Consider the following 115,343-nt stretch of genomic DNA (forward strand, 5'->3'; position numbering starts at 1 on the left):
CCTTGAGTCAGGGGCAGATCCGTTTGGATGGCCGTCCGCTGGCGAGTTTGTCCCACTGGGTTCTGCGTCAGGGCGTGGCGATGGTTCAGCAAGATCCTGTGGTTCTCGCTGAATCAGTGTATGCCAACGTGACGCTGGGACGGCAGATTGAAGAGCAGGGAGTCTGGCGTGCGCTGGAGACGGTGCAACTGGCTGAACTGGTTCGTAATTTCCCTGAAGGTATTCATACGCGACTGGGTGAGCAGGGGAATAATCTCTCGGTAGGGCAGAAGCAACTGCTGGCGATGGCGCGGGTATTGGTTCAGGCTCCACAGATTTTGATTCTTGATGAGGCCACTGCCAATATCGATTCTGGTACGGAGCAGGCTATCCAGCGCGCGTTGCAGGCAATTCGCCAACGCACAACGCTGGTCGTGATCGCCCACCGTTTATCGACGATTGTGGATGCCGACACTATTTTGGTGTTACATCGTGGGCAGGCGGTAGAAAAGGGTTCCCATACCCAGTTGCTGGCACAGCAAGGTCGTTATTATCAGATGTTCCAGTTGCAGCAAGTCGGTGACGAATTGGCTGCCGGGCAAACGGAAAATCCTATGCTGATTCAAGAGCCTGCCAACTGATTTACCTGCTAACTGAAAGCCGTGCCTTGGTACGGCTTTTCACATTTTAGCTGTTCATAACTTCACTCCTCTCCCCCTTCGCACCATTTTCTGGCAATCACCCCTTCGTTTATCCGGGTTCTGCCCTCACAAAAGGCGTATTGCACTGTTTTTGTGCAACGCGGCCTTTCTCTATGCTCAGAAACCGCGGTTCGGGATTTACAGAGTACTCCGTAAGTCGCGCCACGCGCCGTAATTCCATGAATTTGAGTCTGAAAAAATTTCTGGCACAGCCTTTGCTTTAACCAATACGTATCGGGCGCGGGTTCAAACGCGACAGGCTCTTACTTCGAGGAGTGGCAATATGAAGCTGGTTACCGTGGTGATCAAACCGTTCAAACTGGAGGACGTGCGTGAAGCCCTGTCTTCTGTAGGAATTCAAGGACTGACCGTAACCGAAGTTAAAGGGTTTGGTCGTCAGAAGGGACACGCAGAGCTCTATCGCGGGGCGGAGTACAGCGTCAACTTTCTCCCAAAAGTAAAAATTGATATTGCCATTGCGGACGATCAACTGGATGAAGTGATTGATGTCATCAGCAAAGCGGCCTACACCGGCAAGATTGGCGATGGCAAAATTTTCGTTGCTGAATTGCAACGTGTTATTCGCATACGTACCGGCGAAACTGATGAAGCAGCGCTGTAATTTCAGGCTTGGATTAGCGAACTAGGGGTGGGTTTATAATGAAAAAACTTTTATCCATAATGGGCCTGGGTGCAGTAGCGATGCTGCCTTCTCTGGCTATGGCCGCGGCTCCCGCAGTGGCAGACAAAGCTGATAACGCCTTCATGATGATCTGCACCGCCCTGGTGTTGTTCATGACCATACCGGGCATTGCGTTGTTTTATGGCGGCTTGCTTCGCGGCAAGAACGTGTTGTCGATGCTCACTCAGGTCATGGTGTCCTTCGCTCTGGTCTGCGTGTTGTGGATGATTTATGGCTATAGCCTGGCTTTCAGTCCTGGCAATGCCTTCTTCGGTGGTTTCCAGACCGTTATGCTGAAAAGCATTGGTCTGACTGACCTGACAGGCACTTTCTATCAACTGATTCACGTTGTGTTCCAATGTTCGTTTGCGTGCATCACCGTGGCGCTGGTCGTGGGTGGTTTTGCTGAACGAATCCGTTTCTCTGCGGTACTGATTTTCACTGTTATCTGGCTGACCTTCTCCTACCTGCCGATTGCCCATATGGTATGGGGCGGTGGTCTCCTGGCAGCAGACGGTGCGTTGGATTTCGCAGGCGGTACCGTTGTGCATATCAATGCCGCGATTGCCGGTTTAGTGGGGGCTTATCTGCTGGGTAAACGTGCGGGTTACGGTAAAGAGTCGTTCAAACCACACAATCTGCCCATGGTATTCACGGGTGCAAGCATCCTGTATATCGGCTGGTTCGGTTTCAACGCAGGTTCAGCCAGTGCAGCCAATGAAATTGCTGCCCTTGCCTTCCTGAACACCGTTATCGCTACGGCTGGTGCAATCCTTTCCTGGGTGCTGGTTGAGTGGGCCGTACGTGGCAAACCTTCGCTGCTGGGCGCGTGTTCCGGTTGTATCGCAGGGTTGGTGGCAATCACCCCAGCCGCAGGTTTTGTGGGCGTCGGTGGCGCACTGATCATCGGTCTGGTGGGAGGCGTTGCTGGCCTGTGGGGCGTGGTGATGTTGAAAAAATGGCTGCATGCTGACGATACTTGTGACGTATTCGGTGTTCATGGCGTCTGCGGTATCGTAGGCTGTTTGCTGACGGGTGTGTTCGCTTCCACGTCTCTCGGTGGTATCGGGTACGCTGAAGGTGTGACCATGAGTCATCAAGTTTGGGTTCAGTTGTTCAGTGTTGGCGTCACTCTGGTATGGTCAGGTGTTGTCGCTTTCATTGCTTACAAAGTTGCCGGCATGATGGTTGGCCTGCGTGTTCCGGAAGAACAAGAACGCGAAGGTTTGGACGTAAACAGTCATGGCGAGAACGCCTACAACCAGTAATGGCGGGCGGACAAAGAGAGTAGTGCGCTAAAGTAATTATAAATTTAAAAAATAATGATGATCGCAAAGGGGGGACGATGAAAATATCGTCCCCCCTTTTCTTTGCGAATCGCATTTATTGATTTTAAACACAGAAATCAACGCTAGTGCGTATCGCGCAGACGCATGACGCCTTCCTGAACTGTCGAGGCGATCAGCGTTCCGTCGCGGGAATAGAATTGACCACGCACAAAGCCCCGCGCGCCTGATGCCGATGTACTCTCAACGGCGTACAGCAACCAGTCATCAAGGCGGAAAGGTCGATGGAACCACATCGAGTGGTCGATGGTCGCGATCTGTATTCTCGGTTCCAGAAAACCGGCTCCGTGCGGCTGCAAGGCAGTAACCAGGAAATGGAAGTCGGATGCATAGCCCAGAAGATATTGGTGAATCCGCAGATCATCCGGCATGGCACCGTTTGCCCGGAACCAGACATAACGCGTGGGTTCTTCAACAGTACCGACCAGCGGGTTATGAAATTTGACTGGCCGCATTTCGATGGGTTTCTGACCAGTAAATTTGTCCCTGAATTTTTCGGGGATCAGATGGGCCATGCTTGCAGCGATATCAGATTCTGACGCTAACTCCTCAGGCGGCGGTACGTCCGGCATGGTGTTCTGATGCTCAAATCCCTCTTCCTGGGTCTGGAAAGAGGCGGTCATATAAAAAATGGGTTTGCCGTTCTGCACCGCTTGCACCCGTCTGGCGCTGAAACTATTACCGTCACGCAGGACTTCGACGTCATAAATAATCGGCATACTGGTGTCACCGGGGCGTAGAAAGTAGCTGTGGAAGGAGTGAATTCCTCGTTCTGCTGGAACGCTCTGTTTGGCTGCATAAAGTGCCTGACCGACAACTTGCCCACCGAAAACCTGACGCAATCCCAGATCTTCACTTTGACCACGAAACAACCCTTCTTCCAGTTTTTCCAGATCCAGAAGATCCAGTAGATTTTGTAATACCTGACTCATGTGGTGGCCCCGTAGTGATATGCGAGAGAGGGCAGGGATGAAATCAAGAGTGCCATCGCGTGCTGCCGTCTGGCTGTAATAGTAGAGGATCGCCTGTATCTCAGAAACCAATTTTGGTTAGTTGCAGGAAATATTCAGATTTTTGTGCCACTATTATTAGGTATGGTGGTGAATGCCACTATTTAACGCCGGCTTTTTTTAGCTTGTCGGCAAGCTAATAATAAAAAAGGAGAGCGATTAAATGAAACTTTGGCAGATTGTAGGTGGAACCGCGCTGTCTTTGACTCTGGCTGGATGCGCCTCACATAGTGCGCCGCCGCCTCCACCGCCAGGTGTTGAGTCTACAGCCAGTGCGCAAACGACCATTGCACAGCCCGCAGTCACCGGGACGGTTAACATCAATCAGCGGATTGCATTACCGCCTAATGCTGTACTGACAGTCACGTTGTCTGACGCCTCTTTGGCCGATGCTCCCTCGAGAGTGATAGCACAGCGTGTAGGCCGTACTGAAGGCAAACAGGCTCCGTTCAGTTTTGTACTGCCGTATAATCCGGCAGAAATCCAACCCAATGCGCGGATTATTCTGAGTGCAGCGATCACTATCGACGGTCAAATGACGTTCACGACCGATACCATCAAAGAAGTGATCAACGGCGGTCAGGGGACTCAGGCTGATTTGCAATTGACTCCAGTCGCTTCAATACCGATCAACACCAAACCATCTGCGATGGGCCCAATGGACACGTCACCGAATGCGCCAATGCCTGCGCCGGTTAATCCTGCCCCAGCGCAAATTATTCAGTCATGGTAGTTTTAGTGGTTAATTACTCGGTATAATTGAGAGTAGACGTCAGAACGGCGATGAGTTTACGACTTCATCGCCGTATTTAAATTTTCCAGCCAAAGCGAACCAGATCGATGCGTCCGCCTGCTTCGAATGTTATGCCCTCAGAGAGTAAGGCTTGACGCTGGCGCTGGAAATCCTCACCTTGCAGCGAAATCTCCCCGCGACGATTCACCACCCGGTGCCAAGGTAGGGAACTGCCTTCAGGTAAACGCTTCAACACCCCACCCACTTGCCTCGCAGCCCGTGGTGAGCCTGCCAGGCTGGCGATTTCACCATAAGTGGTCACCCGACCTTCCGGGATAGCAGCGATCACCTGAAATACCCGTTGACGGAAATTATCTATTTCGGACATAGTCCCTCTACGGTTGTGGTAGCAGATGTATTTCAGTAGAAAACTGATTATGCCGCAGTGTTCTGGGCGCGAACAGCGTGAGGGCGTAAACTTATCTGCATATAAACCGACTTGTTGTACAAGAAAGCAACGGTCACGGCGGCGTAGCTTGCTTTTGGGCGGTGCTTAACCGATAATGCCCACCGCTTCAGAATACCGGAGCCGTCAACGTCAATGGAGGCCCTGTTGGTTCTCCCGCAACACTAACTTGTTAACTCGGTCAGGTCCGGAAGGAAGCAGCCGCAGCAGGCGTCGTGTGTGCCGGGATGTAGCTGGCAGGGTCTCCACCCATTTTAGCGTAGTAAACTCCCTTTTTTCTTTCCTGGCGCTTATTGGCGCAGATTTTTCATGTCTACAACATCCAGGACATGGCTAATTCAAGCAGATCCCAAACTACCGCGGTAGTTCCATAGGCCATAATAGTTTGCGCATAACGTTCCGCTGGAAGAAGCGAAGCGATCAAATGGGATTTGACCGAGAGCGACCTTGACCGCGCGACGGCGGAGTTCACTGGGGAGTGTTAAATCAGACATGTATAGGAATCTGAAAATAGTGCAGAAGGCGTAATGTAGGCGGGATTAATGTTTTCGCAGAGGAATTACTTTATCGCATTATAAGAAGAGGTTATGTGAGGACAAACGTTTCACTTTCCGGCTGGATAAATTAATGTGATGTCTGAGCCTTGGCATCGCTTACTGGCACTGGAAAATGGCACGCTGGATTTTGCTATTGGCGCATTAGACAGTACTGTTCCGACCTCTTTGGAGATTTTCCCATTATTGGAAGATCCTTTCGTTGTCGTTGCCCATAAAAACGATCCGCTGGCTAAATTCCATCATTTGCCATGGAAACAATAATCCGCGCGACACATGATTATTTTTTCCACTGGAAATGTGAACCGTTTAGTTAATGCGATGATAGAAAGTCATCGACTTAATCTTAAAATAGGTTATCGCGTCGACTTTTTAGAAACATTTATAGGGGCTTGTCAGATCGAAATTAGCCTTGGCAATTTTACCAAAACTTTATACCGCAACCCTGAGTGATGCTGAATTTACGGTAATTTATTTGCAACAGACTCAACGGGTAAGAACCGTCGCATCAATGCGAAGCCGTACGCAAGTGCGTTCGTCTTTAATGGATCACTGCTTTCAGTGTCTACTGCAAGCCTTTCATCAACACGTTAATGAGAGCGAAAAATAAAAGTTAACACGCTGATGTTACTACTCATTGAAGCCGACGAGTCTATCGGCTCAACGTCGCAAGCCTTCACAGAACGTGAAGCACGTCACTTTATAATTGCTGGTGGTAAAATTGCTTTTAGCGAACAAACTTCCACACCGCAACCGGGATCTTATCGTAAAGTTTATTCATGGTCAGCTCTGCAAGACGATGATCGGCAGCAGAGTAAAACATTTCCAGCTCGTCGTCGGAGAGCTCATATTTATTTTTTTCGATAACACGTTCTAATGTATCAATGGTGGTACACTTTCTTAAACGCATCAGGTAATCAATTTTATTCATCATAGCCTTTCTTATATATGGTCAGTTCAATCAATTATCCGTTAAGTTTTCATCAGCGTACAGATGTACTCGCCTGAGAACATTCTGAATAATCGGCTTTTGGTCTTTTGCCATCTCCGTAAATCGGAATCATTAATCCCGTAATTACTAAACAGTGTATAGGTATCATCAAGATACTCTTCGACAAGTTCAGATAGCTGCGTTTCATCGTGGTATTTTATTTTAAAACTCATAACGAAAGAAGCAATATGTTCAATCAGCTCGTTAAGCTGGAGATTGACCGCAGATGTCGGATCATTGACCCATCCATGGTGACTGTCTCCCAACGTGGCTATCCCTTCATCATACAAATTCTCACTTAAGAATTTTAGTTGGGCTATATCATGTCGCTTTGGCGAGTACTCATCCATATCATCCCCTCCGTAAGGTGTTTATTCGGTGTTGATAACACTCTGTGAGTAAACTAATAACCATAAACTTTGGAGGCAGTTTAAGTAAGGTTTAATAAAATCCTCATATAGAATATAAATCATATTTAAGGTTTTCGCGCCAGATAATTACTGAAACTTACAATTCATCAGCTGTTGAGGGACGCGATGCTTCTATTATATCAAAAGTCAGACCTTGTGGATGAACAGTAAATGTGACCGTTTCCTCACTCTGTTCCCGGGTATTGATATTAAGACAACCATTAAAAACAGCCCGCTGACAACTATAAGTCATTGAATAATTATCGTTATTTCTTAACTTAATCGCAATAATCTTTAAGCTGCCCGTTTTCGCTTGTGCATTCTCGGAATAATAACCGAGATCACCAATCAGCAGCAGCTCAAGTTGGGCAATATTAGCCCATATGACTTTTTCTAACTGGGATTCTGTAGGGACTACACTCTTCCAATCATAATATATTGCATTGCGCATTTATTAACCAGTCCAGGCAATGAACTTAATACCAGACCCTATTATTATCGCGCAAATATTTGCGAATCGGTAGATATATTTTTAGTGTTTAAATATATTTATGCCTTTGATTATAATGCATTTGTGCGAAATATGCAGGATTTTTAACTTTTTTTTACACTTGACATAATCCCATTCAACCCCCTTCAGCGAGAAAGGCTCGCTCCTTTGGCGTATGGACTTCTGCCCCAGCAATCTGTTTTTGGATACCCCGTTTCCTAGCGTGGTTCTCGACCTGGTGGCGATTCGCTGTCAGTAATGTGAATTGTCGGATTTATTGCCGGATTGGCTGTGGCGATGCTTTCGGATTTGGAAGGGTGGTTGGATCTTGATAAAAGAAAACCCTCCGCCGAGCAAGCAGCGGGAGGTTTTTATGGGGTAAAACTCATTCGGTCAGCGTCTTTTTTTACGGCCCTGCACGGCTTTGAAACGCGGATTTGATTTGCAGATGACGTAAATACGCCCTCTGCGGCGAACCACTTTACAATCTGGATGGCGCTCCTTGGCGGAGCGCAGTGAACTTAAAACCTGCATGAATCATGCCTCAGCGTAAGGATTATCTCTTGCCCAGAAAGCTGCTAAAACGCTGCTGGAAGCGAGCGGTACTGCCTTCTTTGGAGAAATCTTTCTGCTTACCGGTGTAGTAAGGGTGAGATTCTGAAGAGACATCAATCGTGACATAGGGAAGGGTCTCGCCTTCCAAATCAATGGTGCGCTCGGTTTTAATCGTTGAACCCACCTTGAAATAGGCATTTGCACTCAGGTCGTGGAAGACCACTGTGCGGTAGTCAGGATGGATTGTGGATTTCATGATGACCTCGAAATGTAATGTTATAATATAACAATATTATGCCGCGAACATTTCTGAGATTCAAGCACAATTTTTATTGGGAAGGGAATTGCATTGGGAGGAAAAGAAGAGGGGCAATAAAAAAGGCCGCTTGCGCGGCCTTTGGGAAGAAAAGGAATTAGTGCTTGTTGAGACTCACGGGGGCGTGACTGTGTTCGATGTCTTCATTCTTCCTACTGAAGCGGCGGCGGACCACCACAAAGAAGACCGGAACGAAGAAGATAGCCAGAACGGTCGCGGTGACCATCCCACCCAGAACACCAGTACCTACGGCATTCTGCGCACCTGAACCTGCACCAGAACTGATAACCAGCGGCAATACACCGAGCATAAAGGCCAGAGAGGTCATCAGAATCGGACGCAGACGCATACGCACGGCCTCCAGCGTGGCTTCAATCAGCCCTTTGCCTTCCTTGTCCATCAAATCCTTGGCGAATTCGACGATCAGGATGGCGTTCTTCGCCGAGAGGCCGATGGTTGTCAACAGCCCCACCTGGAAGTACACGTCATTGCTCATACCGCGGAAAGACGCCGCCAGCAATGCGCCGACAACCCCCAATGGAACGACCAGCATAACCGAGAACGGAATGGACCAACTCTCGTAAAGCGCAGCCAGACACAAGAAGACCACGATCAGTGAAATCGCATACAGGGCCGGTGCCTGGTTACCTGACAGACGTTCCTGGAAGGACATTCCGGTCCAGTCGAAGCCGATGCCTGTTGGAAGTTTGGCAGCCAAATCTTCCATCATCTTCATCGCTTCACCACTACTTCTGCCTGGCGCAGCCTGACCAAGGATTTCCATCGATGGCAGACCGTTATAGCGTTCCAGACGCGGTGAGCCAAACTCCCACTTCGAAGACGAGAAGGCGGAGAACGGCACCATCTGGTTCGAACTGCCACGGATGAACCAGTTGTTGATATCGCTCGGCAACATCCGGTATTGCGCTTCGGACTGGACATACACTTTCTTCACACGACCGCGGTCGATGAAGTCGTTAACGTAACTCCCGCCGAGTGCAGCACCCAGTGTGGTATTGATATCAGACAGGGACACACCCAATGCCTGTGCTTTTTCCTGATCAATTTCCAGTTTGAACTGCGGGGTATCTTCCAGACCGTTCGGACGAACCCCCACCAGCAGATCGCTATGTTGCGCGATCATGCCAAACAGTTGGTTACGTGCTTCTGTCAGCTTCTGGTGACCCAGGTTACCCTGGTCGATAAGCTGGAAGTCGAAACCTGTCGCTGTACCCAACTCCACAATGGCTGGCAGGTTAAAGGCAATAACAATGCCGTCTTTAATGCTGGCAAAGTTTTGCGAGGCACGTGCCGCAATGGCTGGAACCTTGTTCTCTTCACCTTTACGGGCACCCCAGTCTTTGAGACTGACGAACGCAAGACCGGTGTTTTGACCCTGACCGGCAAAACCAAAACCGTTAACTGTAAATACGGAGTTAACGTTGTCTTTTTCATTCTCCATGTAGTATTTGCTGACCTGGTCGAGCACTTTTTGCGTACGTTCCTGCGTTGCCCCTGCAGGCAACTGAACCATGGTCAGGAATACACCCTGGTCTTCCTCCGGAAGGAAGGACGTTGGCAGACGCAGGAACAGGAAAGCCATGCCCACAACGACCAGCAAATAGATGATCAGATAACGCCCGGTACTGCGGAGTATGTTACCTACGCTGTCGGTGTAGTGCGTCGTACTCTGATCGAATTTCTTGTTAAACCAGCCAAAGAAACCTTTCTTGTCATCGTGATGCCCTTTCGGGATCGGTTTGAGCATTGTGGCGCAAAGTGCGGGCGTCAGGATCATCGCAACCAGTACTGACAACACCATCGCAGAAACGATCGTGATGGAGAACTGGCGATAGATAACACCGGTCGAACCGCCAAAGAATGCCATTGGGATGAATACCGCTGACAGAACCATCGCGATACCCACCAACGCTCCCTGAATCTGTTCCATCGATTTCTTGGTGGCTTCTTTCGGCGGCAGGCCATCTTCGACCATGACACGCTCGACGTTTTCAACCACCACTATCGCATCATCCACCAATAGCCCTATCGCCAACACCATCCCAAACATCGTTAGGGTGTTTATCGAATAGCCAAAGGCAGCAATGACGGCGAATGTACCGAGCAGAACCACCGGAACGGCAATCGTTGGAATCAACGTTGCCCGGAAGTTTTGCAGGAACAGATACATAACCACGAACACCAGCACGATCGCTTCAAACAACGTTTTCACAACTTCGTTGATTGAGATTCTAACGAACGGTGTGGTGTCATACGGATAAACCACTTCCATCCCGCTTGGGAAGAAAGGTTTCAGTTTTTCCAGCTCGGCTTTAACCGCTGTTGACGTATTCAGGGCGTTTGCACCGGTCGCCAGCTTGATACCCAAACCAGAAGAAGGTTTACCGTTATAACGGGCGATGATGTTGTAGTTTTCACCGCCAAGCTCAATCCTTGCCACATCACTCAAACGAACCTGAGATCCGTCCGGATTGACTTTCAGCAGTATTTTGCCGAACTCTTCCGGTGATTTCAGTCGCGTCTGGGCAATGATCGACGAGTTGAGTTGCTGGCCTTTAACCGGTGGAGTACCGCCCAACTGGCCTGCTGCTACCTGGTTGTTCTGAACCCTAATCGCACTGATCACGTCAACCGGGGTCAGTTGGAAGTTGTTCAGTTTGTTCGGATCCATCCAGATACGCATTGCGTACTGTGAACCAAACAGCTGAACATCACCCACGCCTGACGTGCGGCTGATAGGATCTTTGATATTTGAACCCACGTAGTCCGCAATGTCTTCCTGCGTCATGCCACCATCAGAAATGAAGCCCGCTACCATCAGGAAGCTGCTGCTTGATTTCTGAACCGAGATCCCTTGCTGCTGTACTTCTTGAGGTAACAGCGGCATCGCCAATTGCAGTTTGTTCTGAACCTGCACCTGGGCAATATCCGGATCAGTCCCTGAATTAAAGGTCAGGGTGATATTAACGCTACCAGAGGAATCACTGGTAGATGACATATACATCAGGTTATCGATACCGTTCATGTTCTGTTCGATAACCTGTGTAACGGTATCCTGTACCGTCTGGGCATCAGCACCCGGGTAGTTTGCAGATACTTCAATTGCCGGCGGCGCAACCGTTGGGTATTGCGCGATAGGTAACTTCAGTATCGCCAGGGTACCCGCCAGCATGATGATGATGGCGATTACCCATGCAAAAATGGGGCGATCTATAAAGAACTTAGCCATGTATTACCGGCTCCTATTAAGACTTCTTGGCTTGTTCAGACTTGGGATCAGCCTGGCTCGGTGCGTCTTCGCTCACTTCCTGTACTTTTACCTGAGCGCCGGGTTTGATTTTCTGCAAACCTGTAACAATGACTCTGTCACCCGCTTTCAAACCGGCCGTGACCAACCATTTGTTACCGATGGCCTGGGCAGTCGTTAAGGTGCGGAGCTCTACCTTATCGCCTTCACCGACCACCATGGCAGTTGCCTCACCACGGGCGTTACGGGTAATGCCTTGTTGCGGAACCAGTAATGCATCGCTTTTGATACCTTCATCGAGACGGGCGCGTACAAACATACCTGGCAACAGTGAACCGTCCGGATTAGGGAAGATCGCACGCAAGGTGATCGAACCCGTTGTCTCATCCACGGTGATTTCCGAGAACTCCAACGTACCGGTTGGCTTGTATTCCGAGCCGTTGTTCAGTATCAGTTTGACGTTGGCTTTGCCATCCTGCTGTTTCAGCGAGCCATCTGCCAATTCCTGTTTCAAACGCAGGAAATCATTGCTGGACTGGGTTACATCAACATAGATCGGATCGATTTGTTGCACGGTAGCCAATGCCGTTGATTGACCACTGGTAACCAGTGCCCCTTCAGTGACGCTGGATTTACCAATTCGTCCGCTGATTGGCGAAGTGACTTTGGTATAGGCCAGATTAATGCGTGCGCTCTCCAGTGCGGCTTCTGCCGCAACAACGGCTGCATTAGCCTGCAGTTGATTGGACACCGCAGTATCGTAGTCTTGCTTGCTGATAAAATTGGTATTCAGCAGGGGCTTATAGCGATTTACCGTCAAACGGGTAATTTCAGCATTGGCTTTCGCTTTAGCCAAATCGCCTTTGGCGCTGTCATACGTGGCTTGATAAGGTGCCGGATCGATCTGATAAAGGGAGGTGCCGGCCTTAATTTCGCTGCCTTCAACGAAGTTGCGTTTAAGGATAATACCGCTTACTTGGGGGCGAACTTCAGCAATACGGAATGAAGCTGTGCGGCCTGGTAGCTCCGTTGTGATGTTCAACGGTTCTGCTTTCAGCGTGACGATACCCACTTCAGGCGCCTGTTGTGGGCCGCCTTGTTGGGCATTTTTGTCATTACATCCTGTAAGTACCAACGCGCCTGAAAGAATCAGAACTGCCGCCAGAGGCGTTAACCCTCTGTTTTTGTTCATAGAAAAACCTCAAGTGTCCGATTTCAAATTGATCAATGGATCACAAGCTTTAAAACCCATTGCTGCGTTTTATATATGTGCGTGCTATGGTACATACATTCACGAATGTATGTAAATCATAACTCCCCGAAAAACCAATGCTATGGCACGAAAAACCAAACAGCAGGCGCTAGAAACCCGACAACAGATACTCGATGCTGCTGTGCGGGAATTCTCAGAGAAAGGTGTCTCTGCGACGTCATTGGCAGATATCGCCAATGCCGCGGGTGTCACGCGTGGTGCAATTTACTGGCATTTCAAAAACAAAGTTGACCTTTTCAATGAAGTCTGGGAAATCTCTGAGTCTAAAATTGGTGACCTCGAGCTAGAGTATCAGACAAAGTATCCCGATAATCCACTCTGTATTTTAAGAGAAATACTGATTTACATCCTTACTGCTACTGTTGATGATCCTCACCGCCGTGCTTTGATGGAGATCATATTTCATAAATGCGAGTTTGTTGGAGAAATGATCTCGCTGCAACTCGCCCGCAAAGTACTTTACATTGCTGGCAATGAGAAAATCGAAGCTGTGCTGCGAAAATGCATCTGTTTCGGCCAATTACCGCCATTACTCGATACCCGCCGTGCCTCAATCGTATTACGCTCTTATATCACAGGCTTAATGGAAAACTGGCTATTTATGCCGGAAAGTTTCGATCTGAAATTGAGCGCTGGAACCTATGTCGACATCTATATAGACATGCTGAAACTCAGTCCGAATTTGTTGCTGAACAACGCGTATCCAGACCCTGAAATGCTGAGAACAATGCCTACCTGAAACACCCTCATATCTTTTCAGGCTATAGAATAGTTGAATAATAAAGTTCCGTTCTCTCTGACAGAGTTTTCTTATTCGTGGGCAAGGGTGCAACGTGCTACGCTTTGTACTTCCTCATTGAGATGAAGTTAAATCATGCGTAGCCGGTTTTTCTGCCCGCCTTCAGTTGCCTCTTTATGCCACAAAAGGGCGTTTTTCCGCAGCTGTTTTACACTCTTTCTTATCATGTTTTTTCTTTTGACTGTGCCAATTGCCCGTGGGGCGGCAAGTAACGATTTACCGACGCGCAATGAAATACAGAATCAGCTTGATGCGCTGAACAAACAAAAAAATGTCACGCCCGTCGAAAAACTCACCGAGCAGGATCTCACCCGGACATTGGAATGGCTGGATGCACTGGAACGGGTCAAGCAAGATAGTAATCAACTTAAACAGCAGGTTACGCAAGCGCCATCACAGTTGAAAACTGCGACTGATGGACTGGAAGCGTTGAAAAATGGCGACAGTGACACCGTTACCAAAGAAGGATTAATCCACCTCTCCTTACGCCAGTTGGAGAGCCAGTTGAATAAAACGTTGGATGACCTGCAAACTGCCCAGGAAAACCTCTCAACGTATAATAGCCAACTTATCTCCCTGCAAACCCAGCCCGAACGTGTGCAAAGTGCGATGTTTGGCTATTCCCAGCGCATTCAGGAAATACGCAACCAGTTAAACGGTTTGCTTCCGAGCCAGGACAATTTGCGACCCTCCCAGCAGGTGATGCTGGCAACGGAGCAGGCTCTGCTGAATGCGCAGGTGGAGCTGCAACGTAAAAATCTGGAAGCCAATACGACGCTGCAGGATGTATTGCAAAAGCAGCGTGATTATACGACGGCACACATCAATCAACTCGAACGACTGGTCCAGCTTCTCCAGGGAGTGGTTAACGGGAAACGCCTGACGCTCTCGGAGAAAACGGCCAAAGAGGCACAAACCCCGGATGACGCCTCGAATATCCAGAACGATCCGCTGGTTAGCCAGGAACTGGATATCAACCGTAAATTGAGTCAACGGCTAATCGCTGCAACGGAAGAGGGCAATACGCTGGTTCAGCAGAACATTCGGGTGAAAAATTGGCTCGATCGTGCTTTGCAGTCAGAGCGTAACCTGAAAGAACAAATCAGCGTGTTGAAAGGCAGTCTGCTGTTGTCGCGTATTCTTTACCAACAACAACAGAACTTGCCATCTCCCAGTCTGATGACGGACATGGGGACGCGCATCGCCGATCTTCGCCTTGAGCAATTTGACATCAATCAGCAGCGCGATGAGCTGTTTCAAGGTGATGACTATATTCAGAAAGTTGTCGGCAATAGCAAAGAAAAAATGAGTGATGATGTTGATGATGCACTGGAGCAGATTATCGACATGCGTCGGGAACTGTTGGATCAGTTAAATAAGCAACTGGGTAATCAGCTCGCACTCTCTATTAATCTGCAAATCAATCAGCAGCAGTTGCTGAACGTTAGCGATTCATTGACACATACGCTCACTCAGCAAATTTTCTGGGTCAGCAGTAACAAGCCGATGAACTGGACGTGGATCAAGGAATTACCTGACGCGGTGAAAGCCCAGGTCAGTGCCCTGAATTTCAACTTTCCCGCGGGTGCGTTACTGGTGGGAGCCTTTGACTCATTGTTCTTTCAAGTTCCGCTGGTGGTCGTGCTGGGTCTGCTGGTCTGGCGATTCAAGTCCCTTAACCGCCGTATAACCGAATTAAGCAACGATGTCGGGCAGTTGAAGCGTGATACGCAACTGCACACGCCGGAAGCTTTACTGCTGACGTTATTTAAAGTTGCGCCCTGCGTGTTGATCACGCTGGGGATCGGTTACTGGGTGTATCGATCTGAAATCAATATCAGCGAATTTATTTGGAGTCTGGCGCGGTGCCTGGCCCTGTTCGAGTTGGTATTTGGTTGCACATTTTTCCTGCTGGCACCCGGTGGTATCAGTGAACGCCATTTCAATATGAGTGCTGAAATGTGTGCACACTATCGACGGCAGGTGATCCGGTTTGGGCTGGCGTTGTTGCCATTGATTTTCTGGTCGGTACTGGGAGAGAAAGCGCCACTGCGGCTGGTTGATGACATCATCGGCCAGATAGTTATTCTCCTCACGCTGGCATTATTGGCGGTGCTGATCTTCCCGACCTGCCGCGATGCATGGCGTGCGAAAAATTCCCATGCAGTGCTTTTGGTGATAATTACCGCGATTTCTGTCATGCCATTATTCCTCATCGGCTTGATGTTGGCCGGTTACTTCTACACTACCCTGCAGTTGGCTGGACGCTGGATCGACAGCATCTATTTGCTGATTCTGTGGAATATTGTCTATCTCTCCGCCATTCGCGGGTTGAGCGTCGCGGCACGTCGTCTGGCTTATCGGCGGGCACTCGCCCGGCGCCAAAGTATGGCAAAAGAGAGTACGGAAGGTAATGAAGCTGTTGAAGAACCGCCTTTGGCGCTGGATCAGATAAATCAGCAATCCATGCGTTTGACAACCATGGTGCTGTTCCTGGTATTCGCTACGCTGTTCTATTGGATTTGGTCAGATCTGGTGACCGTGATCTCCTATCTCGATAGCATTTCCCTCTGGCATTACTCCAGTAATGTAGCAGGCAGCAATGTCTTGCAGAGTGTCACGCTGGGTAATCTGTTAATCGCCTTTCTCGCATTGATTGTGGCGTATGTGATGACAAGAAACTTGCCGGGTTTGCTCGAAGTGGTGGTGCTCTCGCGTCTGCAACTCAGGCAGGGCGCTTCGTATGCGATCACCACTATCCTGACTTATCTGATTATCACGGTGGGTGCCGTGACGGCGCTAGGCTCGCTGGGTGTCTCCTGGGATAAGTTACAGTGGCTGGTGGCGGCGTTATCTGTAGGGCTGGGCTTCGGCTTGCAGGAAATTTTCGCCAACTTTGTCTCTGGTCTGATTATTCTGTTTGAAAGGCCGATTCGCATTGGGGATACCGTCACGATTGGCACTTACTCGGGGTCGGTTAGCCGGATCCGAATTCGCGCCACAACCATCACCGACTTTGATCGTAAAGAAGTGATCATTCCCAACAAAGCGTTTGTGACTGAACGGCTGATTAACTGGTCGCTGTCGGATACCGTCACTCGTGTTCTGATTAAAATTGGCGTGGCGTATGGCTCTGACCTGGAAAAAGTCAAAGCGATACTCTTGCAGGCTGCCAAAGAAAATACCCGGGTCATGGCGGATCCTGTCCCAGAGGTTTTTTTCCTCAATTTTGGTGCCAGTTCACTGGAGCACGAACTGCGTTTGTATGTCCGCGAGTTGGGTGACCGTAGCTATACCGTGGATGAATTAAATCGACGCATCGACCAGCTTTGCCGTGAAAATGACATCAATGTTGCGTTCAACCAGTTGGAGGTCTATTTGCATAACGACAAGGGCAATGAGATCTGCGAGGTGAAACGCACAATGCCCGGTATAACGGGTGACGGTGTGAGCGGGGAAAAAGGGAACGAATAGAGGAAGAATGCCGGGAGCCAGGAACAGCAGGGGCCAGGCATTCGTTGTATGCTATGAGCAATAGCTGATGGATCGATCGCCTTTAAGATTCAGCTTTTCCTGATAGTCGCGTTGAACAATCTCTAACGCTGCCAAAGCAACGTCTGGTGCAATTTCATTGCACTCAAGAAGATAAATCAGATCGACTGCGAGCTGTAGCTCTGGCGGCGCATTTTCTACTGACATGGAAGCCAACGTTAATTTTTGAGTTTGCGATATACAAACAGAATCAGTATTGCGCCTGTCAGTGCGAAAACCAAGCTTCTGAAACTGAACCCTGCGACGGTAGCTGATTCGAAATAAGCATTGATATAGCCGCCAACCAGTGCGCCTGAAATGGCTAACACGATCAGCAAAATCATGCTACCTCCGTCTTTACCTGGCATAAGAATTTTTACCAGCAACCCAACCAAAATCCCAAGAATGATCCATGAAATCAGTCCCATAAATATCTCCCGGTCAGGCATTCAGTCTATAGTATAGATAATTGTCTACGCTGTAAGGTAAACGTTTTAAAAAATTGTGATAAAGATTCAAAAACCGTTTTCTTTTCTCTCGATGTTACGCTCAATTCTTTTCACTGCCTGGCGGCAACGCATGAGTCGTCCCTCAAGTGCGGCCAATTCCTGCTGAATTTTCTTCTGCTGTGCGAAAGTACTCTGCTGACCCAAAGAACTTTCACGATCTTCAATCATGGCGATTAATCTACGTTCAAACTGTTGATGTTCGGCCAATTTATGATAGAGATCCTGCGGCGTGGTATCCAGCCTGGATTGATCGGTAGTACGCAGCGTTTGTGTTGCCAATTCACGCTGAAGGGCTGTGATTTGCGCGACCAGTTTTTCTGCCAGGAAGGCCACTTGCTCTGGGCGGCGTTCATCCACAACCAGTATCAGATGGGCAAGATTCTTCCTGACCTCAGCCAGATAATCCCTTAATCGGGTTCCATGCGTGCTAAAAAGTGCCACATCAAAGCGAGCCTGGCGCGCGGGTGTACTCGCAATAGGTTCGATCTCCTTTGCCAATACCTCTACCTGCTGTTCCAACCGCTGTAGGATTTTCTGCGTACTCACGATGTTTTCTCCCAGTTTACCGAGGTTAGCTTGCATTCTTGCTTCGCCAGACACAAGCAGCATCTTTTAAGAAAGCAATAAGTGGGTATCTATGACTAAACGTTCTGGCTACGTTGGCGTCAATGCAGAACGACAATGTGTTGTGATTTTAGAACGCCGGTTTTTTTATGTATTACAGACGAGGGTTGCTACACTCTGGTCGTTAAATTTAATAACGGCAGTTAAATTCAATAAGGTAAGAACGGCAGAATTGGCAGGGGGGTTATGTATCGTACAGTATTGATATTTCTCGGGTGGCTGGCGGTCGCGTTGGCTGCTTTGGGTGTTGTTCTTCCTTTATTACCGACGACGCCGTTCCTGCTGCTTGCGGCGTGGTGTTTTGCCCGTTCTTCTCCGAGATTCCATTACTGGTTGCTATACCGCTCCTGGTTCGGCAGCTATTTGCGCCATTGGCAACAACACCGCGCCTTACCGCCGGGCATGAAAATCCGAGCTGCGCTGGTGATAGTTGTTACATTTGCCGTGTCGTTGGTGCTGGTAAAAATAGTGTGGGTGCGGATAATACTGCTGATGATGATGACGTTTTTACTGGTGATGATGTGGCGAATGCCGGTTATTGATGTGGAGCAACAAAAAAGAGAGTGATGGCCCCGCATCAGTTGCAATTCTTTGCCAGTTTGAATAGATTTGAGCGTTTTCGGGCGCGGGTTACCTCCAGGAATTTCCTTTGTTCTCCTTTCCTTTCCTTTATATAGGATAGGAATCAGGTATTGGGCCTCACCGGTGTGGGGATATCAGGTGGCCTGCGTTAAGTATGAATGGCAGCTTTTTCAGGCACTTATTATGACCGCAACAGCGCAACAGCTTCAGTTTATTAAAGACAGTATCAAAACCATTCCGGACTACCCAAAACCGGGGATACTGTTTCGCGATGTCACCAGCCTGCTGGAAGATCCAAAAGCCTACGCCGCCAGCATCCAGCTTCTGGCCGATCGTTACCGTGATTCGGGTGTGACCAAAGTTGTGGGTACCGAAGCCCGTGGATTTCTGTTTGGCGCACCGGTTGCGCTGGTATTGGGTGTGGGTTTTGTTCCTGTGCGCAAACCGGGAAAACTCCCCCGCGCAACGATTAATGAAAGCTATGAGTTGGAATATGGCACCGACAAGCTGGAGATCCACACGGATGCGATCTCGGCGGGTGACAAAGTTCTGGTCATTGACGATCTGCTGGCGACTGGCGGTACGATTGAAGCGACCGTGAAACTGATTCGCCGCCTGGGTGGTGACGTCAGTGATGCGGCTTTCATTATCGATCTGCCTGAACTGGGCGGCGAAGCGCGTTTGACCAATCAGGGTATCAACTGCTACAGTCTGGTCTCATTCGCTGGCCATTAATCACATCAGCCTCGCCGATACCGACGAGGCTGTGTTAGCATGACCCTCAAGTTTACTCGACCTTTCCGGTATTAATGAGCTATCAGGTTCTGGCCCGTAAGTGGCGTCCACAAACGTTTGCCGACATAGTTGGTCAGGAACACGTCCTGACTGCGTTGGCCAATGGTCTCTCGATGGGGCGGATTCATCACGCCTATCTTTTCTCTGGCACGCGCGGTGTGGGTAAAACCACCATTGCCCGGTTGTTGGCGAAAGGGCTGAATTGTGAAACCGGCATTACAGCGACCCCTTGTGGTAAATGTGATAATTGCCGCGAAATCGAGCAGGGGCGTTTTGTCGACTTGATCGAGATTGATGCGGCTTCGCGAACCAAAGTGGAAGATACCCGTGAATTGCTGGATAACGTGCAATATGCGCCAGCGCGTGGGCGTTTCAAGGTCTACCTGATCGATGAAGTGCACATGCTTTCACGTCACAGTTTCAATGCGTTGCTCAAGACTCTTGAAGAGCCACCGTCTCACGTCAAATTCCTGCTGGCGACCACGGATCCGCAGAAACTGCCGGTAACGATATTGTCGCGCTGCCTGCAATTCCATCTGAAAGTGTTTGATGTCGATCAGATTCGCACTCAACTGACCATGGTGCTTGAGGCTGAAAAGATCGACAGTGAGCCGCGTGCATTGCAACTGATTGCCCGCGCGGCAGATGGCAGTATGCGTGATGCATTGAGCCTCACCGATCAGGCGATCGCCATGGGGCAAGGGCAGGTCACCACCCTGACCGTCACCCAGATGTTGGGTACCCTTGATGATGAGCAGCCGCTGGCGATCCTTGAGGCGTTAGTCAGCGCTGATGGCGCACGGGTAATGGCGCAGGTTGAACAGGCCGCCTCGCGCGGTGTTGACTGGGAAACTTTGCTGGTGGAGACACTGGCATTGCTGCATCGGGTGGCGATGTTACAACTCCTGCCTTCTGTACTCGATAATCACTATGCGGCTGTTGAGCAGCGCTTACGTGAATTGGCGCGCGTCATTGCGCCGACGGACGTACAGCTCTACTATCAGACCCTGCTGGTGGGTCGTAAAGAGTTGGCTTATGCGCCCGATCGGCGTATGGGGGTTGAGATGACGTTGCTGCGCGCGCTGGCATTTCACCCGAAAGTGGTGATCGCCGAGCCTGTCGTGTCCGCGCCTGCCGTACAAGCAAATAACCCAGCGGTATCACCACCTTCTCAAGGCCATCAGCTGGTTCCTGCGCCTGATTCAGCCCAACCGGCGGCATCGCAGAAACCCGCCGCAGCACCGCAAAACACCACGACGGGCGGAGAGTCCCTTACGGGTACGACGGCACAATTGCTACAGGCCCGAACCCAGTTGCTCAGGCAACACGGAAATACCAACCCAAAAAAAGCTGAGCCGGCGGCGCCAGGTAGAGCGCAGCCGGCGAATTCAGTACTGGAGCGTCTCGCCTCAGTCACTGAACGTACCCAGCAACGTCTGGCGGCACGCCCTGAGCCAGAAAAACCCGTAAAAAAAGAAGCCTATCGCTGGAAAGCGCTGACTCAGCCAGACGTCGATCCTGAACCAGTGACTACGCCCAAAGCATTGCGTTCTGCGCTTGAGCATGAGAAAACGCCCGAGCTGTCTGCTAAGCTTGCGGCAGAGTCATTGCTACGCGATCCTTGGGCGGCGGAGATTGAAAAACTCCCATTACCGAAGCTGGTGCAGCAACTGGCACTGAACGCTTTCAAGGATACATCACCAGCGGGCACGGTATTATTGCGGTTGCGCTCCTCCCAACGGCACTTGAATTCGCCTTCTGCGCAAAACACGCTGAAGGAGGCTTTGAGTGAGTTATATGGTAGCCCCATTGAATTGACGATAGTAGAAGATGATAATCCAGCGGTGAAAACCCCATTGGAATGGCGACAAGCCATCTATGAAGAAAAGTTGGCGCAGGCGCGTCAGTCGATAATAGCGGATAACAACATCCAGACCCTGCGTCGCTTTTTTGATGCGGATCTGGATGAAGAGAGTATCCGCCCCCTTTAATCGCCGCGTGAGGTAATGGTTACAAGCGCGGCCCGTTGCGATGAGAGATGATTATGTTTGGTAAAGGCGGTATTGGTAATCTGATGAAGCAGGCCCAGCAGATGCAGGAAAAAATGCAGCAGATGCAGGAAGAAGTGGCCAAGTTGGAAGTCACGGGTGAGTCGGGCGCAGGCCTGGTCAAAGTGACTATTAACGGGGCACATAACTGCCGTCGCGTCGAAATCGATCAGAGCCTGATGGAAGACGACAAAGAGATGCTGGAAGACCTGATCGCAGCGGCCTTCAATGATGCGGCTCGCCGTATTGATGAAACCCAGAAAGAAAAAATGGCTTCCGTCTCCAACGGTATGCAACTGCCGCCAGGCTTTAAGATGCCGTTCTGATGCAGACCAGCCCTCTCCTTGAAACATTAATGGAGGCGCTGCGCTGCCTTCCGGGCGTTGGCCCGAAATCAGCACAGCGTATGGCATTCCAGCTTCTGCAGCGCGATCGCAGTGGTGGCATGCGACTGGCGCAGGCGCTGACGCGTGCGATGTCTGAAATTGGTCACTGTTCAGATTGCCGGACGTTCACCGAACAGGATATCTGCACGATATGCGCCAACCCGCGTCGGCAGCAAAATGGGCAGATCTGTGTGGTGGAAAGCCCGGCAGATATTCATGCCATTGAGCAGACCGGGCAGTTTTCTGGTCGCTATTTTGTGCTGATGGGGCATCTTTCGCCTCTGGACGGCATTGGTCCTGGCGATATCGGCCTGGATCGCCTTGAGGAGCGTCTGGCATCTGAGACCATCAATGAGGTGATTCTGGCGACCAACCCGACCGTAGAGGGTGACGCAACGGCCAACTATATCGGCGACATGTGCGGCCAGTATGGCGTTCTTGCAAGCCGGATCGCACACGGTGTTCCGGTGGGTGGCGAACTGGAAATGGTCGATGGCACAACGCTATCCCATTCGTTGGCTGGCAGGCATCCGATAAAGTACTGAGTTCTCCCTAAAGGCTGGATATCTCCGGCCTTTATTATTTCGTTTCCACAAGTTTGCGCGACACAATCTCATTTTTTACCTTGAAATTCCTTCCCACCATCCCCATCTCATGACCAACACTTTTTAACCTGATCGAATATTTTTTTAAGGATTGAGGTAGACAATGAGTATGAAAGGTCAAGAAACCCGCGGGTTCCAGTCTGAAGTTAAACAACTTCTTCACCTGATGATTCACTCGCTCTATTCAAATAAGGAAATTTTCCTTCGCGAGCTGATTTCCAATGCCTCCGATGCGGCGGATAAACTCCGTTTTCGTGCGCTCTCTGCCCCTGAACTTTATAACGGTGATGGCGACCTGCGCGTGCGTCTCTCCAGCGATAAAGAAAAACGTACCCTGACGCTGAGTGATAACGGTATCGGGATGAGCCGCGATGAGGTGATTGATAACCTCGGGACGATCGCCAAATCTGGCACAAAAGCATTTCTTGAGTCGATGGGCTCCGATCAAACCAAAGACAGCCAGTTGATTGGTCAGTTCGGGGTGGGATTCTATTCTGCCTTCATCGTGGCTGATAAAGTGACCGTGCGTACTCGTGCGGCAGGTGCCAACGCTGACGAAGCGGTATTCTGGGAATCGGCGGGTGAAGGTGATTACACCATTGCGGACATCACCAAAGAAGATCGTGGTACGGAAATTACCCTGCATTTACGCGAAGACGCCGAAGAGTTCCTGGACGACTGGCGCGTGCGCTCAATCATCAGTAAATACTCCAACCATATCGCCTTGTCGGTTGAGATTGAAAGCCGCAATGAAGAAGATGGTACCGTCACCTGGGAGAAAATCAATAAGGCCCAGGCGCTGTGGACCCGCAGTAAATCTGAAGTCAGCGATGACGAATATAAAGAATTCTACAAACACATCGCCCATGATTTTACCGATCCGCTGAGCTGGAGCCACAACCGCGTCGAAGGCACACAGGAATATACCAGCCTGCTGTATATTCCTGCGCAGGCTCCATGGGATATGTGGAACCGCGAACATAAACACGGCTTGAAACTGTATGTAAAGCGCGTGTTTATTATGGATGAAGCCGAGCAGTTCATGCCGAACTACCTGCGTTTTGTTCGTGGTCTGATCGATTCAAACGATCTGCCACTGAACGTATCGCGTGAGATCCTGCAAGACAGCCGTATTACCCAAAACCTGCGTAATGCGCTGACCAAACGTGTGTTGCAGATGCTGGAAAAACTGGCGAAAAATGACAGCGAAAAATACCAGCAATTCTGGCAGCAGTTCGGTCTGGTGCTGAAAGAAGGCCCGGCAGAAGATGGCAGCAATAAAGAAACCATCGCAAAACTGCTGCGTTTCGCCACCACCCACAACGACAGTGATGCACAAACCGTGTCGCTGGAAGAGTATGTGGGCCGGATGGTGGAAGGTCAGGACAAGATCTATTACATCACTGCTGACAGCTACGCGGCAGCCAAGAACAGCCCGCATTTGGAGCTGTTCCGTAAGAAAGGCATCGAAGTGCTGCTGCTCTCAGAACGTATTGATGAGTGGATGATGAGTTACCTGACTGAATTTGATGGTAAATCCTTCCAGTCCGTCAGTAAGGCTGATGAAGCGTTGGATAAATTGGCTGACGAAGAGAGTGAAGAGAAGAAAGAAGCAGAAAAGGCGTTGGAACCGTTCGTTGAAAGGGTGAAAACCCTGCTGGGTGAACGCGTTAAAGACGTGCGCCTGACTCATCGCCTGACCGATACACCAGCGATTGTTACGACCGATGCCAATGAAATGACGACGCAGATGGCGAAACTGTTCGCTGCTGCCGGTCAGCAGGCTCCGGAAGTGAAATACATTTTCGAGCTGAATCCTGAGCATTCACTGGTCAAACGCGCCTCTGATGTGAACGATGACGCGCACTTCAGTGAGTGGGTTGAGCTGTTGCTCGATCAGGCATTACTGGCAGAACGTGGCACGCTGGACGATCCAAACCAGTTTATCCGCCGAATGAACCAATTACTGCAAGCCTGATGGCCCTGAATTTGCCATACTAAAGCCCCCTAGGGGGCTTTTTTTATAGGTAGGGATTAATCTGCAATTGCGGCAGCTTTCTTGAGCGGAGACCCTCACAATGGTATCGTTGAGCGTTTTCGATATTTTAATAAAAACTACATAGCAAGGGGATTTACGCGATGCGTATCATTCTGCTGGGCGCTCCGGGCGCAGGTAAAGGTACTCAGGCTCAATTCATCATGGAGAAATACGGTATTCCGCAAATCTCTACCGGTGATATGTTGCGTGCTGCCGTAAAAGCAGGCTCTGAATTGGGCAAGAAGGCCAAGGAAATCATGGATGCCGGTAAACTGGTTACCGACGAATTGGTGATAGCTCTGGTTAAAGAACGCATTACCCAGGAAGACTGCCGCAACGGTTTTCTGCTGGACGGCTTCCCGCGTACTATTCCACAGGCTGATGCCATGAACGAAGCGGGTATCAAAGTCGACTATGTGTTGGAATTCGACGTTCCTGATGCATTGATTATCGATCGAATTGTCGGTCGTCGCGTTCACGCGCCGTCTGGTCGTGTCTATCACATCAAATTCAATCCACCAAAAGTGGAAGGTAAAGACGACGTGACCGGCGAAGAACTGACGACGCGCAAAGACGATCAGGAAGAAACAGTGCGTAAACGTCTGGTGGAATACCACCAGCAAACTGCACCGCTGATCTCTTACTATGGCAAAGAAGCCGAAGCGGGCAACACGAAATATTTCAAAATCGACGGCACGCGCAAAGTGGCTGAAATCAGCAGCGAACTGGCAACCATTTTAGGTTGAGTGCAACGCGATCGGAATAAGTGCAACGCGATCGGAATAGTTGTGCCAGGCTCAATGCCTGGCATTTTTTTGCCCGCAATTCCATATTCAGACCTTTTGTTGATATCGGTTCCTGTTCCGTTCTTTTCCGATACAATGTCTATCATTCACAAATCCGCAACCCTATTGAATATAGGTAATTAAACACCGGGGAAGCGAAAAGAGGGAAGGGTCATGGCGCAAGAGAAATACGGTGTGTTGATGGTGAACCTGGGGACTCCAGATGCGCCTACACCACAGGCGGTCAAACGGTATTTGGCGGAATTCCTAAGCGACCGCCGTGTCGTTGATACATCCCGTCTTCTGTGGTGGCCGATTCTTAATGGCATCATTCTCCCGATCCGTTCACCGCGAGTCGCCAAACTTTACCAATCGGTATGGATGGAAGAAGGCTCACCGCTGATGGTATACAGTCGTCGACAGCATAAGGCGCTGGCAGCCAGACTACCCAATGCACCGGTAGAATTGGCCATGAGCTATGGTTCTCCGTCGCTTGAGCAGGGTATTGATAAATTACTTGCCCAACGGGTGACAAAATTGGTGGTGCTGCCGCTTTACCCGCAATATTCCTGTTCAACCAGCGCAGCGGTGTTTGATGCCGTAGCCCGTATTCTGCAACGTTACCGACGCCTGCCATCACTCAGCTTTATTCGCGATTACGCTGAACATCCTGCGTATATAGCCGCGTTGAAACAAAGCGTTGAGCGATCTTTTGCCTTGCATGGCGTGCCGGATAAGTTGGTGCTGTCGTTCCATGGTATTCCGAAACGTTATGCCAATCTGGGCGATGATTACCCCCAACGCTGCGAGGATACCGCCCGCGCACTGTTTGCGGCGCTGCAATTGCCTGCCGATAAAGTGATGATGACCTTCCAGTCGCGCTTTGGCCGTGAGCCTTGGTTAACACCGTATACGGATGAAACGCTGAAGGGGCTACCGGCGCAGGGTGTCAAGCATATCCAATTGATTTGTCCGGGTTTTGCGTCGGATTGTTTGGAGACTCTGGAAGAGATCAAAGAGCAGAATCGTGAGTTTTTCATGCATGCGGGTGGCGAAAAATTCGAATACATTCCTGCACTTAATGATGATCCAGCACATATTGATCTGTTGCAGCAACTGGTCACGCAACACTTTTAAAAACCATTATCCGGGCGGAGAGTTGTGCTAACATCCTCCGCCTGAATCCTCACACTGCCATCAATCAGCCACATGAAATTTCCTGGTAAACGTAAGTCCAAGCACTATTTCCCGGTTAATGCCCGCGATCCGTTACTTCAGCAGGCCCAACCAGAAAGTGAAGTCAGCAGCTCCTACGTGGTCGGTATCGACCAGACGTTGGTGGATATTGAAGCCAATGTCGATGATGCGTTTATCGCCCGCTACGGTTTGAGCAAAGGTCACTCGCTGGTGATTGAAGACGATATCGCAGAGGCGCTTTATCAGGAATTGACTGACAACAATCTGATCACCCACCAGTTTGCTGGCGGAACCATCGGCAACACCCTGCACAATTATTCAGTGTTGGCTGACGATCGCTCCGTTTTGCTCGGTGTGATGTGCAGTAATGTCAAAATTGGCAGTTATGCCTATCGCTATCTTTGCAACACATCAAGCCGAACCGATCTTAACTACCTGCAAGCGGTGGACGGTGCCATTGGCCGCTGTTTTACCCTGATCACGGAAAACGGTGAGCGGACATTTGCCATCAGCCCTGGGCAGATGAATCAACTGAAAGCGGAAAGTATCCCTGAAGAGGTGATTGCCGGGGCCTCTGCTCTCGTTTTGACTGCATATCTGGTTCGTTGCAAAAAAGGTGAACCGATGCCGGAAGCGACGATGCAGGCGATTGCGTATGCGAAAAAATATCAGGTGCCGGTGGTTCTGACGTTGGGCACCAAATATGTCATCGCAGACGATCCCTTGGCCTGGCGGGAGTTTCTGCGTGAACATGTATCCATTCTGGCAATGAATGAAGATGAAGCCTACGAATTGACTGGTCTGAGCGATCCGTTGATGGCATCTGATATGGCGTTGGATTGGGTTGATCTGGTGCTGTGTACCGCTGGGCCAAACGGTCTCTATATGGCGGGCTTCACTGAAGAGGCGAATAAACGTCAGACCCAGCATCCTTTGCTGCCCGGCGCCATTGCAGAATTCAATCTATACGAGTTCAGCCGGGCGATGCGCCACGAGTTTTGTGAGAATCCATTGCGGATTTATTCACACATCGCGCCTTATATGGGCGGGCCTGAAAAAATCATGAACACCAATGGGGCGGGGGACGGTGCGCTTTCAGCGTTGCTGCATGATATTGCCGCGAACGGTTTTCACCGCAACAACGTGCCAAACTCCAGTAAACACGTCCGCAGTTATCTGACCTATTCTTCGCTGGCGCAGGTATGCAAATATGCAAACCGGGTGAGTTATCAGGTATTGAACCAGCATTCGCCACGGCTGACCCGTGGACTCCCAGAGAAAGAAGACAGCCTGGAAGAGTCATACTGGGAGCGTTAAGTCACAGATAAGCAAAAAGGCGCGTTTGCGCCTTTTTGCTTTGGTTTCCTTCACGGCTTCTGCCGTTAACGACGAATGCACAGAGATCAGATTGGGCACATTGGCAGTTTATCTTCCTCGGTCATATCCTCGATACACAACATCGTCAGCATACTATTGGCAATCTCACGTTCGCCCATTACCACCTGATTCGCACCGCGATCGATAATGTACGTCACCTCATCGTCGTAATGTGCCCGGGCAATAATTTCGATGCCAGGCCGTTTGCTTCTGGCTGCGGCAACGATCTCACCGGCTTCATAGCCGTTGGGAATGGTCAGCAATAACCAGCGTGCGCAGTCCAGCCTGCCGAGATCGAGTATTTCTGAGTTGGCGGCGTTACCGAGCACGGTCTTGATTCCCTGCTCACGCAGCGCCTCAACGCGCGTACGCGAACTCTCGATAACCACCAGAGGAATGCCCTCAGCGGTCAGCTTGGCGCCAAGCAGGCTGCCTACGCGACCATAACCAATCAGCAGTGCATGGTTGCACAAATCGACAGGGATCTGTTTCTCATCCTCAACCGCTTCTTCCAGGCTCTGATCTTCGATGGTTTCAGTTTTAGCCAGATAACTCTCGAGCAGGGAAAACAGCAGCGGGTTGAGCATAATTGACAGGATCGATCCCGCGAGTACCAGATTGCGCCCATGTTCTGACAGCATACCGAGGGTTATACCCAGACCCGCAAGAATGAACGCAAATTCACCGATTTGCGCCAGACTGGCTGAAATGGTCAACGCAGTACGTTTTGAGTGACCAAACATTTTTACTAACGCAAAGGCTGCCAGGGATTTACCAAACACGATGATGGCCAGCGTTGCCAGTACGGCCATTGGCTCCTGAATCACTATCATCGGATCAAACAGCATTCCCACCGCGACAAAGAACAGCACGGCGAAAGCATCGCGCAGGGGCAGGGTGTCATGGGCTGCACGCTGGCTCAGTTCGGATTCATTCAGAACCATACCCGCAAAGAACGCGCCCAACGCAAAGGAGACATCAAACAGCCCCACAGCGCCGTAGGCGATACCCATTGCCAACGCCAGAACAGACAAGGTGAACAGTTCGCGCGAACCGGTACTGGCGGTTTTTGCCAGAATCCACGGAACCACACGGCGGCCTACCACCACCATCAGAGTAATAAAGGCGATCACTTTACCAATGGTAATAGCCAGTTCAGTGAACAGTTGACCCGTGCTGGCGTTCTCATTACCCATCATGTTACCGAACGCAGGCAGCAGAACCAGCGTCAATACCATGGCCAAATCTTCAACAATCAGCCAACCGATAGCGATTTGCCCGCGTTGGCTGTCAATCAGTTGCCGTTCCTCCAGTGCACGCAATAGAACGACGGTACTGGCGGTAGAGAGGCACAGTCCAAATACCAGGCCGCTGGTCAGATCCCAGCCCAACATATGCGACAGGCCAATACCCAAAATGGTCGCGACTGTGATCTGCGCAACGGCACCGGGAATAGCAATGGATTTAACGGCCAGAAGGTCTTTCAGGGAGAAATGGAGTCCAACACCAAACATCAGCAGAATTACGCCAATTTCCGCCAGTTCTAACGATAACTTGGTATCAGCAACAAAACCTGGGGTGAAGGGACCGGCAAGAACGCCAGCAGCAAGATAACCGACTAAAGGGGAGATGCGCAGGCGATTGGCGATCATGCCAAAAAGGAAGGCAAGTACCAAACCTCCCACAATTGTTGTAATTAAGGGGGTTGAATTATGCATCCAGACTCCTTCTAGTTATGCATGGGTAGGGGGCAGCGGGATTTCTTATTAGTTTATGGTAAAAATGACATTTTTGCCTGATTAAATTTACTCTTCGCCAATAAAACGAAGGGAATGCTGATTAAAACACATGAAGACGTCATTTATATTACATTAAAGGAAAATGGGCTGATGTGACAAGCACTATTTGCTTAGTGACAATGACGCATCAACCATAGAAAAAGCAGGGATTATGACGACTTGTCTTCTATATTGGGCAGTAATGCAGTAAGAATGCCAAGCAAAGGCAGGAAGGCACATATTTGGTACACTAATTCAATACTGGTCAAATCAGCGACATACCCCAGTATTGCCGCGCCTAACCCGCCCATACCGAAAGCAAAACCGAAGAATAGTCCCGAAACCATCCCGACTTTTCCCGGGATCAACTCCTGTGCATAGACCAGTATGGCGGAGAATGCCGATGCGAGGATAATCCCAATGATCACCGTCAGAACACCCGTCCAGTAGAGACTTGCATAGGGTAAAACAAGCGTAAACGGCGCAACGCCGAGGATTGAGCCCCAAATAACATATTTGCGACCAATCTTGTCGCCAATTGGCCCACCAATGATGGTCCCTGCTGCAACAGCAAGCAGAAAGGCAAAGAGGTGAAATTGAGCATTCTGCACCGAAACACCGAATTTATGCATAAGATAAAAGGTGTAATAACTGCTTAGGCTCGTCAAATAGAAATACTTGGAGAAAATGAGCACCAAGAGGATCGTCAGGGAGAAAATCACGGTGCATCTGGGCAACGTTTTTACATTATGGGAAGCGGCAGCCGAGGATTTTGTTGCCCGCTGCTGCATTTTGTACCATTTGCTGACCTGTAACAGCACGACAATCGCAAGCAATGCCGCCAATGAAAACCAGGCGACATTGCCTTGACCGTAGGGGGCGATAATCAATGCTGCCAGTAACGGCCCCATCGCACTGCCGAAATTCCCGCCCACCTGAAAAAGCGACTGCGCCAGCCCATGGCGCCCCCCAGACGCCATTCTCGCCACCCGTGAAGACTCTGGATGGAAAACGGAGGAGCCCGTGCCCACCAATGCTGCGGCCAGCAATACCAAGGGGAAACTATTGGCAACCGAGAGCAACAGCAGTCCGGAAAGGGTAAATCCCATGCCTATTGGCAAGGAATAAGGTTGAGGATGTTTATCGGTATACAGGCCAATCAAGGGTTGCAGCATGGATGCCGTTAGCTGGTAGGTCAGCGTGATAAGTCCGATTTGGCTAAAGCTGAGTGAGAACTCATTTCGCAACAGCGGATAAATCGCCAGAATCAGCGATTGGATCATATCATTCAATAAATGCGAGACGCTTATAGCGCCCAATATTGAAAATGCAGTCCCTTTTACTGCCGGTGAAACGGACGCCTTACCAGCGACCTCAGAACGATGGTTCATGATTACATGCAGCCTTATTATTTTTTATTGTCAAAAAGAGGGTGTACCGTTCACATCTTAATCACCCGGATTTTTTATTACCACAACAGACATAATTTGACGTGTGTCACAAAAATGTTGAAACAACTCACTTTCCTTTCAGGGTACAATTTTAACCAGTTGATAAATATCAGTGTGCTGTCATGTTCCCCCACGCAAACGGGGTGTATTTTACCTGTCAGATTGCACGAGGATTATCAGTCAAAACGATCCAGGTTGACCTGAATTCCCTGCTGACCCACTTATGAACTGGAGTGTCCATGCATTTCTCGCTGAAAACCACTGCCTGCGCATTAGCCGTCTCACTTTCTTTGTTACCGGCGCTTGCCAATGCCTGGGAAAAAGATAAAACCTACGATATCACCATTCTTCATACCAACGATCACCACGGCCATTTCTGGCATAACGACAACGGTGAATATGGCCTTGCAGCGCAGAAAACGCTGGTCGATGAGATTCGTCAGCAGGTGGCTTCGCAGGGAGGAAGCGTACTTTTGTTATCCGGCGGAGACATCAACACTGGTGTGCCAGAATCTGATTTACAGGATGCTGAACCCGATTTCCGTGGCATGACGCTGATTGGGTATGACGCCATGGCTCTCGGGAACCATGAGTTTGATAACCCGTTGAGCGTGCTGCGTCAGCAGGAAAAATGGGCCAAATTTCCTCTGCTCTCGGCGAATATCTATCAAAAAAGCACCAACACCCGTCTGTTCAAGCCTTATGCCCTGTTTGACAAGCAGGGGATCAAAATTGCAGTCATCGGCTTAACCACGGATGACACGATCAAAATCGGTAATCCTGAAAACTTCACGGACATCGTTTTCCACAAGCCCGCAGAAGAGGCCAAAGTTGTTGTTGAAGAACTGCGCAAGCAGGAAAAACCGGACATCATTATAGCTGCCACCCATATGGGCCATTATGACAACGGCAATCATGGTTCCAATGCACCGGGCGATGTGGAGATGGCGCGCAGCCTGCCCGCTGGCTATCTCGATATGATTGTCGGGGGACACTCGCAGGATCCGGTCTGCATGGCGAGCGAAAATAAAAAGCAGGTCGACTATGTGCCAGGTACACCTTGCGCGCCAGATCGTCAAAATGGAACCTGGATTGTACAGGCGCATGAGTGGGGTAAATACGTGGGTCGTGCGGACTTCCAGTTCCGTAACGGTGAGTTGAAATTGGTGCACTACCAACTGATCCCAGTCAACCTGAAGAAAAAGGTGCAGAAAGCCGATGGTACCAGCGAGCGGGTTTTTTACACTCAGGAGATTGCCGAAAGCAGTGACATGCTGAAATTACTGACGCCTTTCCAGGACAAAGGGAAAGAGCAGTTGGAAGTGAAAGTCGGCAGCGTCGATAATAAGCTGGAGGGCGACCGCAGCAAGGTTCGTTTTGTGCAGACCAATCTTTCCCGCGTATTGCTGGCGGCGCAGATGGAGCGTGCGGGTGCTGACTTTGGCGTAATGAGTGGTGGCGGTGTGCGTGATTCCATCGAACCCGGTGATATTACCTATAAAGACGTGCTCAAAGTGCAACCGTTCGGCAACACGCTGGTGTATGTCGATCTTGAGGGCAGTGAGGTCCAGGAGTATCTGGGCGTTGTTGCGAACATGAAAGTCGACTCCGGGGCTTATGCGCAGTTCGCCAATGTGAGTCTGGTCGCTGATGGTAAAAATGGCGTGAGCGATGTCAAGATCAAGGGGGAGCCGTTGCAGGCGGATAAAACTTACCGTATGGCTACGCTCAATTTCAATGCAACAGGGGGCGATGGTTATCCTAAAGTTGACAACCACCCGAGCTACGTCAATACCGGTTTTGTCGATGCTGAAGTGTTGAAACAATATATTGAGAAACACTCCCCGCTGAAAGCCGAAGATTATCAGCCGAAAGGTGAAATCGTCTATAAATAAAGCGTTATGTTGCCAACAGGTGCCAGTTTGGCACCTGTTCATTTTCCTTCCTCAGAAAAGAGAGAAAAGAAGCACCACTGGCAGACTGAGTGGCCACGTCAAACCAATGAGAGTGGATGTGAGCAGGCGGATCAGGAAGGAATTGTCTCGACTGACCAATAGCGTAAACAACACCGAAAACGCGAACCCGAAGAAATAGACGGTCTTGATAACATCCCATGTAGAGTTTACAGACACCATTCTTCCTTGTTTCATTCTGTTAACAGCTTATTTTATTCTCCTAACAACACATTATCAAACGCATGACGCCAGTTATTGCTAATATATCGAACCGCGTAGAAACGTTTGCCTCGATTAAGCCCAGAGGTTTATATTCTCGGACAGGATTTAACCATAAAATATAAGAATAGAGAGAATGGTCTTATCTGAGTCTCTCTGATTAACTTAGCGCAGTTTTGTTTGCTCCTGGACTCAATAAATTCTATGTACAAGTTTTCACAGTTATTCGTGCAGTTCTGTCTCTTGATAGCACTCACGCTGGTTCCTGTATGGGCAACGGCTGCCGATTCCCCCTCTTCATCACAAACGCAGAATGATTCAACGCCTGCACCGGTGAAGATTGTGGCATCGGTTGAACTGAGTAAGTTGCAAAAACGACTGGATGCGATCAAGCAGCAGGTCTCAACCGCGACAACCGACAGTCAACTCACTGGTCTGTATAACGATTCCCTGACGCTGGCAAACGATGCTGAAGCGCTTTCCGCGGCGCTGCATCCCGATCGGGCACAGATTCAGGCGCAGTTGGATGTACTTGGCCCGGCTCCCGTGCAGGGTGCAATGCCAGAAACCGCCGTGGTTGCCCAGCAACGTAACGCGTTGAATGGCCGCAAAGCGCAATTGGACAGCCAAATCGAGCGCGTCCAGTCAATCAAGACCGGGGCGACCAATCTCTCAACGCAAATTGTCGACATCCGACGCAATGCGCTCCGCACCCAGATGGCCTTCAACTCTGGCAGTATTCTCGGGGGGAAATTCTGGTCGCCGCTACTTGAGCCGAGGAGTGAAGATCAGCGGCGTATAAACGATTTTCGCCAGCAGATCGAAGACGCCTGGGCACTTTCATGGCAACCCGACTGGCGCGTAGGAACGTCGATATTTCTCTTGCTGGCGGCGGCGATTTGGATAAGTGGAGTCCGGTTACTGGATTACGCGCTGGCCTGGCTCTGTACCCACTGGTTGCCTGAGGGGCATCTGCGACGCAGCTTTTTAGCCTGCGCCACGGCGTTGACCACGGTTCTGGCGCTGGGGTTGGGAGCCGAGCTTCTGCTGCTGGCCTTTACGCGCCATCCTGACGTCTCGCCAGCCGTTCTGGATTTCGGCAATCAACTCTTCTCGCTGACGCTTTTCTCTGCGTTGATTGTCGGCTTGGGGCGCGCGTTCCTTTCCATCCGCCGTCCGACATGGCGTCTCGCGTCGATGTCGAACCCTATCGCACTGGCGCTACGTTCTACTCCCAAGATGCTGGCGGTATGTATTCTGCTGTTTGGCGCAGTTGAGCAAGTCAATAATATTATTGGTACCAGCGTATCGACGACCATTTTTGGTAATGGTATCGCGGCACTGCTGGTGGGGTTAATCGCCTTTATTTCCCCTGTACGCGTCAATCGCCTGCGCCGTCAACTGGCCGCCAATGGTGAGCAGCCGGAAGGGCGATCTACGCTGGCTGGGCTGATCCATCTCAGCGTATGCCTGACCGGTATCTCAATCCTGCTATCGCTGTTGATCGGGTACATCGCGTTGGCGCGGTTTCTCACCTATGAGCTGATTTGGGTGGGCATGGTGCTCTCATGCCTGTATCTGTTGCTCTATCTGGTTAACGATCTTTGCGAGAGCCTGTTTTCCACGCAGAACGCCAGCGGCAAGATGCTGAAAAACTCGTTGAATCTGGACGAACGGCATCTGGCTCAGGCAGCAACACTTTTCTCGGCTATCGGTAAAACCCTGTTGATTCTGTTGGCGGCCGTGGCGCTGTTCAATGGTGCCTTTGGCTCAACCACGCCGATGACGCTGTTCAATAAAGCGATTGAGATGTGGGGCGGCAAGGGGCTGGAGAAGCTGAATATTGTTCCGTCGAGCGTCATGCATGCTTTTTTGTGCCTGGGAATTGGCCTTTACGTTCTGCGCACCGCAAAACGCTGGCTCGACAAAGAGTTCCTGCCGAAAACCATGATGGACATCGGTATCCGCTCTTCCCTGGTTACACTGTTCAGCAATATCGGCTATGTGCTGGTTTTATTGATGACGCTGGCAACATTGGGCATCCAATGGAACAAGTTGGCCTGGATCGTGAGTGCGTTATCGGTAGGTATCGGTTTTGGTCTGCAGGAGATAGTGAAGAACTTTATCTCCGGGCTGATTCTGCTTACCGAGCGGCCGGTCAAAGTGGGGGATTTGATCAGTATTGCTGGCGTGGAGGGCGATATCCGGCGGATCAACGTGCGTGCGACAGAAATCCAACTGGGCGACCGCTCCACCGTTATTGTGCCTAACTCGCAGTTGATTTCGCAGAATGTCCGCAATGCAACGATGGGCAATGCGCAGGGCGTGGCAACCATTGCGTTGACGTTCCCGCTGGATATCGATCCCGAACAGGTTCGTACCCTGCTGCTCGATGCCTATGAAGCGCATGAGTCGATTCTGCCTACGCCTGCGCCATCGGTGAAGTTCAGCCAGCTTGGCCCTGAGGGGATTGTCCTGAGCGTGACGGGCTATGTCAGCAGTCCGCGTATGGTATCGGCGGCAAAAAGCGATCTTCTCTTTGAGATTCTCAAGCGATTGAGAGAGGCAAAGGTCGCACTCTCCAGCCCGCGAACCATGATTTTGCAGCAGCCTGCGCCACAGGATTCTGGCGTGGAATAAGTCCTGCGGATGAGACGCCAATATGTCGCTTGGCGTCTTAAGCTTAAGGTCACGGCGGAATATAAGAAAACCTGAGATCTGGCACAAAAAATATTGGGCAGAGCGTGGAGGAGCCGTCACATTTAACGGCTCCTGACGGCGCGGAATCAGTCAATTCGCGCGATGTCTGCGAAAACACCATTCAGCAGGCGACATAAATCGCTGGCGGCCAATTCAATATCCAAACCGCGTTTGCCACCGGAAACAAAAATGGTCGGGAACCGTTGCGCCGGGTTGTCGATCACCGTAGGCAGTCGCTTCTTCTGCCCGAGCGGGCTGATTCCACCGACCAGATATCCGGTAACCCGCTGTGCCAATTGTGGATCGGCCATCTCAGCTTTTTTGGCACCAAGCGCTTTAGCCACTTTCTTCAAATCAAGCTGAGTTGAAACGGGCGTAACAGCAACTGCCAGGTTTTTAGCCTCTCCGTTCAACGAGACCAGCAGGGTTTTATAGACTTGCTGGGCATCCAGTCCCAGTTTCTTGACCGCTTCATCACCGAAATTGGTTTCTTCACTGTTGTGTTCATAAGGATGGAGGGTGAATTTAACCTTTTGTTTCTCTAAAAGATTTACTGCTGGGGTCATGATGTTTACCTGATGAGTCAACACTAACGCCTGAAAGGTTGCCGCGTTTGCCATATACAAAATTTTGGCAAAAATAATTGCTCTGCGTAATTGTCTGATAGTTAGCTATAAAAGTCGCTTCTTCGCGGGTGTTCAACTTTAGCGCAAACAATGTTTGTTGCAAATACATTCAACGCGTTGTTACCCTACTACCGCCGGTAGGGCTCTCTGCAAAGAAGCATGCCGAAGCGTATAACTAATAAAATGAAATTCCTCTTTGACTGGCCAATAGCGATATTGGCCATTTTTTTATTCCTATCAATGGGGTATTCCGATTTTCAACATATCGGGCAGATTACCTTCGCCGTATAAATGCAAGGCTCCTACCGCCACAACATAGCGGCCAGGAGGGAGAGCCGATAGCTGCTGCTGCCAACGTTGATTGCGCTGATTCATCAAAATATCGTAGAGCGCACTGCTAAAGGTGGATGGCAGGGCGTCAGTGAATTTTTTGGGTTGATTTTCCATCCACCAACTCACCATGGTTTGCAGCAACCGCGCATTGGTGTGCCAGTGTGTCAGGGTATCTTCAAGCAGGGCGATCCCGCCTTTGGGAAGCTGCTGTAGTAGTTCGAGCTGTTGTTGCGGCCCCTCTAATTCAATGACTTTTTTACCCTGATGACGTGCGGCATTGAGCAATTGGTAGTCAATGCCATATTCGGCGCGCAGACCCAATCTCTGTGCCTGCTGCGCCTGCAATACCAGCGCAATTTGCCAGGCTGGCAGGGTGGACAGATGCTGCTCGCGTGCGCCCAACTCATCACACAAATTATTCAGTTGCTCAAGTTGCGCTGCAGAGAGTCGTTCCGCTAATGGCAATTGGGGTTCAGGTTGGCCGAAAGGGGATTCACTGCTGGTGATATCAGCTTCAACGATTAACGCATCGGCTTCCCTCAGTTTCTCGAATAACACGTCTGGTAGCGGTGACATGTCGATGGTGCCCATATGAATACTGCCGACCAGATGAAAATAACGTTCACCCGGCAGCGTGATGTCGAGAGCCGGATAGGCATAAACCATAGGCGAGTTCAGACCCAGCAGGGAAGCGATACGGCGAAACAATTGACCCATGACAGCGTGGCTCCGATTAGCATTTCTTTTCATGCTAACGTCTTACGTTGCAGAGTTGTAGGAGAATTAACTGATTAAAGGCGGGTAAAGGTGGCACCGCACAGAGTGCCACCGCAGTCGTGTTACTGTTTCGGTGTGAAACGCAGCAGTCTGTTGGCGTTGGTGACCACCGTAATTGACGACAGCGCCATTGCTGCCCCGGCAACCACCGGGCTAAGCAGTGTACCCGTCAGAGGATAAAGCACCCCGGCAGCGATAGGAATACCGATGGTATTGTAGATAAATGCCCCCAGTAGATTCTGTTTCATATTCCGCAGTGTTGCTTTCGATAGCGCGACGGCGTCAGCCACGCCGTGAAGGCTATGGCGCATCAGGGTGATCGCGGCCGTTTCTATCGCCACATCACTGCCACCGCCCATGGCGATACCGACATCGGCTTGCGCGAGCGCGGGGGCATCGTTGATGCCATCACCAATCATCGCCACCTGACGACCTTCCGCCTGCAATTGCTTGATGGCCGCCGCTTTTCCATCAGGTAAAACACCGGCGATCACCCGATCTATTCCGGCTTCTTTTGCAATGGCCTGTGCCGTGCGTTCGTTATCGCCTGTCAGCATCACCAGCTTATAGCCTTGTTGATGCAGGCGTTTCAGTGCGCTGACGCTGTCCTCACGCAGTGGATCGCGAATGGAGAATAGCGCGGCGATACGGCCATCCACAGCGAGCAATACCGGCGTAATGCCTTTCTCCGCCTGTAGTTGCAGCAGTTCATCGACCTCACTGCTGTCGATATTTTGTTGCGTCATCAGTGCGCTATTACCCAGCAACACGCGGTGCGCAGCGATTTCACCACTCACGCCAAGGCCACCGAGGGTACGGAACTCCTGCACCTGAGGTAAGGGCAGATCCTCCGCCCGCTGCATGATGGCGTGCGCCAGTGGATGGTTCGAACCTTTCTCCAGTGCAGCCGCCAGGATTAATGACTGTTCCTCCGCGTTCTGATTGAAAGTATGAATAGCCACCACTTTGGGCTGCCCTTCGGTCAGCGTGCCGGTTTTATCAAAAACCAGAGTATCAAGCGTACTGGCTTTTTGTAGGGCATCAGCATCACGAACCAGCACACCAAATTCAGCCGCACGGCCTACACCAGAAATAATCGACATGGGTGTAGCCAAACCCAAAGCGCAGGGACAGGCGATAATCAGCACCGTGGTTGCTACCACAAGCGTATAAACCAACTGCGGTTGGGGTCCGAAGATGTACCAGATCGCACCGCTGAACAGGGCAACCAACACCACCGCAGGCACAAATACGGCTGAAATCCGATCCGCAAGCTGACCGATTTCCGGTTTACTGCTTTGCGCCTGACGTACCAGTTTGATAATGCGCGCCAGCGTAGTCTGGCTGCCAATCGCATCGGCACGAAAAAGTACGCTGCCATCTTTGACGATGGTACCTGCGTGGACGGCGTCACCGGTGGATTTCCGCTGTGCGATCGGTTCCCCGGTCAGCATCGCTTCATCCATCCAAACGTCACCCTGCAGGATTTCGCCATCAACCGGTACGCGATCGCCGGTCGTCAGGCGCAGCGTCATACCTCGTTTCACCTCGGCCAGCGGTACGTCACGTTCGCCGCTGTCTTCGACTATGCGGGCAGTCGGTGGCGTAAGATCGAGTAATCGCTCAAGCGCTTTGGAAGATCGCTGACGTGCCCGTTGTTCCAGCGCATGGCCCAGATTGATCAGGCCGATAATCATCGCACTGGCTTCGTAGTAGAGATGACGGGCCTCATGAGGAAAAACATCAGGCCAGAGGTTCACGGTAATGGAGTAAAGCCAGGCCGCACCTGTTCCGAGCGCCACCAGTGTGTCCATGGTGGCGCTGCCATTTTTCAGGCTCATCCAGGCATTTCGGTAGAAGTGATTACCGGCGAGAATCATTACTGCCAGCGTAAGAATGCCCACAATCAGCCATGGGATCCGGGTTTCAGGCGTCAACGTCATGCTGCCGCCAAACAAACCCCAGGCCATCAGTGGAATACCTACCGACAGACCTAGGGCGGCCTGCCAACTGAAACGACGCATGTTTTGTTGTGCCGTTTGCTGCTGGCGTTCACGACGCTCGGTCTCATCCTGAATGATTTCTGCGCCATAGCCCGCTTTCTCTACCGCGCTAATCAGCGCCTGATGATCCACAGCACCCATAACCAGGGCGCTGCGTTCAGCAAGATTAACCCGTGCCTGCTCAACGCCCGCGACACCTTGTAACGAGCGCTGGACTTTAGAAACACAACTTGCGCAGCTCATACCATTGATCAGTAACTGAACCGTATCGTCGTCTTCAGTTGCATCAATTGCTTTTGCCGGAACCGTAGAAGATGCCGCTGCCTGAGGTTCCGGAGTGGAGGAGGCAGAATAGGTCAGCGGCTCAGATTTTGGGGATAACGCTCCCGTTGCCAGCGTGGCCTCATAGCCCGCCTGTACGACGGCATCGATCAGCGCCTGCGGATCGGCATCGCCATAAACATGTGCGGTAGTCAGTTCAACATCCGCCGCCACAACGCCAGAAACGGCTTCAAGGGCTTTTTGGGTTGCACCGGTGCAATGCCCACAGCTCAAACCTGCAAGTTGCAGTTCGATATCGGGGTGCGTTGCTACCTGAGCATGATAACCCGCCTGTTCAACGCTGCTGATGAGATCCTCAGGCGTTGCGGAGCCTGACACTTTGGCATAACGGACATTGACTTCAGCCTGCTCAACGTCAGCACGGGCTTCCAATGCTTTTTTGACCCGTTGAGCGCAATTCATGCACGACAATCCTTGCAGTGCGAGTAACCTGGTTTTAGATACAGCAGTATTGGACATAATGATCTCCTTGCCGGATAAAATTTGTTCAAAAGAGTTGACCAACTGGCCTTATTTCACTAGTTATAGAGGTTAAACCTTCCAGCAAGGGGAAGGTCAAGGGGGGAGTAATGAATATTAGTGATGTTGCCAAAAAAACCGGTTTAACCAGCAAAGCGATCCGTTTTTATGAGGAAAAAGGGCTGGTTACCGCGCCGTTACGCAGTGAGAATGGCTATCGTAGCTACGGCGCAAAACATATCGAAGAATTGACCTTATTGCGTCAGGCGCGTCAGGTGGGTTTTACTCTGGATGAGTGCCGCGAACTCGTCGCGTTATTTCATAATCCCGATCGTCACAGTGCTGATGTGAAAGCACGTACTCTTGAAAAAGTGGCTGAAATTGAGAATCATATCAGTGAACTTAACGCCATGCGGCTACAGTTATTGGCGCTGGCGGAACAGTGTCCGGGGGACGAGAGTGCTGATTGCCCGATCATTAATAATCTTGCTGGCTGTTGCCATACCACAGTGAAACCCGATACGCATTAAGCGATCGGGCTTTCTGAACGAGCTAAAAATCAGGAATTATTGGCACTGCGAGGCGTGATGGCGCGCACTTGCAGCGTTATGCCGTCGACATCCACCACTTCAACTTCATCGCCAACACTCAGGTTATCTGAGGACTTAACCCGCCAACTGCTGTCACCGATGCGTACACGGCTGTAACCGTTACGCTGTGGCTCAAGCAGTGTGGCTTTTATTCCTACCAATTGACGCCCGCGCTGATTAAGTGCCCTTGGCGGTTTACCCGCGACCTTACGATGTGTCAGCCAATACCACCAACCTATGGCGGCAACCAGTGTGAGCACACCAAAACTCAATGCCTGCCACTCCCAGACAAAGGGGACAAGCCACACCAGAAGGCCCACTGTCATCGCCGCGACGCCACTCCACAACAAGTAACCACTGGCACCCAGCATTTCCGCCATCAGCAGAATGCCGCCGAGCGACAGCCAGAACCAGTGTGGGTTTGTGGCAAATTCCTCAAGCATGATTACTTGCCTTTCGTCTCTTTCAGCAATTCGGCGATGCCACCAATTGAGCCAATCAGATTACTGGCTTCAAGCGGCATCATGATGACTTTACTGTTATTGGATGAGCCAATTTTTTGCAGTGCATCGGTATATTTCTGCGCGACAAAGTAATTGATAGCCTGAATATTCCCGGCAGAAATAGCGTCCGAAACCATCTTTGTCGCCTGCGCTTCCGCTTCCGCCGCACGTTCACGCGCTTCGGCCTGCAAGAATGCAGACTGACGCTCACCTTCCGCTTTCAGGATTTGCGACTGTTTTTCACCTTCAGCACGCAAGATGGCAGCCTGACGCACACCTTCGGCCTCAAGAATATCGGCACGCTTGGTTCGCTCTGCCTTCATCTGGGCGTTCATCGCGGAAATAAGTTCAGCCGGTGGGCGAACGTCACGGATTTCGATACGGGTGATTTTTACGCCCCACGGATTGGTGGCTTCATCGACGATATGCAGCAGGCGGGTGTTGATGCTGTCACGCTGTGAGAGCATTTCATCCAATTCCATTGAGCCAAGTACCGTACGGAAGTTCGTCATGGTCAGGTTAACAATCGCCTGTTCCAGATTACTGACTTCATAGGCAGCGCGAGCCGGATCAATGACCTGAATAAAGCACACTGCGTCAATGGCGACGTTGGCGTTGTCGCGCGAGATAATCTCCTGGGAAGGGATATCCAGCACCTGCTCCATCATGTTGATTTTACGACCGACACGATCCATAAGGGGCACAACAATATTTAACCCTGGCATCAACGTTTTCGTATAACGACCAAAACGTTCAACGGTCCATTGATAACCTTGAGGCACAATTTTTAGGGTGGAAACCATCAAAATCAGCGCTAATGCCACAATAATGGGAATGACGGTAAACATGGTAAAACTCCTGTAAGTGACTATCCGCAAGTATGCGCCATACCGTACCAAATATTTGTGGGGTGTGAGTGATATCAGCGCTAATCTATATACTACAGGATCGCAGCGATTCGTGCCGGAAATGGCAATCTCGTTGTGCAAAAAGAGAGGTTGTCAGGTTGGGAGTAAAAAAGTGGCGTGGGTTGGAACGCGCCGGTTCCAACCCAAAACAGAACAAATAGAATCAGTACAGTAAGGAATAGAGCTGACGACGGTATTTGGCGGCCAGTGCATCACCGGTACCCAGCGCAGCGAGAATATCCATCAACGTTTTGCGGGCGCTTCCATTGGCTGCAGCAAGATCTTTCTTCAGATGGCTAATCAGAAGCTCCAGCGCTTCTTCATTTCGCCCCACCTGATGCAGTTGCAGACTCAATTGCACCGCCAGCTCCACATTCTGCGGATCCTGTTCCAGTTGCTGCTGCAGCAGTTGAATTTCCGGCGTGTCAGCCGCCTGTTTCAACAGTTCAATCTGCGCAATCAGCCCCTGATAACGGGTATCGCGGTCTTGCAACGGAACAACAGCCAGCACAGCCTCGGCCTCTTCAGTCCGGTTCAGTAATATCTGCGCTTCTGCCAGCATAAAGCCGATTTCGCTGTTCTGATGGCTCAACTGCCAGGCATCTTTCAGCAGGGGCAGGGCCTCAAGCACTTTGCCTTCCTGCATCAGTTCAGCCGCTTCGGCAGCTTTGAGTTCTTCAGGTTTCGGCAGCACTTTTTCCAGCAGGGCGCGCACGGCTTCTTCGGGTTGTGGCCCCTGGAAACCATCCACCGGTTGACCATCTTTAAATAAATAGACGGTAGGAATTGAACGCAGTCCAAACTGTGACGCAACCATTTGCTCGGCGTCGCAATCGACTTTGGCCAGAATAAATTGCCCGGCATATTCGACCGCCAATTTTTCCAGCACGGGTGTCAGTTGCAGGCAGTGCTGGCTGCGATCCGACCAGAAGTAAAACAGCACCGGAAGGACCTTTGACTGCTCCAGTGTCTGGTGCAGGTTGGCTTCGTTAATCTCTACAATTGTGGGTTGTGCAAGCATGACGTTATCTCTCATCCGTTTTAACGGTAGATGGGGGCAGCTTTTTCTGCTTCAACCCCCAGAGGCTGACTGATACAACTTACATCGCGTTTTTGCGAGTATTATCAACAGCCTGACTTATGAATGGCCGCGCAATAGTTTGTCGAGCGCCCGACCCGGCAGAATTCGGCGCAAGATACTTAAACTGTGTGCCACCAACGTTATCGGGTAGCGGAGTTTGGCCTTGGGACTCTCCAAAGCATGGCGCAGTTTGGGCAATATGGCGTCTGGCGGTAAGGTAAACCGTGCTGCAATACCTGGATTACTTACCGGTTTGTCCGATTGGGACTGATTGACGTTGTCCGTGAAATTACTGCTGATTGGACCCGGTTCAATCAAACTGACCTGAATACCGGTGCCATGCAGTTCCATGCGCAGCGTATCAGACCAGGCTTCAAGCGCATATTTGCTGGCGGCATAGGCACCGCGCCCTGGCGTACTGACCAACCCCATCACAGAACTGGTTTGAATGATCCGGCCTTCGCCATGCGGCAACATGGCGGGCAACAGCAATTGGGTCAATTGATGGGTGCCGAACAGGTTACTGGCGAACTGTCTTTCCAGTTGCTGACGGCTGATAGTGTTGAGCGGGCCGTATGCGCCGTAGCCAGCATTGTTAAACAAACCATAGAGGCGACCAGAGGTAAGCTCAATGACCTGGGCGGCGGCACGCTCGACGCTGGCGCTGTCATCGAGATCCAACAGAATCCCTTCCAATCCCAATTGCTGCATATTTTCGACGTCCTGCGCTTTACGGCAGGCGGCCAATACCCGATAGCCTCGATTCCTGAGATCCTGTGCGGCAACAAGACCGATTCCTGACGAGCAACCGGTAATTAAAACTGCTTTTTGCATAACTTTACCTGATAGGTGACCCGTTTTATTAAGACTCATGTTTTACTAAGGGTAAAAGTCGCTCAGACATCCAGCCTGCGATAAATGCCTGGGCATCGCGGTTGGGATGAAGTCCGTCATCCTGCATCCATTGGGGCTTGATCGCAACCTGCTCCATAAAAAATGGAATCAGGGGGATGTCGTACTGTTTCGCCAGCGCCGGATAGAGGTCGTAAAACGCCTCGCCATAACGACGGCCATAATTGGGCGGCAAGCGAATTTGCATCAAGAAAGGCTGGGCATCCGCTTGCTTGACCAATGTAATTATTTTACCGAGGGTTTGCTGGATATCCTGCGTTGGAAAACCGCGCAGCCCGTCATTGGCACCCAGTTCGATCATTACCCAGCGTGGTTGATGTTGTTTCAGTAGCGCAGGCAGGCGAGCCAGTCCTTGTGCGGTTGTGTCGCCGCTGATGCTGGCATTGACCACTTTGGGTTGCGAGGGATCCTGCTGCCATTTTTCAGACAGCAGTGTCGGCCAGGAATTGGCGACGGGCAGGCGATAACCAGCGCTCAGGCTATCACCAAGAATAAGTAATGTATCAGCAGCAACTGCACGTAAACTGAATAATCCCAATAGCAAAAGGAAGGGAAGATGCCAGCGGAAAACGTTCTTGAAGTTCATCATCTTAATAAACACGTCGGTGAGGGTGATCATCGTCTCTCCATCCTTACCGGAGTCGAGCTGGTTGTCAAACCCGCGCAGACGATTGCATTGATTGGTGAATCGGGATCAGGCAAGTCAACCTTGCTGGGAATATTGGCCGGGCTGGATGATGGCAGTGAAGGCGACGTTGCATTGCTCGGGCAATCGCTACCGGAAATGGATGAAGAAGGTCGAGCCGCTCTGCGGGCACAAAATGTGGGTTTTGTGTTTCAGTCATTCATGCTGGTGCCTACTCTCAATGCATTGGAGAACGTACAACTCCCGGCGCTGCTGCGCGGCGATAGCGATGCCAGCAGCCGTGAACAGGCAATCCAACTCTTGCAGCAACTTGGATTGGGCGAACGGTTGAGCCATCTTCCCGCCCAGCTTTCTGGCGGTGAGCAGCAGCGTGTTGCATTGGCGCGGGCATTTAGTGGTCGACCAAAGGTGCTGTTTGCCGATGAGCCTACGGGTAATCTCGATCGTCAGACGGGCGAACGCATCGTCGACTTACTTTTTTCACTGAACCGCGATTTTGCCACAACGTTGATTTTGGTGACTCACGATGAGCAACTGGCAGCGCGTTGCGAACGGCGCTTACGTCTGCGTGACGGAAAATTGTGGGAGGAAGCATGATTTGGCGGTGGTTTTGGCGGGAGTGGCGCTCTCCGTCGCTACTGATTGTCTGGCTGGCATTGACGTTGGCGGTGGCCTGCGTGCTGGCATTGGGGACGATCAGCGATCGGATGGAGAAAGGCCTGAGCCAGCAGAGTCGGGATTTTATGGCGGCAGATCGCGTTTTGCGCGCCTCTCATCCGGTACCTGAAGGCTGGCTTCTGGATGCGCGTCAGCAAGGATTAGCAGTCAGTCGGCAACTGAGTTTTACGACAATGACTTATGCGGGTGACCGACCACAATTAGCTCAGGTCAAGGCCACCGATCAGGCTTATCCTCTGTATGGTCAATTGGAAACCCGGCCTGTGGGTCTCAGGGCTGAACCGGGAACGGTGTTGGTTGCACCGCGCTTGATGGTTCTTCTTAATGTCAAAGTCGGCGACATGCTGGACGTCGGTGATACGACGCTGCGTATTTCGGGAGAGTTGATTCAGGAGCCGGACTCAGGTTTTAACCCATTTCAAACCTCGCCCCCCATTATTATCAATTTGGCTGACGCAGAAAAAACCGGGGCGATACAGCCCGGTAGCCGACTGACATATCGCTATATGTTTGCTGGCAGCGCCAACAATATTGAAGAATATGGTTCCCGTCTGGCTCCACAGCTGAAACCCGGCCAGCGCTGGTACGGAATGGAAGAGTCCGGCGGTGCGCTGAGCAAGTCTTTACAACGCTCGCAGCAATTCTTACTGTTATCTGCGCTCTTGACGCTTTTGCTCTCCATTGCTGCCGTTGCGGTTTCAATGGGTCATTATTGCCGTAGTCGATATGATCTGGTGGCGGTTCTGAAAACGCTCGGCGCGGGGCGTAAGGCATTGCGCCAACTGATTATCGGTCAGTGGGTGGCGGTTTTATTACTGGCGGCGGTATGTGGCAGTATGATCGGTTTGGCCTTTGAAGCCGTATTAATGCGTCTGCTCGCCCCTGTTTTACCTGCCGCACTGCCAGAAGCGGGTGCATGGCCATGGGTCTGGTCAATGGGATCACTGGTGCTGATATCGCTGTTGGTCGGGATGCGGCCTTATAAGCAACTGCTGGCAACGCAACCTCTGCGGGTGTTACGCCGCGACGTAGTGGCTAACGTCTGGCCTCTACGTTATTACTTACCGGCTATTTTACTGATTGTTGTGGGGCTGCTGGCGGCGTTGGTGGAGGGGAGCGCGCTGCTTTGGGCCGTGTTGGCGGGGATCGTGGCCTTGGCATTGTTGCTGGGAGGGATCGGCTGGGGAGGCCTGCTGCTTTTACGGCGTTTAACCGTCAGGAAACTTGCTTTACGTCTGGCAATAAACCGTCTCTTACGCCAACCGTGGGTCACACTGAGTCAGTTAGCAGCCTTTTCTCTCTCTTTCATGCTACTGGCTTTATTATTGGTTATGCGCGGTGATTTACTCGATCGCTGGCAGCAGCAACTTCCTCCTGAGAGCCCGAATTACTTCCTGTTGAACATGACGCAAGAGCAAGTTCCGCAAGTGGAACATTTCCTACAACAGCGTCAAATTCAGGCTGGCACGTTCTACCCGATTGTCCGGGTGCGATTGACGCAAATCAACCAACAGATCGCTACAGAGCGCGTGCGGGAAGACGATCCTGGCGGTGAAGCGGTTAATCGCGAACTGAATCTGACCTGGCAGGAAAATCTGCCAGAACATAATCCGTTGGTCGCGGGAACCTGGCCACCAAAAGCGGGTGAAGTGTCAATGGAGCAGGGAATTGCCGATCGCCTTGGCCTGAAAATAGGCGACACGCTGACATTCAGCGGCGATACGCAGGATTTCAGCGCCAAAGTGACCAGCTTGCGAAAGGTTGACTGGGAAAGTTTGCGACCGAATTTCTACTTTATTTTTCCTCCCGGTGCACTGGATGGACAGCCGCAAACCTGGCTCACCAGTTTCCGGTATCAGGGCGATGACGCAATGTTGGCGCAATTGAATCGCCAGTTCCCGACGCTGAGTCTTTTGGATATTGGCTCGATCCTCAAGCAAATTGGTCAGGTATTGCAACAGGTTAGCAGGGCGCTTGAAGTGATGGTTGTTCTGGTTCTGATCTGCGGTACGTTATTGCTGCTGGCGCAAATTCAGGTTGGTATGCGACAGCGACGTCAGGAGTTGGTTGTTTACCGCACACTCGGCGCGAGTAAAAAGTTACTGCGGGGAACGCTATGGTGCGAATTTGCTGTGTTAGGGCTGGTGGCCGGTATTGCGGCGGCTGTTGGGGCAGAGGCTGCATTATGGTTATTGCAAACCAAAGTCTTTGAATTCAATTGGGAACCAAACTTTATCCTTTGGTGGTTGCTCCCTTTACTCAGCGCGATATTGCTTTCCTTGTGCGGTGGTTGGCTTGGAGTGCGATTATTGCGGGGGAAAGCGCTATTCCGAGGATTTGAAGGTTAAGTCGTCGTGACAAGATTCATCAGTCATTAAGTCATGATGAAGTAAACGAGGGTGAGTTGTCGCCAAGTCAGTACCGCTATACTGGCTGCGGGTGCTTGAAACTGTCTGTTTTGAGCGCAGATGTGGTGAAAGGCAGGCAGAAAAAAGCCCCAGACTGACTCTAAATCAGAATGAGGCTCTCTCATAATGCATGAACACCATTATGTTAGCCTCTTAACAGCAGCAATGCAACGGAGGTTAAATGCCGCAAAAGCTGGTTATCTGGGGGCTGTTCGTGGTGTGTTTCACGATCCTGGCCTTCACCTGGATGGTGCGTGATTCGCTGTGCGAACTGCACATCAGACAGGGAAACACGGAGGTTGCGGCAGTTTTAGCCTACGAAGTTAAACGTTAAGAGCAACCGGCGGGGCAACCCCGCCATTTGGTGTTGACGCATTGGGTTTCCGGCACCCAATCATTACACAGGCCAGCCTTTGGGCTGGCTTTTTTCATTGCAGACGGGCAGGCGGAGTCAGGCAGAACAGACATGACATAATTCACCAGCCATTAAGCCATGATGAAGTAAACAAGGGTGAGTGGAGAGGTTGTGAGTGCCGCTATACTGGCCGCGGGTGCTTGAAACTGTCTGTTTTGAGCCCGGAAATGGTGAAAGGCAGGCAGAAAAAAGCCCCAGACTGACTCTAAATCAGAATGAGGCTCTCTCATAATGCATAGACACCATTATGGTAGCCTCTTAACAGCAGCAATGCAACGGAGGTTAAATGCCGCAAAAGCTGGTTATCTGGGGGCTGTTCGTGGTGTGTTTCACGATCCTGGCCTTCACCTGGATGGTGCGTGATTCGCTGTGCGAACTGCATATCAGACAGGGGAACACGGAGGTTGCGGCAGTTTTAGCCTACGAAGTTAAACGTTAAGAGCAACCGGCGGGGGCAACCCCGCCATTTGGTGTTGACGCATTGGGTTTCCGGCACCCAATCATTACACAGGCCAGCCTTTGGGCTGGTTTTTTTTATTGCAGACGGGCAGGCGGAGTCAGGCAGAACAGACATGACATAATTCACCAGCCATTAAGTCATGATGAAGTAAATGAGGGTGAGTTGTCGCCAAGTCAGTACCGCTATACTGGCTGCGGGTGCTTGAAACTGTCTGTTTTGAGCGCAGATGTGGTGAAAGGCAGGCAGAAAAAAGCCCCAGACTGACTCTAAATCAGAATGAGGCTCGATCATAATGCCTAGACACCATTATGGTAGCCTCTTAACAGCTGTAAAGCAACGGAGGTTAAATGCCGCAAAAGCTGGTTATCTGGGGGCTGTTCGTGGTGTGTTTCACGATCCTGGCCTTCACCTGGATGGTGCGTGATTCGCTGTGCGAACTGCATATCAGACAGGGGAATACGGAGGTTGCGGCGGTTTTAGCCTACGAAGTTAAACGTTAAGAGCAACCGGCGGGGGCAACCCCGCCATTTGGTGTTGACGCATTGGGTTTCCGGCACCCAATCATTACACAGGCCAGCCTTCGGGCTGGCCTCTAAAATAACATAAATGTAATCACAACTTTTTCTGGGCCCATTCAATACCGCTACGGTATTCTTCTGGCAGAAGGGGGATCAACGCATTCAACGTCTTATTCAATTGATTATTATCAGGATCATTGATATTCAGATGTCCAACCTTACGACCATCACGCACCTCTTTGTCGTACCAATGCAGATGAATAAGAGGTAATCCCAGCCATTCGATATTCACCGCAGTTCCGATCAGGTTAATCATCACTGAAGGGGTACTCACCACGGGTTTTGGCAAAGGGAGATCCAGAATCGCGCGCAAGTGCAGCTCAAATTGACTGATTGAAGCCCCATTTTGGGTCCAGTGACCACTATTATGAACCCGTGGAGCGAGTTCATTAATCAACAGTCCTTCCTCAACGACAAAGCATTCCATCGCCATTACGCCGACATATTCCAGTTCAGACATGATTGAGGAAAGCATCTGTTCGGCCTGATTCTGCAAACGGCTGTCAGGTTGCGGCAATGCGACACTAGTGCGCAAAATCCCTTCTTCATGCAGGTTGTGAGTTAGCGGATAAAACACCGTTACACCCAGTTGATTCCGGGCACCTACCAACGATACCTCACCGGAGAAGTTGATTCCCTGCTCAACAATACATTCGCCATAACAATCTTCCGGCAAAGAAGATTGCTCGCCGGGATGTAACCGCCACTGTCCGCGACCGTCGTAACCACCAACACGTCGTTTGACGATAGCCAGTTCACCCTGAGAGGCAAAAATAGCGGGCCATTCACTGGCATCGGCCAGTAATTGCCAGGGAGCTGTCGCTAAACCAAGTTGATCGAGGAGTTGTTTTTGCGTCAAGCGATCGGCCAGACGAGGAAATATATCCCGATTGACAAAACCGCTATGGCTGGCGAGTTCACGGGTTAATGCCGTTTCAGGCCAACGTTCAATTTCAGCCGTGATCACGCTGTTGTGAAAGGGAACGGCTTCGGGTTCTGCATCCAATCCAACCGGATAAACCGCAATTCCAAGAGGTTCTCCGGCCTGACGAAGCATGCGCCCCAACTGACCATTACCCAGTACGCAAACCGGTTTCATGCTTCCCCCCGCGGATCGGGATTATTAAGGACCTCGTCAGTTTGCGCTTTGCGCCAATCAGCCAGACGTTGACGGATACCGTCATCATGCAGGGCGAGGATCTGAGCAGCCAGCAATGCCGCGTTTGCCGCACCTGCTTTACCGATCGCCAGCGTTCCCACCGGGATCCCGCGAGGCATCTGCACAATCGAATAGAGGCTATCGACGCCGCTTAATGCCGCACTCTGAACCGGTACGCCCAGCACAGGTACCAATGTCTTTGCCGCAATCATTCCGGGTAAATGCGCTGCTCCACCCGCACCGGCGATAATCACATCGAAACCATTGTCGGCAGCCTGCTCCGCAAAACTGAACAATTTATCCGGGGTTCGGTGGGCTGAAACCACTTCAGTGTGAAAAGCTATATTCAGCGTGGTGAGGACTTCGGCAGCGAACTGCATAGTAGCCCAGTCACTTTTAGATCCCATGACAATAGCGATTTTTGCCGGGGCAACATTCGATGGCATGCCTGTAATGCTCCTGTGATTGTACACGCGTCGCCAGACAGGTGGTTTCTGGCGGAGAGGGCGCAGATGATATCATGCAATATCGGCAAGGAAAACGGTTGCGTCGTTTCAGTAAGGTGAGAAAAAGCTATAATCCTGGCATTAATCACCACGGGAACATTAACGATGACAGAGTCCCTTCTGGCCCCTATAAGGGCTTTTTTGCACTGCAAAACACCCGCGCGATGGGTGGATTTTGCCGTAATGAATCAGGATATCTTACTGATTGATCATGCCAATTGTGAAAAGAAGGCTGCTGCGGCGGCGATGAGCCTCATGACCCGTTATCTCGATCGAACGGAATTATTGATGTGTACCGCCCGCTTGGCGCGCGAAGAGTTGCATCATTTCGAACAGGTTGTCGAGATAATGAGAGCTCGGGGAATCAGTTACACCGTGTTATCGCCGTCACGTTATGCCAACGGCATGTTGAAACATGTGAGACACACTAACGAGCTGGAGTTATTGGTTGATCGCCTGATTATTTCTGCCTATATCGAAGCGCGCTCCTGTGAGCGGTTTGCTTGCGTTGCGCCGGTTCTGGATGATGAATTACGCCGATTCTATATATCGCTTCTGCGTTCTGAAGCCCGTCACTTCAGTGACTATCTGGCTTTGGCGCAACAATATGCGGGTGGAGATATTAACGATCGGATCCAGGAAATCGGCAGGATAGAGGCGGAATTGATCCTTGCACCGGATGAACAATTCCGTTTTCACAGTGGCGTACCCATGTGATTTCTCAGAAGGGAAAAAACAGTAACTCAACGCCAGCGGGAGTCACTTTAACCATGGAACCTTGTTCATGCCAGGCACCCAAAACAGCGCGGCTCACAGGTCTGCCATTGACATTCAGTGTGTGAATGGCTGGTCGGTGCGTATGTCCATGAATCAGCCATTCTGCCTGATTACACTGCATGACCTCTGATACTGCCTGAGGATTCACATCCATAATTTCCAGTGATTTTGAACTGTTGGATTGCTGGCTTCCGGCGCGTAACTTGGCTGCGACCCGCAATCGCATTTTAAGAGGAAGGGCGAGAAACAATCTTTGCAGTAGCGGATTATGGACGCGGCGGCGAAATTTCTGATAATCCACATCATCGGTACACAACGTATCGCCATGTAAAATAAGAATCTTATGGCCGTAGAGATCCAGCACTTTTTCTTCTGGCAGCAATACCATCCCACTTTGGCGGGCAAAGCGTTTACCCACCAGAAAATCGCGATTACCGTGAATGAAGTAGCAGGGAACGCCTTGTTGATGAAGATTTTTCAGGGCTGCCGCGATCTCAGCATGTAAAGGTTCCGGGTCGTCGTCGCCCACCCAGGCCTCAAACAAATCACCAAGAATATAAAGGGCGTCAGCGAGCGGGGCTTCGCGCTGCAAAAAACGCAGAAAACCGGCAGTAATTGCCGGTTCCTGAGCGCAGAGATGAATGTCTGCAATAAAAAGAGTGGCCATTCGTCGCGATATTATTCGCTAACGGTAACGCTTTTGATGATCACATCTTCTTTTGGTACATCCTGATGCATGCCGCTACGACCGGTTGCTACGGCTTTGATCTTATCAACAACATCTTGTCCTTCAACCACTTCAGCAAAGACGCAATAGCCCCAGCCTTCAGTGTTTTCACCGCGGAAGTTCAGGAAATCATTGTCAGCAACGTTGATGAAGAACTGTCCGGTTGCGGAGTGTGGATCGTTTGTACGCGCCATTGCCAGCGTGCCACGGTTGTTTTTCAGACCGTTGTTGGCTTCGTTTTTGATGGGGGCATCAGTCTTTTTTTGATTCATGCCCGGCTCGAATCCACCGCCCTGAATCATAAAGCCGTTGATAACACGGTGGAAAATAGTATTGTCGTAAAAACCTTTACGGCAATAGTTCAGGAAGTTTTCAACAGTGACCGGCGCTTTGTCAGCAAAAGTGTTGACGACGATGTCGCCGTGGTTGGTGTGGAAAGTGACCATATTAATCATCCTGCTTATGTTGGTGTTTACTCATCATGTGAGTCGGTACAATAGAGTGCTTTTATATCATAACTGGCAGGCAGGAGTCAGTAGCAGGGGGGCGAAGGGTACGCATTGGTGCAATATATCCGAGAAATCCGCTTAACCTTGCAAAGCATGTAAGTTCAGGTTTCAATATGCCGATCGGTTATGACCTTGGCCGAAACGTTCTTTCACCACACGCCCTTTTTGTTAATCACGTACACGCTAAACACGGAATGACCCGATGCTAAAGATATTTAATACCCTGAGTCGTCAAAAAGAGGAATTCAAGCCAATTCATACCGGTAAAGTCGGAATGTACGTGTGTGGGATTACTGTTTACGACCTGTGTCATATCGGTCATGGGCGTACTTTTGTCGCGTTTGATGTTGTGGCCCGCTATTTGCGTTATTCAGGATACAGCCTGAAGTATGTGCGCAACGTCACCGATGTTGACGACAAAATAATTAAACGCGCAGCAGAAAACGGTGAAAGCTGTGAGGCATTGACGTCGCGCATGATCGCTGAAATGCATGCGGATTTTGATGCATTGAATATTCTGCGCCCGGACGAAGAGCCACGCGCAACCCGACATATTGCCGAGATTATCGATATCGTGCAGCAACTGATCGCACGCGATCATGCTTATGTCGCCAGTAATGGTGATGTGATGTTCTCGGTCGCCAGCGATCCGGATTACGGTTTGTTGTCACGTCAGGATCTCGAACAATTACAGGCAGGTGCGCGGGTTGAAGTTGCCGATGTGAAGCATAATCCCATGGATTTCGTGCTGTGGAAAATGTCGAAGCCAGGCGAACCCAGCTGGAATTCACCCTGGGGTGAGGGACGTCCAGGTTGGCACATCGAATGTTCGGCCATGAACTGCAAGCAACTGGGACATCATTTTGATATTCACGGTGGCGGATCGGATCTGATGTTCCCCCATCATGAAAACGAAATTGCCCAATCCAGTTGCGCCCATGACGGACCGTATGTGAACTACTGGATGCATTCCGGGATGGTGATGGTCGATCGCGAAAAAATGTCGAAATCACTCGATAACTTTTTCACTGTGCGTGACGTCCTGAAATATTACGATGCTGAAACCGTGCGTTACTTCCTGATGTCAGGTCATTATCGCAGCCAGTTGAATTACAGCGAAGAGAACCTGAAGCAGGCGCGTACCTCCCTTGAACGCCTCTACACTGCTTTGCGCGGCACAGATATCAATGCACAACCCGCAGGCGGAGAAGCATTCAAGGCGCGTTTCTGTGAGGCGATGGACGATGATTTCAACACGCCGGAAGCCTATTCGGTACTGTTTGATCTGGCGCGTGAAGTGAACCGTGTCAAAGCCGAAGATATGCAGGCTGCCAACGGTTTGGCGGCAGAACTTCGTCAATTGGCCGCTGTATTGGGACTGCTGGAAAAAGATCCGGAACAATTTCTGCAAAGCGGGGCACAGAGTGATGATGACGAAGTCACACGTATTGAAGCCTTGATCAAACAGCGTAACGATGCGCGTAAAACCAAAGAGTGGGCGCTGGCGGATTCAGCTCGTGACCAACTCAATGATTTGGGCATTATTTTGGAAGATGGGCCGCAAGGTACGACCTGGCGTCGTAAGTAATCGCGGTGAGTCGATGAAATGAAAAGGCGCAGTGATAAGCAATTATCACTGCGCCTTTTGCTATCCCCCGCTAAAAATCGGCTGAGGAAATATCTTTGTCGTCTTTATTGCGCAGACGCTTTGACTACGACGATCTGACCATCAAATGACACTTGTTGATCGGCCACAATCTTGCAGCGTTTGCGTGTCTCAACCTGACCATTGACAGTGACAAGACCATCGGCAATCACCGCTTTGGCTCCGGCACCGCTATCGCACCAGCCCTGAAACTTGAGCAGATCGCACAGTTCAACATGCGGGTGATTTTCGAGAAAAAAAGTTTCCATAATTCCTGACTTAGTTGACGTTAATGTCGTGATATTCCTCGCAGGCTTGCAAGGTGTTTTGGATGAGCGTTGCCACGGTCATCGGCCCAACGCCGCCCGGTACTGGCGTGATGAAAGAGGCTTTCGCTGCGGCGGCGGCAAAATCTACATCTCCGACCACTTTTCCGCTCTCTAACCGGTTAATCCCGACATCAATCACGATGGTTCCTGGTTTGATCCATTCACCGGGAATAAAGCCTGGCTTGCCAACGGCAACCACCAAAAGATCGGCGTTTTCTACATGATGGCGCAGATTCTTGGTAAAACGGTGTGTGACGGTGGTGGTACAGCCAGCTAACAGCAATTCCATACTCATGGGGCGGCCAACAATGTTGGAAGCACCGATCACCACGGCATTAAGACCGAAAGTGTCGATATTATAACGCTCCAGCAGAGTCACAATGCCGCGAGGCGTACAAGGTCGCAGCTTGGGAGCCCGCTGGCACAAACGCCCCACATTGTAAGGGTGGAAGCCATCAACATCTTTGTCTGGCAAGATACGTTCCAGAACTTTGACGTTATCTATCCCAGCCGGCAGCGGCAACTGCACCAGAATACCATCAATAGCATGGTCATCGTTGAGCTTATCGATCAAAGCCAGTAATTCGGCCTCTGTGGTCGAGTTGGGGAGATCGTAGGAGCGCGAGATAAAACCGACTTCCTCACAGGCTTTACGCTTGCTGGCGACATAAATCTGTGAAGCCGGATTTTCGCCGACCAGCACCACGGCCAGACCAGGTGCGCGTCTACCTTCAGCCAAGCGTTGTTGAACACGTACAGCGACTTCATTTCGAACCTGCTGCGCAATGCTTTTACCATCAATAATTTTTGCTGCCATTGGAGAGGAAACCCATCAATCATGAATAATGCAGGAGAATGCATCTATTTTGTCAGAAGCGAGCCGCGCTGTCAGGCCTTGAATACAGATAAATCGCATGAGTCCTTTCCTTATCCATTCTGCAGGCAATCGATTGCCAACAATCGGCAGTACAGAACCGCTCACACCTTATGGAATATATATTTTGCCGTTATCGGGTGTCGGTAATGTTTGTCCTGAGAGCCTCTCATCCGTTGACGTCAGTGAAGGGAAGTATAGAGAGTTATCTCATCGGGTTGTACATGGATTAGGCGACTGTTTTAAAACAGAAGCGAATACATTGACTCAATGAGGAGGGTGGGTATAATTCGAGCCCACTGCCTGCCCGTTAAAACCTCAGCAGGCAGTGTCCAGCCCGCAACGTGTTGCGCGCCCTTAGCTCAGTTGGATAGAGCAACGGCCTTCTAAGCCGTAGGTCACAGGTTCGAATCCTGTAGGGCGTACCATTTCGAAGTAAACAGACGTCAATCGACGTCTTTTTTTATGCCTGAAATTCAGTGAGTTGGCTGTTTTTGGTGCATCGAAACTCTCTCCGAGTCTACCTACATCTATCAGCATCAAGTAGTATCTGTTGGTATATGTGATGGTATATCCCCGTTCAATGAAATCTTGTACCAACAGCCAGCAACGGAGGGCCTCAAATGGCGTTAACCGATGTAAAGGTAAGAAGTGCAAAGCCCGCGGATAAGCCCTACAAGCTTACCGATGGCGAAGGAATGCATTTAATGGTTCATCCCAATGGATCTAAATACTGGCGCTTACAGTACCGCTTTGACGGTAAACAAAAGATGCTGGCATTGGGTATCTACCCTGAGATTTCGTTATCTGAAGCCAGGCAGCGGAGAGAGGAAGCTAAACGGCAAGTCGCTAACGCTATCGATCCCAGCGAACAGAAAAAGGTTGAGAAACGAGCTCGCAAAGCGACTGTGGAAAATACCTTCAAAGCGATTGCTCTGGAATGGCATGAGTACAAACGGCCTAACTGGTCAAAGGGTTACGCTGAAGACATTATGGAGGCGTTTGAAAACGATATCTTCCCGGATATCGGTAAGCGCCCGATTGCAGAGATCAAGCCTCTGGAGATCCTCAGTTCACTTCGTAAACTCGAAAAACGTGGTGTCCTCGATAAGCTGCGCAAAATCCGCCAGGCCTGTAATCAAGTCTTTCGCTATGCAATTGTCACCGGTCGAGCTGAAACTAACCCTGCCTCAGAGCTGGCAAGTGCGTTAACCCCGCCTAAATCTGTGCACTACCCTCATCTGTTAACGGATGAACTTCCTGCTTTCTTAGAAGCTCTCGCCGCTTATTCGGGGAGCCCAATAACTCGGCTAGCAACAAAGATTCTGATGCTAACAGGCGTTCGTACTATTGAACTCCGCATGGCTGAATGGAAAGAATTTGATTTCGAAAAGCGAGTTTGGGAAGTGCCGGTAGAAAGGATGAAGATGCGCCGCCCTCACCTTGTACCGCTATCTGATCAAGTTGTGGCAGCACTACGAGAGATTCAGGCGATCACAGGCCGTTATAACCTGGTATTTCCTGGGCGTAACGACATCACCAAACCAATGAGCGAAGCGAGTATCAATCAGGTACTGAAAAGAATTGGGTATCACGGGAAGGCGACAGGACATGGCTTTAGGCACACGATGAGCACCATCCTGCACGAGCAAGGCTATAACACGGCTTGGATCGAGTTACAGCTTGCTCATGTGGATAAGAACACCATTCGTGGTACGTACAACCATGCGCAGTATCTGGAGCAGCGTAGGGGGATGTTGCAGTGGTATGGGGATTTTATCGATACTATTACCAAACCCAAGCTAAAGGATGTTTCATAGTAGGGTAACGGCACTTAGCCATCTTTATGGCTAAGTGCCATGTAGAAATAATTAACCAGAACGTTAAATACTTTGCATAAAAACCTGCGTCCTAACGAAGCTAATTTTATCGCTATAAGTGGAGATAGAAAGAAATGCGTTATGCCGTAATTAGGCACTCTATCTCCCTTAGACGCTGTCCACATTACGCGGATAGGATCAATTGCGAAGATGATGGAAGCTATTGGTCGAAGCCATCCTTTTCCTAGTGGACAGGTCATACAGCACTCAAAGTAGGTAAGTATTCAATATGAATTAATCCTAGGAATTCGAGGGTTCCGCATTGGAACTATTTAAAGAGGGCATATTTTACGCTCTGGTGTAGTTGCAGAAGGACGAATATTATGTCCAAAACTTTTGGCGATGCTAATGCGTCTGGATGAGGAGGAAAGAATACCCTCCGGAAGGGAGTTAGTGATGAGTATTGCAGGTATACGCTCCAATCGTGGCGATGGGTATCAGACTCTGGTTGCGTTTGATTGGGCATTGACAGTATTGTCCGAGCAGGACTTTCAATGGCTTGAGGTCGACTCAATAAACTACTCCGTTGATGATGTCGTTGTCGGTAAAGTTGACGGAGCTTTGATCGCCTGTCAGTGCAAAAAAAATCAAACCGATTTCAAAGCCTGGACGATAGCTGATCTTGGCGATGAGCTGGACAAAGCCTTCCTTCTGCTGGCTAATAATCCGAAAGTTAATGTACGCTTCTATTCGAGAAATAACTTTGGCGACCTTGCAAAACTTAAAGAGCACAGTTCATCTCAACCAGACGAAAGTAGTTACCTACAAAGTTTAGGAAAAGCACAACAGATACTGGATAAAATCCTGTCGAAACAATTGGCGAAAACTGCACTTAGTCTTTCAACGTTTGAATTCCTGCATCGAACCAATTTTGTGACCAGCGACGATCTGGATCAGATGGAACAGCAGTTACGGATACGTTTACGACACATGGTAAGCAACCCTGCCGCTGCTTTTAATGCACTCTGGGTAAGTCTGGATAAACTTGGTGCGCGTATGGGAGATGGTGGTTTATCTACTGCTGTACAACATCGTTTGACAAAAGAGGACCTTCGAACCATTGTCCAGCAGTCCGGAGCAACTCTTGTTCCGCAAATGGATCTTACAAAGTTGCATCATTCTTTTGCCAGCACCTCTGCTATTGGTAGGTCGTGGCGACGAGATATTGGTGGACTGCGTATAGCCAATCCAGTCTTGGATGAACTACTTGTTGCTATTGATGCGCGAAAAAGCTCTATCCTGCTTACAGGACTCCCGGGCTCAGGAAAAACCTGTGTATTGCTTGAATTGCAGGAGGCTTTAGAAGAACGAGTAAAAAATCATTCGGACATTGTCCCTCTCTTTATTCAGTCACGTGAGTTCGCTGACCTAGCTACACTAGAAGATCGTCAGGCTCAGGGTTTGTCACCACAGTGGGTGGAGGAATCTGCAAGACTAGCTGAAAACGCCCATGTGATAATCGTTATTGATTCTTTGGATGTATTGTCCATCGCCCGCGAACACCGTGTACTAAAGTATTTTCTTGCGCAGATCGATCGTGTGTTATTGATCCCTAATATCACTGTTGTTACCGCTTGCCGCGATTTCGATAGACATTACGACAGACAGATTGCTGAACGGCATTGGGATTGTGAATTAAAGTGTCAGTTACTTGACTGGGACGCTGAGATTGCACCATTACTCTATTCACTGGGAATTGCGACTACTAATATTGATACTGCAACTCGCGAGCTGATACGCAATCCGCGTGAGCTGGCATTATTCGTCGAGCTAGCCCTGCGAGATGGCAGTTTCAATGTGGTGACCAGTCAGGCATTGGCGCAACGCTATCTAAATACTATTGTGCTTGCCGAAAGTGAATTAGGAGATATTGCGATACAAGCAATTGAAACTATTGCTTCTGAAATGTTGCACTCGAGAAGTTTGGTAGTTCCAAATCAGCGCTTTCCTGCGTCTCAGGATATTCAGAGGAAACTATTCAGTTTAAATGTATTGCAGAAGACTCAGGATGGTAAGCTAACATTTGGTCATCAAACTTTGTTGGACGTACTTGTAATAAGCCAAGCCATACGGAATGGTGCTACATTGAGTGAGTTCATAAATGCCTTACCACCCGTTCCGTTTGTACGTCCCAGCATCCGCAGTTTTATCTCTCAATTGGCACAAGGCGAGCGCCGTGAATTCAGAAAACAACTCAGAGCAGTGTTAACTGGTAACTCAGCATTTCACATCAGACGTCTGGTAGCAGAATCATTTGCAGAACAAAATCCACAGAATGAAGACTGGTTATTAATACGCGATTTGCGCGAAAAAAACCGTGATGTTTTTCAGGTGATTTATACCGCAGGTAGTTCTATTGAATGGCATTATTTCTGGATTAACTTCCTGATTCCTTATTTAAAAATGGTCCAGGATGTAGAAGGCATAGAGATGCATGTTCATCGTATTGTTCAATGGAATAATGTTGATACTGCGGGAGTGGTTTCATTTTGGATTGAAGCACTTGATCTTGATTGGTTTGATGGCAATAAAATTGCAGATCAATTGGCTATGCACATGTCACAAATTAAGTCAGAAAATGTCAGCATTGCCGCTCCATTACTTGAACGGCTGCTTACTTTACCGCAATCGGAGCACAGTTTTCTTGGTCAGATTATTGCTAACTGTGTGATGGGTGGAGTCATTAATGATACTTTGCTGTGGCGTTATATAACAGATGACGTGAGTGAAGATGATTTACAACAGTACACATTCGCTAACAAGCTGCGGTGTCAAGCCCATGAGTTCGGGAACCGAAATGATAATTTTCTCCAGCAACGTATGCTGCAATCCAGTGTATTACTAGATCATGCTTTAGAATCAATAGAACATTGGAGCCTTGTTCAGGCATCACGTTTTGGAGATGCCCGCAAAGGTTACCGGCATGGCTTTTTGGGCGAAACCTCTTTCGAAGATACACATAGCCATAGGGATATGAAACATGCTGACAGTATGAACATACTACTTGACGCAATAGAGGATAGCATCCTCCAGCATGCCAAAACAAACTCAGACTGGTGGCAAAAAAACCGTGAACGCATTTGTTTTAGCAATGAAGGCGCATTGTTCTACTTTGGCATAATTGCTTGTACTAAATTTCCTGAAACCAATATCGATGCAGTAGGCTCCATGTTGTGCGACCGAGAAATGCTTGAGTCTGAACTTACTTATGAATTAGGTGGGCTAATTCAATCAGCATTCAACTTGCTCTCTGCCCCTGCACAAGATGCAGTGGCAGCGGCTATTTTGACAGTCCACGATGAATATATTTTTAATGAGCACCCCTTGTGGAGATTAAAGGCGCAAGCAGAATTGATCGTACCAATTCCTAGCAATCTTCGTTCACCCGAACTACAAGTACTAGTAGATGAATATGAAAGAAAAGCTGGGGTATTAATCCGTCAACCTAACATCCACTCACAAGGCGGTACTGTTAGTGCCCCATTCTCATCTGAGGTTTTTCTTAGCATCAGCAATAGCGGAGTATTACAACTATTATCACATTATGATGGCCATACTCAACGGGACTGGGATGACTTTCTTATTGGTGGAGAAAGAGAGGTTGGCTGGCAATTACGCGAAGCTTCCTCCCGTCAACCTGCCCGATTCATAAATTTTTTATCTGATTCTTGGGCAACTATTTCTACAAAATTTCGCGATGACATTATGAATGGAGTCGCTACTTTTATGGTCCATCGTTATGGCAACTTAAATACCAACGCAAAATGGGAACCGCTGGAGGAGCCCAATGCTCCGATCCTTGTAAATCAGATTCTCGATGAACTGGAAAGACATCCGATGCAATGGCGATGCAACTACTCTTCAGCAAAAGCGATTGAAGCTTGCGCCAATGTCATACAGGACCCAAAAGCGGCAGAGCGACTAATATTTTTAGCTATAGGTTTTGCAGGACTTGATAAATTTGATCAAATTGAGGGGGATTCAGTCGATTTGATTTCAAAAGGCATTAATATGGAGAAGGGGAATATTGCTGAAGCCTTGATGATCTTGGCTAGTAATTTCCTTGAGCAAGGACATGAATTCCCTAGATTGCTTACACCTACGTTGCGCCGCTTTGCCAACGACGAACATCCTGCGATTCGAGCCTTGATTCTGCGTCGGTTACCATATTTGCAAAGCAAATCTTTCGATCTAGGTTGGGAGCTGTTCCATTTAGCCATGCATGACACTAATGGGCTTTGGCGAACCGCAGAAAGGTGCCTGTATTACGCTTACCATAGTCATTTTGAAATAGTAAAGCTTTTGCTGACCCGCCTCCACCGTGAGGGTATTGGTAAAGATCTGGAGACTTGGGGACGTATTTCATCTTTGGCTGTTATGACAGGACATATAGACTTTGATGAATTTACGAGAGATTTAAATGCGCTAAATTCAACTGAAGCATGGCTTGGTGCGGCTACTGTCTGGACAAATGCAGAAAATATCAAACGGCACCGGGATATGTGCCTGGCTGGTATCAATGCGGGTTTAAATGCAGCTGATATACATGCCATTGAAGTTGCAGGACAGTTAGGTCGTATTTTTTCCAAAGATAATGGTCTTAATTTTGTGCCGACAGACCTTGTTGCTCGATGTTTTTTAGTCTTTGAAAAAGATAACGTTGGTAAGAATAAAAAACATCAATTATTCAGATTTCATGAATGGCTCAACGCAATTTCACAGTATGACCCAGAACAAGCCCTAGCAGCCACCGAAATTTATCTATCCTATATCCGGCATAGTAAACAGCACCTATACGATCATAATGATAGCCTTACTCAATTAATGACTCGTCTTTTTGCGGAAGCAGAAGAGCGTGAGGAGTCTGATCATGGTGTAATGCTACAACGTGTTGTGTCATTACAAGATATACTACTTTCAATGGGCGTTGAAGGCGTCAACGACTGGTTAAAAGCCGCAGAGCGGCCATGATTGTTCATAACCTTTAATATTCAGTATTGTATGTTGATCACGGAGAACAAACGGGCGTACTCTAGGGATAATAGTATTTCCGTTACGTATATTCCTGGAGGATCGTAGATATAGTAGGCTTTTTCAAAATAATTATGGACAGGCTCCTCCTTCCATTTGATTCGCTGTAGTTAATCTAGATATTTAGAATATTTAATGTTTACCCATAAAACCCACTTGCTGCTTATAACTGCCCTAGTCAATTGTGCGTCTAGCATAGTGAATATGAATTAAACTATTTTTTTATCCACTAGGCCTATAATCATGGCCTAGTGGGCACTTCGTATTCCCCCCTATTTTAGGAAATTGCTATTGGAATAAACTGAAGTGCCACTAGATATGCATGTGTACAGGATATTTCAGTTCACTATTTTTCAATCAGAACGATAATTTAATCATTGCAACGCTCCAAGAGTTAGAAGCGGAAGCGTTTAGATGTTTTGTTAATGCGTTCAAGGATCTCCATTGTCTCATGGCCCGCTCCATTGGCCTCTAAAGCGCGAAGCAAGTGCGCGTATTCCCCTCTTAGACTTGTTGCAAAAATACCAGGGTCATCTGACCCGATAACAACAGAGGTTGGGCCAAAGCTTCGCCCATACCCTAACCAACCGACAGCATGATGTTCATTGTAGGATTGATGAATACTGATCCGCACATTACTACTAGGTAGGGTCTCGATAGCAACACGCCGTTCTTGTAATAACCCAAGAGTTACCGATTGAAGAGCTTCCAAGACCTCAAGATCTAAAATATCAGTCTCACGTGTAATCAAGATAGGCTTCCCACTCCTCAATAGGGCGTCTCTGGACACAGCAACACCATGACGACGAAGAAACTGCATGAGAGCATCAGGCTCTCGAAGCTTGCAGTCCTCGTACATTTTTATTTCGCAATCACGGTCCCGGTCAACATCATGACTTCCATAATTGCGAACAATAGGATCAATGTGTCGCATATGCCAAGCTCTTAAAAGAAGCTCTGGTGTCAGCAAAGGATCTTGCCAAATTTGCATCGACAATCGCCTTATCTCTAAATCGAGCCGAGGTAGTCTGTCGAGCAAAATGCCTCTTTGTACCAAAGCCCCCCAAGCAAAAACTAAATCATCGAGCCTGTCCTCAAGCGTCTGAATCACCGCTCCTCCGACGGATGACCACCATTTTGCAGGAATCAGCCCCGCAGCAGTACCATGGCCAATGCGACAGCCTGCCGATAATTCAAGGAACCGAACTGCCTCGTTGATCGCCCGAAGACCTGAAGCAATATGCACAAAATCTTCGCCAACGTGATAAGTAAAACGTTTGATACCCGCACGTCGCATCCTTCTAAATACTTGGGCAAAGACTTCTGGACCAGCATGCCGTTCGTTGCTGGCTGCATCGACCCCTCGGATTATCTCGCAAAGTCCAGTTGTTTTATTCATCAGGGACACTAACGCTCGAGCGGCTTGGTCAGCTTCCCGCCGAGCCTTGCTATCCCTGCACACTGGCGCAAGATATCCACCATTTTTGAAACGTTCGCGTTCTGATAGGTCAGTTCGCTTGATAAAGTGCACAACAAGCCCGAGGCGAAGTCGGCGCAAGCTTCGTGGCACTACCTCTCTACCATTTTCGAACTTCCCATCTTCGAGTGAGCGCACTAAGTGCAATATTTCTGAAAGAGAAGAATGAGGTATATTCGGATTGGAAAATATCCTTGCGAGCTCACCACGCGATTTACCGCTCGGTTCTTCATCTAAGAACTTGAGATAACCTCGCAGGATCTGCATTAGTCTGTATGCATTTCCATCTGGCGTAGTCTTAGGTGCAAAACGGCCCTCTAGAAAGTCCACCGGTTGCTGAGTTCCACGATCGATCTGTCGGAAACGTTCAGCAAAGTCCTTCTCGGTTGTTTCTCTCAACTCGTTGAAGGTGATGTACTGGAATTGATCAAAGCCCGTTTGGCCGACCTGCTGAACCAAAAGCCTACAGAATTGGGCACGGATAAGTGTGTACCAGAGGAAAGCAATTCCTTGAATACCACCACCATGACTGTCGCTAAGATTAGTAATGATATCAACCAATTGCAGCGCTTCGGAAGTAATCACTGATAACCCTTTCTCCGCAGGTCTGCTTCGGACAGCGACAGCATATCGTTCTTCCAGGCTAAGATCCTTTGGAACAATATGAACTCCAGTTTGGCTACAGGCCTCAAGCAAGAAGGACTTTAGTACAACGGCTTTCTCAACCCTCTCTTTCAGGAGTTTTGGTGTTAGTGTGGACTCTTCCTGACGCAAGAGTCGGTTGACACCGTTTCCAATCGCAGCATGAATCCCATCTTCGCGCTTGATAACTCCGCTGATTGCTCCTACCACCTTAGACGTTTTTCTAAGAGCATCTATCCAGATTTTCTCAGCCTCTGTGGTTCCGTTGAGATGCATATGAGTTTCATCTAATCCCTCTACTCTACAGAGTTGGTCGAGCAGTGGATCATCGTCTACAGGCAACGTGCTGTCGCAAAACCAGTTCTGAACTTTCCGTTGAAAATTTCTGCGTTCCGAGACAGTTTTCCTCTGTATGTTCGGCTGGGCAGCTATCCAGGCAGCAGAAACTAGCATTGGCGGAATGACGAGAATAAGGTCCTGCCATTCGTCTAGAAAGCGCGACTTTACGCGCAACGAGCCATCATTTGCCTCGCATAGAAAAGTCCCCGCAAGGCGAGTAAGTAAAAGCACAAGACAACGTGAAGGATCATCCAGGTTTTTCCTTTCTTGCTCCGATAGTTGTTGGTTTGCACCAGTCAAACTCCAAGCAATCTTATGTTCAAGCGCTTCATCAGTCAGAGAGGGGAACAATTTACGAAACTGCAGAAACCGACCGGTGGCATAGGTGTTTACGATTGAGGATCGACCTTCAGAATTACCATAGAGCATCTTAAGGTGTAGGTCCGCCGAACTATCTGTCAATCCTATTTCGAGATGAGAAAGCAGATCAAGATTGGAGGTAATCGCTTTTACAAGCGCCACCTGTGCACGAATCTGAAATCTATCTTCTGTAGTATCCCCAATCATTTGGCAGAACCAGACTTAGGATAATACCGAGGAACGACATTAAGTAGATCAAAGAAGCCTTCTTGCTTAACAGAACGTAGATTAGCAATATTTAAGCGACCAACAGCAACAGATATCTCTGGTGGACTTAGCCATGCAGGATCGAAACAAGCTTCCTCTGTACCATAATTTTCTTGGAATACATTTAGTGCCGTTTCCACCTCATTACGCAGTATGTCAGTGTTAGTACCGCTTGCTTTATATGCCTCTTTCGGGTTCAGGAAAGCCCAGACTAAGGGACATGAAAGGACAATCGCGGCGATAGGATGGAAAGATGTGGCCTTGTTTGCTGAGGCACGCCTCAGTGCTTCTACCAATGGACGATCCGACGACTTCGGCGAGTCCATCCGACCAAGACTGCCTGACGTACTAACAAGCAGGGCATGTAAAATATTTGTAATTTGGCGATGTAGAATATGCCCAGTCTTCCATATGAGGCTCACTTCCTCATCTAATGAAACCAGCTGATCATGCATGCGTTCAGCAATACGAGCTAGCTCAGATGCAGAGACTTCTGCAGTTTTCGCGTGAGACTGCTCAGTACCACCAGAGAATTGTAAGGAAAAACGTTTCCAAGCTTTCATTCGCTCTTCAAAGGCCGGAAAGTTGGATTGAGCTTCGGTTTCAAGCGATTCAGCGCCTTCAGTGTCATTAATACTGGAGGACGAATCATCCCCCTCCATCTCGGACTGGCCTAAAGTTGGAATATCATCAGTATTCGGGAGGAATGCTGGAATTATCGAAGTTAGCACCAACTCGTTTAGGCTGCGATTCTCTTCATCGTCTAGTATTGTTGAAATTGCCGCCAAGAGCGAAATAGCTGAGACAGATCTAAATCGTTCACCACGGCTGCTATACCTTTCGTATGTAACTAAGTCGAGTACTGCCTTGAATTCACCACAGCGACCTGCAAGATCATCAATAGGGAACCAGATGACCCCTTTCTGTGCAGCCATTCCAGCTATTTGGGTATTACTCGATAATGTTGTAATCCAAGCCTTAGCAGATAACTCATCAGCTCCTTCTCCCATTGCATTTTGCAATTCACTTACTGTCCCGACATCGCTCGATTTTTTACTCTTCGGTACTTCGAACATTCTTTGCAGGATTTCCGCTCGATCCTCTTTTCTTTTCGTGCCAACCGAACCAAAACAACTGGCCTCTAAATAGCCAATGCTGTTCGAACGTTCGTTAGTGTCGAGACGAGCGATAGAGCCGATGCGACCTGCTACTTCAATAAGGTTCGGACTTGCATCATCCCAGATGAACTCAAGAATCGCTTTGCGCACCTCCAGCTTCGCGTATATGGTGCGCTGCATCATTGAAATTGGAAAATTTAAAGTAAGTAAAGTTCTCAGGCACTTAGCTGGTGAACCTTTTAGCTCTTTAGATATGGCCAATGCAAAGCAGTGAAGTATGATTGCTTTGTCAGCATCACTGGGTACTCCTAAGCGAGCCAGTGATGTTGGTTTATCCTGTTTTACAAGCCAACGAAACAAAAGTAATAGGGCACTATTATGAGTTGTATGCGCTAATTGTAATGAATCTACACCGGAAAGACGGAGCCGAGTTTCGAAGACAGAAAAGACTCCTCGACGAGCAAGCACGGGATCTTGATTTCCAATTGCACGAAGGTATCCAATCACCAACCGCAAATGTTCTCGGGAGATAAGCTCTAAGAAGGGATGATAAGGAGAGCGTTCCCCTTGCAAGAAATGTAACTCAAGTAATTGCCGACGTATATTTTGGCTCGCCCACTCTCGTAGTGGTATTTGCTCTGACATGCCGAACGGAACAACCATTATCTCATTGGAAGGGTCAACCTGAATGATCTCTCCCAATGGCATCATAGAAATCCGGTTCTGTGGGGGTACAACCTTCAGAAGATATTGCTCCTCTAGCTCCTGCACCGCAGAGGAGATGCCTGTTTTTTCCTTGCCAATGACCTCCGGATCATAATCCATGATGTTCTTACCGAAAGTGTCATAGATATTCCGCCTGACCAGCCGCCCATAGAGTTCGAGGTCTCCGGAAATTAACAAAACAAGTTGCGGCGATGTCAGATATTTCCGTATTGTTTCGAGAATCGTACGCCCATGCTGAAAATTTGTGTCCACATCGTCGAATGCCAGAACAAATGCTTTCTTATCTAATATTTTTAGGGCTTCGTAAATGTACATCTGAAACTTGATCTCAAATGATTTCCCGTTACGCGCCTTCCGAAGACCTCGACTCATAATCCACTCAGGATCCTCCCATTCATCTCCATACGGCTTGGATTTTCCAATACCGTCAAGCAGCCCGAGCCCCTCAGCCATCTTTCTACGTGATTCGTTTACTGCTGTACGGTCTACATCAGGATTATTTTTGACATCATCAAGCGCAGCATCAATTAACGAGATGATAACGATTATAATATGTTCTTTAGTTTCAATAAGAGTAGGATCTATGGGCGGTAAAACTTGCAATTTAGACGACATTCCGTCGAACCAGTACAGAGAGGAACCTCGTGATTGATCGTGAAGATAGTGCAACGCGTTTAGAAGAAATGTAGTCTTGCCACTACCACGGCCACCTTCTATCAGGATACTATTGTGTGGACGAGAATAGCTTAGTTCTTCGCCAGTTGGTGGTTTGAAGCTTGGATTTTCAAGACCATTTATCTGAGCCCGAATTATAGAGTCAAGCTGTTTGAAAGCCTCGCTCTGCAGTACTCTATCGATATTATCGAAACGTTCAGCCCCATTAACATTCAGATCAATAATGCGCATTTCCTCGCCCTTAATAGAGTTATTAAATTTTATCGTTTATAATAGAAAGACTTAAAAGCCAAAGCCATGTGACTACAATAGGTTTATTCGCACACACACCCTAATGCTGTGCACTGTTTTTAATACCCTTCCCCTAATTTTTCTCAACAAGCTCAATAAGCCGTAAGTACCGCGAATCCTTGAGTAGGCTTGGTTCAGCCTCTTCAATTAAGCCAAGTATCTTTTGTAACTCATCTGGAGGTCGGGTGAGCCTCTGTGGGGTTATTCTATCCATTAGATCAAGAGTCGCTGATGGAAAAAGCATGGTAATTGGCTTTTTACCACCAAACTCTCGAGTGAAACGGTAGAACTGGTGATCAAATGTCTCTATTGGCACCAAGAGTATTTTTACTGCATCATAGACCACCGGAAAGTTATCGTCAGTATCGTCAAGTAGACCAATCCACGCCTTCACCGAACCTGTTGTCCTATATTGGCGTTCTTTGGGCCAATCCTCTCTGATTAATGGAATCACGTAATTAGCCCAGCCGCTCTCGTTTTTCTGCCCAACCAGTCCCAACCAGGAAATAAAACGATTTCTCACCTCGTCAGATATTGATCGCAAAATGGAACGCATTTCATTTCCAGAAGGGCTGGAAGGTTCATCAGGATGGAACATTCTCATTAAACCAAGCCATTGTGAGGCTCGAACTGAAAAATCTTTCTCCCAAGAAAGATTTTTGATCCAAGGTATAAGGTTAAGAAAACAAGGCTTGATAAGCTCAGCTACTGCAATTGAAGGCATAGCATCACTATGAAGATAACCATTCCATGCTGGTTCTGCAGCCGTGTGCTTAAAATCCAAAATCGGTATCAACCGTTCCTTTGTCCAACTAGGATCAACAAGCATTAGCCAGTTTAGATTGCTAGCCGTTATAGCTATAGCGTGGTCTGCACCTTCTCCAGGAGCTGTAAAGAGACGTTCAATACGAGGCTTAATAGAACACGGAATAAGCGAACCAGCTTCAGCTTCTTCTCCTGGTATTGCTTGAAAAAGTGCTCGAGTACACTTACCAACTGGACCATTGATTGCATGGCTGAATGTGCGTCGGGACTGTATCACAACCTCTCCATTCCGGATGATTTCTCCGAAACCGCTTTGCGTGGCATTAGCCCCACCACTCAGTATGCCTTCTATGACATGATCGTAAACTGCCCAGCCGAGACCATCATCAAATTTAAGAGTCGCAACTAAATTTTGTTCAAGCCAACTACTTAATGTATGTCGTAGTTCGACTAAAGCTGTAACTGGTAGCCGCGCAATTCGGTTCAGGAATACTCGTCTCAACCTTGGTTTAAGATCTGCAGGTAGCTCACTTATCATTGGCGACCAAAATTCCTTAGGATAATCACCGCTTTTCCCTACAATAGTAAGCGCAGACAATGCCTTACGTGGATTTTCTTTTATCAGTCCGACAAAGGGTTGCCTGCTAGTAAAGCTGTCATCCTCTCGTTTAAGCACCTCTTTTACTTTTGGGATTATCTCGTTTGCAGGAAGATCTAAGATTACATCTGGTTTTTCGTCTGTACGAACCCAGCCCGACCGGGAACCCCAACTGATGACAACAGATGTGGCCCAGCCATCATTCCAGTCAGGAATTCTTTTAATTATCGCAGTGAGTCGATCACTATGAATAGTGGTCAGTTCACAACCGTGTAGTTCAAGATAGCGAGCGTATTTAGCAGCTAATACCTCTCTTTCTTTCGGGAGTTCTTCCTCAGATAAATAAGGCAATTGGTAGGGACCAGTCAGAATGCGATCGATAATTCGATTCTGATTGTCTTGCGAGAATTCTTCCCATCGATCTGTCAGCAAAAAAAGAAGTTCTCGAGTAACATTTGTGTCCCAGAATCCATTTTGCTCCAAAGACAAAACTTCTTCGGCAACACGATCAGCCCCAAAGACGCTTGTTTTACTGAAAGCATAAAGTCTAAGTTTTCGGAAGAAAAATGGCTCCGTTACTGGCCATGTTGTTACATGTGCATTAGCCAATTCAGGCCACTTCCCAGCTACCCGATCAAAAAGTGGGACAAACCATGTCAGTACATCAGCACCTTTCGCGAAGTGTTCTTCTCCTTCCACTGCACGCACTGGATAACAGCTTGGGCTTGGGAAGTAGAAAGTCTCAATATCCTCCAGCAATCCTGATGCCGTGAGTAATTGCTCTTCCAGGGCACTAAATACCCGCAGCAATACATTGTCAGGTATGTCTAAATCGTCGTCATGTCTATCAGTGAACACAACTTCGAATTGACCTAATTCGCTGAGTTGGATCTCCTTCCATGAGCCACTTGGCGGTCTGAATTCTCCCAAGCCATATGGCGATTTCATTTCCAACCGTGGTGTCATGACCCTACGAAACTCTCGTAGTACACCTGCAGTCCAGCCCTGGGTATTAATTCGAGCTTTTAAGTCATACCAGTCGACGTCATATCTACGATTACGGGGGTCTTTATGATGTTCGAGGATTAAACCCCACAGATGACGAGCACGCTTGTGGAGAGCTCCTGAATGCTCTAATGGCCACTCGAGCTTTTTCAGCAGTAGCGGATGAAGCCCATTTTTTCGAATGGCCCACCAGGCCATTACCGGGCTATCAAGCGACTCACTGAACCAAGTTATCAGATGACCAAGCCTTTTCGGTATTGCCTCAAAACCCCCAGCCAATCGATGATAATCTGGTGGATTATCGTCTTCGTCACGCCATTCAAGGAGATTATCGTTACTGACTCTACGTTTGCGTTCATCGTCAGAGATATCTTGCAGATCGTCATCGAGTCCATAAGCTTCTTGTGGATCGAAAGTCTCTGCATCAGTGCCAACAAATTCGCTATATCTTTTCTTCTGTTTGGCTGATCGAATATTCGCATCCATCACACAAACCCATTCTGGGTGAGGCCGTGGAATAGCTTCACAGAACAATCTCGCACCTTGTGCTGTGCGAAGTACATGAGCAACTTGACCACGTTCATACGGTGCCAGAATTTTAGGGTCTTGCTGGCTTTTAGCGATCACAAAAGATCGCCAGCGACGCGGATCATCTGCTCGCTCTGCCCATGCTTCCATACTCTCCCAGAGTACCGGATGATCGGAATAGGCTACGGCAGTGACTCCTCTGTCACGCCATTTGGCTTCGATCTCCTCAGCAAGCCCACAATCAAATGCATAAAGTCTGGAACGATCGTACTGGCCATCATGATTGAGACCCTGAAGGAGGTATTTAACTGGTGGGTCTTCTGCCTGGTAACCGACCAAAACAACGATGTATCGTTCCAGAAGAAGCTTGATAAAGTTGGTCGCCCATCCTTCAGAAAGGTAAGCTCGTCCAAAGTCTGCACTGCTCAGTACATAAGGATGGCTTACAGAGTTTTCATCGACCAGACGACCATGAAGATACGTAATTCCCTCAATTTTCGAACCGAAATTCAGATCTGGGAAAGCAGGAGGCACATATCGGGTCAGGTTATCTTGCCCTTGGTCAACTTCGAACAATCGGTCAAAGTTCGTCGTGACAATCTGTGGAACTCCACTTTGATTTGAGGAAATTCTTTTAATCAGGGCATGCTCACGTCCAATCTCTCTGTCAGTACGGGAAGCGCTTAGACGCTTTGTGACCAGAGCATTGACCTCATCCTTGCCGTATTCAAGGTGAAGAAGGTTGAAAATTTGGTCAAGAGGGACATTTGCTGAAGATTGGTCGTGAAGCCACGGGCGAAATGCAGCCATGATTTCTGAGTCGTGTGGTGGGTCAAAGTATTCAATTACGTATTGAGTGAGGTCTACAAAGGTTGGCATTCCTGAAGGTAACGAAACCCCGGCGCCACATAGAAATACAACTCGACCTGTATCACAGCGTTCTAAGAGGATGTCCGGTATGGCAGGTCCTTCGGGATGGAATCTCATGAGCTCAACTTATCAAAGCGCTAATTTATGTTTAGACTTTACTACTCGCAGCAATGTGATGAAAACAGTGAATATCAATAATTCTTTGTAATTCAAGTGGTATGTCTCAAAATCAACCAACGAACAGCAACCACTACCACCAGATTCAATATCACACTGATGGCGAAGTAGGTTTTAAAAGGCTATTTGTGCGTTTTATGCCGAAAGAGCTGCTGGCCCCAAATTGCCCCAAACCAGTCAATAGCAACACCAAATAGTAGCAAGATAAATTCAGTACTATGCGCCTGGCTTTATATGCGGCTCGTTTGTCTACACCGTAGAATGTTATCTCCAGCAAATTGACGATTAAAAACTACATCATAAACGTGTGGGATAAACATGCGCTGCCACCAACTGCTGATATCAGCAATAGATAACTGAAATATTTAAAATTCATATTGTTGGTTGCATACCTACGACTTCAGCCTGTACGCCGAAATGTGCCTTGTCGTCCCCGTCAGAGTATCAAATACCTCAACCTCAGACGTTGCTATCGCCATCCCCGTTTTTCTCAGCACCGATATATCGGCAGCGATACTCTGAACGCTAAGCCAAAAAAGACCGTCAAGTGCATTGACCTAGAGCCCTGCTTCCAGCGCTAGCCGTTACGGAGGCTATCGCTCGTACTCTTCATATTCGGCTCCTTCCTATCCCTCTTCAGGGAATGGTGTCAGTGGATCTGGTAGCGGCGGTGGCGGATCTAGTAGCGCGGGTTGTAACGTACCGCTGCAAGCATTTCCATGTAAAGCATGCCCTCACACCAGAGCGGCCTCCTCAGATAACGGACGTGCTGCAGCATCAGGAGAAACACCTGATATCACTTTAAACATACAAGGATTACGGGGGAATTGCTGAATGTAGTGGCATAACTATCTGTATTGCTATAGAAGTATTGCTGTAGAAGGGCGGTAAGATGCAACAAATGGAATCTCGGCATAACGCCTCGTGGAAAGGCTTTATGCGTCAATCAGTAGTACGTAAAGTTCACATATTCATCCATCAAATGGGTTAACTCTGCGTTTTCTTCCTGACGCTGTAACAGCCAAAAGCAGAACTCTCCATCATTCATTTTTTTAAGGTTCTCCAGCCAGTCATCAAGAGGCGCTCCGAGCATACGGTCATACCAGAAAAGCCAAACAAGCTTATGGCGATACTCCACGTTGTTGAACTGCTGAAGCAGGCTTATCAGTTTATTGGCAAGTGAGCGTTGTTTGAGTCTGACGCATTCGCTAAGCAATACGCCTTCTAGGCCCCCGTGAGTAAAAAGTAGCTGCCCGTCAGTCTCCAGGCTAAGACGTAAATCATTTTGAATACTCAACGGCTCTGGTTTGGTTTTGTTATAGATCATTCGGTACAGGCACTGTGGCACGATCCCAGGTACAGGGCCGGTATCTGGGAAGTAAAGTGTGGATAGCGTAAGGTAATGGCTGGGATAAATATTCTGATGGCATATTCCATGCCTGACAGTCAGTTTGGTCAAGTCAGTAAGCCAGCTTTGGTAAGTTTTGAGTAAAAAATCGTAGCGAGCGATTGTATCTTGCATGGGGGAATTATCCGTATGTGCTGTGTTCAAACTAGCGTCATACTGCGCTTTGGGGAGATGACGCTGATGGTTTTCAGAAAGGTGATTACTGACGAGACTGGCTGATACGCTCCTGCAACCAGGACTCTATTTCGCTTTGTAGCCAGCGGGAACTGCGCCCCAGCTTGATGGGTTTCGGAAAGACACCATCTTTGATGAGCCGGTATATCCACTTATTGCTGACGCCTAACAGACGGGTAATGAAAGCCATATCGACAAATTGGTCTTCAAATAAGGAAGGTTTGATGGTCATGATTGAGTTCTCCGGTAGCATTTGGGTTAGCCGGAGTCGTGGTTGATGATTACTCATGCCAGCTCCGACATACCAACCGGTGAATCTGTAAAAAGTCAGTGAAGGTTGTTCAGCGTATGCGTGGTCTACCTCGGTTGCTTTTTACCGGTATCACGCTTTTACCCGCGATGATGCCATTTTCCTTTTGCTCACATTTAGCCAGATAGCTAATGACATAGCGCAAATCATCGATCTCGTTCGTATCAAAATGTCGGATAACCTTGCCAATTTTGACTTCGTAAATATCTTTAGGGACGCAAAGGTGATGATATCCATCATTATCTGTTACTTGTTTCCAAATATTCCCCATCGCTCGGGATATAGGATAATGACAGTTCTGAAACTGCCCATTTAGATAGCAAACAAAATGGACGTGCAGTCCTTTTCTCTTCGTGTACTCTATCACCCAGTAATAACCCACGACGGGAAGGGAATACGCGATCTCTTTAATCAACATCTGGACTTCGTTATACATTGAATGTTTGCAGGCATGACCAAAGCTTGCTGAATTCTTTTTATACGCAAAGTCGATCCTGAAAGGTAGTAATTTTGCAAAGCGTTGGAACATCGCCTCCATATGCGTATTGATATCAGTCAGCAATAGACCATCCATTTCATACTTTGGGTTGGCGTTATATGGTCTTTTCATTTTACTTCCTCAGTAGTGATTCAAAGGAAGAGGTGGTTCTGTAATTTTCACTCAGTTAAGTCTATTATCATGTTCTGTATATTTTTCATTATTGCTCTATTTATGTAATAAAAACGCCCTATTAACTCCATTTAATAATATTAATTAACCTTAATTCCTTGTCATTGCAAATTACTGCATATCCCGCTACTGGGATGATAATTGAACACCATGCAAAATTATGGTTGAGAGGCGCCATGCGAATTGATGGTCGAGTCACAAGCTAATATGGTGTTTACCAGAACTTTGTGCCATAGAGTTCCCTTAGTCTTAACATCATTTCGATACACAATTGTAAACACATTTCTCATCCTGCTCATATATTTTTCTGGGCATCATTCTAAGCAGACATACATCCCTTAGGTGGTAATACTTTCCTGCATTACTTTTACTTACAAGAACGCTACTCACCAGACGCCATGAGATACAGTTAAACCCTGTGATTGCGTATCCTAAAAATGAATTTGTTTGTTATTTATTTACTTGAAATACACTGTAAGTGCCTGTAAAACTATCCAAATTAAACATGAAATCACTGTTAATCACTAAGTGATTACAGCAATAAAAAGGAAGCTGAAATGGTTCGGGTAGTACGCAATGATGAAGAGATGATAAAGTTTCTGGAAAATGCACTATTACAAGAGGGCATTCACTGCCCACCGCATACAGGAGATAAAAATTATCGCTACTATCAAGATAGAATCAGAAAACATTGCCTATCTCTTGGTCATGAAGAACAGGAAATAGAAAATTATTTCGCCATTGTGGAGAGATTTCATGAAATCTCCATCCCTTCTGAAGTTGATCAAGGGTGGTTTGTAAATGATATTCGTGCAAGCTTATGGTTGGCGTGCGAACTATTTTCTGAATCTCACGGAATGAAGTTAGGGTTGAGTATTCTTGAGCCTTTGTCCCCTGATTCATTACAACCTAATCACCCTGTTAGGGTACAAAATATCAGGAAAGTAATACATGCATGGCCGTTAAATAGAACGCCTGCGGAATATATAAAAAATAAAGGAGTGGAATGGGCTAGGTTAATTGAGAAGGACGATATTTTTAGTGATTTTCTTTCTCTGGATAAAAATGTTTCTTCTTGGTTGAAAAGATATCTACAGAATAACATTTCTTCTTTAGATGAGTATATTTGTGGTGAGTCTAATGACGAAATTATTGCGTGGTGTTATATTGTTTATTTCAAATGGAAAAAGAAAAACTCTGAATCACCCGATACAGTAAGTTTGTTTAATCTCAAGTTCAAAAGTGCATGGTCAACACAAAAAAACCGGATAAAAAACAAAATAACCAAAAAACTTAAACCGCTCAATGTCCACATCTCTGAAGATATTCACCGTATGTTAAGAGCATTAGCTTTAGATGAGTGTATATCGAGCGATAAAGTGGTTGAACATGCAATTATGGCTGCATACAAAAATAAAAGATCAAAGCAGTGATAACATTTAAAACAATTTCAGACAGATATTATCTCAGTGAATCACCCCCGAAGCCATTCTGGCTCGAGGGTTTTGTTTTTCTGTCTGAGGTTGTTTCATGAAAAAATCAGAAGGTCTGCAGGCCATCGAAAAGCCGCTGGCGTCACTCCCCCATGCCATTGGCAAACATATTCTCGACCATATTCAAAAGCTCACTCGCTATGAACCCGTGATAGGCATTATGGGGAAAACTGGAGTGGGGAAGAGCAGCCTATGTAACGCTTTGTTCCAGAACGAGGTCACGCCCGTCAGTGATGTCAACGCCTGCACTCGTGATGTGCTTCGATTCCGTCTGAACAGCGCTGACCATAGCCTGATACTGGTAGACCTACCCGGTGTAGGCGAGAGTGAGCAGTGGGATAGCGAATATGAATCTCTGTATCGCAACACTCTCCCTAAGCTGGATCTCATTCTGTGGGTTATCAAAGCCGATGAACGCGCTTTTTCTGTGGATGAACGCTTCTACCGGCGAGTGATGACGGGCTACCAACAGCGAATACTGTTTGTCGTTAACCAGGCTGACAAAATCGAACCCTGCTATGAATGGAACGCCACTCGCAATACGCCTTCACCGAATCAGTCGGCTAATATCGAGGCTAGGCTGAACTCCATTCGTCAGTTATTTTCACCGTACCATCCGGTGTGCGCCATCTCAGCCAGGACAGAATGGAATCTACCGTCAATGGTCGAAATCATGATGCGTTGCCTGCCTGACCGTGCCACCAGCCCTCTGGCGACGCAACTGCACGGGAGGTTATGCAGTGAACCGGTAAAAAAGCAGGCACGTGAAAGCTTTGGCGATGCGGTGGGGGAAGTGTTTGATTCTGCGGAAGCGGCATCATTTATTCCCACGCCACTCAAAGCGGTCATTCGCACAGTCCGCGATGCCGTGGTATCCGTTGCTCGTGCCGTTTGGGACTGGATTTTCTTCTGACCTAGCTTGCCTGCCATTATCTTCGGGACATACCCTGTCCGTTCTGACGTCTTGTAAGCTGCCGGATTTGGTCCACTTTCTCTTTAAGCCCCGTCATGGCTGATGTCGGCAACAGTAAAAAATACGTCTTCTTGTGTCCATTCCCTGTCCCACCTCATCGTTAAAATAACCGTTTTATTTTCAGCTAATTATCTCACTGGAGAACCTGTCTCATGACTCAGGCTGAACGCCGTCATGACCGGCTTGCCGTCAGGCTGTCGTTAATTATCAGCCGCCTGGTGGCGGGTGAAACGCTGGATTTGCGAACGCTGGCAACTGAATTTGGTGTGTCGGTTCGTACCCTGCGCCGGGACTTTCGGGAACGTCTGATGTATCTGGATCTGGAGTATCGCAAAGGTCAGTGTCGCTTGCTGTCCGGGGGCCGACAGAGAGAACTGGCGGTGATGACGTTTGCTCGTCAGTCGGGGGTTGAAGCGCTGTTTCCTGATATGGATAACCATTTGGTCGCTTCACTGTTGAGCGGTCCTGGTGAGTCTCCCTGCCTTATCTGGCAGGGAGTGGCCCAAGTGTCATCCCCAGACTCGGGCGTGTTCACGCGACTGGTGAGCGCGGTATCGGAACACCGGAAGGTCACGCTACTGGGAAGCGGTTGTCGCTGCACAGACCTTGCTCCCTATCGCTTGGTTCTGCGTGAGGGAGAATGGTATCTGACGGGTGAGCATCAGGCCCGGATTGCCGTTTTTCCCCTGACCGATATTCGGGCGGTCACGCTCCACAACGGCAGCTTCGTTCCGGATATAGCGGTGCGCGACATCCTCTCTCACCCGGATTTTCTTCAAGCCTTACCTCATTTTCAATGTATCGACGACGTTATATCTACCTTTAGTACTAAAACTCTTTAGTCAAATAAAAGGATAATGAAGTGAAAAAAACAAAGTTATTGTTATTAATATCTGGAATCTCCGTTGGGTTAATTGCATCAGACTTTGCGGAGGCATCCAGTACTTATAAAGGTATATTACCTGCTGCAGTAAACAATAAAGTTGGCAACAGGTTTTGGTGTGATGCTTACCATCAGGTGAGAAAAATGTGTAAAGCTACTGAAATTGATGCGTCAGGCGGGTTTATTCTGATACGTTCTGCCCCTTTAAAAAATTGCGAAGCTGGGGTTTGGGGATGGATCAACCCTGGTGACAAAGATAGTGCGACTGATTACATTGCAACGGGTTATACCATTACTCCTGATGCCAAATTTAAGGTGACAGCCAAAGATATGTGCAGCCCTAACATGAAGGTGACCTTTCGCCCTAACAGTAAAAGACCTCAATTTGAGGACATGGTGGGGCTGTATAAAGGAAAGGAAGTATTTCGTTATAAATGGCCAGATTCTAAATAAATTATCTTTCAAGCAAGGACTGAATGTGAAAAAGACATCGGTGTTAATTGCATTATTATTTCCATTGGCAGCTTCTGCAGTTCCAAATATGTGGAGCAGTGGCTTCGGTCAGGGCGTAACAGAATACCTGATCACCAGCTCGGAAAATGTCGTTTTTAATCTTAACTGCACCATGAATCCAGATGAACAGAATACCTTACAGCATAATGTACTCATCGACCTGCCTAACGGTACTCGCGTGGATTCACGCGATGACAAAACAGCAATAACGGTTGTGACCGATGACCAACAGTTTCCGTTACCCTCCTCACTAGGCTGGCGAAATGGAGATAACGCTTGGATTCAGTTTATTGACGCGCTTGGTCACGCCGCAACGTTCGATGTTTATGTTAATGATAAAAAAGTAGGGAGTTTTACTCCCGGCATTAAGAATACGAAAAAAGAGCTGGATGACCTTAGCGGTTGCAGGAATATCGCTGGTTAACTTTCTTTATCAGTAACCATACCAACATTTTACGGGCCATGCCTCCTTCGGGAAGCATGGCCTTTTCGTTTTTAATCTCTGAATAAGGAACTAACCATGACCCGATTAGCCAGCCGCTTTGGTGCGGTCAATCTTGTACGCCGCGACCGCCCACTAACCCGTGATGAACTGGCGCATTACGTACCGAGTGTCTTTAGTGAAGAAAAGCATGAATCTCGCAGCGACCGATATACCTACATCCCGACCATTACCCTGCTCGATAACCTGCAGCGTGAAGGCTTCCAGCCGTTCTTTGCCTGTCAGACCCGTGTGCGGGACCAGAGCAAGCGTGAACACACCAAACACATGCTGCGCCTGCGCCGCGAAGGCCAAATCACCGGCAAGCAGGTGCCAGAAATTATTCTGCTTAACAGCCATGACGGCTCCAGCTCATACCAGATGCTGCCGGGGCTATTTAGATCGGTTTGCCAAAATGGACTGATTTGCGGTGAGAGTTTTGGTGAAGTGCGCGTACCGCATAAAGGCAATGTGGTGGAGAAAGTCATTGAAGGGGCTTACGAAGTACTGGGGATATTTGACCGAGTGGAAGAGAAACGCGATGCCATGCAGTCGCTGCTGTTACCGCCACCGGCCCAACTGGCAATGGCAAAAGCAGCATTAACCTACCGCTTTGGCGAAGAGCATCAGCCGGTGACGGAATCGCAGATCCTTTCCCCGCGCCGCTGGCAGGACGAAAACAATGACCTGTGGACCACTTACCAGCGTATTCAGGAAAACCTGATTAAAGGCGGGCTGTCAGGGCGAACGACCAAAGGCAAACGTGCCCACACCCGTGCTGTAAAAGGTATCGACGGTGATGTGAAGCTTAACCGCGCCCTTTGGATTATGGCCGAGAATATGCTGCAGTTTGCTTCATGAATCTTTTTACCCTCACTCCCTTCAAGCTCTGTCGATAAACCGGTGGGGATTTGTGTTTTAAGGAACTGATATGTCTACACTTCATTTATCCACGGCATTTCCTGCAAATGAGCAACGTGTTATCCGGCGAGCCCTGCGCTTGCTGGAGAAATATCAGCGCCAGCCGGGTAAACAGTTTACCGCCACCAGTTTTGCTAAAAGCTGGGTGCAGCTACAACTGGCTCGCGAGGAGCGGGAGGTATTTCTCGTAATGTATCTTGATAACCAGCATTGCCTGCTTGAGCACGAAGCGTTGTTTACGGGCTCCATCAGCCATACCGAAGTACATCCCCGTGAGCTGGTGAAAGCGGCTCTGCGCCACAACGCCGCTGCAGTAATTCTGGCGCACAACCATCCGTCAGGTACGACAGAAATCAGCCAGCAGGACAAACATGTTACTCAGCGGATCGTAAAAGCGTTGGCACTGGTCGAAGTGCGAGTGCTGGATCATCTTGTGGTTGGGAATGAAGTGGTTTCTTTTGCTGAGCAGGGTTTGCTTTAAACGGAGGTTTTCATGCCATTAACACCACTCCATGAATGGGGGTTACAAAGCGATATCATCCCACGATTTGGCGCAAGATTGGTTCAGGAAGGTAACCGGCTGCATTACCTGGCTGACAGGGCTGGGTTGACGGGGAGCTTCAGCCCGGAGCAATTACAGAAACTGGATCAGGCTTTCCCGCTGTTTATAGAACAACTGGAAAATTTGCTGCGCTCCGGCGAGCTAAATCCACGTCCGCAACATCAGGTGACCATTCAGCTTGCGAGTTTAACCTGCATCGCTGATACCCGTGGTAGCTGCGGCTAGGTTTACATTTCTATTTATCCAACCCAGTAACACCTTCTCTCTTCTTCTTTTATCAGGACTCAACTCATGCAAATTTCATCTGTACCGGCCTCGGTGCCGGTTTTGTCACGCCTGTCGCCCGTACAGGTCTGGCAGCAACTGTTAACGTATCTGCTGGAGCACCATTACGGCCTCACACTCAACGACACACCATTCCATGATGATACGGCCATCCAGGAACATATCGAGGCGGGGATCACGCTTGCCGATGCAGTGAATTTTCTGGTGGAGCGCTATGAACTGGTGCGCACTGATCGTAAGGGTTTCAGTTGGCAGGAGCAGACGCCATTCCTGACCGCGACCGATATTCTCAGAGCCAGACGAGCTACCGGATTGATCAATACTTAAATTCTTCGAGCTTCGTTCCTGATTTTTACCTCTGAACTTCCCACCCTTTTTATTCATCGCATAATGCGCCTGCCACTCCCGGCAGGCGTGTTTGCTTTTATGGACGATTACGATGCAAACAGAACTCGACGTGTTGACGGAACACAATGAACTCATCCTTTCGACCAGTATCGGACGTGTAGTCACTGGTCGCGATTCCGCACTTAAACAGATTGAACAACTCATTGAGCAGCTTGATGCCATTTCACAGCTAACCTCTGAAATCAGTGGTGGTACAGCGCAAGACTGGGCGATGAAATCCGGGCACCGCTACGATAGCTGGCTGACTGAGAAGACTGATAAAGCGATGCCTGCCGTCACCCGCAATATAGATCGCAGTATCTGGCGTGACTTGATGTTGAAGTCTGGCATGATGGCCTTGATGGATGCTCGGGCTCGCGATCAGTGGCATAAGAACCTGGAGGAGGGCGATCTTCCTGCAATCAGCGAGGCGAATATCCTCAGTACCTTTGAGCAGCTACATCTGAACAAAATGGACGTCTTCGAACGTGGCATCATTAACGTCTTCAAAGGCCTGTCGTGGGATTACAAAACCAATAGTCCCTGCAGCTTTGGTAAGAAGGTTATCATCAACAATCTTGTTACGCATAACCGCTGGGGATTTAGTCTGAACTGGGGCTGGCGTCGGGATCAGCTAGCGGACCTGGAGCGAATGCTGTTTCTGCTGGATGGAAAACCTATTCCTGACAACCGGGGTGATATCTCTAACCGATTGATGGAGTATATTCGTGATAATCCGGCTAAGGACGTTTACGAAGATGAGTTTTTCAGCATTCGTTACTTTCAGAAGGGAACCGCTCATCTGACATTCAAGCGACCTGAGCTGACTGAGAGAATGAATGATATCATTGCCAAGCATTATCCGGGCATGCTAGCCCAGCGATAATAGGCTGTATTTTCTAACAAATTTATCTGTTGGTATAAATGTTGGTACAAATTTTATCGAACACGATTTTATACATATTAAACAAATGCATAACTGACGTATTCGAATCCTGTAGGGAACTGACGTCTTTTTTTATGCCTGAAATTCAGTGAATTAGCTGATTTATGCGTGTCTAAATCAAAGCCATAGCGTTAGAGTGGCACGAATACAAGCGTCCTAACTGGTCGAAGGGATACGCTGAAGACCTGATGGAAGGGTTTGAGAACGATTTTTTTCCCCACATTGGCAAACTCATCTCTTGGCCAACGAATTACCTGAATTCCTGAACGCACTGGCTAAATACAGTGGCAGCCCGATTACTCGGCTTGCAACCCGAATTTTGCTTCTGACAGGGGTTCGGACTATTGAGCTCCGTGCTTCCGAGTGGGAAGAATTCGACCTTGAGCGTGGTATTTGGGAAGTTCCTGTCGAACGTATGAAAAGTCAATACAGGTGCGTTATGTTTGCTCTGACTATCAGCGCTGTAATGGGATGTTCTTTTATCAGCCAGGCTGAACCCGCTTACGCCAACCCACAGCCTCAGACGGAGCACGGCATGAAAATTCAGATGAAAATCAAGGGACAACGCTATGACATCACGCTCTATGATAATCCCACTTCTCAGGCGTTTGCCGCACAGTTACCCGTGACGCTGGAGATGATGGAACTGAACGGTAATGAAAAATACGCCGAGCTTCCTCACCCATTGCCTACCGACGCAATACAACCCATCACCCTTCACGCGGGTGACCTTATGCTGTATGGCAATCAAACACTGGTGCTGTTCTATACAACGTTTAAGTCATCTTACCGATACACCCTGGTTGGTCGGGTTGACTCACCGGAGAACCTGACAGAAACACTAGGTAAGCAGAACGTGCGGGTCGCATTTTCTAACCAGACATCAAAATAGATACCTGACCCTAAAACGATAAAAGCCCTGACCGTTGCAGTCAGGGCTTTTATGGTACTACGAACTTCAGATTTGACATTAATGAACTTAATAATTTTTTACAGCTAATGGTACTACCTTAAATGCACACGTTTATCACAGATAATATTGGGTACTGAATACTAACTAAAACCTCCCCTATATTTACCAGTTTAAATAACCTATTGACCTTGTAGACCTTCAAAGGTATGACTTCTTAAACAAGCACATTTCCCCTCGCGATATACTTTTTGATGCGTGGCCTCACTTTCGTTGCGATATTTCTTTCACTAATTCGAATAAAATCCTATCGCAAACAAGAATAACTAAATCATAGCCTTACATCATCGCGCTTTCATACACACCCTGCGACTGTCGATACTGACTACTTGGCCTTGGAACATAATAAAGTGAGTTCTTTATTTATACTCACTACACTTACCCTGCACAAAAATATTCCGTGGCCTATGTCGCAAAAAACTGAACAACCTATTAAAAACACATTCTAACAACTCTCAATATAAACAGCGAACTCTAAGTGCACCGCTGTTGAACGCTAATTTACGTTTTTTTTAAAGCATGTCAATACTGTTTTTAAGAACATGTTTTTATTATCAGTATAACTGTGTTCAAACAAGCAGAACGTCAAGCGGTATACGCCAGGCACACTCTCAATGCCTGGTGAAAAAGCGGGCTTCTCCCCGGGTTTCCTTAATAGGTTAATACCCAGTGGCGCTGGCTGCGCCTTCCGGGACAGGACTTTCACCTGCAAGATAAGTACAGCTTTTCCCAGCGCACAGCCCAATCGTACGGAAACGTACGCCAAGTACAATTTTCAAACAAAATCTTCAGGCTTCGCGCATACCATAGCGGTGCCGTTGGCATATCGGGCATTCCTGGCTTTGTTCTGTCCAGGCAAAAAAAAGGCGATGGCAGGTCGAACAGGGGACTTCGTGGATGGCTAGCGTGGTCATTTTGCATTCATCGCTTTGCGTTACTTTTATGGCATGAGGAAAACAGACGTCCTCACAGTTGCCACAACCGGTACAACGGGAGTGGTTCAGCGTCATAGACTCCCCCGCCAATTGGATTGCATCCTCAGGGCAAATCCTGGCGCAAGCGCCACATAAAAAACATTGGGCATTATTCAGGACGAGATGGTATTCACTCACATCAGCAAAATGAGTTCTGCGTATTCGCCATCCTGGCGTTACGCTGCCGGTGTTGCCCTTGTCGTTGTTGATCTGCAACCAATGGCGTCGGGCTTTATTGATAGCGGCGACAGGTGGAGGGAGGATCCGCCACTGCGGCTGTTTGAACTGTTTCAGCTTGATGTTAAGTGCAGCAATAGCGATGACCCATGCCGGGCTGAGCGTCATATCCAGCTCAACAGCCCGGATCTGGTATTCAGCATGCCACATAAGAAGTTCATCGACGCTTGGGGCCGTTATGCTTAACGGCATGACTAAAGCGTCATCCCGATAATGGCGTAGCGGAAGGGTAAGTTCCTCTACCGCTCCGGTTGGGCAGGTAAACTGGCAGGCACCGCAATTAATGCAGGTTTCGGTATCGAAATGGACCTTGCCATCGATAACGGTGACCGCATCAACCGGACACGCCAATACACAAGCCTGACAGTTTGCCTGTTGCACCCGGTTGCGAACACAGGAACGGCCAGCCCCGACCAGGGCTGACCTTGTATCAAGTGAAAACAGTCTCATTAATTGATACTGAAGAAGCTGAGCCGCAATAATACTTCAGCTACCACCACCAATACGCTTCCCAACGCCAACAATCGCTTGTTGATGCGATGACCCCGTACGCACAGCGTCAGTGCGCCTACGCCAGCAATCAATATCAACCACGACGCCAACCGAAGGTTACTCAACTGTTCAAACGCGCTCAACGGCTGGTGAGGGAAGGTAGCCACATCGTTATTTCCTAGGGTGGCCAGATAACCCATATAGAGAGGCTGTTCCACCAGGCGACATAACGTAATGCCAATAACCAGCGCTACGGCGGTTATAGCAACCCGTTTTACCTGCTGAGAAGAGAGAACAGGGTGAGTAGCGAGTGACCACAGGCAGGCAATTGCGCCCAATCCCAATGCTGCACCATAGAACATCCAATAGGTATTGAAATGCATCCATGTCTCTACCGATGAGTGCACATAGACAGCGCTCATACAGAAGATGTCGATGATGCCCAACAGCGAGGCAATCAGCAGCAAGATCGTCCAGACCCGCTTGGTGAACAGGGCAATCAATGTAGCCAGCCCCAGGATCCCCAGATAAAGACTGGCAAAAATGATTTCCCGGCTCAGCCAGGAACTGTCAACGTGCCTCAAGGCGTGAAACGCATTCAGCGGATAGCCCAAATGCGCGGTAGAAGCCATTAAACCCAGCGCACCAGCGATAAAAGCAGTCAGCATCAAGGGCAACGCATAACGGCATTTTTCTTTGGTGTCCAGACTGTCATTGGCATAAGCCAGGGTAAAGGTGATAAACAACGTGATGCCAACCGAACCTTGAACCAGCAGGGTGAAAATAACAAGTGGCCATTCATGCATGATTATTTACTCCCCGGTTCAGCACCCAGGTGCGGTTTGATGACCAGATTAGGATGAGTAATAGCGGAGTCAGGTAAACCCTGTACATCACTAGTGTCACCATATTGCGCACGGAGCTCGTCAATAGGGCCAAACTTGATGGCACCCAAAGGGCAGGTTGTCACGCAGACGGGTTGTTCACCGGCGGCCTGGAGGTCGACGCAAAAATCACACTTTGACATCTGGCCAGTGGCTTGATTGAGCTGAGGGGCGCCGTAAGGGCAGGACCAGGCACAATAACCACAACCAATACACTTGTCCGTATTCACCCGCACAATGCCATCGCCAGGGCGTTTATGCATCGCCGTGGTTGGGCAGTTCACCGTGCAAATCGGATCCTGGCAATGGTTACAGGCTATCGACAAGGTATAGGCATAAACGTTGTTATAGACCCCACCTTGACCGGTAGGAATAAAACCGCCGCCTTTAACTTCATAAATACGACGGAATCGACGGCCAACTTCGAGGTTATTCTTGTCTTTGCAGGCAACCTGACAGGCTTTACAGCCAGAGCAGCGGGAGGAGTCAATATAGAAACCAAGCTGTCGATCGCTGACCGGAGCATAATCAATAAATTTATTCATGCTTTACCCACCTCCACAAGCATGGTTTGGTGAGAGTTGCCTTTTGCCAGCGCAGTGATCCGCGCAGAGCTCAGCACGTTGGCACAACCGGCATGGTCAACGCCATTTGCATCCGGTTGCCACCAGGCTCCCGCTTGTAGCGCAACGACTCCTGGCATAATACGTTGAGTAACCTCTGCCGGGATCATCGTAACACCGCGATCGTTATGAACTCGGACACTGTCCCCCTGGGCAATACCTCGGCTGCGGGCATCTGCCGGGTTGATCCATAATTTCTGCGTCTGAACTTCCTGTAACCACGGGTTGGCGTATTGGGTGGAGTTAGCGCGATTCTTGCCTTTCCAGGTAATCAATTGCAGCGGATATTTTGCCGTCAGTTTGTCTTCCGGCCCTTCATGTGCAGGGACGTAGTGAGATAACGCAGGGATTTCAGGGTGCTTCATATCATAGAGACGCTTGGAGAAAATCTCGATTTTTCCTGACGGGGTTGGGAACGGATGATTCTGCGGATCGCGAATATTATCAGCGAAAGCAATGTGCGGCTTACCCTTGAACAGGTGACGGCGCTGGACCAGCAATTCATCAAAGGTCGGCAAATGTTCGTCTGGCATAGACTGACGCGTGTTCTCCCAGATCTGTACGATCCATTCTTTTTCTGTGCGCCCGAGGCTGAACTCTTTTTCGATGCCAAGTTTCTGGGCAACTTCACGTATCCAGTCGTAATCGGACCGGCGTTCGAATTGAGGTTCGATGAGCTTTTCTGACAGGATTAAATAGTTGGCCGTTCCCCAGGTTTCACCAATGTTCCATCGTTCCATAAAGCTGGTTTCTGGTAATAAAACATCGGCATATTTTGCACTGGGTGTCAGATAGAGATCGCTTTGCACAATAAATTCTATTTTGGACTCATCCTCCAGTACTTTAACGGCTTGATGGATATCCGGGTTCTGGTTGGCCAAATAGTTTCCGGCCAGTGAAAATACCAGGCGAATATTACTGTTCAGTTTATCTCCACCGGTGAGGCCATCTTCTGGCGTAATCTTGCTGGCATCATCAGATGCTTGCACCCAGTTCATGATCGAGATCTTTTCTTTCACTGGATTGTCTGGCATTTCTGGGCCCGTGGTGAATTTACGGTTACCGATACCCCCATAGCCGCCAGCCCAACCGCCTTTGATACCTACGTTGCCAGTGATAGTTGCCAGCAGGGTTGATCCTCGGGCAGTACGCTCACCGCAGTTATGTCGTTGTGGTCCCCAGCCCTGAATCAGTGCTGCTGGTTTGGCCGTGGCGTAATCTCGCGCCAGTTGCCGAATGGTCTGTGCCGGGACATGGGTGATCACCTCTGCCCATTCAGGCGTTTTCTTTATGCCGTCTTTAGCTCCCATAAGGTACGCCACCAGGGACTCATTTTCTGGTACGCCTTCAGGCATGGTGCTTTCATCAAAGCCCAAGGTGTAACGGTCAATAAAGGCCTTGTCATGCAGATTTTCATTGATGATGACGTACATCATTGCATCCATCAGTGCATTGTCTGTGGAGGGGCGTAATGGGATCCACTGATCGGCGAGAGAGCTTGCGGTATCGGAATAACGGGGATCAACCACGATAAAGCGGGTTCCGTTCTGCTTCATCTGCTGATAATAGTGATTGGTGTGACCAAAGATGGTTTCTGTCGGGTTATGGCCCCACAGGATCACCAAAGGGGTGTCGCTCAAGGTATCCAGTGTGTTGCCACTGGCAGCGCTACCGTAGGTATAAGGGGTTGCTGCCCCGGTGTTACCCATGCTGACAGAGTGATAATACTCAAGGTATCCGCCCGTCAGGCTGAGCAGGCGACGGGCCATTTTATCGCCGGAGAACGCGCCGCCGCTTACGGCGGTATTGTTGTGGACAAACCGGGAAGCAGCCCCGTACTTTTCGGTGATCCTTTTCAGATTGTCGGCAATCAGCGTCGTGGCTTCATCCCAACTAATACGCACAAATTTGCCCTCACCACGCTTGCCAACGCGTTTCATCGGATATTTCAGCCGATCGGGATGATAGACGAATTTTCGATAGCCACGTCCACGCACACAGGCCCGCATGATAGGCATATCAGGATCCAACTCGGCATCCGGTCGCGTAGTGATGCGGGTGACCACACCGTCCTGCACATGAGCACGAATATCGCATTTCCCTCCACAGTCAAAAGTGCTGCAGGTGGAGATAATGCGTTCTTCGGGAGGGCGTGTTTCGACGCTTGTTGTTGGTGTATCGGCGGCATTAACAAACTTGACGCCGACCACGGGAACGGCAGCCAGAGCGCTGCTCACCTTCACGAAATTACGGCGGGTGATCCCTGGGGAAGAATCGCTATTGTTTTTATCAGTCATGACATTTGCTCAAAAAGAAATCACATTATCTATCTTGAGATAACTTATTTTCGTTGCGAAAAGTCAATCAGAGTTACTTCTTTTTGGTTATTTTAAAACATTATTGGAACTCGACGAGGAGAATGTTTTTTTGCAAATGGAGTTACAGAAATCTTTTCTTTGAGCGCCGTCACTTTTCAGCAAACATAGGCCAGATTTGTCTACGGGCTCGGGGGCACTCCAGGCGCATAACCTGAATCGCCGTATACGGAATCAAATCCCATTCCACAATGGCTGCGGGTGAGCGTAAAACCCTCAGTAGCGTTTGCAATATGCCGGGGGATCTCCAGTTCATCCCCATGTCCCACAGATTTTTGTACAGAACCTAAAGACTGAAAAACTGATCTTTGCCCCGGGCCTTAGCTACGTAGAGAGCTTTATCGGCATATGTCAGTAGTACGTTAGACGGGTGCAGTCGGCCAAATCTATGAACTGAAAAACCGATACTTATAGTCAAGTATCCTGTGCTGGAGGCGGAGTGCGGTATTCTCAAATCTCGCACGAGTTGGCATAGCGTCTGCACATACAGCGTTGCCTGGTCTTTCGTCATGCCGTTGGAGAGAATGACAAATTCTTCGCCGCCATACCTGGCTACAAAATCAGAACCCCGCTTAAAGGACTTACTCAAGCAATCAGCGACACGTATTAGCGCTTCATCGCCAGCCTGATGTCCATAAATATCATTGAATGATTTGAAGTGATCGATATCAATCATGGCGAGAGTCAATGAGTCACCATTACGGTTGGCAATTTTACATTGAATGTCGAACTGCGTATCAAAAAAGCGACGATTATAAATTCCGGTGAGTCCATCCTTTATGGAGAGTTGCTCGAAGTGTATTTTCATTTCTTCGAGGGACCGATGCTCATCGCGAAGCTGTTGCTGTATTATCATTCTTGGCGTTACGTCTTTTTGAATCCCGATAAAATTGGTTACAGCCCCACTCTCATCATGAATTGGCGATATGCTTAACTCATTCCAAAACATAGTTCCATCCTTGCGGTAGTTTCGCAAGGTTACAAGGCAGTACTCGCCTTTTTTAATGGCGTTGTGCACAATCTCCAGCTCTGGCTGTTCCCGATCGTTATTTTGTAGGTATCGACAGTTGATGTTGGTAATTTCTTCGAAGGAGTAGCCGGTCATCCTCTCAAAAGCCGGATTTACAAAAATCAAAGGATTGTCGTCTATGACATTGTCAGAGATGGTGATGCCATCTCGCGAATCCATAACCGCCTGTTTAAGAATTTCAATCTTCATACAAAATCCGTTAGTGGGATCGAAGGGAGAACGCGGTTCGTAAGCAACGCAACATCAAGAGATCACACGCGGTCAAATCAATTTTACAAGTGTAGTCGTTGAAAAAGAACCGTGTCCTTTATTTGACATTGTTACAAACTGGGGCCAGAACGGAGTCGTTCCTGTCAAAAAGAGCTCAGGGGCTGAGAGCCTGAATCCCCAGCGAGGGTTGCCGCACCAGTCCTTTACGCAATGCCAAAGCCCAGCGTAGGTTGTAATGCCGTTCACTTACACATATAGGGTTTTGTCGCGTTATCGGCGTCCACGGCTAGGTGCAGTTTTCACCAGACGCGGCGCTTTTCCTGACCATGCTTTTTCATCTTCCACTCGCCTTTACCGAAGACTTTTAATCCGGTGGAGTCGATAACCAGGTGGGCAGTCTCACCGCGCGTGGGGTTTTTGAAAGGGGGCTGACGGACTTGGCTCGCCTGCTAACACAGGAATACTTATAAGCTCTCTGATGGTGGTGGATTATTTTTGTTAGTGAACACAAGTGGTTCGCGGTATTGGCGGATGAAGTACCGGATTGCTGGTAAAGAAAAATTGCTATCAATTGGCATTTATCCTGATGTTACTCTCGCTGAAGCCAGAGCAAAAAGAGATGGGGCTAAGCGTATACTTGCTGTGGGTGGTGATCCTGGTGAAGAAAAGAAAACTGAGAAACAAGCCAAGAAAATCAGCATTGATAACACGTTCAAAGCTCTAGCCAGAGAATGGCATGCCTACAAAAGGCCCAATTGGTCTAAAGGTTATGCCGACGATTTAATGGAATCGTTCGAAAAGGATATCTTCCCTTACGTTGGTAAGCGTCCGGTTGCCGAAATCAAACCTCTAGAAATACTCGAAACCCTACGCAAGTTAGAAAAGCGCGGTGTCCTAGATAAAATGCGTAAGATCCGCCAGGCATGCAGCCAAGCTTTCCGTTATGCAATAGTGACCGGTAGAGCAGAAAACAATCAGCAGGTGAACTAGCTGGTGCCCTAGCCGTTCAGAAACATACACATTTCCCCCATTTGTCAGTAGATGAACTTCCAGAATTCCTCCAAGCGCTTAACGCCTATAGCGGCAGCCCGGTCACTCGAATAGCAACACGTTTACTCATGCTCACCGGAGTTCGTGCAATCAAGCTACAGGCTGCTGAGTGGCTAGAATTTGATTTGGATAAGGCCATCTGGGAAGTCCCTACCACCAGAATGAAAATGCGCCGCCCTCATCTGGTTCCTTTGTCAGAGCAGGCATTAGAGTTATTGCGTCAATTACACGAGATTACTGGTCGTTTTAAACTGGCATTTCCTGGTCGGAATGACAGCTTGAAACCAATGAGCGAAGCCAACATTAATCAAGTGATAAAACGAGTTAGTTATCATGGCAGAGCGACCGATCACGGTTTCCGGCACACTATGAGCGCCATTTTTCATGAGCAGGGGTTTAATACCGCGTGGATAGAAACACAGTTGGCCCACGTGGATAAAAACAGCATTCGTGGTACCTACAATCACGAATAGAAACAGGAGTTAATATGTCTCAATCTCTCATCCGTATGTCAGAAACTACCCGCCGCACAGGATACGGGAAAGCATGGCTTTATAAATTGATCAGTCAAAATAGATTCCCACAACCCGTTAAAATCGGTACCCATTCTATTGCCTTTGTTGAAAGCGAAATTGACGAGTGGAGCAACCAGCGCATTGCTGAATCCCGCAAAGAGGTCGCCTAATCAAGCATATAGGATGTTCATTTGTTGCGTGCTGTTGCGATGGGTTCCATTCAGTATTTGTCCGCAGCAATCGAAAGCTTTAACAAGGGATAATCAATGAAACTGAAAAAATTCCACTTCACTGGGGTAGGCCAAACTCACCCAAACCAAGTCTCAGCGGTATTACGATTAATGGTTTGCCTTATGAGTTGGTGGATGCCTGGAGCGAATATCCTACTAAGCGCATCTTTGGGAAACGATAGTTCGAAATCGCTCGAACCCGGCAATATAATCTTATTCATGTATCAGTTATATCCGAAACCTGAGAGCTAACAAAGCAAAGCTACTTAAAGGGAACAGTGTTGTTAACGCCATAAATATTGTTTATATATTATTGACTTAATTGCAAGCTGATTGGAGTAACAATGCGTCAGAAAGGATACTATTGGGCAAAAGATGACAAGGATCGTTGGGAGGTTGTTCATTGGGAGGGGCAAGGATGGCTCATATTTCAGGAGTCCCAAATATTACTCCAAAGGGAGATTGATTTGATCTTCTGCTACATATCAGAAACGCCGCTCCCAGAACCGGCTTAAGCATTTAGTCACATTCATTCAATTCCAGGCTGCCTACGGGTGGCCTTTTTCATTTTACGCCCGGCGTTCGCTGAGCGAAGCGAACAAAGGAGTAAGCAAATGGATGAACCAGTATCCACGGGTACCGGAGCAGCAACATACATTATCGGCGGAGTAACGATTATTGGCCTTGCACCCTGGATTAATTCAGGCGTCGTTATCGGCGCATTCGGCGGGGCAGTGATTTACGTTATGTCCTCCGCTGACATATCAATACTCCGGCGTGTGTGCGCTGTGCGCTTGATGGCTTTTCGCCGTGGTTCGTTATCACATCGATCTTTACTCTCTTTTTTTGCCTGGACGCTGATCGTTGCTACTGCTGCCGTTCCTATTAGATAGAACCCCCCATTAACGCGGTGAACATTTTCTTTTGAAGTGTGATGCGCATCATCTTTAAACCTCCACAGCATTCTATATTTTGAATTCCCACACGGGATAAGGAGGTGAGTATGTCTGAACGTCCTGATGTCCAAAAACCACGCCCTGATAAAGTATATCCTTTGCAAGAAGAGGAATATCCTACTCGGCGCGATGACGAAGATGATGACGAAGAAGATGATGATCCAGAAGAAGTTCCAGAAGAAGATCCAGAGGTTATAATCGATCCCGCCGAAGATGAGGATGAAAATCCTCTCGATCCGAGAAAAGGAATCTAGTTGTCATTTAAACCGCCTTCGGGCGGTTTTTTATTGCATCACAGAGCGGCTTTACGAGGCTGCTGCGTAATGCGCAAGCAAAGCCATCAGCAGCACCCATCGGCTGTAAGTATCCCGCTTAAACGAACCATTCACATTTAGAGATCTTCCGGCATACTAACCTTGCCAATAAAGGAGATCGCTAAACTTGAGCACCTGTTCGGCGGATCTACCTATCCGTTTATACCAGACATTTTGCGTAATAGGGTTCAGGCTCGTAGCTAATCGGTGTCTTATGCTCGAAGTCTATCCTGCTGAAGGAGTTGTTAATAATGAAGCAAGGGCCGTTGACAGATGAAGAACTGGCATGGTTGGATGACGTTTTAATGGAGTATGGTAACGATGATTCCATTTTGGACGTTACTGAGCTCGATGGCATGCTCACTGCCCTTCTTTCCGGGCCAAATATGATTTCGCCAGGGTGCTGGTTGGCGGTCATATGGGGTGGAGAAGAGTATGCACCCCACTGGAAATCCAAGCATGAATTTACACGCTTTATGGATCTCATCTTTCAGCACATGAATGACATTACCGCTCGGCTTTGTTACAACCCTGAGCATTTTGCACCGCTTTTCGAATTTCGAACTATAGATAATGAAGAATATATCATCGCGGAAGAGTGGTGTTTCGGTTATATGAGAGGGGTAGCGCTGGATGATTGGTCTGCACTGCCTGAAGCGCTTACCGCTGAGTTAAAGGTCATTGCCCTCCACGGTAAAGAGGAAAATTTTCCACTACTTGAAAAGATGTCAGCAGACGATATTCAACAGAGTATCGAGAAAATACCACCAGCAGCACTTCGTCTACATGCTCACTGGTTGCGCCAGAGACGGCCAGTAAGCGAAATGCCGTTACAATCACCTGTTCCTTATGCGGCCCCGTCGAAAGTTGGGCGTAATGATCCCTGCCCCTGTGGCAGTGGTAAAAAATTTAAACAGTGCTGTTTGCACTGATCGCAACCAACCCTAAGCTGAACACGGCAGTGCATGCATTCTTGGGCATGAGATCTTTACTTTCTGAGATATTCTCATTTTCCTGATTAGGACCGTGCAGGTTATTTTCGTTACCTGGGTTTTATCATTGAGAATGATAGGCATTTTTTTGAAATATAACGTGACAGGTCAAGGTAATATCAACTTGGCTTATATTTTTGGGTGCTGTATTCCCAAGACTCTTCCGTTTGCTTGCCTTTTGTTAGATGCCGCGCTTTAATGCCGGTGGTTCAAGATTAATTGGTTTTCGAAAACCCCCGATTAGCGTATTCTCGGAAGAGAAACATGCATCCCGCAGTGACCGCTATACCTATATTCCCACCATCGCTTTATTGGATAACCTGCGCAGGGAAGGTTTCCAGCCATTCTTTGCCTGCCAAACTCGCGTGCGTGACCTGGATAAGCGCGAACATACCAAACACATGCTGCGCCTACGCAGTGAGAACCAGATTGTTGGCAAGAGATTATCCTGCTCAACAGCCACGATGGTTCCAGCAATTACCAGATGATTCCGGGCCTGTTCCGCTTTGTATATGACAACGGAATGGTCTGCGGCAACAGCTTTGGCGAAGTGCATGTGCCGCATAAGGGCGATGTCGTTGGTCAGGTTATCGAAGGTGCCTATGAAGTGCTGGGGATTTTCGACAAGGTGGAAGCTTCGCGTGAAGCCATGCTGACCACGTCACTAGCGCTATCGGCCCAACGGGCCTTTACCCAAGCGGCTTTAACCTACCGTTATGATAAAGGCCACCCGCCGGTCACCGATGAGCAAATCCTGATGCCCCGGCGTTGGGAAGACCGACAAAACGACCTGTGGAGTACCACCAGCGTGCGCAGGAAAACATGCTCAAAGGTGGGCTCAACGGGCGCAACGCCCATGGCAGACAGGCCAGAACCCGTGCAGTGAAAGGCATTGAAGGTAGTATCAAGCTCAACGGTTCCTTGTGGGTGCTGGCTAAAAATATATTTAACTTCAATAAGTAACACTTTCGCGTAATACCCCTTCATCTGTAAGGGATTGATCGTTTTAAACGATTGGTATGATCTTATTGATCTGTACAACCGATTATCTTTGCCGTTCACCCACCGATAAGATCGGCTGGGTGCTGTTCGGTTTTTCTGCATCTTGAAACCCATCAATCAGGTACGTTTTGGCACGTCGGCATACAGGGAAATATTGTCTGTTATCACTGAGATGACATGCATCAAAAAAGGAGGAAAGACGCAGATGGAACAGGATAAGGTACTGACGGCAGGCAAGGTTCAGAAGGCATTGGACTGGGCTTACGACAAGGCGGTGAATGGTGTAACGGGACTGGACTCGGCGCAAGAGATAGCCGAGTCCTATATGAAGAAGGGAGGAAGCCAGGTGGATTGTGTTAACGCACTGATCCGCTGGCAGAATACCAAGGCAGGAACCAGCGGTTTTGTCACCGGTCTGGGTGGGGTTATTACGCTGCCGGTGGCCCTTCCAGTCAATATTACCAGCGTGATGTACATCCAGATCAGGATGATTGCAGCAATTGCCCACATCGGTGGCTATGATCTGAAAGACGACAACGTGCGCTCTTTTGTCTATCTCTGTCTGTGCGGTAATGCCGCGAAAGATGTCCTCAAGGAAGCCGGTATCAAAATCGGCATGCAATTTACCCGCAGCGCTATCCGCAACGTATCCAGTGAAATCATCAAATCCATCAACAAAGCAGTCGGTTTCCGGTTGCTGACCAAGTTTGGTCAGAAAGGCAGCATCAACCTGGTCAAACTGGTGCCGTTGGCCGGGGGTATTGTCGGTGGTGCATTCGACGGTATTTCTACCAACATCATTGGCAATATCGCCAGAGAAACCTTTATTACCGACCTCGGAGAGACATCAATGAATGATGATTATCAACACATGAGTTAATACCGATATCGGGCTTTTGTCCGCCTTTTATTTTCGCTTCCCCACTGACTATTTCGACGTCCGTTCGAAAGAGGGGCCTTTTGCATTTTTTCCGAGACGACGAAATATGACGATAGCCCAACCCTCAGCATTTTCGGCGAGATCTTGCCGGGCAGTATTACCTGACAGTCGGTTACCCAACCTGCTGTTGCACCGTGACCAGGTGCAGCGCATCCTGGTCATCAAGCTGCGTCACTTTGGTGATGTTCTGCTGATTACGCCGTTGCTCGGCACGCTGCGCGCCAATTATCCCAATGCCCTGATTGACGTTCTGGTGTATGACGGCACGGAAGCGATGCTGGCAGGTAATCGGGATGTCTATCTGGCCTATACCGTAGATCGCAGTCTGAAACGGCAAGGCTGCAAGGCGCAGTATCGCGGTGAAAAAGCCCTGTGGAACAGCCTGCGCACCGGTCACTACGACCTGGTCATCAATTTGTCCGACCAGTGGCGAGCGGCGCTGTATTGCCGCTTTCTGAAACCGACCTTCAGCCTGGGGTTTGGTTATCCCAAACGTAACAACCGGCTATGGCAAGCCTGTCATTCGTTGCTGGTGCCGGTAGTGGGGCATAACCAGCAGCACACCGTGCTCAATAACCTCGACATCCTGACCCCGCTGGCATTACCGGCACTTATCACCACGGTGACTCAGGCCTACCGGCAGTGCGATATCGATGAGATTGACCGGCTCAGCCAGCGTCATCACCTGACCGATTTTGTGCTGATCCAACCTACAGCCCGCTGGGCATTCAAGACCTGGTCGGTGGCGGGGTTCACACAGGTTATCAACCATCTCACCGTCAGCGGAGAAACCGTGGTGCTGACCGGAGGGCGCACTGCGGATGAAATCGCCATGATAGCCGCCATTCTGGTGGGTTGTACCTTACCGCAACGGGTGGTCAATCTGGTTGGTCGCCTGGACCTGCCGGAACTCGCGGTGCTGATTGACCGGGCGAAACTATTCATTGGGGTGGATTCGGTACCGATGCATATGGCTGCTGCGTTACAAACACCTTCCGTCGTCCTGTTCGGCCCCAGCAATCTGCAACAGTGGTCACCCTGGCAGGCTCCGCACACCCTGTTGTGGGCCGGGGATTACCGTTCGTTACCGCAACCCGATGAAGTGGATACCAATACCCCGGAACGTTATCTGGACGCCATCCCGATTGATGACGTTATCCGTGCCGTCGACCACCAGCTCGTGAGCCAGGCAACGTCGGCCTGAGCTTCTTGTACGGTGGCAGACACCGTTTTCAATCAACCTGATATGAGTCCATCACCATGTCATCATCAAACCTGTCCTTTGTATCGACGTTCACGCCCGCCCGCTTTCGCCTGTTCAGCTTCACGGCATTCTTACTCGGTGTGTCTCTCCCGACCTCCAACGCGCTGATGAATACCGCCTTGGTATTGGCGCTGGTGTGTCTGCTGTGGCAGCGAGATTTCCGCCACGTGATGCCTTTGCTCAGGCAACCCCTGGTGTGGTTACCTGCATTGATGTTCGCCCTGCTGGCCGTCTCGCTGCTGACCCAGCATCACGACTATGGCCCGAAGATGGTCGGCAAGTACCAAAAGCTGTTGTATGTGTTGCCGCTGGCGCTGTTCTTTCTTGTTGACCCTCGGCTTATTACCCGGTTTATCAACGGCTTTCTGCTGGCCAATGCGGTGATACTGGCCATCAGCCTGACGTCGGGAGTCTGGCACGTCACGCTGGGCGGTCTCAACCCGCTGAACCCGACGGTATTCAAACTGCAGATAACGCAGAACGTGTTTATGGCGTTCGCGGCTCTGGTGTGGCTGTCCCGTGCCTTTGCCCAATCAGGTCTGAAACGCTGGGGATACGGGGCATTGGTGCTGCTGGCAACCGCCAATGTGTTGCTGATGGTGCAGGGGCGCACCGGTTATGTGGCGTTGTTCGTCGGCGTGGGGCTCTGGCTGTTGCTGACGCTGCCCCGCTGGCAACGTATCGGCGTGCTTGCCTGTGGTCTGCTGGTTGCCATGGCACTGGTTCTGATACCGAACCGTGCCACGGAACGCCTGACGCTCGGCCTGCAGGAGGTCCGCAACTGTGTGCTGGCATCGGCAGACCAGGCCTACCAGGCTTGCGACAACTCGATGGGGCAGCGCACCGCCTTTGCCCGTGAGTCACTGCGCCTGATAAAACAGGCTCCGCTGCTGGGCAACGGAGCCGGGAGCTTCTGGTATGGCAACGCGGAGACTGGCTACAGCGTTCATAACCCGCATAACGAGTATCTGCTGGAAACCGTACAAAACGGTCTGTTGGGGCTGGCACTGTTTTTGGGTTGGATGTTGTGTTGCTTCCAGGCGGCCTGGCGTCAACCGGCTGCCCGCCGCAATCTGCTGGTTGCCGTGCTTGGCAGTTACATGGCCTGCCATCTGTTCAACTCGTTCCTGCTGGATTCTGCCGAGGGGCATCTATTCATGATGCTGGCCGCCTTACTGGCGGGTTACCGCATTGCTTCGCCCCAGTATGGCGCTTATCGACGTTGAGGTCTGCCGGGGCGAGGTCGTTGCTACCTGGCCCCGGTTTCGGACTTTCACAGGGTTCCCTCTGATTTCGTTATCTTCCGCCTGGTCAGCGTCTCTGACGCTGGCTTTTACACTCCCTTCGTCCAAGAAATTTTAATGAAAAAAATATGCTGTTGCTTCCCTATTATTGCTGACTATAGCGTTATCAGGCTGTAATGACCCGCTCTCTTGTGATAATCCCGATTCAATCCAGGCCATCAATGAGGTGATGAGTAGCAATGCGTTGAATAAGATGAGCCTCAGCTCCTACAAGAAATTCGGTAGTGTGGGGTTGGGAACTGATTCGCTGGACCGCTTTTATTCCAAAGAAATACTGTCAACGTTCAGTCAGTGATTTCATGACATTGTCTCTCCGTTCTTTTACTTCGTTTTATTCAGGCGAGTGCTGTTGACCCGTTTGCCTTTCTTACAGGATTTTTATGATGAATAAAACAATCGCTTTATTATTATTTTTCTGGGTAACCACGCGTGTCTTTGCCTTTGGTGAACCTATCGGCACGATAAACCAGACGCCGGTTTATCCCCAGGAAATCGTAAAAACGGCGCTCAGCCATAATGCAGCGGCTGTCGTCGTGGCGCATAACCATCCATCCGGTGTGGCTGAGCCCAGTATGGCGGACCGCGCCATCATGATGCGTTGTCATTGGTAGAGGTAAGAACACTCGACCATATTGTGCTGGGGCACGGCGAATCGGGGTGCTGGGGAAATATACTGGGTGGGGTATAATGGCATACAGCCCGGCAACTACATTGGGTTTAATAAAATAATCGCATCGCTATGCTCGGAAGTATTCTGGTTTAAAGTCAGATGTTTCAGAATAATTTCAGGAAATTTATCCGCTAGCGGAATTGCCTGGTGAACGGAAGGGAATTAGGAAGTAAACCAGCAACGAAGATTAATCTTAATACACGGGTGGTTCTGAAATTGCAGAATGTATTGTTGTCTCCTATCAAAGAGATACCCACAATTACCACATCCAAAATTCATATTTGGTTAAATGTGAAAATCAATTTATATTAATAATCATGAGTTCCTGAATAAGGTATTTCATGACTCAATGTTTGTAACTAAATAAGACGGTTTTCATTTCTTAACGTCGCTTCTTTCAAATTGCTCATTCCGCTTGGTTTAGAGCAATCATTATGATTTATATCAATAAAAAATTATTTATAAAACAACCTTACATCATTTTGCTTACAAACTGCAGATAAACCCACCCCAGTTGTAAAAAGCAGTCAACATCCTCCAGGAAGGCTTTACTTTCTGTATTCAGGATTATTATGTTTTTAGTGAAAAACACTCATTATATTTATAATTACAGATCTTTAATCTGCAAAGTTGATCTCTGGTAGCTGTTTGCTCTATTATTATTTTGTACAGAAACTTCGTAGAAATTCACTACTGTTCGAATACAAAGGAAATGTTATGGCTGAATCGACCTTTCAAAATGAGGTGCCGAAACCACGTGTGAATATCCGGCTTGACTTGCACACAGGCTCAGCGCAGAAGAAAGTGGAGTTACCCCTGAAATTACTGGCGATGGGGGATTTCAGTAATGGAAAGGAAACTCTACCGTTGTCAGAAAGAAGCAAAATGAATATTAACAAGAACAACTTCAACAGCGTCCTGACAGAACTCAACCCCGAAGTGAGTTTTTCAGTAAAAAATACGCTTTCAGAAAATGGAGCGGAAGAAAATGTTAATCTTAGTTTCTCAGGAATGAAAGATTTTGAACCTGAGCAGGTAGCCCGCCAAATCCCTCAATTACGCGCCATGCTGGCAATGCGTAATTTACTTCGCGATCTTAAATCCAATCTTCTCGATAATGTCACTTTCCGAAAAGAACTTGAAAAAATTCTTATAGACCCGTCTCTGACTCAAGAATTACGCGACGAATTAAGTGCCCTTGCGCCTGAATAAAAACAGGGTGCGTCTATTAATGGACTAACAGAGAGAATGCTGATGTCTGTAAATACCGAAATAAGCTCAGTGCAGGGGCAAACGACTGTACTGGAAAAAGCGCCACGCGATAGTGTTTATGCTTCATTGTTTGAAAAAATAAATCTGACACCGGTTAAAAACCTGAGTGATATATCCAATTACCAGGATAATTCGGTTATGGCTGAAGCCTCAACTGATGAGCGTGTCACTGCGGCCATTCAGGTTTTCATGCAGGTGATTGCCCATTCCGGCCAGAAGGTCGAAAAACTCGATAAGACGTTACTTGACCAGCATATTGCTGAACTCGACTGTCAGATAAGCCGCCAACTGGACGAGGTGATGCACCACCCCGAATTCCAGAGAGTTGAGTCGCTGTGGCGTGGACTGAAACATACTGTCGACCGCACTGATTTCCGCCAGAACGTGAAGATTGAAATTCTCGACGTCTCTAAAGACGATCTACGCCAGGATTTTGAAGACTCTCCGGAAATCATCCAGAGCGGGCTATACCTGCAGACCTATGTTGCAGAATATGACACGCCTGGTGGCGAGCCTATTGCCGCTATTATTTCTTCTTACGAATTCGACGCGTCTTCTCAGGATATGGCCCTGCTGCGCAATATTTCCAAAGTCTCTGCCGCAGCCCATATGCCGTTTATCGGCTCGGTAGGTCCTAAGTTCTTCCATAAATCCAGCATGGAAGACGTTGCGGCCATCAAAGACATCGGCAATTATTTTGACCGTGCCGAGTACATCAAATGGAAATCCTTCCGCGATTCTGAAGACTCACGCTACATTGGCCTGACTATGCCGCGAGTGCTGGGGCGTCTGCCGTATGGTCCGGATACGGTTCCCGTGCGCAGCTTCAACTATGTGGAAGAGGTGAAGGGGCCGGATCACGAGAAATATCTGTGGACCAATGCCTCATTTGCATTTGCCGCCAACATGGTGAAAAGCTTTATCAATAACGGCTGGTGTGTGCAAATTCGTGGGCCTCAGGCTGGTGGTGCAGTGCAGGATCTGCCAATTCATCTCTACGATCTCGGCACCGGCAACCAGGTAAAAATACCGTCAGAAGTGATGATCCCGGAAACCCGTGAATTTGAGTTTGCCAACCTGGGCTTTATCCCGCTGTCGTATTATAAAAATCGCGACTACGCCTGCTTCTTCTCGGCAAATTCCTCCCAGAAACCGGCGCTCTATGACACTGCCGATGCTACCGCCAACAGCCGTATTAACTCCCGTCTGCCCTACATTTTCCTGCTGTCTCGCATTGCCCATTATCTGAAGCTTATTCAGCGTGAAAACATTGGTACCACCAAAGACCGCCGTCTGCTGGAACTAGAGCTCAATACCTGGGTGCGTGGGCTGGTGACTGAAATGACCGATCCGGGCGACGACCTGCAGGCATCTCATCCACTGCGCGATGCAAAAGTCGTGGTTGAGGACATCGAGGACAACCCTGGCTTCTTCCGCGTGAAATTGTTCGCCGTACCACACTTCCAGGTTGAAGGCATGGACGTCAATCTATCTCTGGTATCCCAGATGCCAAAAGCCAAAGCATAAGGCGGTTACAGGGATGAAAATTTATCGTCCGCTGTGGAACGAGGGGGCGTTGCTGTCCCCTCAGCAATTCCAGCAACAGTCAGAATGGGAATCTTTTCGCAGCGCCGGTGTATCCGCACTGGCATCCCCATTTCCGTGGGGGGTGGAAAAAATTGAGTTTGACGACAACCTGCTTTCCTCGGGACTCATTCAGATCTCGCATCTGCGACTCTGGCTTGCGGATGGTTCCTTGATAGATACGCAAATCAGCGACTTGCCGCCGGAGCCTCGTGAACTTGATCCCGTCCAGCTAGCGGGCCTCGATGTGGTAACGGTCGTTATCGGGCTGCCGTTAATGCAGTCAGGTGTTGTCAATGTTCAGCAGGAGGCGGTGATTTCTGACAGGCCGCTGCGATACCGTGAAGAATGGGTCACGGTTCAGGATGCCTTCGGCTCTGAAGAAGAGTCCGTGGCCGTTGCCCGGTTCAATTATGCCGTTCGCTTTGGGCACGAAAGTAACGCGTCGTGGAAAACGTGTCCGGTTGCGCGGCTTATCCGGGACGGGCAAGGGGGATGGCGTCAGGATCCGGCCTTTATTCCTCCTTTGGCGTTGTTCTCAGCAAGCCCCACGCTTCGTGAGCGTCTGGTTCTGCTGAATCGCCAGCTCCGCTCCCGCCGTCAGCGTCTCATGTCTATGCGTCGTGAGAGTAACGAACGCCTGGCTGACTTTGCAGTAGCGGATGTCTCCCTGTTCTGGCTGTTGAATGCGCTTAACTCTCATGCCCGGGTACTCACTGAGTTTGAACGCTTCCCGGCCCGACATCCTGAGCAGGTCTGGGCTGAGCTCGCCCGTCTTGCAGGCAGCATGCTGACCTTTTCCCTGGACAGCGATCTGGATGCCATCCCTGGCTACGACCACGCTGAACCGGCTAACACCTTCCCGATGTTGTTTGAGCTGATCACCGGTTTGCTGGAAGCCAGCCTGCCGTCACGGGTTATCGCCCTGGACATGTCGCGACCCGATGAGCAGACATGGAAAGCCTCGCTGCATGATATCCGTCTGCGTGAAGAAGCTGACTTGTACCTCTCGGTGCGATCCGATATTCCGGCCTGGCAGATCGCCGATAAATTCCCCTCACTTTGTCAGGCAGGTTCGCCCGATGACGTGAAAGAAATCTACAGCGCGGCACTCAAGGGGATCCCACTTATTCCGGTCAGCAGGGTACCGGCAGCATTGCCAGTGCGAATGGAAAACCAGTATTTCGCGCTGGATATGGAGAGCACTGCTGCCCGCGAGATGCAGGAGCAGGGCGTGTGCATGTTCTACGTACCGTCATTGCTGGGTGCGCTGGAACTTGAACTGTTTGCGGTGTTGCGATCATGAGACAAGAAATTGATATCGACCAACTGATGTCGGATACCTGGCTGACCGTCACTATGCTGAAGTACGGTGCCACGACCCCGGATGGAACAGCGCTTTACGATAAATGTTGTAAGCAGGTTGAGAACGTTCGTGAGGCACTGGAACGCGCCGGGTACGATGAGGCCAGTATTGAACATATCTCCTATGCCCAGTGCGCCCTCCTGGATGAAGCGGTGATGAGCAGGAAGCCAGAGGAGCCGAAAGCGGGTGAAGAACCCTCGGTGGATGAAGGCCAGGTGGCCTGGCGGAAGGCACCGCTTCAGGCCCGGTTTTTTGGTTCCCTGCGTGCAGGTGAGGCGCTCTGGGATCGTATAGCCGAGGTGTTGCGCCAGCCCGCTCCGGTTAATGCTGTGCTGACCTGTTATCACCGTGTTATCGCGCTGGGCTTTCAGGGGCTGTACAGCTTGAAGGCCGTAAGCCAGACGCAACGTGATGAGATGATAAGCGCGCTTTCTGAGCGTGTATCGCCGCCTGATGCGGGGCTATCTCTGGTGATCCACCGGACGGGCAAACACCGTTACAGCGTGATGCGCTCGGTCTGGTTCTGGATCGTTCTTGCAGTGCTCCTTACGGGTGTTGCGTGGTGGGGCGGACATCTCTGGCTTCAGGCGCTGTTGTCCGCGCAATTACCGGAGTTGCCACATTAATGCGTAAATCTGTCATTGTCTCCGTTGTGTTACACGTCCTGACCGGTGCTGCTGCGCTATTATGGTTGCTCTGGTATTTCATTCCGGTCGGAAACCTGGTCAAAGGACTGGCAACACTGCTCATAGGCATTCTGGCGGGCTGGCTGGTCTGGAAAGGTTGCCGCCGCCGTGAAATGCCCGCAGACGGAACGCTTTCATCATTTGAATTACCGCTTCTGGACACGCAGGGGCCGGTGGTGCTGGTGTGTGGTGAGGGTCTGGACAATGTGTTTCACGCACAACAACTGCGAAAAACAGCCCAGGGCTGGTGGCTCCGGGTCGGGGATGTCAGCCGCCTCACTGATGTCGTTCGCAGTATTCAGGCACAACAGCCCCGCAAGGCAGGCCAGCTTTCTGTCATGTATGTTTGCCTGCCCGACCAGCATCAGGATGAAGCCGTCCTTCGGGCGTCGCTGAAAACACTCCGCCAGCAGGTCAGGCAACTGAGCACGGTCACCGGATTTACGTTGCCGGTTGTCTTGAACTGTGAATTCTCCGGCCCTGAAACGCCGTGGGTCATGGTTCGCGGAGACAAGCCGATTGTGTGTCCGGCAAATGAATCCCCCCTTGCCTTCGCTGACTGGCAGCAGACGCAAGAGAACCTCTCAACGCTCCCGTTGCTTAGCCAGACTTTCGACTTTATTCGAGAAGCGTTACTTGATGAGTTGGAGAAAGCAGACAGGTTATACCCGCCTGTTCGTCTGTTTGCCGTCATTTTGCGTACCGGAGCGGTGTCCGAAAGGGCTCAGTCGGTATGGTCACTCTGGCTTTATCGCCACACGTGCTTACAGCTTCCTTATACGGCGGGTTGCAACGAACCGGCCAACCGCTTTCCTGATGCCGTCCTGCCTTTACTGGCTCCTTTCGCCGCCCCGGTTCAGGGCGGGCAACGTACCCGTCGCGTGGTGTTTTTCCTGTGGTTGTGTGGCCTTGTAGCACTTGGCTTTTCTGCATCCAATAACCGGGATCTTATCCGCCAGATCGGTGCTGATTTACAACGCTGGCATGCCATCCCGATGACACATTATGCACCCAAAGCGCAGTCGCTCTTGGCCCTTAAGCAGGATGCACTGTTACTTGAGCGCTGGCAGCGCCAGGGCGAACCGATGCGTTATAGCCTGGGATATTACCCCGGGCAACGTCTGTGGCTGGTTCTGCAACAGGCCATCGACACGTATGTTCCCCCTCCGTCTCAGGAACTGAAACCAGTACCGAAGATTGTTCGCCTGGACAGCATGTCGCTGTTCGATTCCGGCAAAGCAGCGCTAAAGGACGGGTCAACCAAAGTGCTGGTTAACGCGCTGGTTGGCATCAAGGCGAAGCCTGGTTGGCTGATTGTGGTCAGCGGTCACACCGACAATACCGGGAGCCGACAACTCAATCAGACACTGTCCCTGCAAAGGGCTGAAGCCGTTCGTAACTGGATGCGTGATACCGGCGACGTACCGGAAAGTTGCTTTGCGGTACAGGGTTACGGCGACAGCCGCCCGATTGTTTCAAATGATACGACGGATGGCCGTGCGCAGAACCGACGTGTCGAAATCAGTCTGGTACCGCAGGCGGATGCCTGTCGCATACCGGGCATTACCCCTCCGTCATCACAGGATGGTGACGGTTTTAAACACTAAATGGAGACTATCCAATGGCAATTCCTATTTATCTTTGGCTGAAAGACGATGGCGATGACGACATTAAAGGTTCCGTCGATGTGAAGGATCGTGAAGGCAGCATCGAAGTCGTGTCTCAGGAGCATGATCTGTATATCCCGACCGACAACAACACTGGCAAGCTGACGGGTACCCGTATCCACACCCCGTTCAAATTTACCAAGGAGATCGACTCTTCCAGCCCGTATCTCTACAAAGCGGTTTCCACCGGCCAAACCCTGAAATCTGCCGAATTCAAGTGGTACAAAATCAACGACGCGGGCCAGGAAGTTGAGTATTTCAACACCAAACTGGAAAACGTGAAGCTGGTTAAAGTCGCGCCCAAAATGCACGACGTCAAAGATCCGGCGAAAGAAAAGCACAACCATCTCGAAGAGGTTGAGCTGCGCTACGAAAAAATCACCTGGGCCTACAAAGACGGCAACATCATTCATTCCGATTCCTGGAACGAACGCACCACCGCGTAATGCCTGACTGGGCTGGCGAAAGCCAGCCCACAAGGTGTCTTTTGCCGTCATCCTCTGCGGGTGACCACAAAAGTGACTTTGAAATCTGCCCTCTGACCTCGTGCGCTTTGGTTAACAGTGATGGGCGGTAGCGTGTCCATAACCTGAATACAAGAGAGAATAGATATGGAAAGTCAGTCCGCCGTTTTGCTGCGCCGCCTGAATCACTACTGTGCCCGGGCTCTTGAAGGCGCGGCGTCGCTGTGCCAGACACGTGCCCATGCGGAAATTACACCGGAGCACTGGTTGTTAAAGCTTCTTGAACAGGGGGAAGGGGACCTGACGGTGCTCGCCCGCCGTTATGAATGGGATATGGATGCCGTCTGGCAGGCGTTGCTCAACTGGTTGGACAGACAACCCCGCTCGGTTCGAAGCCGACCGGAACTCTCGGTCTCGCTTCAGTCTCTGCTAAAACAGGCCTGGCTGTCCGCGACGCTGGCTGGCGACGATCAGATCCGCAGTGTGCATCTGTTAACCGCCATGACTGAAACTCCAGGGCTTGCCCGCTGCGAGGGGCTGTGGCCGTTAATGACCCTGACCACCAGCCAGTTGGAGAGGCTACGCCCGATTCTGGAAGCCCACTCAGATGAACGCCCTGAGGCTCAGGTCCGAGAGCCAGTGGGTAATGTGACATTTGTCGGCAGGGCGAGGGATCCGCACCGAGACTCTCAGGGTAAAACCAGTGGCGAAAAGCCAGACGTGACCCCAGAAGACGCCGTTCTGAACCGCTTTACTGTGGATGTCACCGCCCGGGCTCGTGACGGGAAAATTGACCCGGTGTTTGGCCGTGATAACGAGATCCGTCAGATGGTGGATATTCTTTCCCGCCGCCGTAAAAACAACCCGATTCTGGTGGGTGAACCTGGCGTGGGCAAAACGGCACTTGTTGAAGGGCTGGCACTGCGTATCGCCGAAGGGAACGTGCCGGAAAGCCTGAAGCCTGTGATTGTCAGAACGCTCGATCTGGGCTTATTACAGGCCAGAGCCGGGGTTAAAGGTGAATTTGAACAACGATTGAAAAATATCATCGACGCGGTACAGCAATCGCCGGTTCCGGTTCTGCTATTTATCGATGAAGCGCACACCATCATCGGAGCCGGGAATCAGGCGGGTGGGGCCGATGCGGCCAACCTGCTGAAGCCTGCTTTAGCTCGTGGGGAACTGCGCACTATCGCCGCCACCACATGGAGCGAATACAAACAGTATTTTGAGCGTGACGCCGCGCTTGAGCGCCGTTTCCAGATGGTCAAAGTTGACGAACCGGATGATGACACTGCCTGCCTGATGCTGCGTGGTCTAAAATCCCGTTATGCTGAATACCACGGTGTACATATCACCGGGGAAGCCGTTCGTGCTGCCGTCACGCTGTCGCGCCGCTACCTGACCGGTCGCCAATTACCGGATAAGGCTGTGGATTTGCTGGATACCGCCGCTGCCCGTGTCCGCATGAGTCTGGATACGTTGCCCGAGCAACTCACCCGGTTGCAGACCGAACTGACGTCGCTTGCGATGGAACAACAGGAACTGCTGGAGGATATCTCCCTGGGTAATCAGGTGGATACCTCCCGTCAGCCCGAGATTGAGCGCCTCACCGCAGAGCTCAACCTGCAACAGCAGACCTTTCAGTCTCAGTTTGCGACGGAAAAGCAACTGACAGAGAAATTGAAGGATTGCCGCAGTGATGTCAGCCGTCAGGAAGAGCTTGCGGCCATGCAGTCGGAACTGACACTGGCTCAGAATAACAGCCCGCTGCTGGGACTGGACGTCGATGCGCGCACGGTGGCGACAGTGATTGCCGACTGGACGGGCGTACCGCTTTCATCCCTGATGAAGGATGAACAGGCTGAGCTGCTAACCCTTGAAGATCAACTGGCAACCCGCGTTGTTGGCCAGGTTCCCGCGCTTAACGCCATTGCCCAACGTCTGCGGGCATCTAAAACCGGTCTGACGCCGGAGAACGGACCACAGGGAGTATTTTTACTGGTGGGTCCAAGTGGAGTGGGGAAAACCGAAACCGCGCTGGCGCTGGCAGATGTGTTGTATGGCGGAGAAAAATCGCTGATCACCATCAACCTCTCTGAATACCAGGAGCCGCATACCGTTTCCCAGTTGAAGGGCTCGCCTCCGGGTTACGTGGGTTACGGCCAGGGTGGCATCCTCACTGAAGCGGTTCGCAAGCGTCCGTACAGCGTGGTGTTGCTGGATGAGGTGGAAAAAGCCCACCGGGACGTGATGAACCTGTTTTACCAGGTTTTTGACCGGGGCTTTATGCGTGACGGGGAAGGGCGCGAAATCGACTTTCGCAACACAGTTATACTGATGACCTCCAATCTTGGCAGCGATCCGTTGATGCAACTCATCGACGAGCAACCGGAAGCGACAGAAAGCGATTTGCATGAGCTGATGCGTCCGATCCTGCGCGATCATTTCCAGCCCGCTCTGCTGGCCCGCTTCCAGACGGTGATTTATCGCCCTCTGGAACAAGACGCCATGCGTACCATCGTCAGCATGAAACTTGCTCAGGTGAGTCGCCGCCTGCAACGGCATTACGGCATTTCCACCCACATCGGGGAAAGCCTCTGCGACACCCTGACCATTGCCTGCCTGCTGCCGGATACCGGGGCTCGTAACGTTGACAGCCTGCTGAATCAGCAAATCTTGCCGGTGCTGAATCAGCAAATCTTGCCGGTGCTGAGCCAGCAACTGTTAAGCCGTATGGCGGCACAATGCAAGCCTTCATCCCTGACGCTGAACTGGGACGAAGAAGAAGGCATTGTGCTGGCATTTGATGAGCCAGTTGAAGGAGAGCTGCAATGAGTGATTCCCTGTCAAACAAAGCCGACAGCCTGGTGAAACAACCGCTAGGCCAGTCACGCTATCGGATGGATGTGCATGACTGCCCCCATTTTTTGGATGTGTTGAGTTTTCGAGCAGAAGAGTCATTCAGTCAGCCTTGGCACTACGCGGTGTCGCTCACTTGCAAAACGCCGGATATCAACTGCGACACGCTGTTGCTCAAACCCGCCTCGTTTACCTATCAGACGCCGATGTTTACCGGTGCGCCAGCCGTGCCGGTGCGTACTGTTTTTGGCGTGGTGGGCGCGTTTCGTCGAGTGTCCACTTCTAAAGATGAAACCCGTTATGCACTGACGTTGATACCTCGTATCGCCCTGCTGAAGCATACGAAGAACAGCGAGGTCTTTCTTAACCAATCCGTCACGGAAGTGGTGGAGCAGGTGCTGCGTAAACACGGACTGGAAGGTCCTGATTTTGATTTTCGCCTGTCACGGGACTATCCGACCCGGGAGCTCATCACCCAGTGGCGGGAAACCGATCTGGAATTCGTGCAGCGTCTGCTGGCGGAAGTGGGGATTTTCTGGCGCTTTGAAATGGATAGTCGCCTTGAGCAGGACGTGGTGATATTCCTGGACACCCAGGAACAGTACCAATTCGGCGTGACCTTACCGTTACGTAACCCCGCAGGCATGAGCGACAGCGGACAGGAAAGCATCTGGGATATCCATACGGCATACCAGGTGATGACGAGGAGTGTGGCGAACCGGGATTACAACTACCGCCAGGCGCTGACGCCGCAGGACAGTACGGATAGCATCAGTGGCAAAGAGGGGATCACTACGGGTGAAACCTATCACTACGCAGAGCCGTTCCTGTCAGAAGGTGATACAGAGAGTACGGAGACCGGCGCATTTTTTGCCCGTCTGCGCCACGAGCGGATTCTCAACAAGCAATACACCGTCAGCGGTCGTTCCACCAGCCCGTTATTGGCCCCCGGGCAGGTACTGGAAACAGACACCAGCAGCCTGCCAGAAGCCGTGAAAGACGGGATCGTTATCACTACGGTACGCAGCAGTGGTTCACGTAAAAGCAGCTTCAGGCTGGAATTTGAGGGTATCCCGTACACCGAAACCGTCTGCTACCGTCCGGCACTCATCAATCGCCCGGTGATTTCCGGTTCCCTGCCAGCCCGCGTGGAGAGCACTCAGAAGGGTGACACTTACGCCTGGCTGGATGAGCAGGGACGCTATCGTGTGAAGCTGGATTTCGACCGTAACAGCACCGAGCAGGGGTACGCCTATCTTTGGCTGCGTATGGCGAAACCGTATGCCGGTGATACCTATGGCTGGCATGCACCCTTGCTTGACGGTACAGAAGTTTCCGTGGTGTTTGACAGCGGTGACCCTGACCGGCCATATATCGCCTATGCCCAGCATGATTCCGAACACCCCGACCACGTCACCAGCGATAACCACACGCGCAATATCTGGCGTACCCCGGCGAACAACAAACTTCGCATGGAAGATAGGCGGCAGGAAGAGCATATCAAGCTCGCCACGGAATACGGCAAGAGCCAGCTCAATATGGGTCACCTGGTCAACGGCCAGCGTCAACAGCGCGGTGTCGGTTTTGAGTTGCGAACTGACGAATTCGGTGCAATCCGTGCGGCCAAAGGCATCTTCCTGACGGCGGATGAACAACCGAAAGCGCAAGGCCCTGTTCTGGAAATGACACCTGCCGTTAACCAGATCAACCAGGCCAACAGCCAGATGCAGTTGCTGAACAGTGCGGCGGAAAAAGCTCAGGCACTGACTTCAGATATCAGCACCCAGATTAGTCTTGTGACAAACCGGCTCAAAAACCTCCAGTCTGCCGCACTGCTGGCAAGTGCGCCACAGGGCGTGGCCCTCACTTCCGGTGAACACCTTCAGTTCACCAGCATCCGCAATACCATGATTAACGCCGGTCAGCACCTCGATATTGGCGCGATGAAAAACCTTTCTTTCACAGTTGAAAAGGCCCTGGGGCTGTTTGTGCATAAAGCAGGCGCGAAACTGGTCGCCAACCAGGGTGATGTGGAAATCCAGGCGCAGCACAACACGATGGCGCTGTTTGCCAAACAGCAGATAACAGTCACCAGCCGCGACGACGAAATTGTTATCAGTACACCCAAAACGCTGACGCTCAACAGTGGCGGTTCGTATCTGAAACTGAGCCAGAACGGGATTGAACATGGTTCTTCCGGCGACTATCTGGTTAAAGCCTCTCGCTACCAGGTGCCAATGGGGGGAGCTTCATTGGATACCGAAAGGCCAGTCTTTGACAAGACCTCCCTTGAACTCCTGCCCCCTGCAACAGATGGCAATATGTCACGCTAAGGATTGCGGTAATGAAAATATGCTTCCCGGTTCGCAAACAGAATGGCAGCGAATATTCTTCTCTGGAAGAAGTCATGGGCTTGATAGGCCGCGAGCCACATGGCTCATGGCTTGCAGGTACCAACCAACTCTGGCATGGGGGGATTCATGTCAGTCAGGTATCGGCACCAGGCTCAGTGCTCACAGCCGACTCTGTGGATACAGCAGTGCCCTTGCGGTGTATGGCAAAAGGTGAGGTGGTGGCCTGGCGCCTGAATCAGGATCACAAAAGGGCTGATTACAACGGAAAAGAATTACGTTACTCAAGTACATTTGTCCTGGTGAAGTCGACCTGCAAACCTGCCCCGGAAAAAGAGAATAGCTGGTTGGAGTTTTACTCGCTGTATATGGGCCTTGCGCCGCTGTCTGCTTTTCCAAAAGCGAAATGTTTTAAAGCCAAAACAGACGTTCGGAAGCGAGCTGCCGGTAACTTTGAGAACAGTGCTTCATCAGATGGTATCCCTGCGGCTCCGGCAAAAAGCGGAGAACTCAAAAAAGATACTCGGGTAATAGTCCATAAACAGAAGGAGTTTCGTAACGGCGGGGCTGTACAGCCTTTTGGTCTTGCGAAAATGCTGAATGCCAGTGGTGAAGCCTCTGGGGATGCTTTCTGGGTGACGCTGTTGCCTGAATTTATGGAGCCGGATGGTGAGCAGTATGCTCAGATGCCAGTGTGGATGCAGAAAGCAGTAAATCAGGGCATGTTTGATTCGGTAACCAAACCTGCTGCAACCCTTGAAATTGAGGCCGGAGATGCTATCGGTTTCCTGGGAGAGGATATAGCGCCTGCGGGTAAGAGCCAGGTTAATACCTGCCATTACGCGCATATTGAGGTCATCAGCACAGACTCACGAATGCCCGCTTTCCTGAATAATCCTGCGGGAATCACAAGTGGTCAGAAATTTGTTCGACTTCACGCTGATGCTGATTTGTATGCCAAATCAGGAGAGGGTGAACTGAGAGTCTTTACGAAAACGACGAGTAAAACTGAAAAAGACAGTGGAAAAATCCTTCGCGTTACCGATTGCAGCCCATTTGAGGATGCACAACACAAAACCTGGTATAAGATCAGTGATAACAGCTGGATGAGTCAGGATGACGTTGACCAACTGAATCAGTATGACCTGAAGGAACTGGGTTTCACTACCCTCGAAGAGGAAGCCTCGCAAGATGTATCGAAGTCACTGCGCGAAAACTGGGTAAAGGGTGCTTACGACTGGTTGTCAGAGCAGGTGGGTAAAGAGCGTGGAATACAGCAAAAGCAGGTCTCGGCGTTCTATAAAAATCTGGTCAAAAAGATAGATGCGGATGGGGATGGTGAACTTTCGGGAAAGGAGCTTTACAACGCGCTCCATCACCCGGAGCTGGGACTCAGGGACATTGCGGCACGTTTGGTTGTAAAGCACGACAGCGAATGGTTTGGAGGCAGTCGTCATCATCGGTGGAGTGTATTCTTTCAGAACTATGATCGACTGCGTATGGCATACGCGAAACAGTGGCTTGATGACTGCGAGTGGATGAGTCAGGTGGATGCGTTTAAGAGTGGAAAGCCGGTGTGGCATTTTCATCCGGTGATGTTTTTGAATGCGCTAAACAATGCACTAGAGCTAATTAATGTTGATGCTTTTCTTGCTATGTATGAAAGCGAACATGTTTCATTTGCCCCAGTAACGCTAAATCTGTCGCAAGGTTCAAAAAATAATTTACGGAAGTTACTGAAAAGTATAAATGATTTTTATTCCATATCTTCGGAATATAAACCAAATTTATATAGACTTTCTTATATGTTAGCTACAGCAAGGCATGAGACATATCATTTCACAACAGGTGAGTATTTTAGTGAGCAACCTGAAGTTGGGAGTGTAAGTTATTTTAATAAATACGACCCTGTATTAGCCGAAACGCAATCATGGAAAAACAGAGCTGTAGCCAATGGTAATACACATCAAGGAGATGGTTTTAAATATCGCGGGCGAGGTTGTGTTCATCTGACATGGAAAAACAACTATCAAAAGGCAAAGGAAAAGTACGGGGCGGATTTCGTAAGCCATCCAGACCTTGCCGGTGATTTTAAGTATGCAGTCCCAATCATGGTTTGGGGGATGGAGGATGGTATCTTCACTGGGAAAAAGATATCGTCATATATTAATGGCAGTGGAGTGGATTATGAAAGTGCCAGGAAGGTTATTAACGGTAATGATCAAAAAGTGTTAATAGCTTCTTACGCTAATAAATTCCAATCTATTTTAGAAAATACATCCTCTGCCCCTAAGGAATTCTAAACATGAACAAGTATATGGTTATGCTGATGGTCGCTTTAAGCGGTCATTCAATGGTTGGTTTTGCCAAAGACGCAGTGATGTATGGATATGATAAATCAAATCATGAGATTTATGCACAAAACGGTAACAAAAAAGGAACATTGAAATTTGAAGAAGATTATACAGGAAACCCTTCGTACTCATTCGATTTTTTTTCTGGAGCTCCTGCGATTATAGCTGATGGACAGTCACTACATGACTCCACTGTTTATGCCACCTTAAATTACAGTAATGATAAATTTAACATTGATTGTTTATATTATAATATTAAAAGCAAAAAAAATGGAGTGTTGATAAAAGAGGGTGTTTGTGGGTTAGACATGTCATCACCGGAAAAATATTCTGATTACATAGATCAGAAAGTTAATGAAATTGAAGATGACATGGATTCTACGGACACCAGCTTGATATTAAATGGTAAAATGAGTTACCTACCCATTGTAATCTATAAAAATAAAGGCAAATTATTATATAAACTTTACAATAATAAGCAAGCAATGTTGGATGATAAGTACTCGGTTTTATCTATGACTAACAATGGTGAATGTGAAGTTTTTACTAATA

96 protein-coding genes, 1 tRNA gene, 1 other RNA gene, 7 pseudogenes and 1 other annotated feature (2 of these 106 cut by a window edge) are annotated in these 115,343 nt (G+C 49.3%); of the genes and pseudogenes, 62 read left to right on the top strand and 43 right to left on the bottom strand.

Annotated features, from left to right (window positions below; translation table 11 throughout):
* From DRI82_RS00520 to amtB, 3 genes are all read left to right on the top strand, one after another.
* Nucleotides 1-620 carry the final stretch of a SmdB family multidrug efflux ABC transporter permease/ATP-binding protein gene (locus DRI82_RS00520; RefSeq protein ID WP_114191566.1) on the top strand. 1,174 nt of this gene lie to the left of the window's left edge, so 620 of the gene's 1,794 nt are visible here — the last part of the coding sequence; its start codon lies beyond the left edge, outside the window; its stop codon occupies nt 618-620.
* Between the two features lie 343 nt (nt 621-963).
* Nucleotides 964-1,302 carry a P-II family nitrogen regulator gene (gene glnK / locus DRI82_RS00525; protein WP_002208627.1) on the top strand — a complete coding sequence of 113 codons (339 nt, stop codon included), beginning with the start codon at nt 964-966 and terminating at the stop codon, nt 1,300-1,302.
* Between the two features lie 38 nt (nt 1,303-1,340).
* Entirely contained in the window at nt 1,341-2,630 is a 1,290-nt protein-coding gene (gene amtB, locus DRI82_RS00530; RefSeq protein WP_114191567.1) for an ammonium transporter AmtB, read from the top strand.
* A 143-nt stretch (nt 2,631-2,773) separates the two neighbouring features.
* On the opposite strand, the gene tesB is transcribed toward amtB, so the two are convergent.
* Nucleotides 2,774-3,640: an acyl-CoA thioesterase II gene (gene tesB / locus DRI82_RS00535; protein ID WP_114191568.1), complete on the bottom strand. Its 867-nt coding sequence runs from the start codon at nt 3,638-3,640 to the stop codon at nt 2,774-2,776.
* 241 nt (nt 3,641-3,881) lie between these two features.
* Here tesB and DRI82_RS00540 point away from each other — a divergent pair, with 241 nt between their 5' ends.
* Nucleotides 3,882-4,451 carry a YbaY family lipoprotein gene (locus tag DRI82_RS00540; RefSeq protein WP_114191569.1) on the top strand — a complete coding sequence of 190 codons (570 nt, stop codon included), beginning with the start codon at nt 3,882-3,884 and terminating at the stop codon, nt 4,449-4,451.
* 76 nt (nt 4,452-4,527) lie between these two features.
* On the opposite strand, the gene DRI82_RS00545 is transcribed toward DRI82_RS00540, so the two are convergent.
* A complete protein-coding gene (locus DRI82_RS00545) occupies nt 4,528-4,839 on the bottom strand; it encodes an MGMT family protein (RefSeq protein ID WP_114191570.1) in 312 nt (103 codons plus the stop codon).
* 223 nt (nt 4,840-5,062) lie between these two features.
* Between DRI82_RS00545 and ffs the strand changes: the two genes are divergently transcribed.
* Nucleotides 5,063-5,159: signal recognition particle sRNA small type (gene ffs / locus DRI82_RS00550), an RNA gene on the top strand.
* A gap of 390 nt (nt 5,160-5,549) precedes the next feature.
* Complete coding sequence (locus DRI82_RS24585; RefSeq protein ID WP_342768525.1) at nt 5,550-5,735, top strand: LysR family transcriptional regulator substrate-binding protein; 186 nt, start codon at nt 5,550-5,552, stop codon at nt 5,733-5,735.
* Between the two features lie 463 nt (nt 5,736-6,198).
* Here DRI82_RS24585 and DRI82_RS00560 read toward each other — a convergent pair whose 3' ends face one another.
* From DRI82_RS00560 to DRI82_RS00590, 7 genes are all read right to left on the bottom strand, one after another.
* On the bottom strand, nt 6,199-6,402 hold the full coding sequence (locus DRI82_RS00560; RefSeq protein WP_114191991.1) for an HHA domain-containing protein: 204 nt from the start codon (nt 6,400-6,402) through the stop codon (nt 6,199-6,201).
* A 41-nt stretch (nt 6,403-6,443) separates the two neighbouring features.
* The gene (gene tomB / locus DRI82_RS00565; protein ID WP_114191571.1) at nt 6,444-6,812 is read right to left on the bottom strand and encodes an Hha toxicity modulator TomB; all 369 of its coding nucleotides are present in this window, start codon (nt 6,810-6,812) and stop codon (nt 6,444-6,446) included.
* Between the two features lie 157 nt (nt 6,813-6,969).
* The gene (locus DRI82_RS00570) at nt 6,970-7,323 is read right to left on the bottom strand and encodes a hypothetical protein (protein WP_114191572.1); all 354 of its coding nucleotides are present in this window, start codon (nt 7,321-7,323) and stop codon (nt 6,970-6,972) included.
* A 432-nt stretch (nt 7,324-7,755) separates the two neighbouring features.
* Nucleotides 7,756-7,896: a type B 50S ribosomal protein L36 gene (gene ykgO / locus DRI82_RS00575; RefSeq protein ID WP_114191573.1), complete on the bottom strand. Its 141-nt coding sequence runs from the start codon at nt 7,894-7,896 to the stop codon at nt 7,756-7,758.
* A gap of 22 nt (nt 7,897-7,918) precedes the next feature.
* Nucleotides 7,919-8,173 carry a type B 50S ribosomal protein L31 gene (locus tag DRI82_RS00580; RefSeq protein WP_114191574.1) on the bottom strand — a complete coding sequence of 85 codons (255 nt, stop codon included), beginning with the start codon at nt 8,171-8,173 and terminating at the stop codon, nt 7,919-7,921.
* A 157-nt stretch (nt 8,174-8,330) separates the two neighbouring features.
* Nucleotides 8,331-11,483 (bottom strand): multidrug efflux RND transporter permease subunit AcrB, encoded by a 3,153-nt coding sequence (gene acrB, locus DRI82_RS00585; protein ID WP_114191575.1) that lies wholly within the window; start codon nt 11,481-11,483, stop codon nt 8,331-8,333.
* Between the two features lie 16 nt (nt 11,484-11,499).
* The gene (locus DRI82_RS00590) at nt 11,500-12,693 is read right to left on the bottom strand and encodes an efflux RND transporter periplasmic adaptor subunit (protein ID WP_114191576.1); all 1,194 of its coding nucleotides are present in this window, start codon (nt 12,691-12,693) and stop codon (nt 11,500-11,502) included.
* Between the two features lie 142 nt (nt 12,694-12,835).
* On the opposite strand from DRI82_RS00590, the gene acrR reads away from it, so the two are divergent.
* Both acrR and mscK read left to right on the top strand, forming a co-directional pair.
* Nucleotides 12,836-13,513 (top strand): multidrug efflux transporter transcriptional repressor AcrR, encoded by a 678-nt coding sequence (acrR, locus tag DRI82_RS00595; protein ID WP_114191577.1) that lies wholly within the window; start codon nt 12,836-12,838, stop codon nt 13,511-13,513.
* A 225-nt stretch (nt 13,514-13,738) separates the two neighbouring features.
* The gene (gene mscK / locus DRI82_RS00600; protein WP_425452615.1) at nt 13,739-17,047 is read left to right on the top strand and encodes a mechanosensitive channel MscK; all 3,309 of its coding nucleotides are present in this window, start codon (nt 13,739-13,741) and stop codon (nt 17,045-17,047) included.
* A 51-nt stretch (nt 17,048-17,098) separates the two neighbouring features.
* Here mscK and rsmS read toward each other — a convergent pair whose 3' ends face one another.
* The 3 genes from rsmS to priC all read right to left on the bottom strand — a co-directional run bounded on the left by rsmS (nt 17,099) and on the right by priC (nt 18,159).
* The gene (rsmS, locus tag DRI82_RS00605) at nt 17,099-17,272 is read right to left on the bottom strand and encodes a pleiotropic regulatory protein RsmS (protein WP_114191579.1); all 174 of its coding nucleotides are present in this window, start codon (nt 17,270-17,272) and stop codon (nt 17,099-17,101) included.
* A gap of 11 nt (nt 17,273-17,283) precedes the next feature.
* Entirely contained in the window at nt 17,284-17,532 is a 249-nt protein-coding gene (locus DRI82_RS00610) for a GlsB/YeaQ/YmgE family stress response membrane protein (protein WP_114191580.1), read from the bottom strand.
* 87 nt (nt 17,533-17,619) lie between these two features.
* A complete protein-coding gene (priC, locus tag DRI82_RS00615) occupies nt 17,620-18,159 on the bottom strand; it encodes a primosomal replication protein PriC (RefSeq protein WP_114191992.1) in 540 nt (179 codons plus the stop codon).
* Between the two features lie 264 nt (nt 18,160-18,423).
* Here priC and DRI82_RS00620 point away from each other — a divergent pair, with 264 nt between their 5' ends.
* From DRI82_RS00620 to DRI82_RS00660, 9 genes are all read left to right on the top strand, one after another.
* Nucleotides 18,424-18,804, top strand: a complete 381-nt coding sequence (locus DRI82_RS00620) for a DUF454 family protein (RefSeq protein WP_114191581.1) — start codon at nt 18,424-18,426, stop codon at nt 18,802-18,804.
* A 198-nt stretch (nt 18,805-19,002) separates the two neighbouring features.
* Nucleotides 19,003-19,554 carry an adenine phosphoribosyltransferase gene (apt, locus tag DRI82_RS00625; RefSeq protein ID WP_114191582.1) on the top strand — a complete coding sequence of 184 codons (552 nt, stop codon included), beginning with the start codon at nt 19,003-19,005 and terminating at the stop codon, nt 19,552-19,554.
* Between the two features lie 74 nt (nt 19,555-19,628).
* Complete coding sequence (gene dnaX / locus DRI82_RS00630) at nt 19,629-21,605, top strand: DNA polymerase III subunit gamma/tau (protein ID WP_114191583.1); 1,977 nt, start codon at nt 19,629-19,631, stop codon at nt 21,603-21,605.
* Nucleotides 20,938-21,002 (top strand) — a sequence feature (DnaX frameshifting element). (Overlaps the previous gene by 65 nt.)
* A gap of 53 nt (nt 21,606-21,658) precedes the next feature.
* Entirely contained in the window at nt 21,659-21,988 is a 330-nt protein-coding gene (locus DRI82_RS00635) for a YbaB/EbfC family nucleoid-associated protein (protein WP_114191584.1), read from the top strand.
* Nucleotides 21,988-22,593 carry a recombination mediator RecR gene (gene recR / locus DRI82_RS00640; RefSeq protein ID WP_114191585.1) on the top strand — a complete coding sequence of 202 codons (606 nt, stop codon included), beginning with the start codon at nt 21,988-21,990 and terminating at the stop codon, nt 22,591-22,593. The genes DRI82_RS00635 and recR overlap by 1 nt, the downstream gene beginning before the upstream one ends.
* 169 nt (nt 22,594-22,762) lie before the next feature.
* Nucleotides 22,763-24,631 (top strand): molecular chaperone HtpG, encoded by a 1,869-nt coding sequence (gene htpG / locus DRI82_RS00645; RefSeq protein WP_211317623.1) that lies wholly within the window; start codon nt 22,763-22,765, stop codon nt 24,629-24,631.
* Between the two features lie 161 nt (nt 24,632-24,792).
* A complete protein-coding gene (gene adk, locus DRI82_RS00650; RefSeq protein ID WP_114191587.1) occupies nt 24,793-25,437 on the top strand; it encodes an adenylate kinase in 645 nt (214 codons plus the stop codon).
* 213 nt (nt 25,438-25,650) lie between these two features.
* Nucleotides 25,651-26,613: a ferrochelatase gene (gene hemH, locus DRI82_RS00655; protein WP_114191588.1), complete on the top strand. Its 963-nt coding sequence runs from the start codon at nt 25,651-25,653 to the stop codon at nt 26,611-26,613.
* 72 nt (nt 26,614-26,685) lie between these two features.
* A complete protein-coding gene (locus DRI82_RS00660; protein ID WP_114191589.1) occupies nt 26,686-27,990 on the top strand; it encodes an inosine/guanosine kinase in 1,305 nt (434 codons plus the stop codon).
* A gap of 86 nt (nt 27,991-28,076) precedes the next feature.
* Here the strand turns inward: DRI82_RS00660 and ybaL are convergent, their stop codons facing one another.
* Entirely contained in the window at nt 28,077-29,768 is a 1,692-nt protein-coding gene (gene ybaL / locus DRI82_RS00665) for a YbaL family putative K(+) efflux transporter (protein WP_114191590.1), read from the bottom strand.
* Between the two features lie 230 nt (nt 29,769-29,998).
* Nucleotides 29,999-31,219: an MFS transporter gene (locus DRI82_RS00670; RefSeq protein ID WP_114191591.1), complete on the bottom strand. Its 1,221-nt coding sequence runs from the start codon at nt 31,217-31,219 to the stop codon at nt 29,999-30,001.
* A gap of 299 nt (nt 31,220-31,518) precedes the next feature.
* Between DRI82_RS00670 and ushA the strand changes: the two genes are divergently transcribed.
* A complete protein-coding gene (gene ushA / locus DRI82_RS00675) occupies nt 31,519-33,174 on the top strand; it encodes a bifunctional UDP-sugar hydrolase/5'-nucleotidase UshA (protein ID WP_114191592.1) in 1,656 nt (551 codons plus the stop codon).
* 51 nt (nt 33,175-33,225) lie between these two features.
* Here ushA and DRI82_RS00680 read toward each other — a convergent pair whose 3' ends face one another.
* Nucleotides 33,226-33,414, bottom strand: a complete 189-nt coding sequence (locus DRI82_RS00680) for a GhoT/OrtT family toxin (RefSeq protein ID WP_114191593.1) — start codon at nt 33,412-33,414, stop codon at nt 33,226-33,228.
* Nucleotides 33,415-33,657: 243 nt separating this feature from the next.
* On the opposite strand from DRI82_RS00680, the gene DRI82_RS00685 reads away from it, so the two are divergent.
* Nucleotides 33,658-36,093: a DUF3772 domain-containing protein gene (locus tag DRI82_RS00685; protein WP_114191594.1), complete on the top strand. Its 2,436-nt coding sequence runs from the start codon at nt 33,658-33,660 to the stop codon at nt 36,091-36,093.
* 146 nt (nt 36,094-36,239) lie between these two features.
* On the opposite strand, the gene ybaK is transcribed toward DRI82_RS00685, so the two are convergent.
* The 3 genes from ybaK to copA all read right to left on the bottom strand — a co-directional run bounded on the left by ybaK (nt 36,240) and on the right by copA (nt 40,693).
* The gene (gene ybaK / locus DRI82_RS00690; RefSeq protein ID WP_114191595.1) at nt 36,240-36,719 is read right to left on the bottom strand and encodes a Cys-tRNA(Pro)/Cys-tRNA(Cys) deacylase YbaK; all 480 of its coding nucleotides are present in this window, start codon (nt 36,717-36,719) and stop codon (nt 36,240-36,242) included.
* Between the two features lie 297 nt (nt 36,720-37,016).
* A complete protein-coding gene (locus DRI82_RS00695) occupies nt 37,017-37,829 on the bottom strand; it encodes a TraB/GumN family protein (protein ID WP_114191596.1) in 813 nt (270 codons plus the stop codon).
* 122 nt (nt 37,830-37,951) lie between these two features.
* A complete protein-coding gene (gene copA, locus DRI82_RS00700) occupies nt 37,952-40,693 on the bottom strand; it encodes a copper-exporting P-type ATPase CopA (protein ID WP_114191597.1) in 2,742 nt (913 codons plus the stop codon).
* Between the two features lie 110 nt (nt 40,694-40,803).
* Between copA and cueR the strand changes: the two genes are divergently transcribed.
* Nucleotides 40,804-41,223 (top strand): Cu(I)-responsive transcriptional regulator, encoded by a 420-nt coding sequence (gene cueR / locus DRI82_RS00705; protein WP_114191598.1) that lies wholly within the window; start codon nt 40,804-40,806, stop codon nt 41,221-41,223.
* A 29-nt stretch (nt 41,224-41,252) separates the two neighbouring features.
* Here cueR and DRI82_RS00710 read toward each other — a convergent pair whose 3' ends face one another.
* From DRI82_RS00710 to tesA, 5 genes are all read right to left on the bottom strand, one after another.
* Nucleotides 41,253-41,726 (bottom strand): NfeD family protein, encoded by a 474-nt coding sequence (locus DRI82_RS00710; RefSeq protein ID WP_114191599.1) that lies wholly within the window; start codon nt 41,724-41,726, stop codon nt 41,253-41,255.
* A gap of 2 nt (nt 41,727-41,728) precedes the next feature.
* Nucleotides 41,729-42,634: an SPFH domain-containing protein gene (locus DRI82_RS00715; RefSeq protein WP_114191600.1), complete on the bottom strand. Its 906-nt coding sequence runs from the start codon at nt 42,632-42,634 to the stop codon at nt 41,729-41,731.
* 223 nt (nt 42,635-42,857) lie between these two features.
* Nucleotides 42,858-43,715: a co-chaperone YbbN gene (locus DRI82_RS00720; RefSeq protein WP_114191601.1), complete on the bottom strand. Its 858-nt coding sequence runs from the start codon at nt 43,713-43,715 to the stop codon at nt 42,858-42,860.
* A 117-nt stretch (nt 43,716-43,832) separates the two neighbouring features.
* The gene (locus DRI82_RS00725; protein ID WP_114191602.1) at nt 43,833-44,609 is read right to left on the bottom strand and encodes an SDR family oxidoreductase; all 777 of its coding nucleotides are present in this window, start codon (nt 44,607-44,609) and stop codon (nt 43,833-43,835) included.
* 28 nt (nt 44,610-44,637) lie between these two features.
* Nucleotides 44,638-45,273 carry a multifunctional acyl-CoA thioesterase I/protease I/lysophospholipase L1 gene (gene tesA, locus DRI82_RS00730; RefSeq protein ID WP_170138659.1) on the bottom strand — a complete coding sequence of 212 codons (636 nt, stop codon included), beginning with the start codon at nt 45,271-45,273 and terminating at the stop codon, nt 44,638-44,640.
* Here tesA and ybbA point away from each other — a divergent pair.
* From ybbA to DRI82_RS00755, 5 genes are all read left to right on the top strand, one after another.
* Complete coding sequence (gene ybbA, locus DRI82_RS00735; protein WP_114191604.1) at nt 45,244-45,930, top strand: putative ABC transporter ATP-binding protein YbbA; 687 nt, start codon at nt 45,244-45,246, stop codon at nt 45,928-45,930. The genes tesA and ybbA overlap by 30 nt on opposite strands.
* The gene (gene ybbP, locus DRI82_RS00740) at nt 45,927-48,359 is read left to right on the top strand and encodes a putative ABC transporter permease subunit YbbP (protein ID WP_114191605.1); all 2,433 of its coding nucleotides are present in this window, start codon (nt 45,927-45,929) and stop codon (nt 48,357-48,359) included. Before ybbA ends, ybbP begins: the two co-directional genes overlap by 4 nt.
* Nucleotides 48,360-48,600: 241 nt before the next feature.
* On the top strand, nt 48,601-48,753 hold the full coding sequence (locus DRI82_RS00745) for a Hok/Gef family protein (RefSeq protein ID WP_114191606.1): 153 nt from the start codon (nt 48,601-48,603) through the stop codon (nt 48,751-48,753).
* A 367-nt stretch (nt 48,754-49,120) separates the two neighbouring features.
* The gene (locus DRI82_RS00750; RefSeq protein ID WP_114191606.1) at nt 49,121-49,273 is read left to right on the top strand and encodes a Hok/Gef family protein; all 153 of its coding nucleotides are present in this window, start codon (nt 49,121-49,123) and stop codon (nt 49,271-49,273) included.
* Between the two features lie 368 nt (nt 49,274-49,641).
* Nucleotides 49,642-49,794, top strand: coding sequence for a Hok/Gef family protein (locus tag DRI82_RS00755; protein ID WP_114191606.1), 153 nt, complete (start codon nt 49,642-49,644; stop codon nt 49,792-49,794).
* A 112-nt stretch (nt 49,795-49,906) separates the two neighbouring features.
* Here the strand turns inward: DRI82_RS00755 and purK are convergent, their stop codons facing one another.
* A complete protein-coding gene (gene purK, locus DRI82_RS00760) occupies nt 49,907-50,971 on the bottom strand; it encodes a 5-(carboxyamino)imidazole ribonucleotide synthase (protein ID WP_114191607.1) in 1,065 nt (354 codons plus the stop codon).
* Nucleotides 50,968-51,477, bottom strand: coding sequence for a 5-(carboxyamino)imidazole ribonucleotide mutase (purE, locus tag DRI82_RS00765; RefSeq protein WP_114191608.1), 510 nt, complete (start codon nt 51,475-51,477; stop codon nt 50,968-50,970). Before purE ends, purK begins: the two co-directional genes overlap by 4 nt.
* Before the next feature lie 165 nt (nt 51,478-51,642).
* Between purE and DRI82_RS00770 the strand changes: the two genes are divergently transcribed.
* Entirely contained in the window at nt 51,643-52,254 is a 612-nt protein-coding gene (locus DRI82_RS00770) for a MiaE family protein (RefSeq protein WP_114191609.1), read from the top strand.
* Between the two features lie 4 nt (nt 52,255-52,258).
* On the opposite strand, the gene lpxH is transcribed toward DRI82_RS00770, so the two are convergent.
* Nucleotides 52,259-52,981, bottom strand: coding sequence for a UDP-2,3-diacylglucosamine diphosphatase (gene lpxH / locus DRI82_RS00775; protein WP_114191610.1), 723 nt, complete (start codon nt 52,979-52,981; stop codon nt 52,259-52,261).
* Nucleotides 52,982-52,992: 11 nt separating this feature from the next.
* Nucleotides 52,993-53,487 carry a peptidylprolyl isomerase B gene (ppiB, locus tag DRI82_RS00780; protein WP_114191611.1) on the bottom strand — a complete coding sequence of 165 codons (495 nt, stop codon included), beginning with the start codon at nt 53,485-53,487 and terminating at the stop codon, nt 52,993-52,995.
* A 265-nt stretch (nt 53,488-53,752) separates the two neighbouring features.
* On the opposite strand from ppiB, the gene cysS reads away from it, so the two are divergent.
* Entirely contained in the window at nt 53,753-55,138 is a 1,386-nt protein-coding gene (gene cysS, locus DRI82_RS00785; protein WP_114191612.1) for a cysteine--tRNA ligase, read from the top strand.
* 104 nt (nt 55,139-55,242) lie between these two features.
* Here cysS and ybcJ read toward each other — a convergent pair whose 3' ends face one another.
* Both ybcJ and folD read right to left on the bottom strand, forming a co-directional pair.
* Nucleotides 55,243-55,464, bottom strand: a complete 222-nt coding sequence (gene ybcJ, locus DRI82_RS00790) for a ribosome-associated protein YbcJ (RefSeq protein WP_114191613.1) — start codon at nt 55,462-55,464, stop codon at nt 55,243-55,245.
* Between the two features lie 10 nt (nt 55,465-55,474).
* The gene (folD, locus tag DRI82_RS00795) at nt 55,475-56,341 is read right to left on the bottom strand and encodes a bifunctional methylenetetrahydrofolate dehydrogenase/methenyltetrahydrofolate cyclohydrolase FolD (RefSeq protein ID WP_114191614.1); all 867 of its coding nucleotides are present in this window, start codon (nt 56,339-56,341) and stop codon (nt 55,475-55,477) included.
* A 408-nt stretch (nt 56,342-56,749) separates the two neighbouring features.
* Here folD and DRI82_RS00800 point away from each other — a divergent pair.
* From DRI82_RS00800 to DRI82_RS00810, 3 genes are all read left to right on the top strand, one after another.
* Nucleotides 56,750-56,826: transfer RNA gene (locus DRI82_RS00800), tRNA-Arg, on the top strand.
* Between the two features lie 195 nt (nt 56,827-57,021).
* On the top strand, nt 57,022-58,218 hold the full coding sequence (locus tag DRI82_RS00805) for a tyrosine-type recombinase/integrase (protein WP_114191615.1): 1,197 nt from the start codon (nt 57,022-57,024) through the stop codon (nt 58,216-58,218).
* Between the two features lie 456 nt (nt 58,219-58,674).
* On the top strand, nt 58,675-63,249 hold the full coding sequence (locus DRI82_RS00810) for an AAA family ATPase (protein ID WP_114191993.1): 4,575 nt from the start codon (nt 58,675-58,677) through the stop codon (nt 63,247-63,249).
* A gap of 454 nt (nt 63,250-63,703) precedes the next feature.
* Here the strand turns inward: DRI82_RS00810 and DRI82_RS00815 are convergent, their stop codons facing one another.
* From DRI82_RS00815 to DRI82_RS00855, 8 genes and pseudogenes are all read right to left on the bottom strand, one after another.
* Nucleotides 63,704-66,334, bottom strand: a complete 2,631-nt coding sequence (locus DRI82_RS00815; RefSeq protein WP_114191616.1) for an amidohydrolase family protein — start codon at nt 66,332-66,334, stop codon at nt 63,704-63,706.
* Nucleotides 66,331-69,144: a hypothetical protein gene (locus DRI82_RS00820; protein WP_114191617.1), complete on the bottom strand. Its 2,814-nt coding sequence runs from the start codon at nt 69,142-69,144 to the stop codon at nt 66,331-66,333. Before DRI82_RS00820 ends, DRI82_RS00815 begins: the two co-directional genes overlap by 4 nt.
* A gap of 133 nt (nt 69,145-69,277) precedes the next feature.
* On the bottom strand, nt 69,278-72,910 hold the full coding sequence (locus DRI82_RS00825; RefSeq protein WP_245956744.1) for an SIR2 family protein: 3,633 nt from the start codon (nt 72,908-72,910) through the stop codon (nt 69,278-69,280).
* Between the two features lie 269 nt (nt 72,911-73,179).
* A pseudogene (locus tag DRI82_RS00830) lies at nt 73,180-73,433 on the bottom strand (DUF1294 domain-containing protein).
* 106 nt (nt 73,434-73,539) lie between these two features.
* Nucleotides 73,540-73,731 (bottom strand): annotated as a pseudogene (locus tag DRI82_RS24180) (ECs1377 family protein); the annotation flags it as partial.
* Nucleotides 73,732-74,093: 362 nt separating this feature from the next.
* Complete coding sequence (locus DRI82_RS00845) at nt 74,094-74,669, bottom strand: hypothetical protein (RefSeq protein ID WP_114191619.1); 576 nt, start codon at nt 74,667-74,669, stop codon at nt 74,094-74,096.
* Between the two features lie 85 nt (nt 74,670-74,754).
* Nucleotides 74,755-74,961, bottom strand: coding sequence for a helix-turn-helix transcriptional regulator (locus DRI82_RS00850; RefSeq protein WP_024484789.1), 207 nt, complete (start codon nt 74,959-74,961; stop codon nt 74,755-74,757).
* 109 nt (nt 74,962-75,070) lie between these two features.
* Nucleotides 75,071-75,649, bottom strand: a complete 579-nt coding sequence (locus tag DRI82_RS00855; RefSeq protein ID WP_157967985.1) for a rolling circle replication-associated protein — start codon at nt 75,647-75,649, stop codon at nt 75,071-75,073.
* Nucleotides 75,650-76,266: 617 nt separating this feature from the next.
* Here DRI82_RS00855 and DRI82_RS00860 point away from each other — a divergent pair.
* The 12 genes and pseudogenes from DRI82_RS00860 (at nt 76,267) to DRI82_RS00915 (ending at nt 84,045) form a co-directional block, all read left to right on the top strand.
* A complete protein-coding gene (locus DRI82_RS00860; RefSeq protein WP_114191620.1) occupies nt 76,267-77,142 on the top strand; it encodes a hypothetical protein in 876 nt (291 codons plus the stop codon).
* A gap of 97 nt (nt 77,143-77,239) precedes the next feature.
* On the top strand, nt 77,240-78,115 hold the full coding sequence (locus tag DRI82_RS00865) for a GTPase family protein (RefSeq protein WP_114191621.1): 876 nt from the start codon (nt 77,240-77,242) through the stop codon (nt 78,113-78,115).
* 212 nt (nt 78,116-78,327) lie between these two features.
* A complete protein-coding gene (locus DRI82_RS00870) occupies nt 78,328-79,017 on the top strand; it encodes a helix-turn-helix transcriptional regulator (RefSeq protein WP_114191622.1) in 690 nt (229 codons plus the stop codon).
* A 20-nt stretch (nt 79,018-79,037) separates the two neighbouring features.
* Entirely contained in the window at nt 79,038-79,511 is a 474-nt protein-coding gene (locus DRI82_RS00875) for a hypothetical protein (RefSeq protein WP_114191623.1), read from the top strand.
* Nucleotides 79,512-79,536: 25 nt separating this feature from the next.
* Nucleotides 79,537-79,995 carry a hypothetical protein gene (locus tag DRI82_RS00880; RefSeq protein WP_281269743.1) on the top strand — a complete coding sequence of 153 codons (459 nt, stop codon included), beginning with the start codon at nt 79,537-79,539 and terminating at the stop codon, nt 79,993-79,995.
* Nucleotides 79,996-80,091: 96 nt separating this feature from the next.
* Nucleotides 80,092-80,913, top strand: coding sequence for a DUF932 domain-containing protein (locus tag DRI82_RS00885; protein WP_114191624.1), 822 nt, complete (start codon nt 80,092-80,094; stop codon nt 80,911-80,913).
* A gap of 70 nt (nt 80,914-80,983) precedes the next feature.
* On the top strand, nt 80,984-81,454 hold the full coding sequence (gene radC, locus DRI82_RS00890; protein WP_114191625.1) for a RadC family protein: 471 nt from the start codon (nt 80,984-80,986) through the stop codon (nt 81,452-81,454).
* A gap of 12 nt (nt 81,455-81,466) precedes the next feature.
* A complete protein-coding gene (locus DRI82_RS00895) occupies nt 81,467-81,760 on the top strand; it encodes a type IV toxin-antitoxin system YeeU family antitoxin (RefSeq protein ID WP_114191626.1) in 294 nt (97 codons plus the stop codon).
* 66 nt (nt 81,761-81,826) lie between these two features.
* The gene (locus DRI82_RS00900) at nt 81,827-82,147 is read left to right on the top strand and encodes a TA system toxin CbtA family protein (protein ID WP_114191627.1); all 321 of its coding nucleotides are present in this window, start codon (nt 81,827-81,829) and stop codon (nt 82,145-82,147) included.
* A gap of 112 nt (nt 82,148-82,259) precedes the next feature.
* A complete protein-coding gene (locus tag DRI82_RS00905) occupies nt 82,260-83,093 on the top strand; it encodes a DUF4942 domain-containing protein (protein ID WP_114191628.1) in 834 nt (277 codons plus the stop codon).
* 179 nt (nt 83,094-83,272) lie between these two features.
* A pseudogene (locus tag DRI82_RS24185) lies at nt 83,273-83,574 on the top strand (tyrosine-type recombinase/integrase); the annotation flags it as partial.
* A gap of 18 nt (nt 83,575-83,592) precedes the next feature.
* A complete protein-coding gene (locus DRI82_RS00915) occupies nt 83,593-84,045 on the top strand; it encodes a cyclophilin-like fold protein (protein WP_245956754.1) in 453 nt (150 codons plus the stop codon).
* Between the two features lie 866 nt (nt 84,046-84,911).
* Here the strand turns inward: DRI82_RS00915 and DRI82_RS00920 are convergent.
* The 6 genes and pseudogenes from DRI82_RS00920 to DRI82_RS00945 all read right to left on the bottom strand — a co-directional run.
* Nucleotides 84,912-85,784 (bottom strand): 4Fe-4S binding protein, encoded by an 873-nt coding sequence (locus tag DRI82_RS00920; RefSeq protein ID WP_114191629.1) that lies wholly within the window; start codon nt 85,782-85,784, stop codon nt 84,912-84,914.
* On the bottom strand, nt 85,784-86,632 hold the full coding sequence (locus DRI82_RS00925) for a dimethyl sulfoxide reductase anchor subunit family protein (RefSeq protein ID WP_114191630.1): 849 nt from the start codon (nt 86,630-86,632) through the stop codon (nt 85,784-85,786). Before DRI82_RS00925 ends, DRI82_RS00920 begins: the two co-directional genes overlap by 1 nt.
* 2 nt (nt 86,633-86,634) lie before the next feature.
* Nucleotides 86,635-87,255 carry a DMSO/selenate family reductase complex B subunit gene (locus tag DRI82_RS00930; protein WP_114191631.1) on the bottom strand — a complete coding sequence of 207 codons (621 nt, stop codon included), beginning with the start codon at nt 87,253-87,255 and terminating at the stop codon, nt 86,635-86,637.
* Nucleotides 87,252-89,630, bottom strand: a complete 2,379-nt coding sequence (locus DRI82_RS00935; protein WP_114191632.1) for a DMSO/selenate family reductase complex A subunit — start codon at nt 89,628-89,630, stop codon at nt 87,252-87,254. The genes DRI82_RS00930 and DRI82_RS00935 overlap by 4 nt, the downstream gene beginning before the upstream one ends.
* A 364-nt stretch (nt 89,631-89,994) precedes the next feature.
* A complete protein-coding gene (locus DRI82_RS00940) occupies nt 89,995-90,927 on the bottom strand; it encodes a GGDEF domain-containing protein (protein WP_114191633.1) in 933 nt (310 codons plus the stop codon).
* A gap of 323 nt (nt 90,928-91,250) precedes the next feature.
* Nucleotides 91,251-91,417 (bottom strand): annotated as a pseudogene (locus tag DRI82_RS00945) (transposase); the annotation flags it as partial.
* On the opposite strand from DRI82_RS00945, the pseudogene DRI82_RS00950 reads away from it, so the two are divergent.
* The 20 genes and pseudogenes from DRI82_RS00950 to DRI82_RS01050 all read left to right on the top strand — a co-directional run.
* Nucleotides 91,414-92,465 (top strand): annotated as a pseudogene (locus DRI82_RS00950) (tyrosine-type recombinase/integrase); the annotation flags it as partial. The pseudogenes DRI82_RS00945 and DRI82_RS00950 overlap by 4 nt on opposite strands.
* A 20-nt stretch (nt 92,466-92,485) precedes the next feature.
* Nucleotides 92,486-92,683 carry a helix-turn-helix transcriptional regulator gene (locus DRI82_RS00955; RefSeq protein ID WP_114191634.1) on the top strand — a complete coding sequence of 66 codons (198 nt, stop codon included), beginning with the start codon at nt 92,486-92,488 and terminating at the stop codon, nt 92,681-92,683.
* Nucleotides 92,684-93,357: 674 nt separating this feature from the next.
* Nucleotides 93,358-93,636 carry a putative holin gene (locus DRI82_RS00965; protein WP_114191636.1) on the top strand — a complete coding sequence of 93 codons (279 nt, stop codon included), beginning with the start codon at nt 93,358-93,360 and terminating at the stop codon, nt 93,634-93,636.
* A 110-nt stretch (nt 93,637-93,746) separates the two neighbouring features.
* Nucleotides 93,747-93,953 (top strand): hypothetical protein, encoded by a 207-nt coding sequence (locus tag DRI82_RS23715; protein ID WP_157967986.1) that lies wholly within the window; start codon nt 93,747-93,749, stop codon nt 93,951-93,953.
* Nucleotides 93,954-94,264: 311 nt separating this feature from the next.
* A complete protein-coding gene (locus DRI82_RS00975; protein ID WP_114191637.1) occupies nt 94,265-94,945 on the top strand; it encodes a YecA/YgfB family protein in 681 nt (226 codons plus the stop codon).
* A 302-nt stretch (nt 94,946-95,247) separates the two neighbouring features.
* Nucleotides 95,248-95,968 (top strand): annotated as a pseudogene (locus DRI82_RS00980) (DUF932 domain-containing protein); the annotation flags it as partial.
* A 244-nt stretch (nt 95,969-96,212) separates the two neighbouring features.
* On the top strand, nt 96,213-96,887 hold the full coding sequence (locus DRI82_RS00985; protein ID WP_114191638.1) for an EcsC family protein: 675 nt from the start codon (nt 96,213-96,215) through the stop codon (nt 96,885-96,887).
* A 106-nt stretch (nt 96,888-96,993) separates the two neighbouring features.
* Nucleotides 96,994-98,151: a putative lipopolysaccharide heptosyltransferase III gene (gene rfaQ, locus DRI82_RS00990; protein WP_114191639.1), complete on the top strand. Its 1,158-nt coding sequence runs from the start codon at nt 96,994-96,996 to the stop codon at nt 98,149-98,151.
* 56 nt (nt 98,152-98,207) lie between these two features.
* Nucleotides 98,208-99,437 carry an O-antigen ligase family protein gene (locus DRI82_RS00995; protein WP_114191640.1) on the top strand — a complete coding sequence of 410 codons (1,230 nt, stop codon included), beginning with the start codon at nt 98,208-98,210 and terminating at the stop codon, nt 99,435-99,437.
* Between the two features lie 530 nt (nt 99,438-99,967).
* Nucleotides 99,968-100,203 (top strand): annotated as a pseudogene (locus DRI82_RS01000) (JAB domain-containing protein); the annotation flags it as partial.
* Between the two features lie 699 nt (nt 100,204-100,902).
* Nucleotides 100,903-101,397 carry a type VI secretion system contractile sheath small subunit gene (gene tssB, locus DRI82_RS01005; RefSeq protein ID WP_114191641.1) on the top strand — a complete coding sequence of 165 codons (495 nt, stop codon included), beginning with the start codon at nt 100,903-100,905 and terminating at the stop codon, nt 101,395-101,397.
* Between the two features lie 36 nt (nt 101,398-101,433).
* Nucleotides 101,434-102,984: a type VI secretion system contractile sheath large subunit gene (gene tssC / locus DRI82_RS01010; RefSeq protein WP_114191642.1), complete on the top strand. Its 1,551-nt coding sequence runs from the start codon at nt 101,434-101,436 to the stop codon at nt 102,982-102,984.
* Nucleotides 102,985-102,997: 13 nt separating this feature from the next.
* Nucleotides 102,998-104,347 carry a type VI secretion system baseplate subunit TssK gene (tssK, locus tag DRI82_RS01015; RefSeq protein ID WP_114191643.1) on the top strand — a complete coding sequence of 450 codons (1,350 nt, stop codon included), beginning with the start codon at nt 102,998-103,000 and terminating at the stop codon, nt 104,345-104,347.
* The gene (tssL, locus tag DRI82_RS01020; RefSeq protein ID WP_114191644.1) at nt 104,344-105,033 is read left to right on the top strand and encodes a type VI secretion system protein TssL, short form; all 690 of its coding nucleotides are present in this window, start codon (nt 104,344-104,346) and stop codon (nt 105,031-105,033) included. The genes tssK and tssL overlap by 4 nt, the downstream gene beginning before the upstream one ends.
* On the top strand, nt 105,033-106,700 hold the full coding sequence (locus DRI82_RS01025) for an OmpA family protein (protein ID WP_114191645.1): 1,668 nt from the start codon (nt 105,033-105,035) through the stop codon (nt 106,698-106,700). Before tssL ends, DRI82_RS01025 begins: the two co-directional genes overlap by 1 nt.
* A gap of 14 nt (nt 106,701-106,714) precedes the next feature.
* Entirely contained in the window at nt 106,715-107,206 is a 492-nt protein-coding gene (locus tag DRI82_RS01030) for an Hcp family type VI secretion system effector (RefSeq protein WP_114191646.1), read from the top strand.
* Nucleotides 107,207-107,371: 165 nt separating this feature from the next.
* On the top strand, nt 107,372-110,062 hold the full coding sequence (gene tssH / locus DRI82_RS01035; protein WP_114191647.1) for a type VI secretion system ATPase TssH: 2,691 nt from the start codon (nt 107,372-107,374) through the stop codon (nt 110,060-110,062).
* A complete protein-coding gene (locus DRI82_RS01040; RefSeq protein WP_114191648.1) occupies nt 110,059-112,419 on the top strand; it encodes a type VI secretion system Vgr family protein in 2,361 nt (786 codons plus the stop codon). The genes tssH and DRI82_RS01040 overlap by 4 nt, the downstream gene beginning before the upstream one ends.
* A gap of 11 nt (nt 112,420-112,430) precedes the next feature.
* A complete protein-coding gene (locus tag DRI82_RS01045; protein WP_114191649.1) occupies nt 112,431-114,740 on the top strand; it encodes a hypothetical protein in 2,310 nt (769 codons plus the stop codon).
* A 2-nt stretch (nt 114,741-114,742) separates the two neighbouring features.
* Nucleotides 114,743-115,343: the 5' portion of a hypothetical protein gene (locus DRI82_RS01050; protein WP_114191650.1), read on the top strand. The gene runs 329 nt beyond the window's last position; only the first 601 of its 930 coding nucleotides appear in the window; it begins with the start codon at nt 114,743-114,745; its stop codon lies beyond the right edge, outside the window.

Origin of the sequence: Edaphovirga cremea (assembly GCF_003332275.1) — a bacterium.
Lineage (GTDB): Bacteria > Pseudomonadota > Gammaproteobacteria > Enterobacterales > Enterobacteriaceae > Edaphovirga > Edaphovirga cremea.

Excerpts from the sequence above, each read along its gene's own strand:
- glnK (WP_002208627.1), top strand. The coding sequence starts at position 964 with ATGAAGCTGGTTACCGTGGTGATCAAACCGTTCAAACTGGAGGACGTG.
- amtB (WP_114191567.1), top strand. The coding sequence starts at position 1,341 with ATGAAAAAACTTTTATCCATAATGGGCCTGGGTGCAGTAGCGATGCTG.
- tesB (WP_114191568.1), bottom strand. The coding sequence starts at position 3,640 with ATGAGTCAGGTATTACAAAATCTACTGGATCTTCTGGATCTGGAAAAA.
- DRI82_RS00540 (WP_114191569.1), top strand. The coding sequence starts at position 3,882 with ATGAAACTTTGGCAGATTGTAGGTGGAACCGCGCTGTCTTTGACTCTG.
- DRI82_RS00545 (WP_114191570.1), bottom strand. The coding sequence starts at position 4,839 with ATGTCCGAAATAGATAATTTCCGTCAACGGGTATTTCAGGTGATCGCT.
- DRI82_RS24585 (WP_342768525.1), top strand. The coding sequence starts at position 5,550 with ATGTCTGAGCCTTGGCATCGCTTACTGGCACTGGAAAATGGCACGCTG.
- DRI82_RS00560 (WP_114191991.1), bottom strand. The coding sequence starts at position 6,402 with ATGAATAAAATTGATTACCTGATGCGTTTAAGAAAGTGTACCACCATT.
- tomB (WP_114191571.1), bottom strand. The coding sequence starts at position 6,812 with ATGGATGAGTACTCGCCAAAGCGACATGATATAGCCCAACTAAAATTC.
- DRI82_RS00570 (WP_114191572.1), bottom strand. The coding sequence starts at position 7,323 with ATGCGCAATGCAATATATTATGATTGGAAGAGTGTAGTCCCTACAGAA.
- ykgO (WP_114191573.1), bottom strand. The coding sequence starts at position 7,896 with ATGCAGGTTTTAAGTTCACTGCGCTCCGCCAAGGAGCGCCATCCAGAT.
- DRI82_RS00580 (WP_114191574.1), bottom strand. The coding sequence starts at position 8,173 with ATGAAATCCACAATCCATCCTGACTACCGCACAGTGGTCTTCCACGAC.
- acrB (WP_114191575.1), bottom strand. The coding sequence starts at position 11,483 with ATGGCTAAGTTCTTTATAGATCGCCCCATTTTTGCATGGGTAATCGCC.
- DRI82_RS00590 (WP_114191576.1), bottom strand. The coding sequence starts at position 12,693 with ATGAACAAAAACAGAGGGTTAACGCCTCTGGCGGCAGTTCTGATTCTT.
- acrR (WP_114191577.1), top strand. The coding sequence starts at position 12,836 with ATGGCACGAAAAACCAAACAGCAGGCGCTAGAAACCCGACAACAGATA.
- mscK (WP_425452615.1), top strand. The coding sequence starts at position 13,739 with ATGTTTTTTCTTTTGACTGTGCCAATTGCCCGTGGGGCGGCAAGTAAC.
- rsmS (WP_114191579.1), bottom strand. The coding sequence starts at position 17,272 with ATGTCAGTAGAAAATGCGCCGCCAGAGCTACAGCTCGCAGTCGATCTG.
- DRI82_RS00610 (WP_114191580.1), bottom strand. The coding sequence starts at position 17,532 with ATGGGACTGATTTCATGGATCATTCTTGGGATTTTGGTTGGGTTGCTG.
- DRI82_RS00620 (WP_114191581.1), top strand. The coding sequence starts at position 18,424 with ATGTATCGTACAGTATTGATATTTCTCGGGTGGCTGGCGGTCGCGTTG.
- apt (WP_114191582.1), top strand. The coding sequence starts at position 19,003 with ATGACCGCAACAGCGCAACAGCTTCAGTTTATTAAAGACAGTATCAAA.
- dnaX (WP_114191583.1), top strand. The coding sequence starts at position 19,629 with ATGAGCTATCAGGTTCTGGCCCGTAAGTGGCGTCCACAAACGTTTGCC.
- DRI82_RS00635 (WP_114191584.1), top strand. The coding sequence starts at position 21,659 with ATGTTTGGTAAAGGCGGTATTGGTAATCTGATGAAGCAGGCCCAGCAG.
- recR (WP_114191585.1), top strand. The coding sequence starts at position 21,988 with ATGCAGACCAGCCCTCTCCTTGAAACATTAATGGAGGCGCTGCGCTGC.
- htpG (WP_211317623.1), top strand. The coding sequence starts at position 22,763 with ATGAAAGGTCAAGAAACCCGCGGGTTCCAGTCTGAAGTTAAACAACTT.
- adk (WP_114191587.1), top strand. The coding sequence starts at position 24,793 with ATGCGTATCATTCTGCTGGGCGCTCCGGGCGCAGGTAAAGGTACTCAG.
- hemH (WP_114191588.1), top strand. The coding sequence starts at position 25,651 with ATGGCGCAAGAGAAATACGGTGTGTTGATGGTGAACCTGGGGACTCCA.
- DRI82_RS00660 (WP_114191589.1), top strand. The coding sequence starts at position 26,686 with ATGAAATTTCCTGGTAAACGTAAGTCCAAGCACTATTTCCCGGTTAAT.
- ybaL (WP_114191590.1), bottom strand. The coding sequence starts at position 29,768 with ATGCATAATTCAACCCCCTTAATTACAACAATTGTGGGAGGTTTGGTA.
- DRI82_RS00670 (WP_114191591.1), bottom strand. The coding sequence starts at position 31,219 with ATGAACCATCGTTCTGAGGTCGCTGGTAAGGCGTCCGTTTCACCGGCA.
- ushA (WP_114191592.1), top strand. The coding sequence starts at position 31,519 with ATGCATTTCTCGCTGAAAACCACTGCCTGCGCATTAGCCGTCTCACTT.
- DRI82_RS00680 (WP_114191593.1), bottom strand. The coding sequence starts at position 33,414 with ATGGTGTCTGTAAACTCTACATGGGATGTTATCAAGACCGTCTATTTC.
- DRI82_RS00685 (WP_114191594.1), top strand. The coding sequence starts at position 33,658 with ATGTACAAGTTTTCACAGTTATTCGTGCAGTTCTGTCTCTTGATAGCA.
- ybaK (WP_114191595.1), bottom strand. The coding sequence starts at position 36,719 with ATGACCCCAGCAGTAAATCTTTTAGAGAAACAAAAGGTTAAATTCACC.
- DRI82_RS00695 (WP_114191596.1), bottom strand. The coding sequence starts at position 37,829 with ATGGGTCAATTGTTTCGCCGTATCGCTTCCCTGCTGGGTCTGAACTCG.
- copA (WP_114191597.1), bottom strand. The coding sequence starts at position 40,693 with ATGTCCAATACTGCTGTATCTAAAACCAGGTTACTCGCACTGCAAGGA.
- cueR (WP_114191598.1), top strand. The coding sequence starts at position 40,804 with ATGAATATTAGTGATGTTGCCAAAAAAACCGGTTTAACCAGCAAAGCG.
- DRI82_RS00710 (WP_114191599.1), bottom strand. The coding sequence starts at position 41,726 with ATGCTTGAGGAATTTGCCACAAACCCACACTGGTTCTGGCTGTCGCTC.
- DRI82_RS00715 (WP_114191600.1), bottom strand. The coding sequence starts at position 42,634 with ATGTTTACCGTCATTCCCATTATTGTGGCATTAGCGCTGATTTTGATG.
- DRI82_RS00720 (WP_114191601.1), bottom strand. The coding sequence starts at position 43,715 with ATGCTTGCACAACCCACAATTGTAGAGATTAACGAAGCCAACCTGCAC.
- DRI82_RS00725 (WP_114191602.1), bottom strand. The coding sequence starts at position 44,609 with ATGCAAAAAGCAGTTTTAATTACCGGTTGCTCGTCAGGAATCGGTCTT.
- ybbA (WP_114191604.1), top strand. The coding sequence starts at position 45,244 with ATGCCAGCGGAAAACGTTCTTGAAGTTCATCATCTTAATAAACACGTC.
- tesA (WP_170138659.1), bottom strand. The coding sequence starts at position 45,273 with ATGAACTTCAAGAACGTTTTCCGCTGGCATCTTCCCTTCCTTTTGCTA.
- ybbP (WP_114191605.1), top strand. The coding sequence starts at position 45,927 with ATGATTTGGCGGTGGTTTTGGCGGGAGTGGCGCTCTCCGTCGCTACTG.
- DRI82_RS00745 (WP_114191606.1), top strand. The coding sequence starts at position 48,601 with ATGCCGCAAAAGCTGGTTATCTGGGGGCTGTTCGTGGTGTGTTTCACG.
- DRI82_RS00750 (WP_114191606.1), top strand. The coding sequence starts at position 49,121 with ATGCCGCAAAAGCTGGTTATCTGGGGGCTGTTCGTGGTGTGTTTCACG.
- DRI82_RS00755 (WP_114191606.1), top strand. The coding sequence starts at position 49,642 with ATGCCGCAAAAGCTGGTTATCTGGGGGCTGTTCGTGGTGTGTTTCACG.
- purK (WP_114191607.1), bottom strand. The coding sequence starts at position 50,971 with ATGAAACCGGTTTGCGTACTGGGTAATGGTCAGTTGGGGCGCATGCTT.
- purE (WP_114191608.1), bottom strand. The coding sequence starts at position 51,477 with ATGCCATCGAATGTTGCCCCGGCAAAAATCGCTATTGTCATGGGATCT.
- DRI82_RS00770 (WP_114191609.1), top strand. The coding sequence starts at position 51,643 with ATGACAGAGTCCCTTCTGGCCCCTATAAGGGCTTTTTTGCACTGCAAA.
- lpxH (WP_114191610.1), bottom strand. The coding sequence starts at position 52,981 with ATGGCCACTCTTTTTATTGCAGACATTCATCTCTGCGCTCAGGAACCG.
- ppiB (WP_114191611.1), bottom strand. The coding sequence starts at position 53,487 with ATGGTCACTTTCCACACCAACCACGGCGACATCGTCGTCAACACTTTT.
- cysS (WP_114191612.1), top strand. The coding sequence starts at position 53,753 with ATGCTAAAGATATTTAATACCCTGAGTCGTCAAAAAGAGGAATTCAAG.
- ybcJ (WP_114191613.1), bottom strand. The coding sequence starts at position 55,464 with ATGGAAACTTTTTTTCTCGAAAATCACCCGCATGTTGAACTGTGCGAT.
- folD (WP_114191614.1), bottom strand. The coding sequence starts at position 56,341 with ATGGCAGCAAAAATTATTGATGGTAAAAGCATTGCGCAGCAGGTTCGA.
- DRI82_RS00805 (WP_114191615.1), top strand. The coding sequence starts at position 57,022 with ATGGCGTTAACCGATGTAAAGGTAAGAAGTGCAAAGCCCGCGGATAAG.
- DRI82_RS00810 (WP_114191993.1), top strand. The coding sequence starts at position 58,675 with ATGAGTATTGCAGGTATACGCTCCAATCGTGGCGATGGGTATCAGACT.
- DRI82_RS00815 (WP_114191616.1), bottom strand. The coding sequence starts at position 66,334 with ATGATTGGGGATACTACAGAAGATAGATTTCAGATTCGTGCACAGGTG.
- DRI82_RS00820 (WP_114191617.1), bottom strand. The coding sequence starts at position 69,144 with ATGCGCATTATTGATCTGAATGTTAATGGGGCTGAACGTTTCGATAAT.
- DRI82_RS00825 (WP_245956744.1), bottom strand. The coding sequence starts at position 72,910 with ATGGCTGCATTTCGCCCGTGGCTTCACGACCAATCTTCAGCAAATGTC.
- DRI82_RS00845 (WP_114191619.1), bottom strand. The coding sequence starts at position 74,669 with ATGCAAGATACAATCGCTCGCTACGATTTTTTACTCAAAACTTACCAA.
- DRI82_RS00850 (WP_024484789.1), bottom strand. The coding sequence starts at position 74,961 with ATGACCATCAAACCTTCCTTATTTGAAGACCAATTTGTCGATATGGCT.
- DRI82_RS00855 (WP_157967985.1), bottom strand. The coding sequence starts at position 75,649 with ATGAAAAGACCATATAACGCCAACCCAAAGTATGAAATGGATGGTCTA.
- DRI82_RS00860 (WP_114191620.1), top strand. The coding sequence starts at position 76,267 with ATGGTTCGGGTAGTACGCAATGATGAAGAGATGATAAAGTTTCTGGAA.
- DRI82_RS00865 (WP_114191621.1), top strand. The coding sequence starts at position 77,240 with ATGAAAAAATCAGAAGGTCTGCAGGCCATCGAAAAGCCGCTGGCGTCA.
- DRI82_RS00870 (WP_114191622.1), top strand. The coding sequence starts at position 78,328 with ATGACTCAGGCTGAACGCCGTCATGACCGGCTTGCCGTCAGGCTGTCG.
- DRI82_RS00885 (WP_114191624.1), top strand. The coding sequence starts at position 80,092 with ATGACCCGATTAGCCAGCCGCTTTGGTGCGGTCAATCTTGTACGCCGC.
- radC (WP_114191625.1), top strand. The coding sequence starts at position 80,984 with ATGTCTACACTTCATTTATCCACGGCATTTCCTGCAAATGAGCAACGT.
- DRI82_RS00895 (WP_114191626.1), top strand. The coding sequence starts at position 81,467 with ATGCCATTAACACCACTCCATGAATGGGGGTTACAAAGCGATATCATC.
- DRI82_RS00900 (WP_114191627.1), top strand. The coding sequence starts at position 81,827 with ATGCAAATTTCATCTGTACCGGCCTCGGTGCCGGTTTTGTCACGCCTG.
- DRI82_RS00905 (WP_114191628.1), top strand. The coding sequence starts at position 82,260 with ATGCAAACAGAACTCGACGTGTTGACGGAACACAATGAACTCATCCTT.
- DRI82_RS00915 (WP_245956754.1), top strand. The coding sequence starts at position 83,593 with ATGTTTGCTCTGACTATCAGCGCTGTAATGGGATGTTCTTTTATCAGC.
- DRI82_RS00920 (WP_114191629.1), bottom strand. The coding sequence starts at position 85,784 with ATGAGACTGTTTTCACTTGATACAAGGTCAGCCCTGGTCGGGGCTGGC.
- DRI82_RS00925 (WP_114191630.1), bottom strand. The coding sequence starts at position 86,632 with ATGCATGAATGGCCACTTGTTATTTTCACCCTGCTGGTTCAAGGTTCG.
- DRI82_RS00930 (WP_114191631.1), bottom strand. The coding sequence starts at position 87,255 with ATGAATAAATTTATTGATTATGCTCCGGTCAGCGATCGACAGCTTGGT.
- DRI82_RS00935 (WP_114191632.1), bottom strand. The coding sequence starts at position 89,630 with ATGACTGATAAAAACAATAGCGATTCTTCCCCAGGGATCACCCGCCGT.
- DRI82_RS00940 (WP_114191633.1), bottom strand. The coding sequence starts at position 90,927 with ATGAAGATTGAAATTCTTAAACAGGCGGTTATGGATTCGCGAGATGGC.
- DRI82_RS00955 (WP_114191634.1), top strand. The coding sequence starts at position 92,486 with ATGTCTCAATCTCTCATCCGTATGTCAGAAACTACCCGCCGCACAGGA.
- DRI82_RS00965 (WP_114191636.1), top strand. The coding sequence starts at position 93,358 with ATGGATGAACCAGTATCCACGGGTACCGGAGCAGCAACATACATTATC.
- DRI82_RS23715 (WP_157967986.1), top strand. The coding sequence starts at position 93,747 with ATGTCTGAACGTCCTGATGTCCAAAAACCACGCCCTGATAAAGTATAT.
- DRI82_RS00975 (WP_114191637.1), top strand. The coding sequence starts at position 94,265 with ATGAAGCAAGGGCCGTTGACAGATGAAGAACTGGCATGGTTGGATGAC.
- DRI82_RS00985 (WP_114191638.1), top strand. The coding sequence starts at position 96,213 with ATGGAACAGGATAAGGTACTGACGGCAGGCAAGGTTCAGAAGGCATTG.
- rfaQ (WP_114191639.1), top strand. The coding sequence starts at position 96,994 with ATGACGATAGCCCAACCCTCAGCATTTTCGGCGAGATCTTGCCGGGCA.
- DRI82_RS00995 (WP_114191640.1), top strand. The coding sequence starts at position 98,208 with ATGTCATCATCAAACCTGTCCTTTGTATCGACGTTCACGCCCGCCCGC.
- tssB (WP_114191641.1), top strand. The coding sequence starts at position 100,903 with ATGGCTGAATCGACCTTTCAAAATGAGGTGCCGAAACCACGTGTGAAT.
- tssC (WP_114191642.1), top strand. The coding sequence starts at position 101,434 with ATGCTGATGTCTGTAAATACCGAAATAAGCTCAGTGCAGGGGCAAACG.
- tssK (WP_114191643.1), top strand. The coding sequence starts at position 102,998 with ATGAAAATTTATCGTCCGCTGTGGAACGAGGGGGCGTTGCTGTCCCCT.
- tssL (WP_114191644.1), top strand. The coding sequence starts at position 104,344 with ATGAGACAAGAAATTGATATCGACCAACTGATGTCGGATACCTGGCTG.
- DRI82_RS01025 (WP_114191645.1), top strand. The coding sequence starts at position 105,033 with ATGCGTAAATCTGTCATTGTCTCCGTTGTGTTACACGTCCTGACCGGT.
- DRI82_RS01030 (WP_114191646.1), top strand. The coding sequence starts at position 106,715 with ATGGCAATTCCTATTTATCTTTGGCTGAAAGACGATGGCGATGACGAC.
- tssH (WP_114191647.1), top strand. The coding sequence starts at position 107,372 with ATGGAAAGTCAGTCCGCCGTTTTGCTGCGCCGCCTGAATCACTACTGT.
- DRI82_RS01040 (WP_114191648.1), top strand. The coding sequence starts at position 110,059 with ATGAGTGATTCCCTGTCAAACAAAGCCGACAGCCTGGTGAAACAACCG.
- DRI82_RS01045 (WP_114191649.1), top strand. The coding sequence starts at position 112,431 with ATGAAAATATGCTTCCCGGTTCGCAAACAGAATGGCAGCGAATATTCT.